This window comes from Variovorax sp. V15, assembly GCF_041154425.1.
Lineage (GTDB): Bacteria > Pseudomonadota > Gammaproteobacteria > Burkholderiales > Burkholderiaceae_C > Variovorax > Variovorax guangxiensis.
The window spans coordinates 1,739,628-1,851,752 of record NZ_AP028659.1 but is presented as its reverse complement, the minus strand read 5'-3'; the positions used below and the strand labels follow the sequence as shown (position 1 = coordinate 1,851,752).

Sequence of the window (112,125 nt, the reverse complement as noted above, 5' to 3'; positions counted from 1 at the left end):
GCGGTGAACCTGCCCATCGGCCTCCTTGTGCTCGCCGCTTGCACGAAGCTGCCGCGCCCCGAGTCGACCAAGGACAGCATCGACCTCTGGAGCATCGCGCTCAACGCGATCATGTTCGCCGCCTTCGTGCTCGGCAGCGACCGGCTGCCGTCGAGCCTGCCGCACGGCGGCGCGCTGCTCGGCGTGGCGATCGCCTCGATGGTCCTGCTGGTGCGCCGCGAGATGGCGAAGAAGGCGCCGCTGGTCCCGCTCGACCTGCTGCGCGTGCACTCGTTCCGCATCTCCGTCATCGCTTCGGTCTTCTGCTTCACCGGCCAGATGGCGAGCTACGTGGCACTGCCCTTCTACATCCAGCACGAACTCGGCCAGAGCACAACTGCCACCGGCCTGCTGATGACCCCCTGGCCATTGGCGGTGATGCTGGCCGCGCCGCTGTCGGCACGCCTGGCGCGGCGGGTGCCGACCGCATGGCTCTGCGCGGCGGGAAGCGCGTTTCTCGCAACCGGGCTGGCGCTGTGCGCGCTGTGGCCCATACACGGCGACCCGGCCTTTCCGATCGCGCTCTTCACCAGCCTCGCCGGCTTCGGCTTCGGCCTCTTCCAGACGCCCAACAACCAGAACATGCTGCTCTCGGCGCCCAAGGAACGCAGCGGCGCGGCCGGTGGAGCGCAAGGAACCGCGCGGCTCACCGGGCTGACGCTCGGGAGCCTGGCGATGAGCCTGGTGTTCGGGGTACTGCCTTCGCACAGTGCCGTGCACCTGGGGCTCACGATCGCGGCGCTGGCTGCCCTGGCGGGGAGCGTGGTGAGCCTGCTCAGGAGCCCTGCAAGGCCGCGGCTCTCGTGAACAGGAAGCCCTAGGCCGGCAGTTGCAGCAGCGGCAGGTGCCAGCCGCCGTAGATGCCACCCACGCGCAGCGCCACGATCAGCACCACGCCCGCATGGAAGGCCCAGCGCCTGCTCGCTCCCGCGGCCTGGAGCAGCAGATAGGCGGCGATGCCCGCGATGGCGGCAGAACCATAGATGCCGCTGCTCAGCAGCAGCGGAACATGCGCGGTGAACACATCGCGCATCAGGCCGCCGGCTGCACCGGTCATGGTGCCGACCAGTGTCACGATGACCGCCGGCAGCCGCCGCTCTTCGGCGATCTGCGCCCCGGTGATCGCGAAGAGCCCCAGTCCCAGCGCATCGGCCAATGCCAGCGCGTGCTCCGGTATCGGTGTGAAGTGCACCCACGCGATGCTCGCCACGGTCGCCGCGAGGATCACGTAGACATGGCGCACGTCCCTGATCCAGAACACCGGATGGCGGTTGAGCAGCAGGTCGCGCAGGGTTCCGCCCCCCACCGCGGTGACGGAGGCGATCACCAGCACGCCCAGCCAGTCGAGTCCCGCGCGGCCTGCGGCCAGCACGCCGCTGACCGCGAACACGGCAACTCCGGCGAGATCGAACAGATACAGCAGCATGGCTTCCGCCGATGCGGGTGTCGGCGCCCCGCCTGGCTCTTCTCGCTCGGAATGTTCCATCGGTCGGTGTGAAGAGAAGGTTTGGAAGATCGGTGCCCGGCATTCTGCATGCGAGTGCCGGGCACGTTCCCGAGGACAGGCCGGACCCGCCTTCCAAAGCCCGCTTCCACCCAGAGACTGCGATCTCCGGTGGTCATGTTGACAAATGTGAACTGGCACACATTCGCCGTCCGAAAGCGAATGCGGCCTCCTACTGCAATCCGTAGTATTCATTTTGTTTCACAACTGTCCTCCGGAGCTTGCACGTGATGGCCTGCAGACCCTCGTTCCACCGAACGTACGAGCCGCTGAATGCGGTTCGCGGGTCCGCCGCACGAACGCGTGGCCCCGCTGAGCCGAAGGCCACGTCCATGCCGTACACCTAGCCGTTCCCGCGTGCCGCGCCGAAGTTCTCGCGCGAACCGCACGCCCTCTCTCCCGTGACCCGATAGCCGATCGCCGGCACTCCTCGAAGGGGTGCGTGTCGCGTGATGCCTTCGCTCGTCCGGTGATTTCCTGTCTTCCGTCTTGATCCTGCGCCGCGGCGCGGGATGGAGAAGTGCTGCCGCAAGAAGCGCGGCCTCCTTCTTCTCTCTTCACCGGGTTCGAGCAAAAGAAATTCGATCGAGGACGCAAATGGCCGCTCTCTCATCACCGACCGCCTGGCCTGCAGGCACGCACCGGCCCGCCGCCTGGGCGCAGCGCACGCCCGCAGGAAGCCGCGTTCACGGCGCACATGGTCCGCATGCCGAGCCCGTGGCCCGGAACTCCACCGCGGCTGCGGAACGCATCGCCGCTCGCAGGGCCTGCGCCTTCGTGTTCATCGCGAACCTGCCGCATCTGGTCGAGGCCTACGGGCAGGACTTCGCGTCCGCCACGAGCCTCGAAGTGCAGCGCCGGCTGTGCGCCAACTTCATCTCGCTGCCCTCGTCCGACATGGCCCGGCTGCGTGACGACTGCTTCCTGCTGTGGGAGAACGAGGCATTCGATTGCGCGGCTCACGGCATGCGCGATCGAGGTGACGCGCCGCATGCCTCCCGCTCCATCGAGACGCTGCTCGCGGTGCTCGGCGCCGAGCCCGTGCGGGCCGGCGGCATCGCCGCGCTGGTGCAGCTGCATGCCGACTGGATCGACGTGCGCTCGCCGCAGCAGCTCGGCGCCTCCGAGATCGAGCTCACTCTGTGGACCGCGCAGCCCTTCCCCGACTCGCGCGAGAGCCGAGCCGACGGCTGGCGCCAGCTCTACCGCGCCGACATGGACGTCGCCGTGCGCGTGAGCGAAGCACTGCGTGCCGAAGACCTCTCGTTCTCGTGGCAACCGGTGGTGCACCCGGGCAGCGTGGCGACCACTCTCTACCGCACCGGCCGTGCGCGCATCGCGCCGAGCCACGGCGAAGCGGCCTCGCTCCTGCCCGAAGTCTTCATGCCCTGCCTGCAGCGCCTGGGCCTCACGCGCGCCTTCGACCGCACCGTGATGCGGCGCGCCGTGGCCGCGCTGCGGCTGCAGCCTTCGGCGCATATCGGCGTGAGCATCTCGGCGCAGGGCATCCAGGTCGACCACTGGTGGGCCTCGCTGCTCGCGGTGCTCGACAGGGAGCCCGCGCTGGCCTCGCGGCTCGTGATCGAGATCGCGGACAGCGCCGCGCTGCCCGACCTCGAGGCGGCGCACGACTTCTGCGTGCAGCTGCAGCTGCGCGGCTGCCGCATCGCCATCCGCGACTTCGGCAGCGGCACCGACAACCTCGCGGCCGTGCAGGCCTGCGGGCCCGACATCGTGAAGCTCGACGCCGCCCTGCTGCGCCGCGCGCGCGACAACGAGTTCGGCCGGGAATGCCTGCGCGGAATGCTCGCGATGTGCGCGCACTTCGCGCCGCACGTGGTGGTCGACGGCGTGGAGCGCGACGACGACGTGCACATCGCATCGCACGCCGGCGCGCAATGGCTGCAGGGCTACGGCATCGGCCGCGACGGAGGCAGGCCATGAGCATTCCCGCCGACATGCAGCTGCGCCTCGCGCGCCTGAGCACCGACCTGCTGCAGATGCAGCGCGCCGTGCTGGAACTCATGCAGGAGTGCGGCCCGCAGGACCCCGATGCCAGCGAGCACGACCTCATCGCCGCCGCGCAGTACCGCGCGCTCGAAGCCGCATTGCACGCGCCCGGGGCGGCTTCGCCATCGCGCAACGAAGCAACCAACGAGAGCGGCGAGCTGCTCGCATGGCCCGGCTTTCCCCAACCCGTGCAACGGGCGATGCGCGCATGAGCTTCAGGCGTTCACACCCGGTTCCCGTCTTTCCCATTTCCCTACGCAGGACTCCCATGCCAATCCAATTTGCCCTGGCCCCCAGCGGCGCGTCGCCCTCCTTCGCCGCGCGCTCTCTTTCCTCGAACGCCGCACGCGCCGCGCTGTGCATGCTGCTCGCCGTCGCGGCCGCGTGCGCCTCTGCCAACAACGTCGGCGAGAACAGCGCCTGGCAGTTCCAGACCTCCGCCGACAAGGCCAACCAGGCGGCGGTGCAGGACATGATCCAGCGCAAGAAGGCCGGCTCGTACGGCGCGGCCAACTACACGACCAACAACTACGTCGGCAAGCAATACAACTGCGACGTCACCTCGACCGCGCAGGGCAACCAGGGCACCAACAGCACCACCGCCAACTCGCCCGGCACCAGCGGCGCGTCGGCCAATTCCACCGGCAACTCGAGCACGGGCGTCGGCGGCACCGGCACGGTGAGCACGGGCCAGGCCAACAGCGGCGCCGTGGGCTCCGCGGTGATCGGCTCCACCACCAGCAACGTGCAGGGCTGGTCGAGCCAGGCCCTGAACTCCAACCAGACCAACACCGGCAGCCAGAGCGCAAGCATCAGCGGCAGCACGGCCTGCGCCTTCGGCGCACTCAACTGACCACCCAACCGACAGGGAAGAAAAAGGAATGACCGCATTCAAGTCGATCCGCGCGTTGCCGCTCGGAAAAAAAGCCGCATCGCGCGGACTGGTTGCAGCCGCAGCCGTCATGAGCCTGGCCGGCTGCGTCGTCGCGCCGCAGCAGCAGATGGCGCCGAAGGAAGCGCCCGTGGTGCTCGGCCCCGCCGTGCGCGAGAACGTCACGCCCATGGAGGCGGTGCTCGCCTGCTTCGGCGATCACGTGGCGTCCGCGATGACCGCAACGCAGCGCCCGCCCATCGTCATCACCGTGGGCGACGTGAAGGACTACACCGGCAAGTACAGCATCAACGAAGGCAACGCCATCACGCAGGGCGGCGCGCTCATGGTGTATTCGGCGCTGGGCAAGCTCGGCGGCGCGGTGCAGGTGGCCGAGCGCTTCGACCCGGTGATCGCCGAGCGCGAACTCGGCTATGCCGACCGCCGCCAGCTCGGCGACGGCCGCACCCATCAGCTCGCGGGCCCGAACGGCGGCCAGACGGTGCCATGGCTGCCGTACTTCGGCGGCTCGATCAACAAGTCCGACTACTTCATCGTCGGCGGCATCACCGAGCTCAACTACAACATCAACTCCGGCGGCGCCGAGATCGGCGTGAACCAGGTGGGCGTGAAGGCGCGCACCTTCAGCCAGTCGGTAGGCATCGACCTGCGCATCGTCGACACCAAGACGCTGATGATCGTGAAGACGATCAGCCTGACGAAGCAATTCAACGGCTACGAAGTCGGCTTCAACGTCTTCCGCTTCTTCGGCAGCAAGCTCTACGACATCGACGTGGGCGCCAAGGGCCAGGAACCGGTGCAGATGGGCGTGCGCGCGGCGCTCGAGGAAGGCGTGGTGCGTCTGGTGGCTGCCGTGTCCAAGGTCGATCCGAACCCGTGCCTGGGCATGCGCATGACGGGCGAACTGACCCTCACGCCCGCCGAGCAGATGCGCAAGGTGCCCAACCCGCTGGTCGACGCCTCGGGCGCGCCGGTGCAGCAGGGCGAGGCCGTCAACGCGGCCAGCCAGACGGGCGCGAGCCTCACGGGCACCAGCCTGCAGATCCCGTTCGAGTTCGGCGCGGCGGCACTCACCGGCGGCACGCTGAACCTCATCGACCAGATCGCGGCGGCCGCGGCCAAGGCCCCCACCGAGGTGGTGCTGGTGGCGCGCGACACCGAGAACTGGGACGCCGGCAAGCGCGACCTGCTCACCGACCAGCGCATCGGCGTGGTCACCACCGCGCTCGCATCGCGCGGCCTCGCGCCCGGCGGCATCAGCGTCACATGGCGTCCAGACAAGGCCGACACGTCGATCCACCGCGACGGCCCCGGCCTGCAGGAGATCGCCAAGCTCCGCGTCCAGGGCGCGGGGAGGGGTGGGCCGGCCCGTCCGGTCCGTGAGGAGAACGCAACCGGAGGGAAGTAAGTCACCGAGAGGCACCACGAAGTCTTCAATCCCAGGACGACGCGACGTCCGTCATTTCGCTTTTCATCGAACCCAGTCTTTTTTCCAGATTCATCAAAGGAAGAACCATGCAGAAGAACCGCAAGAACCCGCGCGGCCGCGCCAACGGCGCGCCGCTCAGCAGCATCGGCCTGGCCGTGCTGGCCACGCTCGTGGCCGGCGGCGCGCAAGCGGCCGACACGACGGTCTCCACCATTCCCACGGTGGCCGTCAACACCACGGCCTACCAGAGCGTGCAGTCGGTGCAGGACAAGACGCAGCCCGTGACGGCCACAGCCGCCGGCAGCGTCATCGACATCACCACCGCAGGCCCGCAGACCGGCGGCAGCAACACCGTCACGCAGAACAGCGTGAAGGCCGGCGCCACGGCCAATGCATTCACCAACGCCGTCGACCTGTCGCTCGCGGGCGGCACCGGCCCGGTGCCCGCCGAAGGCGCGGCATCGCTGGGCGTGCAGACCAACAGCGGCGTGGTCTCCAGCAGCGCCACCGGCAACACGGTGAAGGTCGACCTCGACGGCTTCTCCAGCGGCGGCGCGGTCAACACCGCCAACACCATCTCGGCGAGCACCACCATCAACAGCGGCTCGTCGACCATCTCCGGCACGGTGCCGGTGGACTACGCATCGACCAGCCCCGGTTCGGTGACGCTGAGCTACTCGCCTGCCGGCTCCAGCAGCGCGGCGCACGGCAGCCTGGTCGCGACCTCGGTGCAGCAGGGCACCGGCGGGGCTTCCTCCGCCTCGGCCAGCGGCAACACGGTGACGCTCACGCTGACCGCCGACGGCGAAAACAGCGTTGCCGCCGCACCGGCGCTCGACGGCAACACGGTATCCGCCACGCTCAAGGGCAACACCGCCAACAGCACCATCAGCGTGCAGTCGGGCGGCGCGCCGGCCTTCACCGGCTCGGCCGTCGTCTCCAACCAGCAGGTGAACCAGTCGGCCACGCCGGTCACGCACTCGGCTTCGGCCAACGGCGACGGTGTGATCGCCTCCATCGGCGGCAACGCCACAGGCGACACCAATACGCTGAAGGGCTCGCTCTCGGTCCAGGGCAACACCATCTCCAGCGCCGCCACGGGCAATGAAGCCCTCGGCGCCACCGCCGGCACGGCCGGCAACCGCATCGTGCTGGCCGACGGCGTGTCGGTCTCAGGCTCGGGCGGCGCGACGGCCAACACCGGCGCCTACAACGGCGGCAGCCTGTCGAGCACGCTTGCCGCCGACCTCGCCGTGTCGAGCAGCCAGGGCAACGTGGGCGTGTCGCTCTCCGCCGCCACGCAGGGTTCGGGCGTCATCGCCGCCGTGCAGTCGGTGGACGGCGGCGCGGTCACCGTAGCGAACAACGCTGCCACCGCCTCGGCCACCGGCAACGCAGCGTCGAACGCGATCCTCAGCGGCAAGGATGCCGCCGCGTTCACCGCGACCGCCGCGCTGGCCAACCAGCAGAGCAACTACAACGGCGGCGTGAGCGCCCTCTCGAGCCTGGGCGTCATCGGCGCGATGACCGGCTCCGAGGATGGCACCAACAACGCCAGCGCCGTCTCGGTCACGGGCAACCGCTCGGCCGCCACCGCCTATGGCAACAACGCCAGCCAGAGCCTCGCGCTCGCGGCCAATGCGCTGCCGCTTTCGGGTTCCACCGCCGTGCTGTCGGGCGGCAGCCTGCCCGACGGCAACGTCACCGCATCCGGCGCGGCCTCCGTGACGAACCTGCAGGGCAACTACTCGGCACCGGTCTCGGCGCAGACGGTGGGTTCCGTCGTCGGCCTGATGGGCGACTCGCGCGGCACCGGCGGCGACACCATCCACGGCAGCAGCTTCACCGTGGGCGGCAACACACAGGAAGCGGTGGCCGTGAGCAACAGCGCCGGCAATGCGCTGTCGCTGACCGGCACCACCGTCGGCTCCGGCGCGGGCGTGGCCAACGTGCAGGTGACCGACGGCGGCTCGCCGGTCGGCGCCCTGCTCGCGGGCTCCACCGCCGCGGCCTACCTCGGCACGCACGCCACCGACAGCACCGTGGCGCTCACCAACAACCTGCAGCGCGCCGTGGCCTACGGCAACTCGGCGGCCAACAGCCTGAACGTGACGGCCAACAGCGCCACCGTGGCTCCCTCCGAGGCGCCCGCCTCGGTCGCTGTGCCCGCAGCCGGCTCGGCCGGTATCACCGCAGCCTACGGCCTGCTGAGCAACCAGACCGCCGCCGGCGCCGTGAGCGCGGTGGCCGACGGCACGGGCTTCCTGCCCGTGGGCGCGCAGACGGTGCTGATCGAAGGCAGCGTCACCCGCAGCAGCGTGTCGAACCAGGGCAACGCCTTCGTCGCCGCCGCCTACGGCAACGACGCGACCAACGCCGCCAAGCTGGCGCTGGGCACCGGAGCCACCGTGGCCGGCGCGGCATCGGTGGGCAACCTCACCAGCGTGCAGAACGCCGCCGGCTCGGTCGTCACGGCGACCGCCTCGGGCGGCAACGTGGTGAACACGGCCATCGAGGACGACGTGGCCGCATCCACGGTCGCGACCTCGGGCAACCAGCTGCAGGCACTGGCCTACGGCAACCGCGCGAGCGGCAACACCCTCGACGTGTCGGGCAACACGCTGGCCACCGTCAGCGCACAGCCGCGCGCCGTGAGCAACGGCGGCACGGCCATCGCCGATGCGGCCTTCAGCGTGCAGAGCGTGCAGAACGCCTCGGGCAGCCTCACTGCCTCCCTGCGCTCCGAAGACGCCCCGGGCGCGACCGCTTCGCAGATCCGCACCCGGATCGGCGGCGACGTGACGGGCTCCAGCGTGGCATCGAACGGCAACGGCGCCAGCGCGGCCGCAACGGCCAACAGCGCCGCCAACGGCCTGACGCTCGCGGGCAACGGCCTGTCGACCTCCAGCGCGGTGCAGAACGTACAGAACAGCAGCGCTTCGGTGCAGGCACTCGCGGGCCAGGCCGGCACGCCGGGCACGCCTGCGTCGCCTGCCACGCCGTTCACGTACAGCGCTCATGTGCTGGACCCTGATGCCCTTGGCGGCAGCACACTCGGCGGCAACACGACCATCACCAGCGGCACGCTGGGCGTACTTCAGTCGAGCCTGACTTCGCAGGAGATCGCCTACCTGACCTCGAACGGTTGGACGGTCGGCACCGGCGCGAACACCGGCCTGCTCACGGCACCGGCGAGCATCCTGGGCACGGTGACCACCGCCACCTACGACAACCTGCGCAACGCACAGTCGGTCCCGTTCGGCGCCACCATCCCCGGCACGTCGGCCGTCGCCGCCATCCCGAACCAAAGCGGCGTCACGGTCACGGTGGGAGGCAACGTCACGGGCTCGCAGCTTGCCGTCAACGGCAACAGCAGCAGCGCCGCCGTCACCGGCAACAGCGCCACCAACAGCGCCTCGGTCACCGGCAACACCATCGCCTCGGGCGGTGCCGCGACCACGGCCAGCGCGGGCAGCCTTGCGCTCGGTGCGACCGGCGCGCAGGCCGACCACACGGTGTCGAACCTGCAGCAGGTCACGGGCGGCGCGACGCTGTCGACCAGCGTCTACGGCACCTACGCCATCGACGCGACCGCCGGCGCGGCCATCTCCGGCTCGACGCTGAGCGTGTCCGACAACAGCCAGCGCGGCAGCGCCGTGGCGAACACGGCCACCAACAGCCTGAGCCTGAGCGGCACCAACGTGTCGAGCACCACGGCCCTGTCGTCGGCGCAGTCGGGCAACGCGGCCGTCTCGGCGGCTTCCGACCTGGAGCTGTACGCACCGGGCGCGGTGTCGGCCTCGTCGGTGGATCTGTCGCGCAACAAGAACGTGTCGCTGGGCGTGATCAACGACGTCACCAACACGCTGAGCGTGAAGGCCTCCAACGCGACGCCGGCCGGCGCCACCGCCAACGCGCAGCTGGGGGCAGGCACCGCCACGGGCGACAACGTGCTGAACAACGCCCAGTCGGCCACCACCTCGGTGAGCAGCACCGCGACGACGCGCCTGTACAACCAGGACCAGACGGCCTCGGCCACGACGGGCCTGGCCAACAGCACCGCGACGATCACCGGCAACAGCACGACCGCCGAGGCCTCGGCCAACCGCGCCGACAACAGCGTGGCGCTCAACGGCGCCGCGGTGCTGGGCGCGAGCGCCGGCCTGAACAACACGCAGACCAGCAGCGCGGCCGTGTCGGCCAACGCCTCGACGTCCGCCACGTTCAAGCTCGAAGGCACCTCGCCGGCAACGGCCGCGGCGCTGAACAGCGGCATCACCATCGACGGCAACAGCACCACGGCGCTGGCACGCGGCAACGCAGCCAGCAACGCGCTGAACGTGTCGGCAGGCAGCGGCTACGCCGCGGCATCGCCGGTCGCGGGCAGCTCGGCCGGCGGCGCGATGCAGGCCACGCAGGCCACGGCGGCATTGCTCAACACGCAGGGCAACACGGGTAACGTGACGGCCAGCGCGAGCGGCACGTACCAGGTCGCGCTCAACGGCGTGACCGCCGGCACGGCGCCCGGCATCACGAACGGCACCGCCGCGCTGACGAACAACACCGTCGCCGCGCAGGCCTACGGCAACTCGGCCACCAACGCGGTGACCGTGGCTGCCACGGCGGCCAACCGTCCGACGGTCGCGGTGGGCAACTACCAGACCAACAGCGGCGCCATCACCGCGACCGCCACCGCCGTGAACTACGGCGTGGGCGTGACCGGTGCGGCCGCCGGCAGCACGCTGCGCGCGGCAGGCAACCAGGTGACGGCGACCGCGGTGGGCAACTCCGCCGTGTCGACGATCGCCTCGGCCCGCTGAGCGTCGCCCCCTTGCCCCGGCCGGTGCGCTGCGCGCCCTGCCGGGGCTTTTTCCGCCCGCCTCCGGGCCGGGCATTCGCGCGAACCATGTACCTGCATCCCCTCATCACCAACGTGCCGCCGGCGGAGCGAGCGGCGCTCGTCCAGAGCTGCGAGCTGCGCTCATTCAGGCGCAACGAGATCGTGCTGGAGGCCGACACCTGGACCGACCGCATCTATTGCGTGGCCAGCGGGCTGCTGCGTGTCGTCGCCCACGGCAGGGGCAGCGCGCAGGCCAGCGACGTCACCACCGATTTCATCCGCCAGGACGACTTCTTCCTGAGCCCCTCATTCACCGAAGACCGCTACCAGGCCATGCAGACGCTGGTCGCCGCGCTGCCTTCGGCCGTCTACCTGGTGCCCGTGGCCGCCATCCGCCGCATCTGCGGCGCGCACCCCGAAGTGGCCATCGGCCTGCTCGGGCTTGCGATGAAGCGCATGAGCGTCATCCGCAGCCAGCTGCGCCGCATCTCCGCGCTCTCGGCCGAGGACCTGGTGGGGCGCGTGCTGCACCAGCTCACGCTGCTGGCGCCCGCTGGCACTGGCGGCTACGACAAGCGCATCACCCAATCGGTGATCGCCTCCTATTCGGGACTGTCGCGCGAGGTGGTCAACAAGACCATGCGCGACATGGAGAGCCGCGGCCTCGTGCGGCGCGACGAGCACGGCGTGCATGTGCAGCCCGACTTCGCCGCAACCGACTTCGGCGGCCTGCTGCCGCTGGAGCAGAACCTGTCTTCGGTCGAGCCGCGGCAGCACGACCCGATGCTGCCGCCGGAATTCTTCGACCTGCCACGCACGCGGCGCGAAGCCGAACCCGGCAAGGATTGAGAACGTGCGCCCGGCGGCGAATGCGAACGCCGGGCTTTCCTTCAGGCGAAGTCGGTCGTCGCGAAATCGTTGGCGACGTGCACGCCGTCATCGTCGCGGCGCACCAGGCCACGCAGTTCGAAGTCGCGCATGGTCTTGTTGACCACCTCGCGCGACAGTCCCGAATAAGAGGCGATCACCGACTGGGTGATGCGCTTGTCATAGCCTTGCTCACCCGCGGGCGCGAGCCGCGTGAGCTGCTGCAGCACGCGAAGCACCGAGTCTTCGGCCGTGTGCACGGAGATGCGGTGGAACTGGCCCCGCAGCGTGCTCATGCGCTTCATCGCAAGGCCCAGCAGGCCGAGCGCCACTTCCGGATGTCTCTTGCAGAGGCTGCGCATCTCCCCGACCGGAATCAGGTACACCGACGAAGGCAGTGCGGCAACCAGCGTCTTCTTCGAGCAGTAGCTGTCTTCCTGCATCGACAGATGGAAGAAGAAGTCGTTGGGCCCGATGAACTCCGTGGTCATCTCCGTGTCGCCGCGCTGGTTCAACGAGACCACGCGCAGCAAGCCGCTCGCCACGCAGTAGATCTGGTCGGTCGAATCGCCGGCGGCCAACACGACTTCGTTGCGCTTGTAGGAATGCAGGCGGGTGGACTCGCCGAGCTTGGTGCGCTCCGCCAGCGGCAGACTCGCCATCAGGGGATGTAGGTACATCATCGAATGGTGCTTCCCAAGGCCGCTTCGAGGGAACACACAAACATGGGAGGCCGCGCATCCGATCCGCTCAGGCAGGCTGCGCAAATGTATGCATCACATGCACCGCATGCGCATCGCTACGCAGCAGGCCGCGCTGCTCCATGTCGCGCATGGTCTTGTTGACCACCTCGCGCGACAGGCCCGAGTACGAGGCGATCATCGATCGCGAGATGCGCTTGTCGTAGCCGCCCTCGCGCACGCGCGCCAGTTGCGTGAGCTGGCGCAGCACGCCCCGTTAAACAGCACGGCTCCCGCAGCGGGGGCTTTCCAGGCGCCGGCCGCCTGACCAGCATTCGAACCGATGCGCTGCTGGAGCCTGTTCGGGGGCTGCGAGACTCTTTGCACCGGAATGTGATGCGCAGCACATCTGCGCCCCGAAAGCAGGTGCGCGAGGGCAAGGCGATTAATACCATCGACTTCGCTCTCCGGCGCCCCGGACAAGACAACGATCCGCCAGCCGCAGGCCAGTGCAGCCTTCCACCACTTTTCATGATGCAGTCCCTCCACGCCCCAGAGGAAATCGCCGTGCCCATGCACCCAGGCCACTCCGCCCACGCCATGGCGGTGGCCGGCGCTCTGTGCGAACTGTTCACCCAGGCCAGCGAAGTTCAGCTGGCGTTCCTGCTGCGCTCCATCGAGACGGGCGACGCACCGGCCGCGGCCCGCGCCGCGCAGGGCATCCTTGGCGCCATCGCGTCTTCGGCGGCCCGATGCGAACCAGCGTCCGACGCTCCCGCCGCCCCGCTGTCGTCGCGCGAGCTCAAGGTGCTGTGCATGATCGCGGGCGGCTCGACCAACCGCCAGATCGCGGACGCGACGCATCGCTCCATCAACACCATCGAGGCGCAGGTAAAGAGCATGTACCGCAAGCTCGGCGTGCGTTCGCGCACGCAGGCCGTACGGGAGGCAATGCAGCGAGGACTGCTGATGTGGCGCGACGAGGGCGCGCCGGTCGCCGTGGTTCGCACGCAGAGTTCAGCGCTCTGCTGAGGAGCCTGCAGGCAGCCACGCCCGCTCTCTCGCAACGGCCCTTTCAAGCGGAGGGCAAACAGGCAAGCTATATTGCCCGCTCCCAACCAAAACGAGAGAAGCCGACATGGCAAAAGCCTACTGGGTCAGCGCATACCGCGCCATCAAGAACGCCGACAAGCTCGCGGCATACGCAAAGCTGGCAGCCCCGGCAATCACCGCAGGCGGGGGCCGCTTCCTGGCACGCGGCCTGCCCACGAAGGTCTACGAGTACGGCCTGTCGGAGCGCACCGTTCTGATCGAATTCGACAGCATCGAGCAGGCCACGGCCACGCATGACAGCCCCGAATACCAGGCGGCGCTTGCTGCGCTGGGTGATGGCGCCGAGCGGGATCTGCGGGTTGTCGAGGGACTCTGATCGGCCTCTGAGCTGCTGAAGTCTTGAGGGCGTCGAGCACGCCCTGCAGTCGGACATCGTGCTCGGCCCTCGCTGAGCCTCCACATCCGGCCACCGCCGGGAGACAACCCCATGCAACCGACCGGAACCCTGCGCGGCATCGCCGCAATGCTGCTGGCCTGCGCCTTCTTTGCCTGCATGGACGCCATGCTCAAGACCCTGGCGGGGCACTATCCGCCGCTGCAGGTGATGGCGCTGCGCGGCCTCACCGCCCTGCCCCTGGTGTGCATGTACATCGCCTGGCGGCGCGAGATGGGCGGCGTTTTCAACCGCAAGCTGCGCTGGCGCCTGCATCTTCTGCGCGCCGTGCTGAACATGACGATGCTCGTGCTCTTCGTCCATGGCCTGAAGACCCTGGGCCTGGCAGAGGCCTACACGCTCACCTTCATCGCGCCGCTGCTGATGGTGCTCATCGCGGTGCCGATGCTGGGCGAATCGATACTGCCGCGGCACTGGGTCGCCATCGGGCTGGGCTTCACAGGCGTGGTGATCGCGCTGCGGCCCGAGCAGGGAGCCTTCCTTTCGACGGGTGCGCTGGCGATCCTCGTGGCCGCGGTCTGCTATGCGCTGTCGAACATGCTGGGCCGGCTCATCAGCCGTACCGAACCGAGCGCCGCGCTGGTCTTCTGGACGACGATCGGCATGGCCGTGGGCGGAGGCCTGCTGTCGGCGCCGCAGTGGGTGCCGATCCAGCCCCAGCACACGTGGGTGCTCGCCGGCCTGGCCATGAGTGGTTTCCTGGGCCAGCTGGCCATCGCCGAGGCCTTCCGCCATGGCCAGGCCGCCGCCATCGCCCCCTTCGAATACAGCGCGCTCGCATGGGCGCTCTTGATCGACTGGCTGTTCTGGCAGACCGCGCCTGACACCTGGACGCTGGGCGGCGGCGCATTGATCATCGCGAGCGGGCTGTGGCTGGCGCGAAGCGAGGCGCCGAAGTCCGCGCGGGAGAATCAGCAGGCAGCCTGAGCCGATAACGTATCAGGGCGCGACGCGGCTCAGGAACATGTGCGTGGCGCGCTCGCCCGCCACCTGCCGTTCGCAGCGGTAGCCCAGCGCCGGCAGATCCAGGCCCGCGAACAGTGCCTCGCCCTTGCCAAGCAGTACCGGTCGCACTGCAAGGTGCAGTTCGTCGATCAGCCCGGCCTTCAGGTATTCGCGCACGGTGGCCGCGCCGCCTCCCACGCGCACATCGCGCCCACCCGCGGCGGCCCGCGCCTGCGTCAGCGCATCGTGGATGCCGCCGGTGACGAAGTGGAAGGTGGTACCGCCCTTCATCGTCAGCGGCGCACGGGGATGGTGGGTCAGCACGAATACGGGCACGTGGTACGGCGGCTCGTCGCCCCACCAGCCCTTCCAGCTTTCGTCGGGCCACGGGCCGCGCACCGGGCCGAACATGTTGCGCCCGAGGATCCAGGCGCCCATCTCGGCGAAGCCCTGCTCGGCGATCTCGTTGTCGATGCCGGTCTCGCCATTGGCCTCACCCGTCTTCTGCATCTGCTGCCAGACGCGCGTGGGAAAGAACCAGTCCATGAGTTCGGGACCGCGAACACCCAGTGGGTGCTCCAGGCTCTGATCGGGGCCGGCCGCGAAGCCGTCCAGCGAAACACCGAAGCTGCGCACAAGCAATCGGGACATGGGGTCGTCTCCTGCAAAAAGCGGAGCGACAGTTTAGACCTCGCAAGCCGAGAGCAGATTTCCCGGGCGAAGGGGCAAGAGCGAGCACCCTGTCCGCCCTCTGATGGACAACAATCGGCCAGCAACTCAGGACTTCATACCCTCGCACTCGCAGCCATGGCTCACCTACCAATCTCCGCTTCCGATGAAGACCTCATCAAGTTCGCAGACGAATGGGCAAGGCTCCTGGAAGCCGAAGACTACGCGGCAGCCTTCGGATTCACCGCGCAGGAACCATCGATGCAATGGACGCCGGAACTGATCCGGCAGGTCATCAAGTCGTACGGCGAATGCAGCGCCGGCCAGAAGGTCACGCTGAACGGCGAACCCACCGACATCCACCAGCGAAAGGAAGTCACGCGCTGGCAGGATGATGGCCATGGCAGCATCGGCGAGATATGGTACGACCTGAACATCGACGGATATGCCTCCGACCTCACCGCGACCTTCTACATCGAAGAAGGCCCGGATGGGCTGACGGTGCGGTTGAACGACATTCACGTCATGTAGTTTCCGTTCGGCCATCGGCAGCCCCGCACGGCCACCACACAACTCGCTCTTCGCTTTTCATCCACCAATGAACCTGCCGAACTTCGACCGCGACGCGGCGCGCGACCTGATGAAGGAGAAAGCCGGCGCGCCTTTCTCCGCGTTCGATGTGGCCACCCGCGCTCATCACCGCCAGGACAGGCAATTCCACGCGGAGGCAGCCCTGCTCTTCTGCCTTGCAGCCGAAAGAGCCGATGCCGAGCATCGCGCGGATCAGTCCAGGCCCAATCAGGCGATGAACCATCTCGTGCGGGCGGGCATCGCGTTCAACCGCGCAGCGGAGATCGAGACCGCGGAACCATTGCTGCGCCAGGCCATCGCCTTCGATTGGGCCGGAAACGGACTTTCGAACGACAGGCACATGGTCGAGTGGGCCTTCTACCAGCTGCTGCTGAATGCCCGGCAAGAGCCGGAGCGCTTTGCGCAACTGTTCGATGAAGCCGTGTCGCGATGCGCCGAAGTCGACAGGGACTACACGGCGATCCACCCGCACCAGGAAGAACTGCTGGAGATCGCCATCGGCATGGAGCATCGTCCCATCGTCGAACGGCTCGCCACAAAGATCGCGGAACGCCGCCCGGCCAAGAAGGCGACCAAGGAATTGCTGGCGCGGGCCAAGGCACTGCTCGCGAACTCCACCTGATCGATGAAGGGAGTGGGAGACATGGCAGTCAAGCGAATGGACAACATCCTGATCGTTGTCGATGACCTGGAAGCGGTGAAGGCATTCTTCGTCGAACTAGGTCTCGAGCTCGAGGGCCAGACCACGGTCGAAGGGCCTTCCGTCGGCAGCCTCATAGGGCTTGGAGACGTTCGCGCCACCCTTGCGATGCTCCGGACTCCGGATGGGCAAGGAATCGAGCTGGACAAGTTCCACACGCCGGATGCGGTGAGGTTCGGCCCCGTGAATGCGCCGGTGAACACGCTGGGCCTTCGCCGCATCATGTTCGGCGTGGACGACATCGATGCCGTCGTTACCCGGATGCAGGCCCATGGCGCGGAAATCATCGGCCAGATGCAGTACGGGGAGTCGTACCGGCTCGCATACATTCGCGGGCCCGAGGGCATCATCGTCGGGCTTGCCGAGCAGCTAGGCTGACAGCGGGCGAGAGGAAAAATGCCCCCGCCGTCTGACAGGCAGACGGCAGGGGCAAAAGCGGCGTCAGCCTTTCAGCCGAGCACCTCGGTCACGATGCCGGCGCCAACGGTCTTGCCGCCCTCGCGCATCGCGAATCGCATGCCGTTCTCGATGGCCACGGGCTTGTTCAGCTCGAAGCCGATCTGTGCCTGGGCACCCGGCTCGACCACACCGCTCTCGGTGTCGACGCGGATGACACCCGTAACGTCGGTCGTGCCGAAGAAGAACTGCGGCTGGTAGCCGGAGCCGAACGGAGTGTGGCGACCACCTTCTTCCTTGCTGAGGACGAAGATCTGGGCACGCCCCGTCCGGTATGGCTTCAGCGCACCGGGCTTCACCACGACCTGGCCTCGCACGACATCGTCGCGCTTGACCCCGCGCAGCAGCAACCCGACGTTCATGCCGGCCCGCGCCTCGGCAACGTCCTTGTGGAAGGACTGCACGCCGGTGACGATCACCTGCTCGTCGCCTTCCGATCTGAGCCCGACGATCTCCAGGCTGTCGCCGACGCGGATCACACCGCGCTCGACACGACCGCTGACCACGGTGCCGCGGCCCGTGATGGTGTGCACGCCTTCGACGGGCATCATGAACGGCCCGTCGTAGTCGCGCATCGGATCGGGAATGCGCGAGTCCAGCGCGTCGACGAGCTCAACGATGCACCGCACGTCAGGCCCCTCGAGCTCGCCGCGTTCGGCGGCGGCCAGGGCCTTCAGCGCACTGCCGAAGACGAAGCGGGCTTCGTCGTAGCCGTGTGCAGCCAGCAGCGCGCCGATCTCCATTTCGATCAACTGCTCGATGTCGGCACGGTCGGTCTCGGCGACGAGGTCCATCTTGTTCACGAACACCACCATGTGGCCGACGTTCACCTGGCGCGCCAGCAGCACATGCTCGATGGTCTGCCGCGCGGCGCCTTCGGTACCGTCCACCAGCAGGATCGCACCGTCCATCTGCGAGGCGCCGGTGATCATGTTCTTGATGTAGTCGGCGTGTCCGGGGCAGTCGATGTGCGCGTAGTGGCGGATGTCCGACTCGTACTCGACGTGCGAGGCGTTGATCGTGATGCCGCGTTCGCGCTCTTCCTTCGCGTTGTCGATCTGCCCGTAGGACAGCGCACGGCCGCCGATGCGTGCGGCCTGCACGAAGGTAAGAGCAGCCGTCAGAGTCGTCTTGCCATGGTCGACATGACCGATGGTTCCGACATTCACATGAACCTTGTTCATCATGGTTTTCTCCAGTTTGAGAGTGATAGACCGATCCGATCCGCTGGCCAGGCGAAGCAGTCGGCGGGGTTGTCGGCGCGCGCGCCAGATTCGGGTGCCCGCGATGCGGACAAGAAAAAAAGCCTGCCGGGTGGACCACCCGGCAGGCTTTTATTGCCTGAAGGATGGACCTCCAGGCACACAAGGGCCTGGAAGCTCTACACGAGCGACTCCACGGAGAACGCGCACAGCGCTGCGCCGGCAGCAAGTGCGGCGAAGGCAAGTTCTCGTTCGAAGGTCATGTCCACATCTCCAGTTGAGCAGGCGGAAAAACAAAAAACCCGGTGGCTTGGGCCTACCGGGTCTTGTGAAACTCAGGAGGCCGAGCCTCCGGGGGAAAGGCTCTAGGAAAGCGATTCAGCGAAATATGTGCGCAGCGCATCCACCGCTGCATTGCGGGTCGTCGATGCGTCTTGCGTGATCGGGAATTGCTTCATGGTCTCTCGTGCTATTGGCTGGTACCGCACGCGATGGTTGTAAATCTTTGGGGAGCGGAGGCTAACACCGTCGTCGAGATCCGGCAACAGGAGCGTTGCGCGACCGCTGCAGCAGCGGCTCTCGGAAAGGTGTCGCGCATGCTCCCGTCATCGTCTGCGAGGGCTGTACTCGGCGCAGGACTTCTTGCCTGCAGAAAGCAGGCATTGCATCCGCTCATCCTCCACACCTACCGCATCAAGGTATGGACTCGTCCCCGTCGCACCGTCGGGGTAGGTCACCAGATAGCGGTGGCTCTCCTGAGGGTCGGCGCGAACCGTCATGGCCATGTCTTCGACAACTCTCACTTCCAGGGTCATGGTTCCAGATGCCGAGGGATCGAGGTTCGGCGGAAAGAAGAGTGACTTGGGCCGCAGCCGAAGTTCATTCTTCGAAGGATCGTCCTTCACAAGGATCACAGGGAAGTACGCGAACTCCGCCTTCACGTTCGGGGTGCGAATGGCATCCTTCGCGCTCCTGAAGTTGAACTCGCTTCCATGCGAGATCACTTCCCTGCCTTTGACCAGCCGATGGTTGCTGCGGTACTTGAATGAAGTTTCCAGCGATGCCAGTTTCCACTGGCAAGCACCTCCTGCATCGATGGCGAAGCGCGCCTTGTAGGCGTTACCCGAGGCCTCCCTGACGAGCTCGACCTTCTCGAAGTTCAAGGCTCGCATCATGGCAGTGCCGCTTTGCGACTGGCCGCCAACGCCGTAGTGCGTCGCTTCCTTGCATTTCTCAGATGCGTACTGCAGCGTGACGGGCCGGGGCTCCACACCATCCGCAGCCTTCACGATCAGCGTCAGCCAGCGTGCATCCGCTGAGGGGCTTTGCGTGCGGTCTGCCTTTCGATCCAGGTCAGATGCCGATGTGCAGCCCGCCAGGAAAGAACAGATCACGAACAGGGGATTGCCAAGTCTCTTCTTCATGTGTCTCGTGTTGACTTCGTCGAAGCGGCCGGCGATCTTGATGAGCCGGCGCGCTCCGGGTTACCAACACTATAGGGGCCGGCAGGTTGGCCGGATGCCTGGCCCTCAGGACTTCAGAAGAGCTCAAGGCGCAAGCGTGAGCTTGAAGATCTGGTTGCCGTTCGATGCACCCACGTAGATGGTCCCGTCGCCGGCAACGGCCACGCCGATCGGGAAGTTGAACGCCAAGGCCGTGCCGCTGCTGTCCCGCAGCGTGCTGATCTCACCCGATGGCGAGACCACGCGCGCCACGCCATCCCATGCCTGGGTCAGGAACACGTTGTTGTTCGCATCGACCGTCACGCCATAGGAGTAACCGAGCTTGGCCGGCGTAGCGGAGGTGCCGTCGACCACGCCGGCGCCCGCATTGCCGTTGGCGCAATCGCCCAACAGCGTGCTCACCGTGGCGCTAGCCACGTCGATCTTGCGCAGGCAGGGACTGTCGGTGTCCGTGTCGTACAGCGTGCTGCCATCGCGGCTGATCGCCAGGCCCTGCGGACGAGCCATCTGGGCGGCCGTGCCTACTCCGTCCAGGTAGGCCTGCGTGCCGTCGCCTGCAAGCGTGCTGGTGGTGCCGTCGGCCGCGACCTGGCGCACGCGCTTGTTCTCCGTGTCTGCCACGAACAGGTTGCCTGCGCTGTCCAGCGCAATGCTGGCGGGGTTGTGGAACAGCGGAGTGGCCGGGCTGTCGGCATAGCCGCTCGTGCTGTCGCCAACCCAGGTGCTGAAGGTCGTGGCGTTGGGGGCGATCTTGTTGATGCGGTGCTGGTCGCTCACGTACAGCGTGCCATCGGCTCCAAGCGCCAGGCCATACGGCGTATTCGTGGTCGTGCCTGGTGTCACCTCCGCGCCGTTGCCGCTGGCCGTGTCGATTTTGTAGACCGAGCCATTGCCGCCCATGGCCACGTAGAGGTTCGCGCCGCTCGCATCCAGAAGCAGTTGATAGGGATGGTTGTAGCTCACACCCGTGGTCGCCAGCACGTTGGCGACCCATGGCTTGACCGTCAGCGTGGCGGCATGGCTGGTCACGCTGCCGTCTGCGCCCGTCACCCGTACGCGCAGCTGCTGGCCGCTGTCGGCCAGCTGGTTGGCAGCCGTGGTGAAACTGTCTCCACTGGCTCCGGAAATATCCGTCCAGCTGGTGCCGCCATCGACGCTGCGCTGCCACTGATAGGCCGTGGCGCGCACGGCTTGCACCTTCAACGTGGCGGACACACCCTGGCCAACAGTGGTATCCGATGGCTGCATCGTGATGGAGGGCGTGGTGTCTTCCGGTGCGGGCGCAGGCGCCGGTGTTCCCTGCGAAGCGGGCGCGGGCGCGGGGGCCACAGCAAACCCGGGGAACCCGCCGCCTCCTCCCCCGCCACCTCCGCAGGCGGCCAGCAGGAGATTCGTCATGAGCAGCGCGACAGGTGCACGCCATGCACGGGAAACGGTACGAGTGGCAATCATGATGGGCCTTCCTTTTTTCAAGTGGAGTGAACGAGAAGGCCTTCACGTTAGGGAACGTAACTCCCGCAATCCAGTGTCGAAGGTCATCGGATTGCGCAGAAAAAAAGATGCTCAGGAGTGCATGGAAGTGTCCGTCGTATCGCGTCGCTTCAACGCTGAAAGGGCCTGCAGCAACCTCTCGGCAGCCACCGGCTTGAGCAGCACCTGCAACCCGGAGTCGCGCATCTGCTGTTGTCGTTGCGGTGCGGTTTCCCCGGTGATCAGCAGCACCTGCAGGCCGGAGCCGAAGCGCGCGCGCAATCGCTGTGCCGCAGCCAGTCCGTCGGCACCATCGGCTAGGCGGACATCGCACAGCAGCACTTCGACAGGGGCACTGCCATGTGCGGCGTGCGACAGCACGGCCCCGGCCTCGGCTTCGCTAGCCACTGCATCGATGGTCACGCCGTGGGCCTGCAGCAGCCCGGTGACGGCCTGGCGGATCGCGACTTCATCGTCGACGATCAGCACGCGCTGCGGCAACTGCAAGGCAACGCCCGGGCGCGCAGCGGATGGCGCGACACCCAAGGCCGACACCGCAGGAAGCACCAGGCGAAAGCGACTGCCGCGATGCAGGCGCGAACGCACCTGCAGCGGATGTGCCAGCAGGCGCGAGATACGCTGCACGATGGACAGGCCGATGCCCAGCCCTCGCGCCCGGTCGCGTCCCGGATTGCCCACCTGGTAGAACTCGTCGAAGATCCGGCCGAGGTGCTCGTCCGCAATTCCGATGCCGGTGTCGCAGATGTCGATCCACACCACCGGCCCTCGCGCACGGGCGGCCACCACCACGCCGCCGCGTTGCGTGTACTTGAGAGCGTTGTCGACGAGATTGGACAGCAGCCGCTGCAGCAGCTGCGGATCGCTCAGCACCCAGCACGGCGTGGCGCGCAAGCGAAGCTGCAGCTCCTTGTCGGCCGCCTGTGCCGCAAACACATTGTTGAGCGCTAGAAACAGTGGATTGAGCTCCACGGGCCGTATCTGCGGCGCCACCTCGCCGGCATCCAGCCGCGAGATGTCCAGCAGCGTGTCGAGCGAATCGCCGAGCGTTCCGACCGCATCCATCAGCCGCGCGGCGTGATCCCAATCCTCGCTGCCGCGAAGCTTCTTCTCGATGACGGCTCCGAACAGCGCGATGGCATGCATGGGCTGGCGCAGGTCGTGGCTCGCCGCGGCAAGAAAGCGCGTCTTCTCCTCGCTGGCGCGCTGCGTGGCTGCAATCTGGTGGCTCAGCTGCTCGGCCAGCGCCTCCTTCTCGAAACGCATCGTCAATGAAGCGGTCAGCAACCTGTGATGCTGCAGCGCGAACATGATCATCACGCACATGTACAGCAGACAGCCGCTGGCCAGGAACAGGTGCGTGCTGTCGCCCCGCCAGGCCAGTGCCAGGGTAAGGCTGGCCATGCTGGGCACGATGAAGCGCGGGATGTTGCGCTTGAGAACTGCCAGCGACAGCGCTCCGCCCGCGCAGCCGCCCATCATCATGACGATGACCATGACCCAGAGCCCCAGGTTGCGCCCCGACGGAACGCAAAGCCAGGGCGCAAGGCCCCAGACGCAGGAGCGCAGCAGCACATTGCGCGCATTGAAGCGCGCCCAGTACTCGGGGTGCTCCGCCGCATCGGGGCTGCGCTGATAGCGCCTGTAGGCGCGCCGCAGCGTCAGCGCCAGGTGCAGCGCCATCCACAGCAGGACTTGCCAGCGCCACGTGGCCAGGAACAGGCCGATGCCCAGCGACTGCGCCGTGAGGAAGTCCGCAAGATAGGCCGCAGGCGCGTTGGCATGGACCGCGGCCACCTGCTCGCGCAGCACGCGCTGGGCCAGTTCGGGCGGATGCAGGTCATTCATGCAGGCATCGCCACATCGAAGGCCGCATGACGCAAGAGATCAGCTCACCGAAGGCTGCTGATGAGCTGGGCCCGCGAGCGCATGCCGAACAGCAACAGCAGGGTGGACACATGGTTCTTCACCGTGCCTTCGGTCAGATGCGACAGCTGCGCGATCTCCTTGTTCGACTTGCCGGACAGCACCCAGTCGAGGATCTCGACCTGACGCGCGTTGAGCTGCGGCTGCAGCTCGGCTGGTACTGGTGTTGCGCAGATCGAGACCGCAGGCGCAGGCTGCGAGACCGGCTGGGCGACCAGATCGTTGTCCCTCACGTAGCGCAACACCTCGCCCAGATGACCGGTCTTGGGCAGGAAGGCCTGAGCCCCGAGCGCCATCACTCCCTGCATCAGCGCATGGCTGTCCTTGCCAGAAAGCACGACCACGCGCGATGCGGGAAAGGCGCGCCTGAAGCGCACCAGCGTATCCAGGCCCTGAGAGTCGGGCAGATCGAGATCGAGCAGCACCAGAAGATGCGACGAGATATGGAACTCGTACAAGCGCAATGCGTCGGCGAGGCTGCGTGCCTCGTGCACCGGCACGCTTGCGGTCTCGGCCAGCAGCAGCGCCCGAAGGCCCAGACGCACCAGCTCGTGGTCGTCAACCACCAGGATGCCCCGCGCCGATATGGCGACACCGGCCTCGCTACGCAACGGTGCGGCATGCGAAGACAGTGATGCGGCGTTGGCCATGGTGCGGGCATCTTAGTTCCGATGTTTGCGAAGTCGAAATGACCAAAGTCATGAGGAACAGGGCGCTGTTGCCTTGCTGCGGCGGCTGTTCTCTTGCCCTGGCGACGCATGAACTCTGCGGATCTGGCTGGCGATCAAGTTGATCTCCAACGGTTCGATACCAGCTTTCACAGAGGAGAGAAGCGTCAGAAGCATCGCTCTCGCCGACTCCAGATGCCTGACCACGATGCCGGACGTGCTCGCCCTTCCGGAGTTCGGTTGCCTCGCAAATAGGAAGGCATACGCAAGAAGACATATGCCTTCAGAACGCCTCGCTTCAGGAAGCATGGAGCACTCGCCATGCAGACCTGATGCCTCGCGTGCGGGCCCGTGCTCCATGCCGCCGGATAAAATGCGTGACTGCTTCCCTGGCCAAGCCCCACCGGGCTCTGCGCCGCTGCTCCCTCAACCACTTGCCAAACGCCTTGCATCCCACGGACTCGCCGATGAGAAAGGCTCTGCTCCGTCCATCAATCTGGGTAGGCATCAGCATGAGCCTTGCCGCGACGCTCGCCGGCGCAACGGCGGGGGTTCAGGTGGAAAAGATATCGCGAGACATGCCCGCAGGCGTCGCGCTCCCGGGGCCGGATGAAGTTGTCCCTGCAAGCGCCGCAGCCAGTACGCCCGCGGCAGAGGCCGCCTCGCTCGCCGAGCGAAGAATCCGTGCGGTTCGCGCTCAGTGGCCCATCGAGGACGAATCATTGCGTCGCGTGATCATGCACTGGGGCTCCACCGTGGGCGTAGAGGTCCGCTGGGACAGCACTCGCGACTACACCCTCACACCCGAGGTGCGCGCCGGACATTTCAGCGGGTCGTTCAAGGATGCGTTGTTCCAACTCGCGCAGAAGTATCAAATGCTCGATGCGCCGCTGCTGCTCGAGTTTTCGGAGGACGGCACCGTTCTTCGGGTGAGCGATCAGGAAAGGCCGTAGTAGGCTCTTCGCTCCGTGAGGCGATGCATGAGCTGCACTCTGTGAGTGTGACGCCAACTTTTCTTCAACTACAGTCGGCAATGGGCGGACGCATGATGCCCCCCCCAAGGACCACCGTTCCCCAAGGAGTTTCGATGAACTTCAGGCCATCAAAGTCCGCACGTGCCCTGCCGGCGACCGCAACAGGCGCGCACGCCGTCGGTACAGCCGCAGTGGGCTCCGTCGTGATTGGTGCCGCAGCCTTCGGCGCCCTCGCCGTCGGTGCCTTGGCTATCGGTCGGCTCTTCGTGGGCCGGGCACGAATCCGTCGGTTGGAGATCGACGAGCTTGTTGTTCGTCGCATTCGAATCATTGAGCAACTGACGCCGCCGGCGTCGATGCCTCTCGGCGAGCCCATCAAGACACGGGCCGAGGCGGCAAAGTAGCCGCAACGGCTACCGGTAATCAGCCTGGATACCGTGAACCCACACCGGAACATGACCGCCGCCAAAGCACGCGCCGTCCCCATGCCCAGCAACAGCGCGCTGACACCGCTCTACGCCGGTGCCGACCTCGTGGACGCCTTCGCAATCCGACTGCCGGCAGAGGCCAGCAACGATATCGAGGTGCTGGCACTTCGCGCTCGAGCGGCAAGCGGGGTGGATTCGCGCGCTCACGTTTGCAAGCGTGCGTCGGGCTATCGCCTGGATGCGATCTCATTGACCAACAAGCTGATGACGGCAGATCTTCGTGACGATGGGATCATCACGGTCGCACGCATGAGGGCTCGGAGCATGAGCACCACTCTGGAGCCGGAGACCGTCGCAGCAACAAATTGCTTGACTTGATACGGGGCAACCTTCACGAAAGTCGGAGTGCCGTGATCCGGCAACCGGGTAGCCGCGCTTCTGTAGGCGCCCGTGCTCTGTCATTTCCATTCGGTGAATGCTGCCAGGCATATCGGACGACAGCAGCGGCTCTTCTTGCACCTACGACCTATCCGGCATTAGTCGACCAAGACCAGACTTTCCCGCAGTCGATTGAACCATCGTCCATCCATGAAGAGCTACGTCCTTGCTCTCGATCTTGAAGGCACCTTGATCTCGAGCGCCATGAGCCAGATACCGCGTCCGGGCTTGGCTGAGTTCTTGGCTCGTTGCGCCGAACTCTTTCCCCGCATCGTCATGTTCACCACGGTAAAGGAAGAGCGATTTAGAACGATCGCGCGCTTGCTGGTGGATGAGGAAGTCGTGCCCGCCTGGTTTGCGGATATGGAATACATCACCTGGCACGGCGAGACAAAGGACCTCCGGTTTGTCCCTGGCGTGCATCCGCACCAAGTATTGTTAGTCGACGATTTTGAGAAATACATTCATCCCGGCCAGGAGGCGCAGTGGATGCAAGTTGAGCACTTCGACTATCCCTACAGCTCAACGGATACCGGCCTCGCCAAGATGCTGAGCGCACTGACGGACCGTATTGATCGATGATCGTTGTGTATTTCTATGGCGAGGATCGACCAGAAGCCGACGGTCGTTGCCTCGGCAGAAGCCGGCGAATGATCTTCTTTACGTAGAGAATCGGCGACCAGACAGCGCATAACGGAGTGCAGAATTGGGGCACCAAACAGTTGTATACGGGTCCATTGAAGTCTTTCAATCCTCGGACGTTCCGGGCGCTGACGCTCGTACGGATGAAGCATTGATGCGCTTGCCGGAGATTGACGAATGGCCGTTTCTCACGCGCTCGATGTTCAGCGTCACTCCACCTGGCTACGGACCACATGGCTCCTATCTGTACAGGGTGATTTCGTTCGGCGCCTCCTACAAGGCCGTTGAATGGGAGTGGGCTGAGTGGTTGCTTAAATTTGAGCGATTGCTAGCGTTACTCGATTTCACATACGCGAGAGTGCATCTTGAGACGGAACTGGTCGGCAAGCACACCTATATCTGGGATGGACATTCGGACGACGGCAAGAAGATCTCACCGGACCATTGGCAATTTTCGGGAGGGCCGCGCACCTTCTCCGATTGACGTCCTCATGGCTCACAGCGGCCGCGAGTAGACATTCAGCTGCCCATTGGGATTCGCGATAAAGCGGACCTGCCCTCAAGCACCAGCGAGTGCGCTCATGCGCCTAAGGAGCGACGGTCGCACCGTCGATTCCATTCCGCCGGAGTGCCTCATGCACGAAGCCTGACGCCTTGCGGGATTCGATGAACTGTTGGAGCAAGGAGGCTGCCAATGCTCCACGGCTGGAAGGTAGGCCCATGGCCTGCTGGATAACCATGAAGCGCTCCGGTAACAGGCAGAGTCCTCCATTGCGCTGGGCGTCAGATTCCAGCTGTTGCTTCACGCCCGCCGCGACATCGTAGTTGCCTTCAAGGAACACATCGACGACGGAGGGCGACGTCGGCGCCCTGACGAGCTCGGCGTTTTGGAGCGTGCGAGTCAAGTACAGGTCGTAGGCGCTGCCCTTCCCAACCACGACGCTGACGCCAGGCCTGTCAACATCAGCATGCGTTTCGAACGCGGATGCTTCACGCGCCAGGTAGCAGCCCTCGATGAGGACATAAGGCGCGGTGAACTGGATTCCCTGAGAGCGGAGAGGGTCAATGGCGAAGAAGCCGATGTCGGCCCGCTCATTGGCAACCGCGTCGACGGCCTTGGCGGCGCCGTCGAAGACGACCAATTCGAGGGATATGTCCAGGCACGTCGCCAGCGCTCGTGCAAGGTCAACCGAGACGCCAGTCGGCGGCTGCCCAGCGTCCTGCCGGGCGAGGATGGGATTGCCGAGATTGACGGTCGCCCTCAAAACGCCCGTGGGAGCGAGGGCTTGAGCGTCATGTAGAGGGTAGTGCTCCACTGCAATCTCACTTCTCGGTATTCCAGTTGGCAGGGACGAAAACCTGCCCCTCCATGAGACGCCGCGCGCTCCGGCTCATGAGCGCCTTGGTTACCGCCCAAGTGCCTTCCTGCTCGGAGGCATGTGCGCCAACGCGCAGCGTGCCAGAGGGGTGGCCGAAACGGATTTCGTCATGACGCCCGCCGCCGAGTACGCGCGAGACGAGGGTTCCCGGAATGGCCGCGGCCACTGCGATGGCGACTGCGCCGGTACCGGTCATGGCATGGTGCAGCTTGCCCATCGAGAAGATGCGTGCGCATAGGTCCATATCCTCGGCGGTGACCGCCTTGCCGCTGGATGCGGTGTAGCCCGTCGGGTGCGAGACAAATGCAAGCTTCGGCGTGTGTGGGCGCTTCTCGGTCGCCTCCGTGACGCTGGACGCAAGGCCCATTGCGACCGTGGCGTTGGCCCGGATAGCTTCCGCCTTGGCTAGGAGGTCGGCGTCCATGTTCACTCGCGGCTGCAACTCCGAGCCGCCGAGGCCGAGCGTGACCGCGTCAACGAAGATGGTCGGATTGCCCGCGTTGATGAGCGTTGCTTCGACGACTCCCACTCCCGGTACGTCGACCTTGTCAATCATGTTGCCAGTAGGAAACATCGCGCCGCCTTCGCCGTCCTCATCTGCCCCGGGGTCCAAGAACTCCAATTTGATTTCAGCTGCAGGGAAGGTCACACCGTCGAGCTCGAAGTCACCAGTCTCTTGGACCTGGCCATCTCGCATGGGAACATGAGCGACGATTTTCTTTTGGATGTTGGCCTGCCAGATGCGCACCACGGCGACTCCGTTCTCGGGCGCATCAACAAGTCCGCGCTCAATCGCGAACGGTCCGACTGCCGACGTGAGGTTGCCGCAGTTGCCGCTCCAGTCGACGACCGGCGACTCGATGGCGACCGCGCCGAACAGGTAGTCGACATCGCAGTCCTGGCGGGTGCTCGGCCCGACGATGACGACCTTGCTGGTGCTCGACGTCGCACCACCCATGCCATCAATTTGCTTGCCGTACGGGTCCGGACTTCCCGTGACGCGCAGCATCAGAGCGTCGCGCGCCGCGCCGGGCTGACGAGCCGGCCCTGGGAGGTCGTCCGGCGCGAAGAAGACGCCCTTGCTGGTGCCGCCGCGCATGTACGTCGCGCGAATGCCAATCTGCTTGCTCATGAAGTGGTTCCTTTCGATGGGTGGGCGAACACGACACACACGGGGCTGCCGGTAGAAGTCAGCTGTTCAATTTTGGAGGGACCGGAGACACGGACGATGGAGTCCGCGTCTTCGTTTGCGACGCAAAGGGCGTCGGTGTCTGGTATTGGGGTGATGAAACGAGGTATGGCTCCGCGAACTCGAGTCCAGACCGGTGAGCTCAGCGCTCCGTCCATCGAATCAATCTCGTAGCGGACCACGCTGCCGTGCCCGCGGTTGCTGACGAACAGGTGGCATTCGTCATGGGAGAGCGCGATGCCTGCCCCCGTGTTCTCGCCGATATAGGAATCAGGGACAGTCGTGGAGCGACGCAGCGGCTCCAGCCTGCCGGTCGTTGTGTTGAATCGGGTCGTGAGCACTTGGCTCGACAGCTCTAGTACGACCCAAGCCAGGTTGCCGTCCGACCGAAACGTCAGGTGGCGAGGGCCGCTGCCAGGCGCCACTTCCAGCGTTGACATTAGCTGGAGTGCGCCTGTGACCTCGTCGAGCGCCAGGGTATGGACCGCGTCGGCGCCTTTGTCTGGGACTACGAACCAACGACCAGAAGGGTGCAGCACGATTTGGTGCGGATGTGCCCCCCGCTGTTGGGTCTTGTGAGGACCAGCCTCGGCCGGCAACTCCAGCAGATGGGCCATCGACCCGAGGGAGCCATTCTCTTGAACCGGAAAGCTCGCAACGCTGCCGGTGGCGTAGTTCGCCACGAGAACCCAACCCTTGCCCGCGCTCAGGGCCAAGTGCACGGGGTTCTTGCCTCCAGTGGGCCGGGTACCCAGCCCAAACAACTTTCCATCGCCGGCGATTTTGAAGCTGCTGACTTCGGCCCCGTCGCCATGAACGCAGTGCAGGGCACTGCGTACCTCGTCGACCAGAAGGAAGGACGGGTTGTCACCCGTGGGAGCAGTCCATCGATGGGTCCATTCCCCGCCGCTGGACACGTCAAAGACCTCTAGCCCTCGCCCCCGCGCTTGACGCAGGGCGGTCGTCCGGCAACCGACGTAGGCCCGAAAGGCGACATCGGATGGGGCTTGATGCGGGGTTGTCTCCATGGTTTGACCTGTCGTTGAATTGCATTATATGATTAGTTTCGACAAAAATAGTTCTTCGATGTTTTCTTTTCCACCTCTTTGGAGACAAACCCATGAGCCAACTTTCTCGACGCGCGCTCCTGCAGGCAGGCGCAGCCGTCCTTCCCCTCAGCTTTGCCGGTCGTAGCTTTTCGCAGGACAAGTTCCCCAGTAAACCCGTCACGCTCATCGTTCCCCAGCCTGCCGGCGGCGACGCCGACGTGGTGTGCCGCAGCATTCAGAACAAGATGCAAGAGGTGCTCGGGCAGCCCCTGGTCATCGACAACCGCGCCGGCGCTGGCGGGAACATTGGCACTGCACTGGGCGCCAAGGCTGCTCCTGATGGCTACACGGTGACTTTCGTGAATCAGGGCACCATGTCCCTGAATCCATGGCTCTATCCGAATACTGGCTACAAGGTGGACAGCCTTGCTCCGGTAACCTGGCTGACCTCCATCGACCTGGTCATCGTCGCGAACCCCTCTGTGCCGGCGAAGAACCTCAAGGAGTTCCTGGAACTGGCCAAGAAGGAGCCGGGGAAATTCACGTACGGCACGGCAGGCAACGGGAGCGCCAACCACATCGCCGGCGAGATGCTCAAGTCGATGGCCAAGGCGGACATCACGCACGTGCCCTACAAGGGTGGTGCGCCGGCCATCGTCGCGCTGCTGGGCGGTGAAATCAGCACTGTGGTGGCATTTCCGCTGGCCGCGCTCCCTCACATCAAGGCGGGCAAGCTCAAGGCGCTGGCTGTCACCGGCAAGAACCGCTCGAAGGCGCTGCCGGACGTGCCGACGGTGGCCGAAAGCGGGGTCACCGGGTACGAATTCGCTTCCTGGATGGGCCTGACCGTACCGAAGGGCACTCCTGACGCGGTCATCCAAAAAATCCACGCCGCCGCCTCTGCCGCGCTGAAAGAAAAGGACGTCGCCGAGAAGTTGTCAGCGGGCATGACTGAGCCTGTCGGCGCGGCCCCCAAGGAGTTCGCCGAGCTCATTCAGCGTGAGAACGAACGCTGGTCGAAGCTCATCAAGCAGTACGGAATCAAGATTGACTGACCTAGACTATGAGGCATGCCCTCTGTGAATGAAGTTGCCTCCGCCCCGGAACTGACCTCCCTGCAGCAACGTGTTGCCCGGGAAATCGTCGCCTTGGTGCGCAGAGACAACCGTGTCGCAGGGGACCATCTCCCTGAAATTCAGCTTGCACAGCACATCGGGACGTCTCGTTCGCCGATTCAGGTCGCCCTCAGGCACCTGGCCCAGCTTGGCGTTCTGCAGCAGGACGCCAATCGCGGCTTCTTCTTGAGCGTCGACGCCAAGGACTGGGACGGGTCTGTGTCCAGCCTCCTGGCGACGGACGACCCCCTCTACCTTCGCATTGCAGAGGACCGACAGTCGGAAAACCTGCCCGACGAAGTGACGGAGGCCGAGTTGATGCGTCGGTATGGGGTGGCGCGCAGCACCCTGCGCAAGGTCCTGTCCCGGATTTCCGAGGAGGGCTGGATTGAGCAAAGCATGGGACATGGGTGGCGCTTTCTGTCCTTGATCGATTCCCCGGACGCCTATGAGGAGAGCTACCTCTTTCGGCAGTCCATCGAGCCGGGGGCCATCCTGGGACCGTCCTTCAGTTTCGTGCCTGCCGAGCTCAAGCAACTCAGGCGCGAGCAGCAGCGAATCGTGGACGGGGGATTTCAGACGATGACCCCCATCGAACTGTTCGAGGCAAACAGCCACTTTCACGAGACGATTGCCCAGTGGGGGCACAACCGATTCGTCTTGCAGTCCGTGCGGCGAATTAACCAGCTGCGCCGGCTGGTGGAATACCGCCAAGCCACCAAGCGCGGCCCTCGGCACACCCAGGCGGCGGAGCATCTGGCCATCCTGGACGCCATAGAGCGGCAAGACTTCATGCAAGCCGCCAACTTGATGCGAGCCCACCTGAACGGGGCGCGCCGCGGCAAGCTGCAGGACTCCAGCGTCTTCTCTCAAGCGGCCTAAGCAGGCTGCTCCTCCCTTGAACTACTAGGCACCCGGGCTCACGCCAGGGAGGGTGTCCGTGTGCGCGCTCCCGACTTGAGCAACTGGTTACGTGCGATAGGGTATACCCTCGACCATAATTGATGAAAATGATCAGAAAATACAAATTAGGCGCTGAAGAAGTTTGCGTCATTCCGCGCCGCCCCCACAACAAGCAGTGAAGGAAACGTTCATGCAATTCAACGAGACAAAGAAGCCGTCCTTTGGCGCAGTTCGACGTACGCTCTTGGCGACCGCCGCGGTTGGCACCCTATGTTCCCCGGCCTTTGCCGAGGGGCCGTATCCGAACCGTCCCATCAAGCTCGTCGTCGCCTTCGCTCCCGGCGGCGGCTCCGACTTCATTGCACGCCTGGTTGCAGTGAGGATGGGCGAAAAGCTGGGCCAGCCGGTCATCGTTGAAAACCGCCCCGGTGCGGGCGGCAACCTCGGGGCGAGCACCGCGCTCAAGTCTCCGGCAGACGGCTACACGCTGTTCCTGGCGGCCGCAAGCTACACCGTGAACCCTGCGCTCTACAAGCTCACGTTCGACCCCATCAAGGACATCACGCCCATCGCGCAACTGGCTCGAGGCCCGTTCATCATCGCGGTGAACCCCGAAGTGCCGGCCAAGAACCTGAAGGAGTTGGTCGCCTTGGCCGAGAAAGAGCCGAACAAGCTGAGCTATGCCACAGCCGGCACGGGGAGCATCACCCACATTGCGACCGAGTACTTCCTTGATGTCACGAGCGCGCAAATGATGCATGTGCCATACAAGGGCACGGCTCCCGCTCTGACCGACACCATCTCGGGCCAGACACAAGTGGTCTTCGGGACCGTCGCTTCTACCCTCCCCTTCGCCAAGGCCGACAAGCTCAGAGCACTGGCTGTCACGACGCCCAACCGCCTGGCGGCGCTCTCCGATGTGCCCACGACCGCCGAGGCAGGCTTCCCCGCCTACTCCGTGACGAACTGGCACGGAATCATCGGTCCCAAGGGCATCCCGCAGGACGTCGTGGCCAAGCTCAACAAGGCCATCAACGAGTCAATTCAGGGTGCCGAAATGACCAAGGGCATGTCGTCCGACGGTCTCACCCCCGTCGGCGGAACCCCGGCCGAGTTCGGCAAGTTGCTCGCAGACGAGACTGCGCGCTGGCAGGCGGTCGTGACGAAGCGGGACATCAAGGTCGAATAACAAGACTCGCAGCGCGCTCGAGGCCTTGCGAGCGCGCCGCATCGAGTTGTTCAGGGCATGCGAACGCACTGAGCAATGCAAGACCATCAATGAAAGTGCACCAGGCTCCGCACTTGCCACGGCTATTGGACTAGCACCGTCTCCCCACTTTAGGAAATCAGATGAAAACCGAACCCCAGATAAAGCAGCTTCCCATGGCCAATCGGACGGTGCGCTATGTCTCCATCGCTGACATGAGCGGCGTCGACCAGCTTCCCTTCTCGCTGCGAATCCTCCTGGAGAACCTTCTTCGCCAAGCGGCGACGCGTGGCGCGGACACCCAGGCAGAAATTGATGCGCTCCTTGGACGAAAGGTGGGCGCTGGCCTGAGCTTTTACCCGACGCGCGTCTACGGCCAAGACATTCTGGGTCAGGTGATGCTGGTGGACATGGCCGGCATGCGCGACGCAGTGGCAGTAGCCGGCGGCGATGCGTCCAAGGTTGGTCCCAAAGTCCCAGTGGACGTCATCATCGACCACTCGCTTCAGGTCGACAGTTGGGCATCTCCGATTGCTCGCAAGGTCAACCTCGAGCGCGAGTACCAGCGCAACGGCGAGCGCTTTGCGTTCCTGAGGTGGTGCAGCAGCAGCTTCGAGGGCGTGCGCATCGTCCCGCCGGGCAAGGGCATCATGCATCAGATTCACCTGGAGTACATCGGCAAGGTGGTCTGGACGGACAAGGATGGCCTGAACGAACTCGCGATTCCCGACACTTGCGTCGGCACCGACAGCCACACACCGATGATTAACGGCTTGGGCGTTCTGGGCTGGGGCGTCGGCGGCATCGAAGCTGAGGCCGTGATGGTCGGCAAGCCGGTTGCGCTCGCGCTGCCTGAAGTCGTCGGCATCGAGGTAAAGGGCAAGCTCCGTGAAGGCGTGCTCCCCACAGACTTGGTCTTGGCCATCACACAGCGCATGCGCTCGCTGGGCGTGGTCGGCAAATTCGTCGAGTTCTTCGGAAATGGCCTGGAGGCCCTGCCGCTCGGCGACCGCGGAATGATTGCGAACATGGCGCCCGAGTACGGGGCCACCGCGGTCTATTTCCCCATCGACGACCGCACGATGGACTATCTGCGGATGACCGGCCGTGACGATGCTCAGATCGAGCTCGTGGAGGCATATGCCAAGGCGCAGAAGCTCTGGCGCGGCGCGCAGACGCCCACACCGGTCTTCGACACTGTCGTGACCATCGACCTCGACGACATCCGGCCATGCTTGGCCGGCCCTCGCAACCCTGAGGACCACCTGCCCTTGGAGACGGTGCCCAGCGCGTTCGTCAAGCACTACCAAGAGATTGCCGGCCGGCCTCTTGATCCGAAGCATCTTGCGCCCGTGAAGGGCGAGCAGTTCTCCTTGCACGACGGCGATGTGCTCATCGCAGCCATCACAAGCTGCACGAACACCGCCAACCCGGTGAACATGATGGCGGCCGGCCTGGTCGCGAAGAAGGCGGTCGCCCTGGGCCTTATGGCAAAGCCGTGGGTCAAGACTTCCCTGGTGCCTGGGAGCCACGTGACAGCCGCAGTGCTAGAGAAGGCTGGGCTGCAGCAAGCGCTGGATGCGCTCGGCTTCCACGTCGCCGGTTTCGGCTGCACGACCTGCAACGGCGGCTCGGGTCCACTTCCCGATGCGGTGGTCGAGGCCATCGACGCCGAGAAGCTCGTCGGAACCGCGGTGCTCTCCGGCAACCGCAACTTCGAGGGCCGCATCCATCCCAACGTGCGCGCCGCATACCTTGGCTCGCCTGCACTGGTCGTGGTCTACGCGCTGACCGGGACCTTGTCGGTCGATGTGACCAAGGAGCCCATCGGGACGGGCAGCAACGGTCAACCGGTGTACCTGCGCGACATCTGGCCGACCTCGGTTGAAATCGCCAAGGCGGTTGACGGTGTCTACGAGCCGGAAATCTTCCGTCAGAAGTACGCCGACCTGTTCGAAGGTGGCGAGCAGTGGGACGCATTGGCTGGAGAGCGCAGTGAACGGTTCCCCTGGAACAATGCCAGCACGTACATCCTCCAGCCCCCATACTTCGAAGGGCTCTCGCGCCAGGCTGCTCCGGTCCGGGACATCACCGGCATGAGGCCCCTCGTCATCCTCGGCGACTCCGTGACGACGGACCACATCTCTCCGTCGGGTGCCATCAGCCTGGGGACGCCCGCCGCAGATTTCCTTCTTTCAAAGGGGGTAGAGCGGCGCGACTTCAACAACTACACGACTCGCCGCGGCAACCACGACGTGGCAATTCGTGCCACGTTCGCGAACATTCGCCTACGCAATCGCATTGTTCCTGGCGTCGAAGGAGGCGAAACCAAGCTCATGCCGGATGGCAAGCAGATGCGGGTGTTCGAGGCGGCGGAGGAGTATCTGCGTCGTGACGTGCCCCTTGCCGTCATTGCTGGCAAGAACTACGGCTGCGGCTCCTCGCGCGACTGGGCAGCCAAGGGTGTTGCCCTGCTTGGCGTCAAGGCGGTGATTGCGGAGAGCTTCGAGCGAATCCACCGAACCAACCTCGTCGGCATGGGCGTACTGCCTCTGCAGTTCGAAGCTGGCACCACGGCTGAATCGCTTGGTCTGGATGGCAGCGAAACCATCGATGTGCCTGCGCTCGCTCACCACCTGAAGGTCTCGGGCCGCATTGAAGCCATCGTGCGCAGGGCCGATGGTTCGACAACCGTTGTTCCTCTCATCATCCGCCTCGACACGCAGGAGGACGTGGACTACTGGCGCCATGGCGGCATCCTGCCGTTGGTCTGGCGCGACTACGTCTCCGGGAAATCCGAGGAGCATGTGTTGCACTCCGCCCAGCGCATGGAGCCGGAGGCGGGCGGCCTTCTGCATGAACTGCCTGATGCCATGCCTGGTAGCGAAGTGCCGAGCGCGAGCCAGGGCGTCTCCTTAGGCTAGTCACTAGGGGAGGCCTCAAGCCTTCCCCCTTCCTTTCTTTTCTTCGACGCATCCTGTGCCGCCAGCGCGCGGCAGGGGAGGGCTTGGTGCTGCCTCGCGCTCGATTCGAACTCCAAAACCAGCTGAGGGACTCGCACTGCCCACACCGAGACAGTCATGCTCACCATCCTTGCCTATTCAATGATTGTGGTCTTCATGGCCCTGGTCATGACGGGCCGAATGACCGCCCTCATTGCGCTCATCGCCGTGCCCATCGTCTTCGCCCTCATCGGCGGGTTTGGAGGCGACATCGGACCCATGGTCATCAGTGGCTTGCGCGCCATCGCGCCCACTGGCGTCCTCCTTCTGTTCGCAATCCTGTACTTCGGTTTGATGATTGACGTGGGTCTGTTCGACCCACTGATTCGTCTCATCGTTCGACTGGCAAAGGGCGACCCCGTGCGCTTGGTCGTCGGTTCGGCTCTTCTGGCAATGATTGTTTCGCTGGACGGCGACGGGTCGACTACCTATTTGTTGTGCGTAACGGCGATGCTGCCTCTGCATCGGCGCATGGGCATCAACCCGTTGATTCTTCCGTGCGTGACGATGATGGCCAACAGCATCATGAACATCGCACCGTGGGGCGGGCCGACAGCCCGGGTGATGAGCGCATTGCACCTCGAGGCGAGTCAGGTTTTCACGCCATTGATTCCCCCGATGGCGATGGCCTGCGTCGCGACCATCCTGGTGGCTTGGTATCTCGGCGTGCGTGAGCGTGCCAGGCTCAATCGAATCGACTGGAAGCCAGAACACTACGAGGTGTCACCCATTGGCGGCGACGTTGACCTTGACGAATCGGACCCACCGCGCACCAGCAAAGCGAAGATGGTGTTCAACGTGGTCCTGACCGTGGCCCTGATGGTGTGTCTGGTGGTCGCCGTCCTCCCACTCCCGCTCCTCTTCATGGTCGCTTTTGCCATCGCAATCACGGCCAATTTTCCGAACTTCAAGGACCAGAAGGAGCGCATCGCCGCTCACTCTGCAAGCGCTCTCTCCGTCGTTTCGCTGATATTCGCTGCCGGGGTGTTCACCGGCATCCTCTCGGGCACCAAAATGACCGACGCCATCGCCCAGAGCGTGGTGTCCGCAATTCCCCAGGGCGCCGGGAACCTGCTCCCGCTCATCACTGCACTGCTTAGCGCCCCGATGACCTTCTTCCTGTCGAACGACGCGTTCTACTTTGGCGTCGTGCCCATCCTTGCGGAGGCTGCGAAGGGGTATGGCATCGCCCCCGAAATCATTGCGCGTGCCTCCCTATTGGGGCAGCCGGTTCACCAACTGAGCCCGTTGGTGGCAGCGAACTACGTTCTCATCGGTGTCGCTGGGGTCGAGTTCGGGGCCCACCAGAGATTTACGCTGAAGTGGGCCGCGCTGCTCGCCGTAGTCATGATTGTGTCGGCTGGCCTCTTCGGGATCATCCCTCTGTTTTGATGGAGACGGTCATGGAAATGCCTGCACATCAACTTTCGATGAGCGTCCTGATGACGCCGGACACGGCAAACTTCTCGGGCAACGTCCACGGCGGGACGATTCTGAAACTCCTCGACCAAGTCGCCTATGCGTGCGCCGCGCGCTACGCTGCTTGCTATGTCGTCACCATGTCTGTTGACCGGGTCGTTTTCCGGCAGCCCATCTACGTTGGCGAGTTGGTGACGTTCCTGGCATCCATCAATCACACGGGGACCTCGTCGATGGAGGTCGGCATCAAAGTCCTGGCTGAGAACATCCGTACGCAGGAGGCTCGGCACGTCAACAGTTGCTTTTTCACCATGGTCGCTGTGGACGAGAACCGGAAGCCGGTACCTGTAACGCCGCTGCGGCCCTTTACTCCAGACGAGAAGAGGCGCTACGCGGAGGCCGTCGATCGGAAGGAACTGCGCCGTGAAATGGAAAAGCGGGCTCGCAGATAGAAAGGTCGCCGCAGCGCTCTGTAGGTCCGCTTTCCCTCGGGAGCCCAAGTCGGCAATGGCCCCCAAGCTGCCGCCCAACACTCCAGCACTCTGCCCCCATCAACCTCCCCCAGATGCAAGCCCCCGAGCCCCCCCGCCGGCTCTCCCGAACCAGCACCATGACCCCCGAAATCAGAAAGTACACGGCCCCAACCGCCGCGTACCCCACGATGGTCTGAAGCACTGGCGCACCGCTCCCCTGTTGCGCCACAAAGAACCCACCAGCGAGCGCCGACTGCGCCCCGCTCAGCATCATCACCCACTGCCCTCCGTTGTCCTTGCGGCGACGAATGGCCGTAGCCAGTTGCAGCAGGCCTGCAACGATCGCCCAGCCCCCGAAGATCGCCAGCGCGATCTGCAACTTGAACACGAGTGAGCCCGCAACCGCCAGCGTGACAAGCGCGCTGATCCAGATGTTGAGCAGCTGCGTGGTATTGGCCTTCGCGCCGCCTGTCATCCTCACGTCCAGCAGGTTCGCAAACGCATCCCAGGCGGGATAGACGATCAGCAGCACGGTCGCCAGTGCGGGCGATTGCTTCGCGACGGTGAAGACCGCCGCGACCCACGCGAACGAGAAGGCGGCACGAACAAGGTAGTACTTGCGCAGCCAGGCGGCTCGCTGGGATTCGATTTTCAAGGCGTCGGACATGGTGAGGAACAAATGAAAGAAAGCAAGAAAAGATCGCCATCCATCGAGTGAACGGCACGGACGCACCCATTCTTTTCCCTCCCCGCCGCACGCGGTATCCGTCGGATGACCGACAGAGCCCCGAAAAACTGTGCGATGCTGGGTGCCCGCCGCCGCGATTCCCTTCTGCCCCCATGTCCGACGACACGACGACCATCACCGTTTTCGACGCGGTCCGCGCGCTGGCCTTCATCGGCGACCTGAGCATGGGCCAGCCGACGGACCACTCGCTGCGCACGGCCTGGCTGGCCGGGAAGATCGCCGCCGGGGCCGGGTGCGACGCGTCGCAGGTCGAGGCCGTGCGGCATGTCGCGCTGTTGCGCTGGTCGGGCTGCACAGCCAATGCGCAGGAGTTCGCGGATTTCCTCGAAGACGATGTACAGGGCCGGCAAGCGCTGCTCGCATCGCGGGCACCCCGCATGCGCCAGCCGCACATCAGCGGGCCGGTGCCCGATGCCGTGCTGGCCATGGCCGACATCCATTGCGAGATTGCCGGCGACATCGCGAACACGTTGGGGCTGAGCCGCGAGACCGAAGCCGCGCTGCGCACGGTGTTCGAGGCTTACGACGGCAGCGGCGTGCCCGGCGTGCTTCAGGGCGAAGACGTTCCGCTTGCAACCTACGTGGTGGCGCTGGCGAGCGATCTGGAAATCTTCGGGCGTCTCTACGGAATCGATGAAGCGCTCACTGTGGCGCGCGGACGTGCGGACAGCCTCTACCCGGCCTTCCTCGTCGATGCGAGCATGCCCTTCGCCCCGGCATGGATGAAGGAGCTGGATTCCCCCGCCGCGCCATGGACCGAGCCCGCGGAGCAGCCCGCATCGATGCTGCGACGCATGGGCCTGGAACTGGTCGGCGATGTGATCGACCTCAAGCTGCCGTGGATGACGGGCTACTCGCGCCGCGTGGCCAGCCTGGCGCGCGATTGCGGTGTACAGCTCGGCCTGGATGAAGCCGCGTGCCACCGCACGTACAAGGCCGGCCTGATCCACGGCATCGGCCGGGCGGCGGTTCCCAACGCGATCTGGAATGCACCCGAGCCGCTACCGGCGTCGTCGCTGGAGCGCGTGCGGCTCGTGCCCTACTGGACTTCGCGCGCCGCCGGGCAGATCGACGGTCTCGCAGCCGAAGCGGAGATCGCATCCTTCGCCTTCGAGCGGCGTGACGGCTCGGGCCACTTCCGCGGCCGCTCGGGCTCGGCGATGCCGCTGGAGGGGCAGATCGTCGCCGCGGCCGAGCAGTGGCAATCGCACCGCACCCGACGTCCATGGCGGCCGGAACTCACGCAGGCACAGGCGCTCGACTGCATGAAGGAAGACGCCAAGGCAGGCCGCTTCGATCAGGAAGTCGTCACGGCGCTGCTCGCATGCGTTCAGCCGGGCAGCGTTTCAAAGCCCGTTGTGCCGGCACAGGTCGATGCGTCCCTTTCCCAGCGCGAACTCGAAGTCCTGCGCTGCATCAGCCAGGGCCACAACACGAAGGAAGTCGCCCGTGTGCTGGGCATCAGCCCGAGCACGGTGCGCACTCATGTCGAGCGCGTGTTCCAGAAGCTCGGGTGCACGACCCGTGCGGCCGCGACGCTGAAAGCCGCGACCAGGGGGCTCATCTAGCAGCAACGGCGGCACGCAACGACCGCAGCGTGCCCTCGGCCACCTCGATGCGCCGGCGCAGTTCGTCGTTGACGACGCGCACCAGCGCGCTGAGTTCGGAGCGGCTGGAGCAGACCTCCTCCGCATCGTTCACGCGCTGCGGGCAGATGAGCCTTTCGAGGCCGGCGTAGGCGTGCCGGACCTCGTGCAGGCTATCGATGTCGTCACAGGCCTGCAGCGCAAGCGATTCGACGCCGGTGGATTCTTGAGAGTCGGGGAATGAAGAGACACGCGCGGACGCGCGAGAAGATGCAGCCATCGATGGCCTCCAAGAGGTGCGGTTTGTGGAAACCACCGCTCCCGAGTCCAAGCGAGGGCGGCAGCTCGACGGGTTGGACTACCGGGCACCTCTTGCGAGAACCGGCCGGGCTTGCGCCCGCCCGTCGAGCCGCCAAAAACTGGAGGCACGAATGACGAAGCCGCAGACCCTGCGGGAGTGACTGCGGCTTGCGTCGCAGAGGTGATTCGGGAGTCCAAGCCCGGTCACGCCTTTTTGTGACGTGACGGGGCGCAGTATAGCTACGGAGGTATTCATGGCAGCGGCCCCAAACCGACGATGCCCCTACACCCGACGGCCTCATCCCGGAAGCTGGAACAATCCGGCCACCATGGACGGTCTGGATCTCATCAAAACATTTCGCGAAGTCGCCTTCCGGCGCAGCTTTTCCCGGGCGGCGATCTCGCTGGGCATGTCGAAAGCCACGGTGAGCCGCTATGTGGCGGAGCTCGAAACCCGCAGCGGCGTGCGGCTGCTCAACCGCTCCACCCGCTCGCTGAGCCTCACCGATGCCGGGCAGGTGCTGCTGGAGCGCAGCACGCAGCTGGTGACGATGGCCGAGAACACGCTCAACGACCTGCAGGCGCATGGCTCGCATCCGCGCGGGCGGCTGCGCATGAGCGCGCCGCACGGGTTGATTGCCGGATGGCTCTCCGACGTGATCGCGGGCTTCATCAAGCTCTACCCCGACGTGTACGTGAGCCTTGTGTTCACCAACGACGACCTCGACCTGATCGAGGAAGGCATCGACATCCACCTGACCGGCGGGCGCATCGACGACATGAACCTGATCGTGCGCCGCCTCGTGCAGTTCGACATGGTGGTGTGCGCTGCGCCTTCCTACTGGGCGCAGCGCGGCATGCCGCAGGTGCCCGAAGACCTGAGCCGCCACGACGTGCTGAGCTTCTCGGCCAAGCAGACGACCAACCTGCCCTTCGAGACCGACGGCGAGCCGTACGAGGTGCCGGTGCACAGCCGCATGGAAGCCAACGATGCCGTCGCGCTGATCGAACTGGCGCTGCGCGGCGTGGGCGTGGCCTACGTGCCGGAGCCGCTGGCGCAGTCGCACCTGGAGCGCGGCGCCCTGGTGCCGGTGCTGCGCGATCACATGCCGCGCGAGCACTGGCTGTACGCTGCCTACTCGCAGCGCCGCCACAACAGCGCCGCGATGCGCGCGATGCTCGACTACCTCGAGCAGTCGATGGACGCGCTCACCGAAGGCCCTGCCCTGCCGCCTCCGATGCCCGTGACGGTGGCACCGCCGCCACCGGTCACATGCGCCCTTTCCAAGGCACAAGGCGCCGCTCGAGCCACCGCATCAGCAGGTCGAAAAGATAGGCCACCACGCCAATGACGACGATGCCCATGATCACGATGTCGGTGCGCAGGAAGTTCGACGCGTTCAGCACCATCTGACCCAGCCCCATGTTGGCCGCGACCATCTCGGCCGCCACCAGCGTGGTCCAGCCGAAGCCGATGGCGATGCGCATGCCCACCAGGATGTCGGGCAGCGCCGAGGGCAGGATCACGTGGCGGATCACCTGCATGTAGCTCGCACCCATCGAGTAAGCCGCGTTGATCTGCTCCTGCGACGCGCTGCGCATGCCCGAGCGGGCGGCCAGCGCCAGCGGCGCGAAGCAGCTCAGAAAGATCAGCAGCACCTTCGGCAGCTCGTCGATGCCGAACCAGATGATGATGAGCGGCAGGTACGCCAGCGGCGGCAGCGGCCTGTAGAACTCCAGCGGCGGATCGAAGATGCCGCGCCAGAAGCGGCTCATGCCCATCGCGATGCCCACCGGAATGGCCGTGGCGCAGGCCAGCAGGAAGGCCGAGAACACACGGAACATGCTCGCCAGGAAATGCTGCCACAGCGGCTTGTCGTTGGCCTGCCCGGTGAGGTATTCGTAGAACTGCTGGAACACCGCCTGCGGCGTGGGCAGGAAGAGCGGCTTCACCCAACCCATGTTCGTGACGAGGAACCACAGCGCCACCAGCGCGATCACCGTGACGATGCTGATCGTCAGGCTGGAGCCCTCGCCCGGCACCTTGAAGGAGCTGGTCTTGAGCTTGGCGCCCGTTGCCGGTGGTGCTGCAGGCGTCGGCGATGCGGCGGGCTTGGAAGGTGTTGGCGTCATGGCGACGGGGGATGCGATCGACACCTCAGGCATGTGCAACCTCGCGATGATGAATGATCGACAAGACTTCTTCACGCATGCGGATGAAACCGGGCTCCGACTTCACCTTGCGCGAATCGCCGTGCGAGAGGTACTGGCGCGAGAACGGCACATCGTCATACACGTGCGAGATGCGCCCCGGGCTCGGGCTCATCACGATCAGCCGGGTGGCGAGGAACAGCGCCTCCTCCACCGAGTGGGTGATGAAGAACACCATCTTGTTCGACTTGGACCAGGCTTGGAGAAGAATCTCCTGCACCTGCTCGCGCGTGAACGCATCGAGCGCGCCCATGGGCTCGTCCATCAGCAGCACGGCCGGGTCGCTCGCCAGTGCGCGCGCAATGCCCACGCGCTGCTGCATGCCGCCCGAGAGCTCGTACACCGCACGATCGGCGTACTTCTGCAGGCCGACGAGACTCAGCTTCTCTTCGGCAATGCGGTCGCGCTCGGCCTTGCCCATGCCGCCGAGCCGAAGGCCCAGCGCCACGTTGTCGCGCACGTTGAGCCAGGGCATCAGCGCGTGCTTCTGGAACACCACGCCGCGGTCGGCACCGGGGCCGGCCACCGGCTTGCCGTCGAGCAGGATCTCGCCGGTCGAAGGCGGCAGGAAGCCCGCGATGCTGTTGAGCAGCGTGGTCTTGCCGCAGCCCGAGGCGCCGAGCGCGACGACGAAATCGCCGTCGTGCATCGTAAGGTTCACCGGCGCCAGCGCTTGGAGCGTGCCGCCCTTGACCGCGTAGTTGACCGTCAGGTCGCGAATGTCGAGCGTGGGCATGTGGTGCCGCTCCGGTTCACTTGCCCATGGCCTTTTCGACGTACGCCGTCGTCACGTAGGCGCTGTAGTCGGGCTTCACCTCCTGCACCCGGCCCTGCTCCTTGAGGAACACGGCCGTGTTCGCCATCGCCTTGGCCGCGCCGCCACCCAGCCACGTGGGCGAGACCTGCTCGGCCATGGTCGGGAACGAATAGAGCGCCATCGCCGGGCCCACGTCCTTCGGGTCGGCCTTGGTCCACTTGGCCATGGCTTTTGTCTGCGGCGAATCGGGTGTCCAGCTCTTGCCCGTGGCCTTGTATTCCTCGTTCGCGCGGTTGAGCGCCTTCACGAACGCGACCATGAAAGCCTCGTTGGCGGCTGCCCACTTGGCGTTCACCACGATGCCCTCGAAGGTGGGCGCGCCGCGCTTGCCGATGCTGCCCGACGTGGCGATGGTCTTGCCCGTGCCCTTGATCTTGGAGAGCACCGGGTCCCAGATGAAGGTCGCGTCGATGTCGCCGCGCTCCCATGCGGCCGCGATCTCCGGCGGGCGCATGTTCATCACGTTCACGCTCTTGGGGTCGACACCGTCCATCTTCATGCCGGCCATCAACTGGTAGTGCGCGGTCGACACGAAGGGCGTGGCTACCTTCTTGCCGGCCAGGTCCTTCATGCTGTTGATGCCCGACGCGTTGCGGGCAATGAGCGCCTCGGCGTTCGCGATGTCGGCCGAGATCCAGAACAGCTTGATGTCCTGCCCCTGGCTCGCTGCGGCGGTCAGCGGGCTGGAGCCGGTCTCACCCATCTGCACGTCGCCTGAAGCCATCGCGCGGATCACGTCGCCGCCGCCGGAGAACATGCGCCAGTTGATCTTGTAGCCCGTGGCTTTCTCGACCTCGCCGGATTCCATGACCAGGCGCAGGGGGACGAGCATGTCCTGGTGGGCGAAGGTGACTTCCTTGGCCTGCTGGGCGTAAGCCGTGCCGCACAGGGCTGACAGCGTGGCGGCGAGAACGGCGAACTGGAGGGGGAGACGGCGGGACATGGTCATCTGGTTGCTCCGGTGGGTGAATTGAATCTCGCCGGACTTTGCACCCATCGGGAGCAGCCAGGAAGTACCAGCGACTGTGTCGGCATGGAGCCAGTCGGTGAGTGAATACCCTTGTTGTGGTGCGTTCTGCACGGGGGAGGTGCACTTTGGAAGTTGGCTTTGCCTCGGTGAGACGCTGCTGGGTGGTTGCTTCCCGAGGCCGGGTCTCGGCCCGGCGGCCGACCTACTTTTCTTTGCTTCGCCAAAGAAACGTAGGCAAAAGAAAGGCGACCCTACTGTCTGCGTCCCTCCGCTTCGCTACGGGCAACCTGCGGTGCTCGACGTAGGAGGGGGTCCGCAGAACTCGCTTCGCTCAAACAGCTGCGGCCCTTATCCCTCCTACGTCTGCGCTCCTCGGCGCAGCCAGAAGGGATCGATCCGCGCCATCGCTTCGCTCGGCTTCTGAGCAGCCTTGGACTGGCCTTCGCTTTGCTCGGCAGGGGCTTCAGGTTCAGAAGCTCTCAATAAAGCAGCAGCGCGCGCCTCAAGCCACTTCAACGCCTTCAGTCCCGGCCCTCAATCCCATTCCAATCCCAGCAGGCGCGAAGCGCCTGCTGGGCACCTGCGGCCGAGCGCAGCGATGGCCCGTTGGTCTCCCCTCCCCTCTGGCTGCGCCGAGGAGCGCAGCGTTTCGCGGATAAGGGCTCGCCCCTGTCTGAGCGAAGCGAGTTTGGGCGAGACCCCGCGAAACGCGAGCACCGCAGGTTGCCCCTTCGCAAAGCGAAGGGGTCGCAGACAGTGGGGTCGCCTTTTCTTTGCCTACTTTCTTTTGGCGAAGCAAAAGAAAGTAGGTCGCCCGCCGGGGCGAGTCCCGGCCTCGAGAAGCAAACCAACTCAGTGAGTAAACCCGCCAAGAGATCGAACTTCACCCCGAGCCAACGCCAACTCCCCCACAGCCAAAGCCAACGCCCGAATCCCCGCCGGAATCTGAGCAGCCGCAATAGAAGACAACCTCAACCGAAAGAACGGACAAGGATAAGGAGGCCGAGCAAAGAACACATCCCCCGCCTCGATCAACACCCCATGGCTTCGAGCCATCAACGCCAGCTCAGTCGCATCCACCCAAGTAGGCGCCTGCACCCATATGGAAGCCCCTCCGGACGGCAGCCGAAACTCGAAATCAGGCAAGTGCTCCCGCAACGCCTGCGCCGCAATGGCCAGCCGCTCCTGCATCGCGTGATTGACGCGCCGTGCATGCGACTCGTGGTGTCCGAGCGAAAGAAACAGCGCATAGGCATGCTGCAGAAAGGCACTCGGATGCCGCACCATCGCATGCCGGATCACCCGCAGCTCCTTGATCAACGCCCGAGGCGCCACGATGAACCCCAGCCGAAGCGCAGGCGAAAGGCTCTTAGAAACAGACCCCACGTAAATCACCCGCCCCGTCTTGTCCAGGCTCTTGAGCGCCGGCATGGGTGTGCCTTCATAAAGGTTCTCAGCCTCGTAGTCGTCCTCGATGATCACGAAGTCCTGCAGCTCCGCCTTGCGCAACAGCCACTGCCGGCGCTCCAGGCTCAGCGTGGCGGTGGTAGGGCTCTGGTGCGAAGGCGTGACGAACAGATAGTCCGCAGCGGGCAGCGCATCGACCACCAGCCCGTCTTCATCCACATCGACCTCCACCCACTTCGGTTGCCGCAGCGAAAAGCTGTTGCGCGCATGCGGATGCCCCGGCTCCTCCAGCCCCACGCGGGTCTGTTCGTCGAAGAGCGCCTCGGCCAGCAGGTAGTAAGCGTGCTGCGCGCCCATGGTCACGAGGATCTCTTCCTTCAGCGCGAACACGCCGCGCTTGGGCAGCAGGCGCGTGCGGATCTGCTCGATGAGATCGGGAACGTCGTCGGTCTCGAAGTCGGGCGTCCAGTGGGGCAGCTGCGAGCGCGCCAGGCTGCGCGCGCAGCATTCGCGGAAGTCTTCGGTGGGGAACAGCTGCGGATCGTAGTTGCCGTAGACGAACGGATACGGATAGTCGCGCCACCGGTCGGGCTTCGACAGCGTGGGTTTGTCGACCAGCGAGCGCAGTACACGGCCCGACCAGTCCGGCGGCTGGCTGGCCTGGCCGCTGCGGCCCACAAGCGGTTCGGCGGGCGCCGCGGTGAGAGGGCGCGCGCCGTGCGCCACGAACACGCCGCTGCGCGGGCGCGCCTCCAGAAAGCCTTCGTCGATCAGTTGCAGGTAGGCCGAGGTGACGGTGTTGCGGCTCAGCCCCAGCAGCGCGGCGAGTTCGCGCGACGAAGGCAGCGGTGCGCCGGGCGCCAGGTGTTCTTCGAGGATGGCCTGCACCACGCTGGCGCGCAGGCGGGCCTGCAGGGGCAGCGCCGGCTGGTCGGGCAGCGCGAAGAGCTGCGCCCATTGGGTTGCTCGCGGATTCGGGGGCATGGTGCGCCGCAGTTTAGGGCAGGCATGCCGATCCGTGGCGCATCCGTGGCGTTCTGGCTCGGTCGAATCTCCGCAACTGGCCCTATCGCGCCGGCACCCCGCTGCCTACTCTTGCCTCCATCGAACTCCCCAGCCTCAGTGCAACCGCCATGCCTTCTTCTTCCGCAACGCCCGCAGTGACCACCGACACCCTCGCCGCCTTCAGCGACGCCTGGAACCGCCACGACATCGACGCGCTGATGAGCTTCATGACGCCCGACTGCATCTTCCAGACCGCCGCCGGCCCTGATGCCTGCGGCACGCGCCACGTCGGCACTGCTGCGGTGCGCACGGCCTTCGCCGCGGCCTGGGCCACGGTGCCGGACGCGCAATGGAAAAACGGCGTGCACTTCGTGCATGGCGACTTCGGCACATCGCAGTGGACCTTCACCGGCACGGCCGCCGACGGCAGCCGCATCGAGACCGACGGCATCGACGTCTTCACCTTCAAGGACGGAAAGATCCACCTGAAGAACGTGTTCCGCAAGGCTCGGCCCAACCTGCCCGCCGCCAAGTGAACCGTTCTACAGCTCTCTTCTTCGACTGGAGCCTTTCATGACCACGACAAGCACTGCGCGCCGCCTGGACGCCAGCGCGGCCAGCATCGACAGCGCGGCGCTCCAGCATCAGCAGCAGCCCAAGGCACCGTCCCGCCCCTACGACCCGCAGTACGACCCGCTTCTGGCCCCCGACCCCGGCGCCGGCCGCGCCTACGCGCCCACCTGGTGGGTAGCGAGCGCCGGAACGCCGCCGGAGGACGACGGCCCGCTCACGCAGGACATCGACGTCGACGTGGCCGTCATCGGCTCGGGCGCGACCGGAATGTCGACAGCGCTGTACCTCGCGCAGGAGCACGGCATACAGGCCACGGTGCTCGAAGCCAACCAGGCAGCCTGGGGCTGCTCCAGCCGCAGTGGCGGCCAGGGGCAGAACGCGAGCGGCCGGCTCAAGCGCTCGCAATGGATCGAGCGCTGGGGCTTCGACACCGCGAAGAAGCTCGACGCCGAGATCCGCAGCGGCTTCGAGAACTTCCGCCACCTCACCACGCAGATCGCCTGCGACGCCTGCGACGGCGGCCATCTCTATCTTGCGCACCGCAAGGAGAAGCTGCCCATCCTCGACGCCGAGGCGCGGCTGATGCGCGAGAAGTTCGGCTACGCCACCCGCATGATGAGCGCGGAGGAAGTGCGGCGCGACTACTGCGATGAGCGCGAGACGGTCGGTGCGCTGTACGAGGCCGAGGGCATCGGCATCCACCCGCTGAAGTTCACCTTCGGCCTGATGCGGCGCGCCCGCGCGCTGGGCGTGAAGGTGCACACATCGAGCCCGGTGCAGGGCTGGCAGACCATCGACGGCGTGCACCACCTGCGCACGCCCGGCGGCGTGGTGCGCGCGCGCCGCGTGGCGGTGTGCACCGGCGGCTACACGGGGCAGGCGCTGAACCCGATGCTGAAGGACCGGATCATGCCTATCCTGTCGAACTCGGTGGTCACGCGCCCGCTGACCGATGCGGAACTGCAGGCCACCAACTTCCGCTCGAAGACATTCCTGACCGACACGCGCACGCTGCGCTTCTACTACCGGCTGCTCGAAGGCAACCGGCTGCAGATCGGCAGCCGCAGCGCGGTGAGCGGTGCCGACGCCGAGGGCGCGGTGCACCTGAAGCTGCTTACCGACGCCATCGCGCGCAAGTTCCCGCCGCTGGCGGGCATCCGCATCGACTACTCGTGGTGGGGCTGGGTCGACATGAGCCACGACATGATGCCGCGCATCACCCAGCCCGATGCGAGCAAGAGCATCTGGTACGCGGTGGGCTACGGCGGCAACGGCGTGTCGTTCTCGACCTGGGCCGGCAAGCGGCTGGCCGAGCGCGTGGCGGGCAAGGACGCCGGCCGGGAGGTGTTCGAGCTTCCCATCTACCACTCGCAGCTGCCCTTTCCCAACGTGCTCGGCGTGGTGGAGTCGCGTGCGTTCGCGCCGTTCAGGCGCATGGGGCAGCGCATGCTCTACAAGTGGTACTGGCTGCGCGACGAGAAATAGAAAACCGGGAAAGCTGAAGAAGGACCGCGTCCGCTCGTGTTGCAATCGCAGCTTTCAACGCGACTCGACGACGCCATGACCTCTTCCCTGTTGATCCGCCCGCCAGTGGCCGCCGACTACGCGGCATGGAAGCCGCTCTGGGACGGCTACAACGCCTTCTACGGCCGAGAGGGCCCGAGCGCCCTAGCCGACGAGATCACGCAGGCCACCTGGCAGCGCTTCTTCGACGCCTACGAACCCGTGCATGCGCTGGTCGCCGAGCGCGACGGGCAACTGGTCGGCCTCACCCACTACCTCTTTCACCGCAGCACCACCCGGCTGGAGCCGACCTGCTACCTGCAGGACCTGTTCACCCTGCCTTCCGAACGCGGCAGGGGCGTCGGCCGCCAGCTGATCAGCGGTGTGTACGAGCGCGTGAAGCTCGCGGGCGGCCATCGCGTGTACTGGCAGACACACGTGACCAACACGGCGGGCCGCACGCTCTACGACAAGGTCGCGACGCACGACGGCTTCATCGTGTACGGCACGCTGGTCTGATCCGCGCTCAGTACTTGATCGTCACACCGGCCTTCACGCCGTTGTTGGCCTTTCCATCCGACTGCACGCCCCCCGAGAACGACACGTTGCCGCCGGTGCTCGCGCCCAGCGAGTACGTGGGCCGGGGCGTGGAGGTGTCGGTGCCGATGTAGGTGCCGCTGCCGTCGGGGCGCTGTACGCCGACGGTGGCGCCGTTGACGGTGGCCGATGTCTCGGTGGGATTGACGTTGGGGGCGACGTAGACGGAGCCCTTCTCGTCGCTGTCTACAGGCAGCTTGATGGGCTCTGCCCTCGCCGCGAAGCCGAGCATGCCCACCAGCGCAGTGGTGGCAAATATCAATCGATGCATTCCGGCGATGTTTGGCGAAGCGGCGGTTGCTGCCCGTAGGACGAAAGGAAATCCGGCGCACGGACCGTGCCGCCGGTTGCCGTCACGAGTTAACTCGTTGTTGACTTGAGTACTTGCGTACTCAAGCTCGAACCTGTGGCAATGGACCCGATCACGCTCTACGATCCATGCACGAAATCGAGCAGGAGAACGTCCCCCATGTCCATCAACGAAGTCGTCATGCCGGAGCAATTGCTGAACGCGCTGGAGGCCCAGAGCCGCACGCCCATCGCGCGCATCGGCGAGGCGCTCATCTCGCTGGGGATGGTCACGCAGGAGCAGCTTCGCGCGGGCCTGGACCGGCAGAAGCTGGACCCGATGGTGCCGCTGGGCGAGACGCTGGTGCGCATGGGCGTGGTGAGCCGGGGCCAGTTGCAGACGGCGCTGGTTCGCAAGATGGGCTATCCGCTGGTCAACCTGCATCTCTATCCGCCGGCGGCCGAGGCGCTGCGCAAGCTGCCGCACGCGGTGGCGCGGCGGCTGCAGGTCATGCCGCTGATGCTGCACGAGGGGCGGCTCATCGTCGCCATCGACGATCCGACCAGTCGGCATTCGGCGCTCGACGAGGTGGAGTTCATCGCGCAGCTGAAGGTCACGCCGGTGGTGGGCCAGTGCCTGGACCTCGACGGCGTGCTGAACGCGGTGTACGAGAAGATCGGCGAGCACACGGGCGCGGCGCCCAACCCCTTCGCGGCCCACTTCGACCCGAGCCAGCCGCTGGACTTCGACGTGGCCGGCACGAGCGAGCTGCTGCAGACGCTGGAGAAGGAAGTCGCCGCGCCGCCGGCGGCAAGCGAGGCGCCCATCGAGCAGTCGGACAACTCGCTGGTGCGCATGATCAACAGCATGATCATCGAGGCGCACCGCGAGGGCGTCTCCGACATCCACATCGAGAGCTACCCGGGCCAGGAAAAGACCCGCATCCGCTTCCGGCGCGACGGCCTGCTCTACACCTACCTGGAGCTGCCGCCGAGCTACCGCAACGCGATCGTCGCGCGCGTGAAGATCATGTGCGACCTCGACATCAGCGAGAAGCGCAATCCGCAGGACGGCAAGATCAACTTCGCGAAGTACTCGCCACAGCACCGCATCGAGCTGCGCGTGGCGACCATTCCCACCAACAACGGCCTCGAAGACGTGGTGATGCGCATCCTGGCGTCGGCCAAGCCCATTCCGATGGACCGGCTGGGCCTGTCGCCCGACAACCTCGCGCAGCTGACGAAGGCGGTCGAGCGCCCCTACGGCATGGTGCTGTGCGTGGGCCCCACGGGCTCGGGCAAGACCACCACGCTGCACTCGGCGCTGATGCACATCAACACGCCCGAGCGCAAGATCTGGACCGCGGAAGATCCGGTGGAAATCACGCAGGCCGGGCTGCGGCAGGTGCAGATCAACCCGCGCATCGACTGGACCTTCGCCAAGGCGCTGCGCGCCTTCGTGCGCGCCGACCCGGACGTGATCATGGTCGGCGAGATCCGCGACGAGGAAACCGCCAAGACCGCCATCGAGGCCTCGCTGACAGGCCATCTGGTGCTCTCGACCCTGCACACCAACAGCGCGCCCGAGACCGTCACCCGCCTGCTGGACATGGGCATGGACCCGTTCAATTTCGCCGACTCGCTGCTGGCCGTGCTCGCCCAGCGGCTGGTGCGCCGCCTGTGCACGCAGTGCACCACCGGCACGCCCGCGAGCCCCGAGGCTGTAGAGGAACTGCTGGACGACTACATGCACGCCTTCGGCCCCGAGCAGCAGCGCGACGCGGCCCAGCGCCAGGCGGTGCTGGCCGGCTGGGTGCAGCGCCATGGCCGCGACGGGCGGCTGCACACCTACACCAGCAAGGGCTGCAAGCACTGCGGCGACACCGGTTTCAAGGGCCGCGTGGGCATCCACGAGCTGATGAGCATGTCGAAGACGCTGCGGCGGCTGGTGCAGACCGGCGCGCGCGCCGAGGAACTCCAGCAGGCCGCGTTGCAGGAAGGCATGCGCACGCTGCGCCAGGACGGCATCGAGAAGGTGCTGGCCGGGCAGACCAGCATCGAGGAAGTGCGCGCGACCAGCAACGCCTAGGCGGCCAGCCGGCGCTGCCCCGTATCCCCGCCCGGCGCGGTCACCCGGCGCAGGCGGCGCCTTGCTGCGCCGGGTACTCCATCTCCAGCATCACCCAGTCGCGCCGCGCATCGCCGTGGCGGCCGGCGATCTCGCACAGCGTGCGGTCGAGCTGCGGCACCGGCTTGAGCGTGGCCGACAGGGGCAGCCGGGGCGCGTCGTCGCCGGCGGCGGGCCGGGCCAGCAGCACCAGTCCGCTGCGCAGCCTGACCGGCCCCGAAGTCGACACGGCCTCGACACGCACGCGCCCCGTGCGCTCCCACGCATCCGTGGCGAGCGCGAGCGAGACATCGTCCATGCCGTCGCGCACCTCGACGCTCCAGCGCTCGACGCGCCAGAACGCGGCCTTGTTGAGCAGGTAGGCGAAGCGCTTGCCGGCATCGAGGCCGAAGGGCGTGCTGTCGTGCACCGGGCTCCACGAGGCCACGCCCAGTTCGGCCGCGAGTGCGGAGGCCTTCTCGCGTCCGCCGATGGCCTCCACCAGCGCCAGCATCGTGGGCACCGACGCGGTGATGCCGGTGGTGGTGGCCACGCCGCGGTCCACCACGTAGCGCCGGTGCGGCAAGTGCGTCGAGCCAGCATGGCGCTTCAGCAGCGTGCCGCGGTCGTACCAGTGGCCCGCGAAGCGCCGGCCGTCGAGCAGGCCGGCCTGCCCCACCACAAGCGCGCCGGAACACACGCCGATCACCCGCGCGCCCTGCTGCGACTGCCGCCGCAGCCAGGCGGTGATCTCGGGCGCATCGTCCTTCATCATCGCGGGGACGATCACGTAGTCGGCACCGGCGGGATGCGTGCGGTCGAAGCCGGCGAAGTCCTGCGCGCCGTCCACCTGCAGCGCGGGAAACAGGTCGACGCGGCCGGCGCGCGGAGCCACGATGCGCACGTCGGCGATGTCGGCACGCCCGAGCACCGCGTGCGGCAGGAGCAGGTCGGTCATTTCGGTGCCGTCGTTGGACGCGAGCACGGCGATCACCGGCCGGCTGCCGCCCGGGCTGCGAGGCTTCATCGCATCGACGAAGGCCTGCTGGTCGCGCTGGAGCGTGGCCGCATCGTCGCGCGGCGGTGGCGGCAGCGGCGCGCCGGAGGAGCAGCCCGCCAGAACGAGCACCGCCATGCCGGCGGCAACCAGCGCGCGTGAAAATGACCCCGTGAACATCGCCGTTCCTCCATGGCTGCAAGCAATGCCCTGAGACTACGAATGCCCACCCTGCCCCACAAGGACGAAGAAGCCGCTGTTTCTGCCAGCCATGGCGCCGGCGGCGCGGTGGTGCTGCTCGCCTTCGATGGCGTCGAGGCCATCGACATCGCCGGCCCGGCCAGCGTCTTCAGCAAGGCCGAGCAGATGCGCCCCGGCACTTATCGGCTGCACATCGCGTCGCCCGCGGGCGGCAGCGTGCCCACCAACGGCGGCCTGAGCTTCGCGGGCACGCTGGCGCTGCGCGAACTGCCAGCCGCGATCGACACGCTGATCGTGGCCGGCGGCGACGAGCCCTCGGTGCGCTCTGCCATCCTCGAACAGAAGGTGAGCGAATGGATCGCCGAGGTCGCGCCGCGCGTGCGCCGCGTGGGCAGCGTATGCACCGGAGCCTTCGCGCTCGCAGCCGCCGGCCTGCTCGACGGGCGCGAGGCCACCACGCACTGGAGCGCCTGCGACATGCTGCAGCAGCTGCGCCCGGGGGTGCGCGTGCAGCGCGAGCGAATCTACGTGCAGGACGGCCCGATGTGGACCTCCGCCGGCGTCACCACCGGCATCGAGCTGGCGCTGGCCCTCGTGGAAGACGACCTGGGCCATGCAGTGTCGATGGACATCGCCCGCACGCTGGCGCTGCCGATGCTGCGCGGCGGCGAGCAGCCGCAACTGAGCCAGGCACTGGAGGCACAGGCCACGGCGAGCCATCGGCTGCGCGAGCTGGTCGCGTGGATACGCACGCATCCGCAGGAAGACCTCTCGGTCGAGGCGATGGCAGGGCGCGTGCAGATGAGCCCGCGCAATTTCGCGCGCGCCTTCGCCACCCAGACCGGCTGCACGCCCGCGCGCTTCGTCGAGCAGACCCGCGTGGCCGCCGCCGCGCAACTGCTGCGGCAGACGGGCTGGACGCAGGAGAAGATCGCCAACCGCAGCGGCTTCCGCTCGGTGGATGCGCTGCAGCGCGCGTTCGCGCGCCAGCACGGGGTGACGCCGCAAGGCTATCGCGACGAGGGCGCCCGCGCGGGGCGCTGAGCAGTCCGATCGCGGCGGCCGCCCTTCGCATTCCCGCCGAACGACAGCCCGGCAGGCGAAGGCTCATGAACGGCCCCGAAAGGGCCGGATTTACCAGTTCTCGGGGATGGCGGCACTGGAAACAAAAACACACACTCGTGCAGTTTTTTTGTCTATCTGCCGTTTCAGCGAAGGAGGAACTCATGACCATTCAGCCCAAACACGTATTCAGAAGCCTGCAGGCCGCCGCATTGCTCGCCATCGGAAGCGCCCACGCGGCAGGCTATGTGGCCGGCGCACCGGGCAACCCGGGGCCCAACCAGCCAGGCTGGACGAGTTCCAGCGGCGGTGCCGCCGCCACGGTCCAGGGTGACGGCGCCACCGCCATCGGCGCGGGCGGCGGCGGCAGCAACGGAACCGCCGGCGGAAGCGGCGGCATAGGCGGAGCCGGCGCCAGCGCGAGCGCGAACGGCGCGACGGCCATCGGCGGCGGCGGCACTGCCGGCCAGGGCTTCGCGGGTGGCACGGGCGGCGCCGGCGGCAGCGGCGCGCAGGCTTCGGCCAGCGGTGCCATCGCGGTCGGCGCGGGAGGCCAGGGCGCGGAAGGCTGCTGCGGCTTCCCCGGCACGGCCGGCGGCAGCGGCGCACAGGCATCGGGCACCTCGGCGGTCGCCATCGGCAGCGCATCGGGCACCACCCGGGGCGCGGTGGCATCGGGCAACGGCAGCACGGCGATCGGCGGCGCCTACAACGGTTCCGCCGGCGCGTCGGCACTGGCCACCGGCGGCGTGGCCATCGGCTCGGGCAGCCAGGTCGCGGCCGGCGCTGCCAACAGCATCGCCATCGGCGCCAACTCGGTCGCCACCGCGGCGAACACGGTTTCCTTCGGCTCGGCGGGCCAGACGCGCACCCTCGTCAACGTGAGCGCGGGCGCGGTGAACGCCACCAGCACCGACGCAGTCAACGGCAGCCAGCTCCACACCGTGCAGCAGACCTCCGACACCGCCCTGGGCCTCGCCCAGAACTCGGCGCAGTACGGCGCCGGCGGCACCGCGCTGCAGCTCAACGCCAACGGCGGCGCGGGCACCACCATCAACAACGTGGCCGCCGGCCAGGCGAGCAGCGACGCGGCCAACGTCGGCCAGGTGCAGCAGGCGCAGCAGACGGCCGTCACCACCGCCAACAACTTCACCGTGCAGCAGGTCAGCGCGCTGCAGTCGCTGATGAACCAGGCCCTGTCCAGCGGCGTGTGCGCGGTGAGCGCAAGCGGCTCGGTGGCCTGCGGCCCTGGCGCGGGCGCCAGCGGCGCGGGCAGCACCTCGATGGGCACCAACGCGCAGGCCAGCGGCGAGAACACCGTGGCCGTCGGCAACGGCGCGCAGGCCAACCATGCGGGCTCGGTCGCCATCGGCGCGGGCGCGAAGGCGCTGGCCGACCCGACCACCGCCGTCGGCAACAACGCCGTGGCCACCGGCAACAACGCCGTCGCGCTGGGCGCCAACACGCTGGCCAGCGGCAACAACGCGGTGGCGCTGGGCCAGGGCTCCGTGGCCGACCGGGACAACACCGTGTCGGTCGGCAACGCAGCCACCAACCAGTTGCGCGGCATCGCGAATGTCGCGCCCGGCCTGCTGGCCACCGACGCCGTCAACCTCGGCCAGCTGCAGCAGGCGGTGGCCAACGCGACCAGCCAGGCGAACGCCTTCGCCGCGCAGGGCGTCGCGGCGGCGCTGGCCATGCCGTCGATGCCGACATTGGCTGCAGGGAAGAAATGGATGGGCGCCGCCGTGGGGAACTACGCGGGCGCGTCGGGGGTGGGCGTGGCCTTCGGCTATCAGGTCAGCGACAACCTGAACCTGGGCGTGGGGGTTTCGACGGCTACGAGCAGCGGGAACGGGAGCAGGGTTGCCGCGCGGCTGCAGGCGGGGTATGCGTGGTGAGGCGCGGGTGCGGCATCGGTTGGTCGTGGGCCTGCGGCTTCAGCGAACGACGAATGCCGCATTGGCCAGCACATAGCCGACGGGCGTGAACACGCCGCCTCCCACGTATTGCAGCTCCAGCGAGTCCTGTTGCCCTCCGGAAATCGACCCGGCCGTGCCGAGGGTGGTCGAAGTGCGACGCGTGCCGAGCTGGATGGCCGAGCCCGCCTTGGCGGCGGCCACCTTCAGGCCGTCGGTGCTGCTCGCGACCGCAGTCCAGCTACCGCCGTCGCTGGTCGCGCGCCAGGTCCGGCCGCTGTCGCTGGACTCGTACAGGCGGCCACCGCTGGTGGCGGCCACGACGTAGCGGCCGTCGGCGGACGTGGCAATGCCTCGCCAATCACGGCTGACGGTCTGCGCTTCCCATGTGGCACCCGAATCGGTGGAGAGCCAGATCGCGCCCGTGTCCACGGTGGCGTACAGGGTGCTGCCGTCCGCCGATGCCGCCACCGACCACCAGAACTGGCCGCTCGCGCGCGCGGCCCAGCTCACGCCATAGTCGGTCGAGACAAACAGCTGGGAGCCATTGGTGGCCGCCACCAGAACCCGTCCATCGGCCGAAGAGGCCACGGCGCGCCAGGCGCGGCTCGACTCACGCGCCGTCCAACTGCCACCGCCGTCCGCCGAGGTCCAGATCTGCCCGAGGTAGGCGGTCGCGACCAAGCGCGACCCGTCGGCGGAACTGGCCACCGCGCTCCAGGCCCGGGACGATCCGTCGTTGGTCCAGTTGAGGCCGCCATCGGCCGAGCGGTAAAGCGCACCGCCGTTGGATGCAGCGATCAGCGACAGGCCATCGCTGGAAGAAGCGATCCCACTCCAGGGCTGTCCCATGAGGCGCGGGATCCAGGTCGCACCGGAATCATCCGAGGTGTACAGCTCGCCGCTGCTGGATACTGCCGCCAGGCGGGTGGCATCGGCTGAAGAGGCCAGGCCGCTCCAGTTAACGGCGGGCGCCACCGCGCGCCAGTCGAAGTCCGTTCCGCCGGGCAGGCCGCGCGTGTCGATGCGCTGCCCCGCGTTCTGCGCGATGGTCCACCCGCCGCTGCCCACACCCACCACCTTGATCCAATCGCCCACCGTGGGCGCGGGCGGCAGCGTGAGCGTGACGCCGGTGCTCGAATTCGCCTGATAGCCGGTGTTCGACTCGGTCTGGAAACTCGAGGCGGTGACGCTGACCCAGCGCGTGTCGGCCGGCGCGGCCGCGCACACGTAGGCCGTGGCCGTGACCTCCGCGGCGTCGAGCACGCCGTTGGCGTTCAGGTCCAGCCCGGACTGCACTCGTTGACCGCCATAGGCGCAGGTGCCGCCCGGTGCTTCGGCGGCGAATGCGAGCAGGCTGTCGCGGCCATTCGACCCTACAGCACCCGCTGCGCCGGTGGCGCCCGGCGCACCGCCGCAGACGTATGCAGAACTCGTCACCTCCGCATCCTCGAGCACCTCATTGCGGTTCAGGTCCTTGCCGGCCAGCACCTGCGAGCCGCCCTGCGCGCAGTTGCTGCCGGCAGGCTCGGCCCGCATGCGCACCAGCGTGCTGAGGCCATCCGCCCCGGCGGTGGCGTTGCAGATGTACTGGGTGGACGTGACTTCGCTGTCCGCGAGCACGTGATCGTTGTCGGCGTCCAGGCCAGCCTCGACGCGTGCACCGCCCAGGGTGCAGTTGCCGCCGACCGCCTCCGGCTTGATGCGCATCAGGACGGTGGATTCGCCGGACGTGCCGCCGGGCGCAGGCGCGGCGGGCTGCTGCGCGGGGGGAACGAAGAATGCCCCGCTGCCCGCACCGCCTCCGCCACCGCCTCCGCCACCGCCACAAGCGGCCAACGCCACAGCGGAAATCAGGCCTGCGGCCAGGCGGGCATTGCGAACGCAGAAGCAGGCAAGTCTGGACGAGGGCATGAGCGGGCGCGGTGAATGTACGAAGGCGCGATTTGGGTTGCACCGGCGAAGTGAAACGCAACGCATTGTAAGAAACTGCCGCACAAAGTCACATCTCGACAAGCCGGTAGCAGGCGTACAGAGACGTCGGCCGGCATGCCAGGAGCCCGGAACGAGGCGCTCGTTGCAACAGAACCCGCTTTTTTGCCGCTGAATGGACAGGTCACGCGCCGCCGCCGGCTGCCCCCGCGTTCTCGATCAGGGCAGGTGCTTGCGCCCTCGCACGCTCTCCCGCGTCGGCCCGAAGGAGCCGAAACGAACCGGCAGGCCGCTGAGCGCCTCTGCGTGCTCCACCCACGCGTGCGGCGTGGCGATGAAATGCGGCTCGTAGATCGGCTCGGCGCTTTGCAGCAACTGCGTCAGCGCCTGCTGGTGATCGAGGTCCCGCACGCCGCCCAGGGGCAGCGAAGCGATCCGCCCCGCATCGTCCGTACGATAGCCCGCGCACCATCGCAAACCTGCCCTCTCGATGGCATCCAGGTGACTCACCGCCAGCCCGTCGAGCGTTCCGACCACATCGAGCGCATAGCGCAGCAGCACCGCATCGGGGTGCCCCCTGCGGAATGCGCCCTGCCAGCCTTCGTCGGCGTTGTGCGGTTCGGCCAGCCGCGCATCGAGCATGCGGTCGTGCGTGGGCAGCGGGCCCGGGCCGTGGCGCGTGAGGTAGCTGCGCAGCACGCCCAGATGCTGGACGGGGGCGTCGATGCCGGCATCGTGCAGCACGGCTTCGACGGCGGCGGTCGAGATGGTGCTCCAGGTGGTGTGCGGATGGAAGCCGTGCCATTCGTCGAGCAGCACGCCCTGGGCGCCCTCGAAGATCACGGTGCCGGACCGCGCGAGGCGTTCGGCGATGCGGTCGATGCTCGCGGGCGGCGATTGCGCCACGCATGGTGCGGCGGCTTCGAGCCAGCGGCGCGCAAGCGTGTCGTCGCGCAGCATGGCGATTTCCTGCGCGGCATGGGCGTGCCGCAGCGCCGGGCTGGCCGCGAACTCGTGCAGAAGCGCGGTGCGCAGCGCTTCGATCTTTTCGAATGCACGTGCAGGATCGCGCAGATCGCCATAGCGCAGCGCTTCATCGGGCGAGGCCAGCGCCTGCCGCGCGGTCTCGCCCACGCCGACGCCGCAGCTGCCGTGCGCGGCCTCGCCCCGTTCCAATTCGCGCAGGCGGCCTGCGGCCTGGTGGAACGGCGTGGTCACGCGGCAGCGCGCGTCGACGAGCAGCCGCCCGAAGGCGTCTTCCACGCCGACCCGGCGCAGCGCGGCTTCCTCCACGCGCAGCGCCGTGGGGTGCACGACCACCGGGCTCGCAAGTACGGTGCCCACGCCCGCATGGAAGCTGCCGGCGCCGAACTGCGAGAAGGTGTGGTGCCGCCCGTCGGCCAGCACGACGTTGTGCCCGGCCTGTGCGCCGCCGTTGAAGCGCACCACGGTGTGGGCGTCCAGCGCGCCGCCGAGGTGGTCGGTGAAGAGCCCCTTGCCGCAGTCCCCGAAGCCGAGGCCCAGCAGCGAGACGTAGTGCGTACGAGCGTGCGCCGTCACACGGCCGTCAGCCGAACAACCGCTTCCACCACGACGAGCGCGCACCGGCCGCGGTCGCCGCCACGCTGGGCGGCGCATGACGTGGCGCGCCCGGGTCGAGCAGCGCGGCATAGGCGTCGAGTGCGTGCAGCACGCCGCCCACGCGTTCCTTCTCCATGCCGGTGGCGCTCATCACGCCGGCCAGCGCTTCGAGGCTGGGCACGGCCTTCTCGGTGAGGGCGACGATGCCGGCGGCCACGGCGCAGGCGTCGTCGGGCGAGTCCATGCAGATGACGTGGTCGCCCAGCAGTTCGCGCCAGCGGCCTTCGCAGCGGCGGCGGCGCTGCGCGTCGGGGATAAGGAAGAACAGATGCGTGGTCTCGGCCGCGGCGGCGATGACTTCCTCGATGGGAATGTCCTCGTCGAGTTTCTCGCCGATGAGGCCCTCGATCTGGTGGCGCGAGACGGCCGGATAGGGCAGCTCGTCGCCGGTCACGAACAGGTAGCCGCGCTTCCTGCGCTTGACCCAGCAGTCCATGTCGGTGTGCTGCGCCATCACGTAGAAGGCGAGCTCGTAGCTTTCCTCGCCGGTGCCGCCGCCACCGCCTTCCAGGTAGCTCCAGGTGAGCCACTGGTCCATGAGGTTGGCGGTCGATTCGAACTGGCCGACCTGCAGCGGTGCATGGTCGGAGTTGGCGTCGCCGATGGCCATGAACAGGAGCTGCGGGTCCGCCACGCCGCAATCGGTCAGCAGCTTCATGAAGGTGGGCAGCTCGCGGCGCGCGAGGAGCTGCGGGATGTCGCCCATGGAGCCCGTCACGTCGAGCGCGAAGGCGATGCCCAGCGAGTTCGGATGGTCGGCGTTGTCGCGCGACTCGCGCACCTTGAGCCCTTGCGGGTTCATCAGCGGATGCGTGGAACGCTGCGTGAAGACTTCCGCGCCCGGTCTCGCGGCGCGGTCGGCGATGAGTGCCGTGTGGGCGGCGTGCGAGTAGTTTCCGTAGCCCATGGGTTCTGCTCCTCTGTGACTGTTGTACGTATGCCTTGCGTCAGGCGCCGGCGTGCGGTGCGGGCGTCGGATCGAAATGGACGAACCTCGGCGCACCGAAAGCTTCGCGCGAAGCCGCCGACAGCGCCTGCTCGATGCCCTGCGCGCCCAGGCGCCCGCAGGCGGCTGCGTCCTCGCTGCATTCGCGCAGCAAGGCGGCGAGAGGCGCGGGTGTGTGGGAACCAAGGCCGGGCTCGCCGGCTGCTGCGCCGTGCAGAACGGCGCGCACGGCCCAGGCCGATTGCATCAGGTCGCGCGTGACGGCCGCGTCGTGCGCCGGCCCGGTGGCCTGCTGCGCGCGCGACCAGCCGATGAGCAGCACGCCATGGTCGCGCGGATGCACGAGCGCGTGCGAGGGCGACAGGTCGCGGTGCGTCCAGCCGGCGCCATGAACGAAGGCCAGCACTTCCAGCATGCGGCGCCAGATCCATACGGCGTGGCGCGGGTCGATGCCTTGCGGGTTGGCCTGCCGCACGTCTTGCAGGCCGCCCCAGAAACCGGTCGGGTGGCGCAACACCAGCGCCTGCCGCGAGCCGTCGCTCATTGCACTCGCCAGCCCTTCGGCCACGCCGATGCCCAGCGGCTGCGGCAGGCGGCGGGTGAAGTAGGCCGCGCCGGGCACGGAAAGATCCTGCAGGGCTTGCAGCACGGTGAATTCGCGCTGCAGCACGCCGTCTGCCGAACTCTCGCGTGCAAGCTTGAAGGTGACGCGCTCGGGCAGCGCGCCCAGTCGTTCGGCCAGCAGTACATCGCTGTGCTCGCCGGTGGCCAGCGGCGCGAGCACGCGGTAGCGACCGCCGCGCCACGCAAGAACGCGGCCGCCGGGCACGTCGGCATTGGCCCGGCGCCATGCGGCACGGAAGCTCTCGCGCTCGACGATCTCCTGCCCGCGCACCACGGTGGCGCCGCAGTAGCTGCAGTTCACCGTGCGCCACCGGGCGGCGCGCGGCAGGGGCGCGGAGCACTGGGGGCAGCTGAGAGCCTGCAGCGACAGCATGGCCCGCGCCCCTACTCTTCCCTGGGCGGGGCCGTCGGGTCCGGCGAGGCCAGCACCCGGTCGATGCGGCGGCCTTCGAGCGCGACGATCTCGAAGCACCAGCCGGCGCAGTCGATCTGCTCGCCCACCTCCGGCAGGTGGCCCGACACGGCCATCAGCAGGCCGGCCACGGTGTTGTAGAGGCCACGCTCCTCGTCGGGCAGCTCGCGAATGCCCAGGCGCGCGCGCAGCTCCGACACGGGCATGAGGCCGTCGAGCTCCCAGAGGCCGTCGGCGCGCTGGTGCGCCCAGGCGTCGGTCTGCATGCCGGGCTGCAGCTCGCCGGTGATGGCTTCGAGCAGGTCGCGCGGCGTCATGAGGCCCTGCACCACGCCGTATTCGTCGACCACGAACACGAGCCGGCCGGCGCGGGCGCGGAACTGCTCCAGCAGCTCCATGCCGGTGAGGGTCTCGGGCACGAACACGGCGGGCGACGCCTCCTGGCCCAGCACGCCGATATGCGCGGGGCCCAGGCGCAGCAGATGCGCAACGCTGATCACACCGACCACGTCGTCCAGCGAATTGCGGCACACCGGATACCAGGAGTGCACCAGGTTGAGCGCGCCCGCGTCGGCCACCTTCTGCAGCGCCTGCTGCACGGTGAAGGAGGCGTCGAGCCATTCGATGTCGGCGCGCGGGATCATCAGCGACGACAGGCGCCTGTCGTCGAGGTGGAACACGTTGCGCACCATCTGGTGCTCGTGCTGCTCGATGACGCCGGCGTCCACGCCCTCCTCGAGGCTGGCGGAGATTTCCTCCTCGGTCACCGAACGCGCCGCGTTGGCGTCGATGCGCAGCACCTTCAGCGTGGCGGCGGTAGCGCCCGCCAGCAGCCACACGAAGGGCTTCGCACCCTTGGCCAGCCCGCGCATCGGGCGAGACACCCAGCGCGCCACCGGCTCGGGATAGAGCTGGCCGATGCGCTTGGGCACCAGCTCGCCGAAGATGATGGTGAAGAAGGTGATGCAGGTGACCACCAGCGCGGTCGACGCGATGCTGGCCGTGCCGCGGCCCATGCCCAGCCCTTCCATCCACACGCCGAGCGGCTCGGCGAAGGCGGCCTCGCCCACGATGCCGCTGAGCATGCCGATGGAGGTGATGCCGATCTGCACCGTCGAGAGGAACTGCGTGGGCGATTCCATCAGCTTCAGCGCGGCCACCGCGCCGGCGTCTCCCGTTTCGGCCAATGCCGCGAGACGTGCGCGCCGGCTGGTGGAAAGGGCCATTTCGGACATTGCGAACAACGCGTTCAGCGTGGTCAGCAAGGCCAGGAGGAAGACATCCATGAACTGAGGGAGAGAATGGGGGAATGGCACTTTACTTGATCGGCGACCTGCAGGGCTGCGACGCCCCCTTCCAGCGGCTGCTGCGGAAGATCGACTTCTCCCCCAGCCGCGACACCCTCGTGCTGCTTGGCGACCTGGTGAACCGGGGCCCCGATTCGCTCTCGGTGCTGCGCCACGTGCAGGGCTACGGCGCTTCGGCGCTGAGCCTGCTGGGCAACCACGACCTGCACCTGCTGGGCGTGGCCCACGGAGCGCGCAAGGCCGGCCGCAAGGACACGCTGGGCGAGCTTCTCGCCGCCGCGGATGCCGAGGCGCTGCTCGACTGGCTGCGCAACCAGCACATGGCGCTGCACATGCGCATAGGCGCCGGCGACCTGCTGATGGTGCATGCGGGCGTGCTGCCGCAATGGACGGTGGGCGACACGCTGGTGCTGGCCTCCGAACTCGAGTCGGTGCTGCGCGGCCCGGCGCTGGGCGAATTCCTGATGTCGATGTACGGCAACGAGCCGGCCCGATGGAGCGACACGCTCACCGGAAGCGCCCGCCTGCGCGCCATCGTCAACGCGCTGACGCGCATGCGCTTCTGCACCGCGGACGGCGTGATGGAGTTCGAGGCGAAAGACGGCGCCGCCACCGCGCCCGAGGGCTACATGCCGTGGTTCGACGTGCCCGGGCGCAAGACGGCCAACGCCACCGTCGCATTCGGCCACTGGTCCACGCTGGGCTGGCTCTCGCGGCCCGACCTGCTGTCCACCGACACCGGCTGCGTCTGGGGCGGCTGCCTCAGCGCGGTGCGCATCGGCGCGACGCTGGACGAGCGCGAGCTGATCCAGGTCGAGTGCGAGCAGGCGCAGAAGCCGGGCAAGTAGCCGGCTGCGGAGGAGTCAGGAAGAGGGCAGCCGGAACTTGTCGAGCGACATGCGCTGGCCGCCCTTCTCGTCGAAGTTGCCGGGCGCCAGCCAGCGCTCGAAGGCCGTGCGCAGCGCCGGCCACTCGCTGTCGATGATCGAGAACCACGCCGTATCGCGTGTGCGGCCCTTGTAGATCACCGCCTGGCGGAACAGCCCCTCGTACCTGAAGCCCAGCCGCAGCGCCGCGCGCTTCGAGGGCTCGTTGAAGTTGTCGCACTTCCATTCGTAGCGGCGGTACCCCAGCTCGTCGAAGGCGAACTTCATCAGCAGGTACTGCGCCTCGGTGGACATCGGCGTGTTCTTGAGCAGTGGCGAGAAGTTGACGGTGCCCACCTCGATGGCCCCGTTGGCCGGGTCGATGCGCATCAGCGCCAGCGAACCCACGGCGCGGCCGCTTCGCACGTCGACGACGGCGAAGTGCAGCGGATCGCTGCTCTTCGCGATGCGCTCGGCATAGGCCCGCAGGCCGGCCAGATCGGCGGGCCGCTCCACGCCAAGGTAGGTCCAGTCGCGACCATCGGGCGCCTGCGCATAGGCGGCGTACAGATCGTCGGCGTGCTTCGCAACGTCGAGCGGCTCGAGCCTGCAGAAACGGCCCTCGATGACGCGGCGCGGCGGCAGGGCGCGGGGCGTCCATTCGGGAACCTCGGGGCCGATGGACTGGCCGAACTCGTTCTGGCGGGCTGACATGGGTGGAAGCTCTTTCGGTGGATGGTGAACGGCGGGGCCGGAGAGCGCTAAAGTAGCCGCAACGTGGCGCTACGAGAAGTGCCATGCAGAGCCAATTTCATGGTGCCACGCTACACTTCCCTCTTGCCGCCTCCCCCCTTGCCGCCTTCTTCCTTGCTCGAATCCCCGCTCTCCAGGGAGCGCCGGTCGGGCCCGATGCAGCGCCAGTTGCACGACCGCCTCAAGAACGCCATCCTCGACGGCAGCCTCGCCCCCGGCAGCCGCCTGCCGGGCTCGCGTGCGCTGGCCGAGGCGCTCGGCATCTCGCGCAATACGGTCACCGCCACCTATGAGCATCTGGCGGCCGAAGGCTATGTGCGGCCCGACAGGCAGGGCACACGCGTGGCCGAGCTCTCGTCGCCGGCGCCATCGAAGCGTGAGCGTGCTGGCAAGCAGGCCGGCACGCCGGCCACCGCGCAGCGCCTCGCAAGGATCCTGCCGAGCGCTTCACGTGCCGACATGGGCGCGGCGCTGCGTCCCGGGGTGCCCGCGCTGTCGCACTTTCCGCTGGCCGCATGGCGTCGCTCGCTGGAACGTGCGATCCGCGGCGGCGGCTGCGCGGCTCTGGGCTACGGCGACGCGCTGGGCGAGCCGGCGCTGCGCGCTGCCATTGCGCGGCACCTGTCAGTGGCGCGCGGCGTGCGCTGCGAGCCGCGGCAGGTCGTCATCGCCGAAGGCGCGCAGGAAGCCATTTCGCTGTGCGTGCGACTGCTGTCCAACCCCGGCGAGACCGGCTGGGTCGAAGATCCGGGCTACCGCGGCGCGAAAGCCGCCATGCATGCGGGCGACATGCGCATCGTGCCCATGCGCGTCGATGCCGAGGGCCTCTGCGTGAGCGAGCGCGACTGGCGCAAGCACCCGCCGCGGCTGGTCTACACCACGCCGTCGCACCAGTACCCGGCCGGCTCGGTGCTGAGCATCGCGCGCCGGCTGGAACTGATCGCGCAGGCCCGGCGGCACGGCGCGTGGATCGTCGAGGACGACTACGACAGCGAGTTCCGCCACACGGGCGAGCCCATCGTGGCCATGCAGGGGCTGGTGGACGACGCACCCGTGCTCTACGTCGGCTCCTTCAGCAAGACCATGTTCCCGTCGCTGCGGCTTGGCTTCCTGGTGCTGCCCGAGCGCCTGGTGTCCGCCGTGCAGGCACCGCTGGAGGAGATGCTGCGCGGCGGCCATCGCCACGAGCAGCTCGCCATGGCCGACTTCATCGAGAGCGGCCAGTTCAGCAGGCACCTGGGCCGCATGCGCAGGCTGTACCGCGACCGACAGCAGGCACTGCGGCTCGCGCTCGAAAAGCATTTCGAGGTGCCGCACGAGATCGACGGCGGCCACTGCGGCATGCATCTCACCGTGCGCTTGCCCGGGCGCTTCGACGACCGGAGGATCGCCGCCGAGGCGCTGCGCCAGCGCATCGCGCCCACGCCGCTGTCGGGCTTCGCGATGCGGCCGATGCCATCGGACAACGGGCTGGTACTGGGCTATGGAAACACGGCGCGCGAGCTCTTCGCGCCGCTGGTCACGCGGCTGTCGCAGCTCGCGCGGGCCTCGGAACCCGGCGGCGTCTAGCCGAGCTTTCCCACCACGTGCTCGCGCCTGAAATTGCGCGGCGTGCTCCCCACCACCTGCCGGAAGCGCCGGTTGAAGTACGCCTCGTCGGCAAAGCCGCACTGGTGCGCGATCTCCCGCACCAGCAGCGAGGTGGACGCGAGCAGCTCCTTCGCGCGCTCGATGCGCCGCTCGGTCACGAGGTCGGTGAAGGTTCGGTCGGTTTCCTTGCGCAGCAGGTTGGCCAGGTAGTTGGGCGAAAGGAATGCGGCCGCCGCGGCGTCGGTCAGCGACAGCGGCTTGTCGAGGTTGTCGCGCACGTAGCGCACCACGCGCTGCAGGGCGTCGCGCTGCGAAGTCTTGCCGTCGTGCTGCAGCGAAAGCCGCATCAGCGCGTTCTCCTGCCGCATGCAGGCCAGGCCGACGATCTGCTGCAGGATGCCGCGCATGGCGGTCTTGGCGCCGAAGCTGCGGCTCGCGTTCAGCGCATGCAGCTCGTCGAGCCAGCCGCGGATGCGCGCGAAGTCGGCCTCGTCGAAGGCGAAGTCGACGTATTCCTGGAACAGGAAGGGCGCGAGGTCGGGATGGCAGGCGAGCGGCACGTCTTCCAGGTCGAGCGCGTCGACGTCGAGCTCGGGCCACAGGAAGCGCTGGTCGAAGTTGACGATGCAGTACAGCGCCTCGGGCGGATGCGGGATCACGTGCACCCGGTAAGGCAGCACGAAGCTCAGGTGGCGCGGCCCGAAGGGGCGCACCTCGCCGCCGATGGACTGCTGCGAGTTGCCCTCGATGCCGACCTGGATCTGGAAGTACGCATGCCGGTGCGGCAGCGTGAGTTCATTGCGCGCGCCCTGGAAGCGGATGTCGAAGTCCAGGTGGTCGGCACGCTCGTGCATGCCGTAGGTGCGGACGGACGTGGGGGTGGAGGAGCGCATCGGGGCAGGCGTCTTCGTCTTTCGCCCGTGAGCGTACGCCATCTTGCGCACCGGCGATCCGGCCGCACCCGCCGGATCTGGTGAGCGCCCTGTCTTCGGGCTCAGACGACCGCGACTTCGAGCACGCCCACGCCCGCCACGCTGCCGCGCATGCGGTCGCCGCGCTGCACCGCCGCCACGCCCGCCGGGGTGCCCGTGAAGATCAGGTCGCCGGGCTGCAGCGTGAACAGCGTCGAGAGGTAGGCGATGGTGTCGGGCACGTTCCAGATCATGTCGGCGAGGTCGCCCACCTGGCGCTGGGCGCCGTTCACGTCGAGGCGGATCTCGCCGCTGGCCGGATGGCCGGCCCTGGCCACCGGCACCAGCTCGCCGCAGGGCGCGGAGCCGTCGAAGGCCTTGCCGGTGTCCCAGGGACGGCCCATCTTCTTGGCCTCGCCCTGCAGGTCGCGGCGGGTCATGTCGAGGCCGACGGCGTAACCGTAGACGTGGCCCAGCGCGTCGGCGGCGGCGATGTTCGCGCCGCCGGTCTTCAGCGCGACCACGAGTTCGATCTCGTGGTGCACGTCGTTCGACAGCGGCGGATAGGCGAACTCGCCGCCGTCGGCCACGATGGCGCTGGCCGGCTTCATGAAGAAGAACGGCGGCTCGCGGTCGGGGTTGTGGCCCATCTCGCGGGCGTGCTCGGAGTAGTTGCGGCCCACGCAGAAGATGCGGTTGACAGGGAAGCGGACCTGATCGCCCTGGATGGGCAGCGAATGGACGGGTGCGGGGGAAATGGCATAGGAAGTCATGCGACGACTCTAGCCAGCGCAACTCCGCGCCCCGCGCACGCAACTACGCGAGTCTTGGACTCAGCTACGGTCGTGCGTTTTTCTTTCAGCCGGCCACGCCGAAGCCGGTGTCGAAGGTGCCCTTCACATCCAGCGGCTGCCTGATGAGCCCGACCTGCCGGTAGAAATCGGCCGTCCCCTGCTGGTCGGCGATGACCTGCGCGTCGATGGCCACCCACTTCTGCTGCCGCCGCTCGAACTGCAGCTTCGCCGCCTCGGGCGGAATGCCGATGATGCGCGCCAGCGCGGCCGAGTAGGCATCGACGTTGCGGTACGACCAGAGCTGCGCCTTCACCACGCGCTGCAGAAAATCCTGCAGCACCGGCCGCTTGGTCGCGATGGCGCTGTCGGTGGCCGCGAGGTAGCTCAGCCCCGGCAGCAGCCCGCGCCCGCTCACGAGCACGCGCGCGTGCTTGCTGACCTCGGCCAGCGCGGTGTAGGGCTCCCAGGTGGCCCAGGCGTCGACCGAGCCCTGCGTGAGCGCGAGCTTGGCGTCCGCCGGCGCCAGGAAGCGCAGGTTCACGTCCTCGGGCCTGAGGCCGGCCGAGGTGATGGCCTTGAGCGTGACGTAATGGCCGATGGAGCCGCGATTGGTCGCGACGCTCTTGCCCTTGAGGTCGGCGGCGGTCTTCAGCGGCGAGTCGGGCCGCACGAGCACGGCCGTGCCGTAGGAGTCGGAACGGTTCGCGCCGATGGCCTTCACGCGCGTGCCGGCCGCCAGCGCGAAGATCAGTGGCGCGTCGCCGATGGGGCCCGAGTCGACGGCGGCGGCATTTAGCGCCTCCGCCAGCGGCGCGGCGGCCGGGAACTCCGACCACTGGATGTCGTAGCTGAGCCCTTCGAGTCCACCCGCGGCTTCGAGCAATGCTCGCAGCCCGCCCTTCTGGTCGCCGGCTTTGAGCACCGGGCGGCCCTGCGCTGAAACCACGCCGGGGAAGGCTATGGAAGAAGCGACGGCAGCGGCGACGGCCGTGCCTTGAGCGAGGAACTGACGACGGGAACTGTGGTTCATGCTGATGCGGCTTCCGTCCGTGTTCATGCCAGGGGATCGAAGGAAACGTGGTCGGCGAAGCGCACCGGGTCGGTGGTCTTCTTGAGCACGCCCACGCCGCGGAAGTCGCGCGCGTAGAACTCGACCTCGTCGCGCAGGTTGCGCCCCAGCGGGTGGTGCTTGTGCGTGAGCGTGCCCAGCAGCGCGCGCAGGTCTTCCACCGCCACGTTGGGCGAATACTTCGAGAAGAGCCTGGCCGACTCGTTCGGGTTCTCGGCCACGTAGTCCGAGGCCTGCGCGATGGCGCGCACCAGCGAGGCGACTGTCGCCTTGTCCTTGCGCACCAGTTCGCCGCGCGCGCCGACGATGCAGCAGACCTTGTCCTTGTATTCGCCAGAAAGGTTGCTCGCCACCTCGACGAAGGCGCCCCGGTTGCGCTTCTCGATCAGGTAGATGTTGGGGTCGCCGTCGGCAATCGCCTGGATCTCGCCCTTCTTCACCGCGATGTCGAGCAGGTCGGCCGGGTACTGGCGCCAGACCACGTCCTTCTCGGCGTCGATGCCGTTCTTCGCGAGCAGGATCGAGAAGAAGTTCTTGCCCGGGCTCGCGATGTCCGACACGCCGATGGTCTTGCCCTTCAGGCTCGCGAGGTCGATGACGCCCGCGCCCTTGGCTCCCACCAGCCGCACGCAGCCGCCGTGCGAGCTGCCGACGATCTTCACGTCGAAGCCCGATTCGAGAGGCTTGAGCCAGCGGTGGATCATGCCCACGGCCGCATCCGCCTTGGCGGTGGCGAGCGACTCCAGCAGCTGGTCGGTGGAGCCCGTGTAATTGATGAGGTCGACCTGCAGCCCGTTGCGCTCGAAGTAGCCGCGCTCCTGCGCCACCACCACGGGCGAAAGGCAGAAGGCCGTGGCGTTCCAGGCGAAGGTGAGCTTGCGGGACTGCTGCGAGAAGGCCTGCGATGCGATCAGGCCGCCGGAGGCGACCACCGCGGCGGCGCCGCCGGCGCGCAGCAGGCTGCGGCGGGAGAAGTTGGGGTTCATCGTCTTGGTGTTCGGGTCAGAGAAGCAGTTCGGGCTCGGCCTCGACCAGGCCTTCGTAGAGGCTGTCGAAGGAATGGATGGCGCCTTCGGGCCCGCCGATCTGGCTGTGCGTGTGACGCGCCGTGGCCTCGTCGATGGGCTGCGGCCTGCCCGCGGCCTCGGCCAGCAGCTGCGTGTGGCAGGCGTTGTCCAGCGCGATGTACCACCAGGCGGCGGCTTCCACCGTGGGGCCCGCCGTCAGGATGCCGTGGTTCTTGAGGATGGCGCCCTTCCTGTCGCCCAGCGCCTGGGCGATGCGCTCGCCCTCGCTGGTGTCGACCACCATGCCGGTGAAGTCGTCGAACAGCGCCACGTCGTTGTGGAACACGCAGCTGTCCTGCGTGATCGTGTCGAGCTTGCGGCCCAGCGTCGACCAGGCCTTGCCGTAGGTCGAGTGCGTGTGGGCGGCGGCGATGATCTTCGGGTTGTATTCGTGGATGGCCGCGTGGATCGCGAAGGCCGCCTTGTTAAGCGGCCTGTCGCCGATCACGGTCTCGCCCTTCGAGTTGACGAGCAGCAGGTCCGACACCTTGATGCGCGAGAAATGGATGCCCAGCGGATTGACCCAGAAGTGGTCGGTGAGCTCGGGGTCGCGCGCCGTGATGTGGCCGGCCAGCCCCTGCGCGAAACCGAAACGCGCGAACAGGCGGAAGGCGCCCGCCAGGCGCTCCTGCCGGTGGCGGCGCTCGGCCTGGATGGTGGTGCGCGGCGGAATCGGGTCGAACCAGTACTTCTGCTGCGGGTTCAGGTTGAGCTTCAGCGGCTGCGAGGCCGCGCTGCGGTCGATGGAAAGAACTGCGCTCATGGTGATTCCTCAGGCCGCCTTGCGTTGTTGCTGTGCGCGCTGCGCCACCAGCTCGCGCGTGCGCGGGATCAGCTCGCGGCCGTAGTCGAGCGCGTCTTCCAGCGGGTCGAAGCCGCGGATCAGGAAGGTGCTCACGCCCAGGTCGTAGTAGTCGAGCAGCGCGTCGGCCACCTGCTCGGGCGTGCCGACCAGCGCGGTGCTGTTGGAACGCCCGCCGATTTCCTGCGCGACCGCGGTCCACAGCCGCTTGTCGAGCCGCGAGCCCTTCTCGGCTGCGGCCAGCAGGCGCTTGGCGCCTTCGCTCTGCTGCGGGCCGCCGCGGTTGTAGCCCTGCACCACGCGCAGGCGCTTGGTCTCGGCCAGGATGTTCTCGGCGCGCGCCCATGCGGCCTCTTCGGTCTGCGCCAGGATCGGGCGGAACGACACCGAGAAGCGCACGCTGCGCCCGTGCTTCGCCGCCTCGGCGCGCACGCGCGTGGTCAGTTCGCGCGCCTGGTCGAGCGATTCGCCCCACAGCGCGTAGACGTCGGCGTACTTGCCCGCCACCGGAATCGCTGCCTCCGATGCACCGCCGAAGTACACCGGCACGTGCGGCCTGCCGTTGCGCGTCTGCAGCGGCCTCACTTCGGAGAAGGCGTTCTGGAAGCGGTAGTGCGCGCCTTCGTGGTCGAAGGGCTTCTCCGCCGTCCACACCTTGTGCAGCACCTCGAGGTACTCGTCGGTGCGCGCGTAGCGCTGGTCGTGGTCGAGCCAGTCGCCGTCGCGGCGCTGCTCCTCGTCGGAGCCGCCGGAGATGTAGTGCACGCCGAGCCGGCCGCCGCTGAACTGGTCGAGCGAGGCGAACTGCCGTGCGGCCAGCGTGGGCGCGACGAAGCCGGGGCGGTGCGCGAGCATGAAGTGGATGCGCTCGGTCACCGAGGCCGCATAGGCCACGGTGAGCGTGGCGTCGGGGCTGGTGGAGTGGTGAGGCACGAGCACGCGGTCGAAGCCCGCCGCCTCGTGGGCCTGCGCGAAGGCGCGCACGTAGTCGCGGTCGAGCGCGGGGCCCTTGGCCGGGTGGATCTCCGAGACTTTCTGGCCCTGGATCATGCCGATGAATTCGACGAGGCCGTCTTGTTGCTGTGGCTGCTGGCTCATGGTGCTGTCCTTGTTTGAATGTTCATGGGAGATGGTTGTCAGGCGGCGGGAAGGCGCAGCACGCTCTCGAAGCTGCGGTCCCACAGGGGCTTCACGTCGGCCGGGCCGTCGAGCACGCCGATCTTCAGGAAGGTGTCGGCCACGTCCTGGTGGCTGCGCACCACCGCGTCGCTGACGGGGCCCAGGCTGTAGTCGCCGCTGCGGCGGTTGAACAGCTCGACGATGTCGCCCACGGGCACGCGCGTCTCGGCCGACTGGGCGCGGGCGTAGGCGAGGAAATTGCCGTTGATCCACGCGAACGAACGCTGCAGCCGCTGCAGCAGGTCGGCCAGCGCGGCGCGGCGAAGCTGGTCGTCGAGCGCGCGCGGATTGGCGTAGATCGGGAAGTTGCCCGAGAGATAGCCCACGCCGGTCTTGATGACCCGCGCCCTGTACTGGGTGCGCGCGAGCTGGCCGTTGTAGCCGTAGATGGCCCAGGCATCGAGGTCGCCGCGCGCGAAAGCCGAGAGGCCGTCCGAAGGCGTGAGGCTCACGGCCTGGATGTCGTTGAACGTGAGGCCCGCCTCGGCCAGCTGCTTGGCGAGGTAGTAGTGCGAAGTGGTGGCGCGCACGTAGCCCACGCGCTTGCCCTTGAAGTCGGCGATGCTGCGGATCGGCGCGTCCTTGCGCGCCAAGGTGGCCTGGTTGTTCAGGTCCTCGTGCGTCACGGCCACCAGCTTCACGCTGGATTTCTGCCGCGCCGCGAACACCGGCGGAATCTCGCTGCCCGAGCCGAGGTCGAGCGCGTCGCCGTTGATGGCCTCGATGTGCAGCACGCCGTTGTTGAGCTCGCGCCAGTCGATCTTGTACGGCGTGCTGGCCTGGCCCGACGCAGTGAGCAACGGCCGCCACAGGCCCTTGTAGGTGCCCACGCGCAACGTGACGCCAGAGAGGTCGCGTGATGGCGCAGTGGCTTGCGCCCAGCTGCCAGAGCCGGTGGCGGCGAGCGCCGCGGCGGTCTGCAGCAGCCGGCGACGGTCCGGAAGAAAGTCTGATTTCATGCACCCGGACCGTAACCAGACGCCGCGCGGAAACGAACGCAGAAAAACGAGTTTGCATATGCGGGATGCGTCGTTTTCGCGCGGCGGGCGGGCCGCTACCGTGCGGAAACCATGAGTGCACTTCCCTTGCGCCGCGCCAGCGCCGCGCCCGAACACCCCTCCCCCGCCACCGTCGATGCTTCCGTGCTGGCCCGCCTCACGGCCCAGTTCGCAGCCACCGCCGCCGACCACGACCTGAGCGGCGCCTTCCCTCGCGAGAACTTCACGGCGCTGCAGGCGCGCGGCCTGATCGGCCTGGTCGCGCCCGCCGAGCACGGCGGCGGCGGCGCCACGCTGGCGACGGCCCGGCGCGTGATCTCGGCGGTGGCGCGCGGCGAGCCGGCCACGGCGCTGATCCTCACGATGACCTACCTGCAGCACCATGCGCTGACGCGCCCGGACAGCCGCTGGCCCGCGCACCTGCGCGAGCGAGTGGCGCGCGATGCGGTGGAGAACGGCGCGCTCATCAACGCGCTGCGCGTGGAGCCGGCGCTGGGCTCGCCCGCGCGCGGCGGCCTGCCCGGCACGGTCGCACGTCGCGACGGTGACGGCTGGCAGATCGACGGCCACAAGCTCTATACCACCGGCATCGAAGGCCTGAGCTGGCTCGCCGTGTGGGCGCGCACGGACGAGGCGCAGCCGCGCACCGGCGTGTTCCTGGTGCCGCGCAACGCGCCCGGCGTGCGCGTGATCGCGAGCTGGGACCACCTGGGCCTGCGCGCCTCGGGCAGCCACGAAGTCGTCTTCGAGAACGTCGCGATCGACGCCGACCATGCGGTGGACCTGCGCGCGCCGGCCGACTGGGCGCCCGACGCGGGCAGCCAGACCGACATCGACGCCCACGCCACGCAGCAGGCGTGGATGACCGTGCTGCTCGGCAGCCTCTACGACGCGGTGGCGCAAGCCGCACGCGACTGGCTGGTCGACTTCCTGAACCGGCGCGCGCCTGGCAGCCTCGGCGCGCCGCTGGCCAGCCTGCCGCGCGTGCAGGAGCACGTCGGCGAGATCGAGGCGCTGCTGCGCACCAACCGCGTGCTGCTAGCCGACGCCGCCGCAGCGGTCGATGACGGCCATGCGCAGCCGGCAGCCGACAGCGGCCTGCTCAAGTACACGGTGACGGGCAACGCGATCCGCGTGGTCGAACTCGCGCTGCAGCTGAGCGGCAACCATGGCCTCTCGCGGCGCAACCCGCTGGAGCGGCACTACCGCGACGTGCTGTGCAGCCGCATCCACACGCCGCAGAACGACGCGATTCTGGTGGCGGCGGGCAAGCGCGCGCTGTTGTCTTCGGGGGCTGCGGCATGAGGTCTGCGCTCTTCTCCAGGTCATCACGGCGTGGCTGGCTCAAGCAAGGCGCCGCGCTGTCGCTGACCGCTGCCGGCTCGCTGCGCGCCTTTGCGCAGCCCCAGACCGCGCTGGTGCTCGGCGACCAGGCCGGTGGCCTGCGCTCGCTGTTCGAGGCCTCGCGCGCGCTCGACGGCGCCCCATTTGCCTACCGCTGGGCCAACTTCCAGGGCGCCGCGCCGCTCTTCGAGGCGCAGCGCAGCTCGGCGGTGGACACCGCCATGGCCGGCGACCTGCCCGTGCTTGCCGCAGCCGTGGGCAAGACGCCGCTGAAGATCGTCGCCACGCGCGTCGGCAAGGCCGATTCGCTGGGCATCGTGGTGCAGCCCGATTCGCCGCTGCGCAGCGTTGCGGACCTGCGCGGCAAGACGGTGATCGTGTCTTCCGCGCGCGGCAGCATCTCGCAGTACCAGCTCTACGGCGCGCTCGAAGAGGCCGGCGTGAAGCGCGAGGAGGTGACGGTGAAGTTCGTGCTGCCCACCGACGCGGCGGCCGCCTTCGCCTCGAAGCAGATCGACGCCTGGGCCATCTTCGACCCCTACTACACCATCGCCGTGCAGCAGGGCGGGCGCATCCTGCGCGACGGGCGCGGCATCAACACCGCGCTGGGCTTCATCACGGCCACCGAGTCTTCGCTGGCCGACCCTGCCAAGCGCGCGGCCATCGTGCAGTTCCTCGACCGGCTCGCGCGCGCGGGCGACTGGGCGCTGGCCAATCCCGAGGCCTATGCCCAGGCCTACAGCCAGCTCACGCGGCTGCCCATCGAGTCGTCGCGCATCATCACCGCGCGGGCCTCGGTGGCGGGACGGCCGGTGAGCGAGGCCGACATCGCCGCGCTGCAGACGGTGGCCGACCGCTCGGCACGCGACGGCATCCTGCCAGTGCGGGTGGACGTGCGCGCGATCACCGACACTGGGGTCTGGAAACGCCCCGCATGACGACAAACTCCCTGACTCCCCTTCGCGAATTCGTCGGCGCCTTCGGCAGGCTGCTCGATGGCGCGCCCGACGAGCCGCGCATTCTTTCGGAAGGCGGCGAGCTGCTGCGCAAGCTGGTGTCGCGCGACGACTGGCTGCCGGAAGCCTTCGCACAACCCGACCCCGTGTACTACCGGCAGTTCCTGCTGCACGCCGACAGCACCGAGCGCTTCTCGGTCGTGAGCTTCGTGTGGGGACCGGGGCAGGCCACGCCCGTGCACGACCACACGGTGTGGGGGCTGATCGGCATGCTGCGCGGCTCGGAGTACAGCCAGGGCTATGCGCTGGACAGCGGCGGGAACGCGCGCCCGCATGGCGAGGCGGTGCGGCTCGACCCCGGCCAGGTGGAGGCGGTGTCGCCCACCGTCGGCGACCTGCACCGCGTGCACAACGCGCACGCCGACCGGGTGTCGATCAGCATCCACGTGTACGGCGCGAACATCGGCGCCGTGCGGCGGCATACTTACCCGGCGGAGGGCGGCCGCAAGCCCTTCGTCTCCGGTTACTCCAACACGCTGCTGCCCAACCTGTGGGACCGCAGCGCAGAACTCAGAGCCGCTACAGACGCATGACGACGACCACCGCCAACAGCCTTCCCGTTCTTTCCTACGCCGCCGTGCGCGAGCGGCTCATCGCCCGCGACGAGACCGCGCTGCTCGACGTGCGCGAGGAAGACCCGTTCGCGCAGGAGCACCCGCTGTGGGCGGCCAACCTGCCGCTGTCGCGCATCGAGATCGAGGCCTGGCGGCGCATTCCGCGGCGCGACACGCTCATCGTGCTGTACGGCGAACACGCCGGCACCGACCTCGCGCCGCAGGCCGCGCGCGCCCTCGCCGCCCTGGGCTACACCAACGTGCACCTGCTCGACGGCGGCCTCGAAGGCTGGCGCAAGGCCGGCGGCGAACTGTTCCGCGACGTGAACGTGCCGAGCAAGTCCTTCGGCGAGCTGGTCGAGCACGAGCGGCACACGCCGTCGCTCTCGGCGCCCGAGGTGAAGGCGCTGATCGACGCGAAGGCCGACGTGGTGGTGCTCGACGCGCGCCGCTTCGATGAATACCAGACGATGAGCATTCCCTCGGCCACGAGCGTGCCGGGCGCGGAGCTGGTGCTGCGCGTGCGCGAACTGGCGCCCGATCCGGCGACGCGGGTGATCGTGAACTGCGCGGGCCGCACCCGCAGCATCATCGGCACGCAGTCGCTGGTGAATGCGGGCATCCCGAACCCCGTGGCGGCGCTGCGCAACGGCACCATCGGCTGGAAGCTGGCCGGACAGGTGCTCGACCACGGCGCGGACAGGCAGGCCCCGGCGGCCGTGTCCGAAGCCCATCGCGCGCAGGCGCAGGCCGATGCGCGACGCGTGGCCGACAAGGCGGGCGTGCATCGCATCGCGCTGGACGCCCTGCACACACTGGAAGCGCCCGGACGCACCGTCTATCGCTTCGACGTGCGCACGCCCGGGGAATATGCGGCTGGCCACCTGCCCGGCTTCGCCAGTGCGCCCGGCGGGCAGCTGGTGCAGGAAACCGATCACCAGGTGCCGGTGCGCGGCGCGCGCATCGTGCTGGCGGACGACGACGGCGTGCGCGCATCGATGAGTGCGTCATGGCTGGCGCAGATGGGGTGGGAGGTCTATGTGCTCGATACGGTGCCGGCAGCAGCCGACTTCAGCGAGACGACTACTCCCGCGAGCGCATACCCCCCGGTTGCCGTCGCGGTGAGCGAGATCGCACCGGCCGAGCTGGCTGCGCTGCTGAAGCAGCCGGGCACCGCGGTGATCGACGTGACCACCAGCGCCAATTACGTGAAGCGCCACATTCCGGGCGCCTGGTATGCGATCCGCGCGCAGTTGCCGCAGGCGATCGACACGGCCATCCCGCCCTCGTCGCGCTACGTGCTGACCTGCGGCAGCAGCCTGCTCGCCCGCTATGCCGCGGCCGACCTGCGCGCACTGCTCGATGCTCGCGGCCAGCGCGATGCGCAGGTGCTGGTACTGGCCGGCGGCAATGCGGCATGGTTCGCCGCGGGCCTCGGCCAGGAAAGCGGCGAAACCCGCCTCGCGACCGCGCGCACCGACCGTTATCGCCGCCCCTATGAAGGCACCGATGCGCCAGCCGAGGCGATGCAGGCTTACCTGGATTGGGAGTACGGCCTTGTCGCGCAGTTGGGTCGCGATGGAACGCACCATTTCAAGGCGATCTGAAGACCTGGCAAGCGCGAAAGCGTTCTGAAAGGAAAGAGACACGCCGGTCACAGTGTGTCGCCCGGGTAAAGGCCGTCATCCGGCGGTACTGGACGACGTTGGAGGTTCACACCGACAACAACTCGTTCCAGGAGCTTCGCCATGAGATTCCCATCTCTTCTTGCAGTGTCCGCCACCGCCGTGCTGGCGGCCACGCTCACCGGCTGCGTGGTCGCGCCGGCCGCCCCCGCCCCCGTGTACGCGGCGCCTCCTGGCGTGGCCTACGTGGCGCCTACGTATGTATCGCCGGGCGTCGGCTTCGTGTGGGCATATCACCCGCGCTATGGCTGGGGCTGGCACCACCCGCAATACGGCTGGCATCGCGGCTGGAGATGACCGGGCTCGCCCCCCGGCTGCGCGCACTTCGTGTCGCTGCGCCCCCTAACGGGGGCGATACCTGAGGCCCGGCAAAGCCGGTTCCTCGGTGTTCTCGAATCAGAAAAGGGGAGCGCCAGTGCCCTGTCGGGCGATCAACTCGGCTCGGCGCTCTTGAACAGGGCCGGGACCTTGCGCTTGGACTTGATGTTGCTGGAGATGCCGCGTCCGGGCGTCGAGGCCTTGGCGGCGGCTTCCCATGCCGGCGTCGCGTCGGGCTGGCCGGGCTCGTAGGGCTTGTCGAAGAACGGGTCGCGCGGCGCCGCGGGTGCGCGATGCGGGCGTCCGCCGCCGCCACGACGGGCGTCGGCGTCGCGGCGTTCGCGCGGCTGGTCGAGCACGTCGCGTGCATCGCCCGCTTCGCCTTCTTCGCGCCAGTGGCGGCGTCCGTCGTTGATGCGGCCGCGCGGGCGGTCCTCCTCGAATTCGACGGGTTCGAGCTCGATCTTCTTCTTGATCAGCTTCTCGATGTCGGCCACCAGGCGGGCATCGTTGCCGCCGCTGGCGAAGCTCACTGCCAGGCCCGAGGCGCCGGCGCGGCCGGTGCGGCCGATGCGGTGCACGTAGTCTTCTGCGTTGAACGGAATGTCGAAGTTGAAGACGGCGGGCACGTCCTTGATGTCGAGGCCGCGGGCCGCGACGTCGGTGCACACCAGCAGGTCGACCTCGCCGGCCTTGAAGGCCGCGAGCGACTTCAGGCGCTCGTCCTGGCTCTTGTCGCCGTGCAGGGCCGAGGTGCGAAGGCCGTCGCGCTCCAGCGAACGCGCGAGCCGCGCGCAGCCAAGCTTGCTGTTGACGAAGACGAAGGCCTGCGTGATGCCGCGCTGGCGCACGATCTGCCTGAGCGCGCGGCGCTTGTCGTCGTCGGCCACGCTGTAGAAATGCTGCTCGACGGTGGAAGCCGTCTCGTTGGGCCGTGCCACTTCGATGGTGACCGGGTTCTGCAGGTAGCTGCCGGCCAGCCGCTTGATTTCGGGCGAGAAGGTCGCGGAGAACAGCAGCGTGGTGCGCTGCTTGGGCAGGTAGCTCAGGATGCGCTGCAGGTCGGGCAGGAAGCCGATGTCGAGCATGCGGTCGGCCTCGTCGAGCACCACGTACTCGACCTGGTTGAGCACCGCGTTCTTGGCTTCGATGTGATCGAGCAGCCGGCCCGGCGTGGCCACCAGCACTTCGACGCCCTTCTTCAGTTCCAGCGTCTGCGGCTTCATGTCGATGCCGCCGAACACCACCGTGCTGCGCAGGTTGGTGTACTTGGCATACAGCTTGATCTGCTGCGCAACCTGGTCGGCCAGCTCGCGCGTGGGCAGCAGCACCAGGGCCCGCACCGGATGCCGCGCGGGCGAGGTCGAGGCGTTTTCATGCTTGAGCATGCGCTGCAGCAGCGGGAGGGAGAAAGCCGCCGTCTTGCCGGTGCCGGTCTGGGCGGCGCCCATCACGTCCTGGCCCGAGAGCACGACCGGAATGGCCTGCGCCTGGATCGGAGTCATGGTCTCGTAGCCCATTTCGGCCACGGCGCGCGCCAGCGGTTCAGCCAGCAGTAGATTGGAGAAGGAGCTTGTCATTGAGCCCGCTATTGTCGCATTGCCGCAAAAAACGGCAGTGACCGCGCCATGACAACGCCCGCGCCGGCCAAATTGCTATTTATTCCATAGCATTCGAGCCAGCCTCAACGGGCGCTTGCAGCTACCGCAGCTCAGAGGCTGCGTGCATTGAAGGTGTCGCAGGCCTTGATGTCGCCGCTCTGGTAGCCCGTGCCGAACCAGCGCTGGCGCTGGGCGCTGGAGCCATGGGTGAAGCTGTCGGGCACCACCGCGCGGCCCGCGGAGCGCTGCAGCGCATCGTCGCCGATCTTCTGCGCGGCATTCATGGCGGCCTCGATGTCGCCCGGGTCGAGCCACTTCTTCGACTCCTGCGAATGATGGGCCCACACGCCCGCGAAGCAGTCGGCCTGCAGCTCGACGCGCACGCTCATCGCGTTGTTCTGCGTCTGGCTCAGGCGGTTGCGCATGCCGTCGACCTTGGCGGTGATGCCGAGCTCGTCCTGCACATGGTGGCCGACCTCGTGCGCGATGACGTAGGCCTGCGCGAACTCGCCCGGCGCGCCGAGCTGGTTCTTGAGCGTGTCGTAGAAACCCAGGTCGATGTAGACCTTCTGGTCGCCCGGGCAGTAGAACGGCCCCATGGCCGACTGGCCCGTGCCGCAGGCCGTGGGCGTCGCGTTGCGGAACAGCACGAGCCGCGGCGGATGGTAGGTGCCGCCGTTCTTGCGGAAGATGTCCGTCCAGACCACTTCGGTGTTCTTGAGCACGGTCGAAACGAAGGCGGCCTCGCGGTCGTTCGACGGCGGCCTGGGCGCGGGCCCCTGTTGCTGCTGTTGCACCTGGGCCGGGCCACCGCCGCCGCTGAGAAGACTCAGCACCGTGAGCGGGTTGATGCCGAAGACCCAGCCGGCGATCAGCGCGACCGCGATGGTCCCGATGCCGATGCCGCGGCCGCCGATGAAGCCGCCACCGCCTCCGCCGCCTTCACCGCGGCGGTCCTCGACGTTGTCCGATTGTTCGTTGCCTTCCCATCTCATCGCGCTCTCCTTGCCGGCCTTTTGCAGGAGTGATGGCCGGTGACCGCAGGATGGTACTTCGGGTGCGGCGCACCCGTGTAAGCGCTTATGCCGAACCGATCAGGTCTTCGGCAGGGTCACGCCACGCTGGCCCTGGTACTTGCCGCCGCGGTCCTTGTAGCTGGTTTCGCAGACCTCGTCGCTCTCGAAGAACAGCACCTGCGCGCAGCCCTCGCCCGCGTAGATCTTGGCGGGCAGCGGCGTGGTGTTGCTGAATTCGAGCGTCACGTAGCCTTCCCATTCGGGCTCGAAGGGGGTCACGTTGACGATGATGCCGCAGCGCGCATAGGTGCTCTTGCCCAGGCAGATGGTCAGCACGTTGCGCGGGATGCGGAAGTATTCGACGGTGCGTGCCAGCGCGAAGCTGTTGGGCGGGATGATGCAGTAGTCGCCGTGCATGTCCACGAAGCTCTTCTCGTCGAAGTTCTTCGGGTCGACCACCGTGCTGTGGATGTTGGTGAAGACCTTGAATTCAGGCGCGCACCGGATGTCGTAGCCGTAGCTCGAGGTGCCGTAGCTGATGATCTTGTGGCCCGAGGCCTCGCGCACCTGGCCGGGCTCGAAAGGCTCGATCATGCCGTGCTGCTCGGCCATGCGCCGGATCCATTTGTCGCTCTTGATAGACATTGAAAAACACCCCAGTCTTCGCGCACTTCGTGTCGCTACGCCAACCCCTCGAGGGGCAACACCAGCGGCCCGGCAAAGCCGGTTCCGCGGTGTTCCTGGAAAGGGTTTCGCCGCGCTCGCTGGGTCGGCGATTGTGGCATGGGCGGGTCCGCCCTCCCGGGCCCTAGCAGGCCTGCGAGATCACGGTGCGCTCGACCAGCCGGTCGTCGCCCAGAACGATCATCGCGAAGAGCATTTCCTCCAGCGAGTCCGCCTGCTTCGTCTTGCGAGCCAGCAGCGGCGTGGCCGCCGGATTCAGCACCAGGAAGTCGGCCTCGCAGCCCGGCTGCAGGTTGCCGATGACGCCGTCGAGCCCCAGCGCGCGCGCCGCGCCGCCGGTGTGGCGCCACCAGAGTTCCGATGGCGCGATGCTCAGGCCGGCCTTGGTCTGGCCCTCACGGCCGACGTAGTAGGCAGCCATCATGGTGTGGAACGGGCTGAAGCTGGTGCCGCCGCCCACGTCGCTGGCCAGGCCGTAGGGGTAGCCCACGCGGTCGGCCGAGCCGAAGTCGAAGAAGCCGCTGCCCAGGAACAGGTTGCTGGTCGGGCTGACGGCCGCGGCCGTCTTCGTCTCGCGCAGCAGGGCGCGGTCGGCCTCGTCGAGGTAGATGCAGTGGGCGTACACGGCCCGCTCGCGCATCAGGCCGAAGCCTGCATACACGTCGAGGTACGAGCGCGCCCTGGGGTACAGCTCGCGCACCCAGCTCACCTCGTCGCGGTTCTCCGCCACGTGCGACTGGATCCAGGTGTCGGCGTACTTCGCGGCCAGTTCGCCCGCGCCGCGCATCTGGGCGTCGGTGCTCGCAGGCGCAAAGCGCGGCGTGATGGCGTAGCCCAGCCGGTCGACCTTGTGCCACTTGCGGATCAGCGCCTCGGTGTCGACCAGGCTCTGCTCGGTTTCGTCGCGCACGCCGTCGGGCGAGTGGCGGTCCTGCAGCACCTTGCCGGTGATCAGGCGCATGCCGCGGCGCTGCGCGCCCTCGAAGAGCGCGTCGACCGAGGCCACGTGCGAGGTCGCGAAGGTCAGCGAGGTGGTCACGCCGTTGCGCAGCAGCTCGTCGAGGAAGAACTGCGCCACTTCGTTCGAATGCGCGGGGTCGGCGAACTTGCTCTCCGCGGGAAAGGTGTAGTTCTCGAGCCAGGGCAGCAGGCCCGGCGCCGGCGAGCCGATGATGTCGGTCTGCGGATAGTGGATGTGCATGTCCACGAATCCCGGCGCGAGGATGCGCCCCGGCAGGTGGGTCGTGTGTGCGCCGGGATGGCGGGCCGCGACGTCGGCATGGCTGCCGGCATCGAGCACGCGCTGGCGGCCGGTGGCGTCGGGGGCGACGACCAGCAGGCCGTCCTCGTCGAAAACGGGCTTGCCGGAGGCGTCGAATCGCAGGAGGGAGGCGCGGTAGGCTTTTTTCATCGTGGTTGCGGAGGGTAATCCAGCGCCGTCCCACCGCAATTTCCATGGGCGTATGAGTGCTATATGCGCAGCGCACTCGCCGCGGTGCGGCACCTACCTAATGCGGCAGCGCGCGCGACTGGATGTCGAAGGGCACGCCCGCTGGCGATGACTCCGACCGTCACGCCCGCGCTGCTTCGCCAGCGCATCAAGGCTCTGCTGCCTCGCGTTTCTCGCGACGGGCGCCAGCCGGGCTAGCGCCCGATCCGCCCCTGCACGCCCTCGGCCAGCCAGTTCATCGTCAGGATCTGCTCGTCGTTCAGTTGCGCGCCCTTGGCGATCACGACGCGGCCCTCGTTGTCGCGCACGTCCGCCAGAACAGCACGGAACGGCTGCAGCTTGCCCGCCGCGATGTCCTTCTGCCGCGCCAGCACCTCGTCCTGCACGGCCTTCGGTACCTTGGTGCCGAAATCGCCGACTCGGATCATCCCTTCCTTCACGCCGCCCCAGAGGTTGCCGCTCTTCCAGCTGCCGTCGAGCACAGCCTTGGCGCGCTGCGTGTAGTAGCCGCCCCACTGGTGCGTGACCGCGACGACCTGCGCGTCGGGCGCGATCCTGCGCATGTCGGAGTGGTAGGCGATGGCCAGCTTGCCGCGCTCCTGCGCCGCCGCCATCACGGCGGTGGAGCCGGTGTGGAAGGCGACGACGTCGGCGTTCTGGTTGAACAGCGCCATGGCGGCGTCACGCTCCTTGGGCGGATCGAACCATTCGTTGAGCCACACCACGCGCACCTGCGCCGAGGGGTTCACCGAGCGCATGCCAAGCGTGAAGGCGTTGATGCCCTGCAGCACTTCCGGAATCGGAAAGCCCGCGACATAGCCCGCGATGTTGGTCTTCGTCATGCGTCCGGCCGCGATGCCCGCGAGATAGCGGCCTTCGTAATAGCGCGCGTTGGCCGTCGCCACGTTGGGCGCGGTCTTGTAGCCGGTGATCGACTCGAACTTCGCGTCGGGGAAGTCCTTCGCGACCTTCATCGTCGGCTCCATGTAGCCGAAGCTCGGCGTGAAGATGAGCTTGTTGCCCTGCTGCGCGAGGTCGCGGATCACGCGCTCCGCATCGGCGCCCTCGGCCACGTTCTCGACGTAGGTGGTCTTGACCCTGGCGCCCAGCGCGGCCTCGACGGCCTTGCGGCCTTCCTCGTGCTGGCGCACCCAGCCGGCGTCGGTGACGGGCGTGACGTAGACGAAACCGATCTTCAGCGGCGCCTGGGCCTGCTGCTGTGAAAAAGCGGGGGATAAAAAGCCGGCGGCCGCCAGCGCCAGAACGGCGCGGCCCGCGAGGTTTTTGTACATGGTGTTCCTCTACATGGCCCCGGAGATGCAAAACCCCGCAACCGGCCGGGACGCCCGATTGCGAGGGGCGGGATTTTAAACGGCGCCGCAGTCCGCGATGCGGCCGGGGCGTTGGCCTACTTCAATGTCGGCGCTTCGCCTCAGGCCCGATGCGCCGGGATGCACGAGGCTTGCAGCACCGATCGATTCACTATCCAGAAAGAGAGAAAGGAAGGCCAGCCACCATGACCGCATCCACCGTCAACGATTCGCTGACCCCGCTCGACATCTCTCAAGCCGTGCTTGAAGGCGAAGAAAACCCGAACGCGGCACGGCCGCTCACGCCCAAGGAACGTGCCGCACGCGGCCTGCATGCCGAACCGGGCCGCCGCGCGCGCATTCGAGGCATGCTGCGCAGCCCTGCCCTCGCCTGGTGCGGCGCGGCGGCCACGGGGCTGGCGCTGGCGGCGCTCTACGCGCGCCGGACCAACCGCATCTGAACCGGAGACCCGGTTCGAGCTCAAGCCGGGCCGGCGCCGACGCGGTAGCGCGCCGCGGGAGCGGTGCTGGACAACCGCCCCGACATCGCACGCCGCGCCGCATCGAAGGCCTCCCACTCGGCCAGGTCGGGCAGCGCGGGGACCGTGACCTGCTCGCCCTGGTCGAGCCCCGCCAGGGCGGCGTCGACCATGTCTTGCGCTGTCATGACGATCTCCTTGGGCAGGTGTTCCATCGGCACGCCTGCGATGCCCCAGAACTCGGTAGCCGTCGCGCCTGGCAGCACGGCCTGCACACGCACGCCCTTGTCCTTGAGCTCGTGCTGCAGCGACTGGCTCAACGCGAGGACGAAGGCCTTGCTGCCGCCGTACACGCCGTTGAGCGTCTCCGGCGAGATCGCGACGATGGAGGCGATGTTCACCAGCGTGCCTGCGCCGCGTTCCACGAAGCCGGGCACGGCCGCATAGGTGAGCCGCGTGAGCACGCTCACGTTGAGCGCGATCATCTCTTCCATCTTGTCGACGTCGGAGGCCAGCAGCGGCGCGGCGGCGCCGACGCCGGCGTTGTTCACCAGCATGGTGATGTCGCTGCGGGTGCGCAGCGCGGCCTCGACTGGCGCGAGGTCCTTGCGGCTCATCAGGTCGGCGGGAAGAACCTCGATCTTGCGGCCGGTTTCGCGCACCAGCTTCGCGGCCAGCGCCTCGAGGCGTTCGCGGTTGCGCGCCACGAGGATCAGGTCGAAGCCGCGCCGCGCGAGACGGTCCGCGTACACGGCGCCGATGCCGGACGACGCGCCGGTGACGAGGGCGGTGCCCTTGGGGGAATTTGCCGAAGCAGCAGCAGTAGTAGTAGTAGTTGCAGTCATGGAGCTTTCCTTTTTCGCCGCATCGATGTGTGCGGCAGTGGGGGAAAGTCTCCTCCTGCAAGGCTATGGCGTAAATGTCATATAAGCCACCTTTCAGGACATCCTGTCGCTCAGGCCACGGCCGCCTCCCGGCGCGCCACGCGTCGCACGCTCTGTGGCGGCTGCCCCAGCGTGCGCAGGAAGGCGCGACGCATGCGCTCGGGGTCGCCGAAGCCCGTTTCGCGCGCGACCACGCCGAGCGCGAGGCTGCCTTCGTCGATCAGCGCACGCGCCGCCTCCACGCGCAGGTTCTCCACCGCATGCGCGGGCGACTGGCCCGTCTCCGCCTTGAAGGCACGGCTGAACTGGCGCGGGCTCAGGTGCGCGACCTCGGCCAGTTCCTCCACCGACAGCGTATCGCGCAGGTTGGCCCGCGCATGCACCAGCGCCTTCTGAATGCGGTCGGATTTCGGCTCCAGTTCCAGCAGCGCGGAGTACTGCGACTGCCCGCCCGCGCGCCGGTGATACACGACCAGCTTGCGCGCCGCGAAGCGCGCCGCTTCCACGCCGAGGTCTTCCTCCACCAATGCCAGCACGAGGTCGATGCCCGCGGTCATGCCGGCCGACGTCCACACCGGCCCGTCGTTGATGAAGATGCGGTCGGGCTGCACCTTCACCGCGGGATGGCGCTTCTGCAGTTCGCCCGCGAAGGACCAGTGCGTGGTCGCCTTGCGGCCGTCGAGCAGCCCCGCATCGGCCAGCCCGAAGGCGCCGGTGCAGATGCTGGCCACGCGGCGCGCATTGCGCAGCCCGGCGCGCAGGAAGCGGCACATCTTCTCGGAGGTGGGCGCGATGAAGAGCGCGCCGCTCAGCACGAGCGTGTCGTACCTCGCCGTGCCGAAGCGCTTGCTGTCCGTGCTCACGCCCGACGAACTGGCCACGAGGCCTCCCTCCTCCGACAGGAGCTCGACCTGGTAGACCGGCTTGCCGGCGTGAATGTTCGCAAGCTCGAACGCGGCGATGGCGGCGAGGTCGAGGATCTGGAAGCCGGGGAAGACGAGCACGCCGATGCGTTTCATGGCGATGTCCTGAAAGGAGGTTTACGAACGATGCAGGATGCAAGACTAAGCGACCCGGTCCAACCGCGCGGGCATCAGGGACTCGCGGCATGCCTTGCCGCGCTGCGATGACCGCCGCCGCCAATCGGCAAGCGCCATCGCGCATGCGTCGTCCCACAATGGGTGTTCCCCATGACGCAACCGACGACAACCGCAACAACGACCGCCCCTTCCGCCGAGCAGGGCGCCAATCTCCACTGGCAGCGCAACCTCGCCGTCTGCATGTTCGGCTCCTTCACGACCATCATCGCGATGACGCTGCTGCTGCCCTTCCTGCCGCTGTACGTCGAGCAGCTTGGCGTGAAGGACCACGCGGCCATCGTGCAGTGGTCGGGCGCGGCGTACGGCGCCACCTTCCTGAGCGCCGCGCTGGTGGCGCCGCTGTGGGGCCGGCTGGCCGACCGCTACGGGCGCAAGCCGATGCTGATCCGCGCGAGCCTGGGCATGGCGGTGGCAATGGCGCTGATCGGCGTCGCGGGCAATGTGTGGCAGCTGGTGGGGCTGCGGCTGCTGGCGGGGCTGCTGGGCGGCTACGCCTCGGGCTCGATGGTGCTGGTGGCCACCCAGACGCCCAAGGACCGCACCGGCTGGGCGCTGGGCACGATGTCATCGGCGATCATGGCGGGCAACCTGGTGGGGCCGCTGGTCGGTGGCGCGCTGCCGCCGCTCATCGGCATCCGCAACACCTTCTTCGCGGCGGGCGCGATCATCTTCGTGGCCTTTCTCGCGACAGCCTTCCTCATTCGCGAGGAGCGCAAGGCACCTGTCGCACGCAAGCAGGATGGCGGCAGTGCCGCCGAGCAGACCGGCTGGGCCGCCGTGCCCGACAAGCGCCCCCTGGTCGCGATGCTCTTCACCGGCATGCTGCTGATGCTTGCGAACATGTCGATCGAGCCGATCATCACCGTCTACGTCGCCACGCTGGTGGAAGACCCGAACCGCGTGACGATGATGGCCGGCCTCGTGATGTCGGCGGCTGCGCTGGGCAGCATCCTCTCGGCCTCGCGGCTGGGCAAGCTGGCCGATCGCGTGGGTCACTGGAACGTGATCGTCGGCTGCCTCGCGGTGTCGGCGCTGCTGCTGGTGCCGCAGGCTTTCGTCAGCTCGGGCTGGCAGCTGGTGGTGCTGCGCTTCCTGATGGGGCTTTCGCTCGGCGGGCTGCTGCCGTGCATCGCGAGCGTGATCCGCCACAACGTGCCCGAGCGCGTGGCCGGCAACATGCTGGGCTACTCGACTTCGGCGCAGTACACGGGCCAGGTGGCGGGGCCGCTGCTCGGCGGCTTCGTGGGCGGGCACATCGGCATGCGCGCCGTATTCCTCGGCACCTGCGTGCTGATGGCCGCGGGTGCCGCGTGGAACTGGCTGGTGAAGCGGCGCTGAAGCGCTACTTCGCCCTCTGCCTCACTCGCGGATGGTCACGCTGCTGTAGGCAGCATCGGCCTTGATCTCCGATTCGGAGAACGGCAGGCGCAGCCACTGTCCGGCGCTGTAGGCCCGCGTGTAGTCGGCATTGTGCGGCGAGGCCGGGTCGTCCGACAGCGAGAAGCTCAGCAAGGTGTGGGCCTCGACGCCGCCGGCGGGGAACCGCACGATCTGCATGTAGCTGTTGCCGTTGGGGTCGCCGTCCATGGTGTAGCCGCCCTTGTCGAGCGGGTTCTCGGAGCACATGACGGTGAAGTAGCCCTGGGTGTCGCAGCCGCCGGACAGCGGCACCTTGCGGCCGTTGCGCGTCACGAAAAGAGCTTCGCCGCGCGGCGCGTCGAGCGCGTAGCCGCTGGCCTGCACGCGCAGCACGGCCGCGCCGAAGGCCTGGCGCAAGTCGTCGGCGGCCGAGGCCTTGAGGCCGCGTGGCGTGCCGATGGGGTCGTTCGCGCTGAAAGGCACGGCATAGAGCTCGTCGGCAGGCAGGCGCACGGCGCGCGCCCAGAACTCGTCCCATACGTGAGCACCGCGCGCCGAGGCCACGCCGGTGTTGTTCCATGCCTTCAGCACCTCGCAGGCGGGACCGGTGTCGACGCCCCGCGGCGGCGAGAACGACTCGCCGGTCTGCGCGTCACCCTTCACCTCGATGCGGGGCACGCCGCACACCATCTCCAGCGCGGGGGCCTTGAACAGCTCGGCGGTGTAGGCGCGGCTGTCGAGCGTCGCGCGCTCGACGGCTGCAACTGTCGCAACCTTGGCCGTGCCCTGCGCGATGAGGTGTCCGAGCCGCGTGCGGAAGCTCTGCGCATCGCTGCCGGTCGGTCCGAAGATGGCCGGGTAGCCCGTGAGCGGAGCCTTCGGGTTGGCGAGCCAGTAGCTGTCGTTCATGTTGGCGACGTAGTCGTCGCGCAGCAGGTTCGGCATGCGCGAGGCGCCAATGGCACCCTTCTGCACCGAATCGGCATCGGTCTGCCAGTCGCAGGCACTGCGCGAGCCATCGAACACGGGCACGCGCGGCAGCACGGCCGCCATCGCCTTGCCGGCCGGCGTGGTGCAGTTGGCCACCTGCTCGGGCGACACGTTGGGCACCGCGCCGACGTCGCCGTACCAGACCTGGGCGCTGCCGCGGCCCACGGCCACGGTGTTGACCCAGGGGATCGAAGCTTCTTCGCGCTGGATGGCCATGAGCTCGTCGAGCGACTTCGCCTGCGCCCAGCGCAGCCAGGTGCGGAAGGTGCGGAAGTTGTCGGCGTTGATGTCGCGGATGGCGAAGGCAGCAGACCGGTTCCAGGCCAGCGCCGGATTGATTGCGCCCAGGTTCACGAGCGGGCCGTATTCCGTGGCGTAGAGCGTGCGCGTCACCGGCTCGACACGGCCCGAGGCCCGCTTCACCTTCACGGTGATGCCACGGGCCTGCATCTTCACGGGCTTGCCGTCGCGCAGATAGCTGGTGGCGTCGCCGGGCACGAGCGCGAGCTGGTAGAGGCCGAAGCGCCGCGCCGCCGACACGGTGTGGCTCCACGCGATGTCGTTGTTGAAGCCGATCAGCAGCACCGGCACGCCGAGGAAGGAGGTGCCGCTCGCGTCGAGCTGTCCCGGAATGGTGAGCTGCGCCTGATAGAAACGGTCAGGCCCGCGCCAGTACCAGTGCGGGTTGCCGAAGAGCAGCGGGCTCGAATCGGCGGTGGCGGCCGTGCCGAAACCGATCATGTTGCTGCCCACGCCCGCCGTGCCGCCGACCTGGAGCGCCATAGGCTGCGCGTCGCTCGGCCCGGGCGACGACACCCCGGCGCCGGGCGGTGCCGCGTTCGCGATGTTCGAGAGAAAGTTGCTGTAGCCCGCCGCGAGGTTGGTGGCGTACATGCGGCGGAGGATGTCTGTGGCGCTCACCGGCCGCACCCACGCTTCGTTGCGGCAGGCCGCGTGGGCATTGCCCTTGTCCACGGCGCCGCTCTTCAGGTCGCGCACGTATCGGTTGTAGCCGGCGGCGAAGCCTTCGACCATGCCCCGGATGGCCGCGGGCTGCGCGCGGTCCATGGCGTCGATCACTTCGTCCGTGATCACGTGGCGATGGAAGAAGTCCGAATCGATGTTCGCGGGCTTGCCGATGGTGCTGCTGGCTGGCGGCTTCGCCTGCGCCCCGAAGAACTCGGAGCGCTCGCCGCGGTAGGTGAGAAAGCCGTCGGCCATGGTGCAAAGGTTGTCCTGGGCCTGTGCGTAGCCGTAGCCATAGCCCGCGCCGGCCCAGTCGCGGGCCTTGATGTGCGGCACGCCCATGGTGGTGCGGCGGATCTCGGCCTGGTAGCCCGCAGAGCGTGCCGAGGCATCGAAATGAGAAGTCGAAGACCGGCTCGAAATGCCTGAACAGGCCGCAAGGGCCATGGCAACCGGCAAGAGAAAAAGCGGCCTGAGGCCGCCTCTGAGTTTTGGGCGCATGCAGTGTGTTCCTGTTGGATGAGGAGCGCAGCTGCGTAAGCCCTGAGCGTGCGTGGCGCGTTCGCCGCCGATCTTACGGCCAGCGGCAGACGGCGCGCCCCGCACGCGCTTTTTTCATTTTTTCACTGCCCGACAGGATTGCCGGGCGCCGATCACTCGGCGACCGACTTGCTGGTGTAGTTCGCGTCGGCCTTGATCTCCGGTTCGGAGAAAGGCACCTTGAGCCACTTGCCCTCGCTGTAGGCGCGCGTGTAGTCGCCGTTGTGCGCCGAGGCCGGGTCGTCCGAGAGCGAGAAGGTCAGGAAGGTGTGGGCTTCCACGCCGCCGTCGGGGAATCGCACGACCTGCATGTAGCTGTTGCCGTTCGGGTTGCCGTCCATGGCGTAGCCGCCCTTGTCGAGCCGGTTCTCCGAGCAGGCGATGGTGAAGTAGCCCGGCCCGCCGCAGCCGCCGTACAGCGGGATCTTCTTGCCGCCGCGCGTGGCGAACAGGTAGTCACCACGGGGTGCGTCCACCGCGTAGCCGCTGGCCTGCACGCGTGCCACCGCGGCTCCGAAGGCCTCGCGAAGCTGGGTACTGGCGGCACTGTTGAGGCCGCGCGGCGTGTGGATCGGGTCTGCCGGGTCGAAGGGCACGGTGTAGAGCGAAGCTGCGGGAATCTGCGAAGCGCGATTCCAGAACTCGTCCCACAGGTGCGCCCCCTTCGCGCCGGTCACGCCCGTGCCGTCCCATGCCGTGAGCGCGGTACATGCAGCGCCCACATCCACGCTCGGGCCGATGGCCTCGGTGGTCAGCGGGTCCTTGGTCACCGCGATGGGCGTGCCGTCGCACACGATCGGCAGCACGTCGGCCTTGAACAGCTCCGCCGTGAGCACGCGGCTGTTGAGCACCATGCGCTTGACGGTGTCGGGCGTCGCGCCCTTCGCGCCGTAGCTGTCGGAGCCGTCGATGCGTCCCTGCGCCAGCACGTTGCCCATGCGGGTGCGGAAACTCACGGGGTCGGAGCCGGCCGGGCCCATGATGGGCGGGAAGCCGGTCATCGGCGCCTTCGGGTTGGCGAGCCAGTAGCTGTCGTTCATGTTCGCCACATAGTCGTCGCGCAGCAGGCTGGGCATGCGCGATGCGGCGATGGCGCCCTTCTGCGCCGAGTCGGCATCGGTCTGCCAGTCGCAGGCGCTGCGCGAGCCGTCGAAGATCGGCACGCGCGGCAGCGCGGCCTGCATCGACGCGCCCGCCGGGGTGGTGCAGTCGGCGACCTGCGCGGACGACACGTTGGGCACCGCGCCGATGTCGGCGTACCAGGCCTTGGCGCTGCCACGACCCACGGCGACGGTATTGACCCACGGAATCGCGGTTTCTTCGCGCTGTATGGCGATGAACTCGTCGAGCGACTTCGCCTGGTTCCAGCGCAGCCAGTTGCGGAAGGTGCGGAAGTTCTCGCCGTTGATGTCGCGCATCGCGAACGCGGTGGTCTGGCTCCAGGCCAGTGCCGAGTTCATCGGGGCCAGGTTGACCATCGGGCCGTATTCGCTCTTGTAGAGCGTGCGCGTGACCTGCGTCATCGCGCCGTCGGTGCCCTTCACCTTCACGGTGATCGTGGAAGGCTGCATCTTCACCGCGGCGCCGTCGCGCATATAGCTGGTCGTGTCGCCCGCTGCCAGCTTAAGTTCGAAGAAGCCGAAACGACGCGCAGTCGACACGGTGTGGCTCCACGCGATGTTGTCGTTGAAGCCGATGAGGATCACCGGAATGCCGAGGAACGAGGTGCCGCTGATGTTCAGCTCGCCCGGAATGGTGAGCTGCGCCTGGTAGAAGCGGTCGGGCCCGCGCCAGTACCAGTGCGGGTTGCCGAAGAGCAGCGGGCTCGAATCGCCGGTGGCCGCGGTGCCGAAGCCGATCATGTTGCTGCCGACGCCCTCATGGCCGCCGACCTGCAGTTCGGGCCCGTCGATCTTCAGCGCCGCCATCTGCACCGCCGCCTTCTTCTGGGCGGGGCGGTGCGCCGACACCTTGGTGGGCGCCACCACGGCAGGCGCCGTCGCGTTGGCGATGTTCGCGAGGAAGTTGCTGTAGCCGCCCGCGAGGTTCGCCGCGTACATGCGGCGGTAGATGTCCTCGGCGGTGATGGGCTGCACCCATGCCTCGTTGCGGCAGGCCGCATGTGCCGTGCCGCCGGCCTTCACCTCGCGCACGTAGCGGTTGTAGCCGGCGGCGAAGCCGACGACGAGCTTCTTCAGGTTGTCGGGCTGGGCGTCGATCATCTTCTGCAGCACGTCGGCCGAGATGACATGCCGGTGGAAGAAGTCGGAGTCGATGTTCTTCGGCAAGCCGATGGTGCTGCTGGCCACCAGCTTCGCGTCGGCGCCGAAATACTGCGAGCGCTCGCCGCGGTAGGTGAGGAACGAGTCGGCCATGGTGCAAAGGTCGTCCTCGGCCTGCGCGTAGCCGTAGCCATAGCCCACTCCGGGCCAGCTGTCGGCCTTGATGTGCGGCACGCCCATCGACGTGCGCCGGATCTCGGCCTTGTAGGTGCCTTCAGCAGGCGGATTGGTCGGCGTCGAGGGCGGCGGGAAGAACGAGAAGCCGCTGCCTCCACCACCACCGCCTCCGCAGGCTGTAAGAGCGGCTGCGGCGGCGAGCGCGAGCAACGACAGCGGCACGACGCCGCGACGGATCGAAAGTCTCATGATGTCTCCAGTTGATGCTGATGCTCTCTTGGCGGAGCGTTCCGGAGCTTAGGCAGCCTCGCAGCTCGCGGCTTGTACGCAGCCGCTGCATTGCATGCGATGGCCCCTGCGGCCGGTCGCGTCAGTGCAGCGGCGCGTTCTGGCCCCACGCGTGCGAGGCATGCTCGTCGGCCGTCACGCGCACCTGGCTGGCCAGGAACGAAGGCGGCAGGCCGAAGTAGCGCTGGAAGGTGCGGCTCATGTGCGCCGCATCGGTGAAGCCGCTGACCAGTGCAACGTCGGTGAGCGAACGCTGCCCGGTGAACTGCTGCACCGTGCGGCGCACCTTGGTCCACAGCGCATAGCGCTTGACCGACACGCCCACCTGCTCGGCGAACAGGTGCGTGAGCCGGTCGGGCGACAGGCAGGCCACGGCCGCGAGATCGCGCAGCGCGATCTGCCCCGCATGCGCGCGGATGGCCTGCAGCACGCGGTCGATGCGTGGATCGAGCGGCGCCTGCAGCTCGGGGCTCTCGGTGATGGCCTCGACCATCTTCGCGCTGAGCGACTGCAGCCGCTCGCTGGGCAAGGCGCCGCACTGCGCGGGTTCGAAGTCGTCACGCAGCGCGCCGAAGCGCCGAGCGTCGATGGGCTGGATGCCGTGGCCGCCCATGCGGCGCGCAAGCATGCGATAGGCGCTGGAAGCGGGGTCGAGGTTGAGCGAGAGCAGCCCGCAGCCATCGACGTCGAGCCGCCGCGACACGTGCGGCGCGACCAGCGCGGCGGTGCAGTGCACGCGGGTGCCGTCGACGGCCTCCAGCGTGAAGGGGTGCCCGCTGACCGACGCCAGCAGCGTGGCCGACGAGCGGGCCGTCAGGCCCGACTGGATGGCCGGTGTGATGTAGAGGAACCTGTCATCCCACAGGTGCAGGAAGTTTTGCGTTGCCATGCCGTACCACTTTTGTTCTTGTCTCCAGCGGCGGATTCTCACGCATCGGCAACCCGGCCGGCTGCACGTGCTGGCGAACGGCCTCCAGCAGCAGCCCGGCAAGGCGGCTCGCGGGCGCCTCCGGCAGGGCCTGCGCACGATAGAGCACGAGCGATATCTGCGGCAGCGCGGGCAGCGCCAGCGTGGAGCGGTCGATGGCCCGCACGTGCGACGGCAGGCCGAACGGCGTGCGCACCGTCAAGCCCAGCCCGGCCGACGCCGCCGCCCACAGCGCCGCGAGGCTGGCACTGCCGAAGGCACGGCGCCACGGCACGCCGGCCTTGTCGAGCGCGGTGATGACGATCTCGCGCAGCGGACAGGGCGCGTCGAGCATGATGAGCGGCAGCGGCTCCTTGCTCTCGGGCTGGCGTGCGCCCGCGCCGTGTTGCTGCTCGCGCTGCGTCCACCAGGGCGCCTCGACCCGCTCGGGCGTGCGCGGCCCGATCCACAGCAGGGGCAGCCGCGCGACGCGCTCGGCATACGGCGACAGCGGCTGGTCGCCCGCATCCCAGGCCAGCGCGAGGTCGAGCTGGCCGAGTTCGAGCCGCTCGCGCAGTTCGCCGCTGCGCGCCACGCAGGCCTCGATGCGCACCTTGGGATGCGCGCGTGCGAAGCGGCCCAGCACGGCCGGCAGCAGCGTCTCGCCGAAGTCTTCCTGAAGACCCAGCCGCACCGAGCCCTGCATGTCGACGCCGCGCATCGCGGCGCTGGCTTCGTCGTTGAGTTCGAGCATGCGGTGGGCATACGCCAGCAAGGTCTCGCCGGCATCGGTGAGCTCCAGTCCCCTGCCCGCCTTGCGGAACAACGCAGTGCCGGCCTGAGATTCGAGCTTCTTCAGCTGCGCGCTCACGGCGGAGGTAGAGCGCCCCAGCTTGTCGGCCGCACGGGCGAAGCTGCCGAGCGCGATGCCGGTGGAGAAAGTGCGCAGCACATCTAGATCGAACATCACCTGGCTCATTGCGGCTCCTTCGGGTTTCGTGGCGATCATCCTGTTTTTCAGGATGATTCGCCAATTATTTTCTGATTTTCAAAACCTTCGCCGAGGCGGAAACTGCGCGGCAAGATGACCCATTCGCCCTTTTCCCCCATCCCCTCTTCATTCACGCCGCGCCATCGCTGGAAGGTGCTGGCGGCAGGCGTGGCTGCCAACGCCGCCTTCTCGGTGGCCTTCAGCGGCATCCCGATGACCGCCGTGCTGATGCGCACCGGCTACCAGCTCGACAACGCCACCCTCGGGCTGGTGCTCGGCCTCATGGGCCTGGGCATCGCGGTGAGCGAGCTGCCCTGGGGCCTGCTGACCGACCGCTGGGGCGACCGCCCGGTTCTGCTGGCGGGCCTGGGCAGCACGGCGCTCGCGCTGGTCGCGATGGCGCTGTGGGCCGCGCCGGCCGCGGGGAACATCCCCGGGCTGGGCTGGCTGGGCAGCGGGCTGCTGCTGGTGGGGCTGCTCGGCGGCAGCGTCAACGGCGCCAGCGGCCGCGCGGTGATGACCTGGTTCGACGCCAGCGAGCGCGGCCTCGCGATGAGCATCCGCCAGACGGCCGTGCCGATGGGCGGCGGCATCGGCGCGCTGGTGCTGCCTTATGTCGCGCTGCATTTCGGCTTCGCGGCGCTCTATGGCCTGCTGACGCTGCTGTGCGCGCTGAGCGCTGCCATGAGTTGGGCGTGGGTGCACGAACCGCCCATCGCGGCGGCCGGCGACACGGCTTTGCCGGCTTCAGCCGCCGCGCCGAAGAGCGGACCGCTGCGCGACGCGCGCGTGTGGCGCATCGTGGCCGGCATCGGCATTCTTTGCGCGCCGCAGTTCGCGGTGCTCTCCTTCGGCACGGTGTTCCTGCACGACTTCGGCCATGCGGGCCTGGCGACCATCACCGCGACGATGGTGTTCGTGCAGGTCGGCGCGATGGTCATGCGCGTGTGGAGCGGCCGCTGGACCGACCGCAACAGGAACCGGCCGGCCTACCTGCGCGCCTGCAGCGGGCTCACCGTTCTCCTGTTCGCGGGCCTCGCCGTGCTGGCGCTGGCATCGGGCGCGCACGCGGTCGACTCGGCGGCGCTGCGCATCGCGCTGGTCGTGCTGCTGGGCGTGAGCGGGGTGTGCGTATCGGCATGGCACGGCGTGGCCTACACCGAACTCGCCACGCTGGCCGGCGCATCGCGTGCCGGCACCGCGCTGGGCATGGCGAACACCAGCGTGTTCCTGGTGTGCTTCGTCACGCCCTTCTCCATTCCGCACCTGCTGGCACTGCAGGGCTGGCCAATGGTGTGGCTGGCGGCCAGCGCCTGTGCGCTGGTGGCGATGCCGCTGCTGGTGGCGCGGCCCGCCGCCGCCGATCAGAAGCTCGCGAAGACGGCGTTGAGCCGCTCGACGTAGGCGCGCTTGGCGGCCGCGTCGATGAAGCTGCCTTCGAAGCTGTTCGCCGCGAGCTGCCAGGCCTGCTGCGCGTTCAGGCCGGTGGCAGCGAAGGTCTCGGTGAAGTTCTGGTTCATGTAGCCGCCGAAGTAGGCCGGATCGTCCGAGTTGACGGTGGCCACCAGCCCCGCGTCGAGCAGCGCGCCGAGGTTGTGCTTCGACAGGTCGGGAAACACGCAGAGCTTGAGGTTCGACAGCGGGCAGACGGTCAGCGGAATGCGGTCCTTCGCGAGGCGCTTCATCAATTCCGGGTCCTTGGTGCTCTGCACGCCGTGGTCGACGCGTTCGACCTTCAGCACGTCGAGCGCGCTCCAGACGTATTCGGGCGGGCCCTCTTCTCCCGCGTGGGCGACGAGGTGGAAGCCCAGCTCGCGGCAGCGCGCGAACACGCGGGCGAACTTCTCGGGCGGATGGCCCACCTCGCTCGAATCTAGCCCCACGCCGATGAACTTGTCGCGATAGGGCAGCGCCTGCTCCAGCGTCTCGAAGGCATCTTCCTCGCTCAGGTGCCGCAGGAAGCACAGGATGAGCGCGGCGCTCACGCCCAGCTTCGAGCGCGCATCGACGCAGGCACGGTGCAGGCCGCTGACCACGGTTTCCATTGCCACCCCGCGCGCGGTGTGCGTCTGCGGGTCGAAGAACATTTCGGTGTGCACCACGTTGTCGGCCGCGGCGCGCTCCAGGTAGGCCCAGGCCATGTCGTAGAAGTCCTGCTCCTTGAGCAGCACGCTGGCGCCGGCGTAGTAGATGTCCAGGAAGCTCTGCAGGTTGGTGAAGGCGTAGGCCTTGCGCAGTTCCTCGACGCTGGCGTAGGGAATGGACACGCCGTTGCGCTGCGCGAGCGCGAAGATGAGCTCGGGTTCGAGCGAGCCCTCGATGTGCATGTGCAGCTCAGCCTTGGGCATGGCGCGCAGCAGCGCGGGCAGGCGGTCGGCGGCGATGCGGTCGAAGCTCTTGTCGTAGGTGGGGCGGAAATCGGTCATGGTGGGTGCGAACTGCTGCTGCGTTGTGATCCCGCACAGCATAAGGGCAGCCACCTGCCGGCGCGATGTCTGAAACCGTATAGGTCTCAGTCGATGCTGCGTGCCGAACTGGTGAGCGAGCGTGCGCACAGCAGCAGCGTGGGCGCCAGCTTGCGCACCGCCTCCTCCAGCGTCCAGCGGCTGGTGGGCGCCACCACGTGCACCGAGGCCACCGGCCGCCCCTGCGCGCCCAGCACGGGCGCGGCGATGGTCATGTCACCGAGAAAGAGCTCCTCGGCATTGGTGGCGAAGCCCTGCTGCCGCGCCTGGCGCAGCTCTTCCAGGATCTCGTCCACGCCGGTGCGGGTGTGCATGGTGTGCGCCACGCGGTCGGAGGCTTCGATGAGCGCGCGCGCCTCATCCTCGGGCAGCGCGCTGAGAAAGGCGCGCCCCGAAGCCGTGCAATACATGGGAATGCGGCTGCCGATGGGCATGTGCACCGGTACGAACTGCGCGCTGACGAAGCGCGCCACATAGACCATGTCCAGCCCGTCGGGCTCGGTGAGGCAGGAGGTCTCTGTCGTCACCTTGGTGAGCTCCGACAGGAACGGGTTGGCCACGTCGATCAGCGAATGGGCCGCGAGGTAGTTGAAGCCGATCTCCATGACGCGCGGCGTGAGCTGGTAACGCCGCGTCTTCGGGTGCTTGCGCACGTAGCCCAGCTTCTCGAGCGTGAAGACCATGCGCTGCGCCGAGCTCTTGGTGATGTCGGTGGCCTCGGCCACGTCGGCCAGCGTCATGGTGCGGCGCCGGGCGCTGAAGGCGCGCAGCACGGCCAGGCCCTTCTCCAGCGACTGGTTGAAAAGCAGGCTCTGGCTGTCTTCGGGGGCTGTGTCGGGGGTGGCGTCCATGGCGGTGGAGTATAGCCACATCCCTCCGAAATATCGAATATCGATATTTATGATTCGACTAGTGGTTTGTATTTATTGTCTAGAGATTTAAAAGAATCGATTATTGGCATGCATGTTGCATCGCGCTGCCCCGCATCACTTTCCTTCGCTGCCTCTTTTTTCTTGTCTCTTTCTTCAACTTCCCTTGCTTCGAGGAGTGCTTCCATGAATCGCATCGTTCGCCGCCTTCATCGCCTGGCCCTGGGTCTTTGCATCGCCGGCGCCGCCTCGCTGGCCGCCGCGCAGGGCGCCGCGCCCACCTACAACGTGGGCGCCACCGCCACCGGCGTGCCCTTCACCTTCCTCGACGTGAAGACCAACAGCATCCAGGGAATGATGGTCGACACCGTCACCGCCGTGGGCAAGGCGGGCGGCTTCGGCGTGAACGTGCAGCAGACGGTGTTCTCGGCGCTGATCCCCTCGCTCACCGCGCGCAAGATCGACATCGTCTCCGCCGCCATGCTGAAGACGCCGGCGCGCCAGGAGGTGGTCGACTTCAGCGACCCGGTGTACTCCTACGGCGAGGGCCTGATCGTCAAGGCCGACGACACCCGCGCGTACGTCTCGCTCGACGAGCTCAAGGGCGAGGTGGTGGGCGCGCAGGTCGGCACGGTGTTCCTCGACATGCTCAACAAGAAGGGCATCTTCAAGGAAGTGCGCAGCTACGACTCGGTGGCCGACATGACGCGCGACCTCTCGCTCGGGCGCATCAAGGCGGGCCTCGGCGACCAGCCCATCATGGCCTACCAGATCCGCCAGAACACCTTCCCCGGCGTGAAGCTGGTTGACAGCTACAAGCCAGTGAACGTGGGCGATGTGTGCCTCGTGGTGCGCAAGGGCGACGCCGAGACCTTGGCGCGCATCAACAAGGCGATCGCCGCCATCAAGGCCGATGGCACGCTCGCCAAGATCGTCCAGAAATGGGGCATCTGAGGGCGCTCTGACTCATGGCTGCTCCCTCCTTCCTCCAGCACGCGCAGGACTTCCTGCCGATCCTCCTGCAGGGCGCGATCGTCACCGTGCAGGTGACGGTGCTCTCGTTCCTGCTGAGCAGCGTGCTCGGCCTCGGACTCGCGCTGATGAAGCTCTCGCCGGTGCGCCCGTTGTCGATGGCGGCTACTGCGGTGATCAACGTGATCCGCGGTCTGCCGATCATCGTGCAGCTCTTCTACATCTACTTCGTGCTGCCGGATTTCGGCGTGCAGCTCACGGCCTTCCAGGCCGGCGTGATCGGGCTGGGCATCGCCTACTCGGCCTACCAGGCGGAGAACTTCCGCGCCGGCATCGAGGCGGTCGACCCGGGCCAGCGGGAAGCGGCGCAGGCCATGGGCATGCGCTCGGCGCTGATCATGCGGCGGGTGATATTGCCGCAGGCCTTCCGCATCGCGCTGCCGCCCTACGGCAACACGCTGGTGATGATGCTGAAGGACTCCTCGCTGGTCTCGACCATCACCGTGGCCGAGATGACGCGCGCCGGCCAGCTCATCGCCTCGTCCACCTTCCAGAACATGACCGTCTACACGCTGGTCGCCCTGCTCTACCTGCTGATGAGCCTGCCGCTGGTGTACGGCCTGCGCCGTCTCGAGAAGCGCTTCGCCGCCGGGAGGAAGCAGCCATGATCCACGTCGAGGGACTCGAGAAGCGCTTCGGCGCGCACCGCGTGCTGCAGGGCGTGAGCCTGCACGTGGACAAGGGCGAGGTGGTGTGCCTGATCGGCCCGTCGGGCTCGGGCAAGTCGACGGTGCTTCGCTGCATCAACGCGCTGGAATCGTACGAGGGCGGCGAGATCCGCGCCTTCGGCGAGCGCGTGGACCGCGACGCGCCGAACATCCACCGGCTGCGCAGCCGCATGGGCATGGTGTTCCAGCGCTTCAACCTGTTCCCGCACCGCACGGTGCTGGAGAACGTGATGGAAGGCCCCGTCTACGTGCTGCGCCAGAGCGCGGCGCAGGCACGCGAGGAAGCGATGGCGCTGCTGGCCAAGGTCGGGCTGGCCGAGAAGGCGCAGGCCTGGCCGGCGCAGCTCTCGGGCGGGCAGCAGCAGCGCGTGGCGATCGCCCGCGCGCTCGCGATGAAGCCCGAGGCCATGCTGTTCGACGAGCCCACGTCGGCGCTCGACCCCGAATTGGTCGGCGACGTGCTCGGCGTGATGCGTGCGCTGGCCGACGAGGGCATGACCATGATCGTGGTCACGCACGAGATGGGTTTCGCCCGCGAGGTGGCCGACCGCGTGTGCTTCCTGCACAGCGGCAGCATCGTGGAGGAAGGCCCGTCCGCGCAGGTGCTGGGCGCGCCGCGCCATGCGCGCACGCAGGACTTCCTGCGCCGCGTGCTGCATCCTTCCGGCGCCGCGCCGTCCGCGGAGGTGCGCGGATGAGCGCTGGCGCACTGCCACCCTCCCTTTGGGCCGCCACTGCGCCTCCGGCACCGCCGACGCCGCCGCTGGCCGAGTCGCGCAGGGCCGACGTGCTGATTGTCGGTGGCGGCTTCACGGGCCTCTCGGCCGCGCTGCACCTGGCCGAGGCCGGCGCACAGGTCTGCGTGCTGGAAGCGCACGAGCCCGGCTGGGGCGCCTCTGGGCGCAACGGCGGACAGGTGAACCCGACGCTGAAGCACGACCCCGACGAACTCGTGCGGATCTTCGGCGCCGAGCGTGCCGAGCCGCTGATCGACGCCGTGTCGCGCTCGGCCGACCTGGTGTTCGAATTGATCGCGCGCCACGGCATCGACTGCCAGCCGGTGCGCAACGGCTGGCTGCAGCTGTCCTATTCGCAGAAGGACGTGGCCGGCCTGCACGCGCGCGCCGCGCAATGGGCCAGGCGCGGCGCGAAGACGGAAACGCTGGACCGAGCGGCCGTCGCGGCGCGGCTGGGCACCGACACCTTCGCCGGCGGATGGCTCGACGGCCGCGCCGGCGGCATCCAGCCGCTGGCCTACACGCGTGGGCTGGTGCGTGCCGCCCAGGGCCTGAGCGCGGCGGTGCACGGCGGCACCGAGGTCACGGCGCTGGAGCGTCGCGGTTCGCACTGGCATGCGAGCACGGCTACGGGCGCGAGCGTCACCGCCGGGCAGGTGCTCATCGCGACCAACGGCTACACGGGCGCGCTGTGGCCGGGGCTGAAGCGCACGGTGCTGGCGGCCAACAGCTTCATCGTGGCCACCGAGCCGCTGAAGGGCGCGGCGGCCGACGCCATCCTGCCGCGCGGCGAAACCGCTTCGACCTCGCAGCGCTTGCTGCTCTATTTCCGCAAGGACGCGCAGGGCCGCCTGCTGATGGGCGGGCGCGGCCATTTCGCCGATCCGGCCGGTCCGGCCGATTTCGCGCACCTGGAGCGCTCGCTGGAGCTGCTGTTCCCGCAGCTCGGGCGGCTGCGCTACGAGTACCGCTGGGCCGGCCGCATCGCCGTCACGCGCGACTTCATGCCGCACGTGCACACGCCGGCGCCGGGCATGACGATCGCGCTGGGCTACAACGGCCGGGGCATCGCGCTGGCCACGAGCATGGGCCGGCACCTGGCGGCGCGGATGCTGGGCGCGGGGGCGGATTTTCCGTACCCGGTGTCGCCGATCCGGCCGATACCGCTGCATGGTCTGCAGCGCTTCTACATCGCGGGCGGCGTGGCGTGGTACAGCCTGCTGGACCGGCTGGCCTGAAGCACGGGTCGCTGCAGAGTCGCCTAGGTGCGCGCGGCGCCTTGCCATGGCTGCCGCGCATGCGTCAAATGGCGGGCATCGACCACAACAGCCCCAGGAGACTCATGCCGATCGACACCCTCGCCACCTGGCACCGGCTCGTCAAGGAACGCGATGTCGCAGGACTCGACACCCTGCTCGACGACGCGGCGGTATTCCATTCACCGGTGGTGCACACGCCCCAGGTGGGCAAGCGCATCACGCAGAAATACCTGGCGGCGGCATTCCAGGTCTTCTTCAACGAGAGCTTCCGCTACGTGCGGGAGCTGAAATCGGAGCGCGACGCCGTGCTCGAATTCGCGCTGGAACTCGACGGCATCCAGATCAACGGCGTCGACATGATGAAGTGGAACGACGAAGGGAAGATCACCGAGTTCAAGGTGATGCTGCGCCCGCTGAAGGCCGTGAACCTGATCCACCAGAAGATGGGCGCCCAGCTGCAGGCGCCAAATTCCTAACCCCCTCGCGCGCCCCTCCCCATTCGCAGGACACCGCGGAACCGGCTCCGCCGGGCCGCAGGTGTCGCCCCCGGAAGGGGGTTGGCGAAGCGACACGAAGTGCGCGCAGCCTGGGGGAGAACCTATTCCTCCACGAAGTGCGCGCAGCCTGGGGGAGAACTTTATTCGGCCACTACCTGCAGCGTGCCCTGCTGGCTGTAGGCCCGCACGCACATGCGGGTCAGCTGCACCAGGAACTGGAACACGGCCGGCTCGCCCAGGCAGTCGGGCGTGATCGCCATGATGTCCTTGCGCAGTTCCATCAGCCGGTTGCCCGACATCGCCATCTCGGCGGAGGCGCCGTAGTAGTTCCTCCAGAAGTCCTGCAAGAGACCTCGCTTGACCTCGTCGATCACCAGCGTGTAGCCGCGCTCCCAGACCTCCTCCTCCATCGGCAGGCAGTCGACCTGCGGATCCTCCAGGTGGCCGCCCCGGGGCACCAGGCACACGCGCCGCATGGCCACTCTCTCAACTGTTGCTTGCCGCATGTGCATGGCCGGACTCCTGGAATTCGATGGCCGCCGCCGGCACCGTGCCGGGGGTGGCTGGGTGGACAGGGTGGCGGGTGCTTCTTTTCTTCATGGTCGTCGTCCTCAACGAAGCCACAAGGCGTGTGACAGGCTTGGAGTTCTTCATGCCGCCGCGAGCATGCGCAGGCGGCTTGCGTTCGAAAGCGCCAGGCTCTCCGGCTGGTCCCAGCTTCCGTCCGCGTTCAGCGTGGTGGTCAGTGCATAGACGCCGGGCGGGTACGCCAGCTCCAGCGGGTTGCCGATCGCGCCGACGTCGATCACGTCGCCTTCCTCGAAGTCGCCGTAGGCGATGAAGTACTTCGGATGCGGCGAGAAGGTCAGGTTCTGGCCCGTGCGCGCCTGCACCGCGTACACGGTGCTGCCGCCCATGGTCACGCCCACGGCGGCGGCCGACCTGGCCGGAATGGCCGTCGACTGGGCCAGATAGAGGCGCGACTGCTCGGGCCCCTGCGAGGGATTCACGAACCGGTAGGTGCGATTGCAGTCGAGCGTGATCTTGTTGTTGGCGCCGCTCGGCTCGTAGGTTTCGGTGGGGGTGAACTGCACGCCGGGCTGCAGTTCGCCCGTTTCGGCCCAGGCGAAGCCCACATCGACGCTCCACTGGAACTTGACGCGGGAGGTCGGCCCCGGGTTGGAGAACCTGGCGAACCAGGCCAGCGACAGGGCATTCGGCGCCAGTTGCGTCGGGTCGTTCTGGAACACCATGAAGTAGGCCGAGTGGCTTGCATGGTTGTTGACCGTGACGGAATAGATCATTCCCATGACGACTTCCCGAATGAAACAGAGTGGTGGGCGGCAGTACGGGCCACGATGGCACCGTGCTGGACCTCACTCTAGGGAGCGCAGGGGGTGATTTGAATTACAGACGATTACAGAGGTTGCGCTCCGCCACGAATTTCGAAGGGGTAGTTGCCCAGGCGCACGGTACCGCGCCGGCGCTCGACCAAGGGCGGCTCGGCCAGGTGCGCCGGCAGCGCGTTCAGGATCTGGTGCTTGGCGCGGAAGATCTGGATGTTCACGTAGGAAGGCTCCACCCCCAGCATGCGCGACAGCTCGTCGAGCCCGACCCAGCCCTGGCTCTGCGGCGCGATGCCGCGCTGCGCGTCCTTCTGGCGCAGGCGCGCCAGCGTGACCAGCGTGTAGTGGTGAATGCGCTCGCCCAGCGGCACCGACCTGCCCTGCGCCACTAGGTTCAGGCTGGTGTGCTCCTCGTTCTGGCTGACCTCGAAGTGCAGGGCCACGCCGGCCGACATCGGCACCGGCATGGGCGTCGATATGGGCGTCTCGGAGGTAAGGTCCAGGTCGTCGCACAGCACGAACTCCCAGGTGCCGGACGAGGTGCGCACCGTGGCGCCGTCGCTCAGCAGCTCGATGCCGTCGATGTGCTCCAGCATCCACTTGCCGTCCTGGAAATACACGTTCGCCTCGGGCTCGTGCTCGTCCGGCAGCAGGTTCTCGCGCAGGTTCAGCTCCACGATGCCGCCGGCTTCGTCGACGCCCGACGGAAAGAGGCAGGTGGCCGGCGGCGAGAGGTCTTCCACGGTCCAGACCGACTCGTCGCCGATGCCCATGCGGACCTCGGCGCCGGCCGGCAGCGCGGTCCAGCGGCCGCTGGGCAGGCGCTGGCCGTTCAGCGTGGTGCCGTTGCGGCTCTGGTCGGCGATTTCCCACGCCTGCCGGCTCCAGCGCACCATCGCGTGGACCTGGGACACGTCGGGCGCCTGCAGCACCGTCTGGCAGACCGAGGCGCGCCGGCCGAATGCATGTACCGGCCGCAGCACGGTGGCACGCCGGTCGAGCTTGTTCCTGAAGATGGCCATCGCCGCATTCTCCTACGCGATCTCACACGTACAGCGCCTGCGGATTCAGGTCGCCTTCGCGCAGGGAAGTGTCGCGCCATCCGAGGGCGACCGGCACGCCGTACAGGCGCGGATTGCCAAGCTCCGGCCAGATGTGGCACAGGCCCGGCACCACCACCTTCACCGTGCACAGGGGGAGATCGGGGCGGGTGTGGTCCAGGACGATGGTTTCCAGCCCGAGCGAGGCGGCGATGCCGACGCAGCGGCGGATCTCCCCGGCGATATCGGACCGGGCGGCGGGGGCCGCCGCAACCGGCGCGGCGCCTGCGGGCAGGAGAAAGGCCGGCGCCCCCTCCTCCCCGGATTCGGCGGCCGGCACCGCGAAGCTCTTGCCAGCCGCGATCAGCTGGCTCATCTCCGTGAGCGCCCGCTCGCATGCCAGCGCCCGGTCGGGGCTGCACCCGAAGCCGACGGCCCAGGCGCCCGTGTCCAGATGACGACCGACTGCGACGACGACCGGAATGCCGAAATCGTGCGTGATGTCGAGCACCCAGCGCTCCCAGCGCGGGCCGCAGGTGCGCTCGATGCGCTGGAGGATCTCCGCAGACAGGCTGTCGAGCCCGACCGCCGGCCTGCGGTGCCGGCCGTACCACCAGATGGCGGCGGCGTCGCGCTCCACCAGTTCGAGAAAGCCCTGGAGGATGGCTTCCTCGCGCGTATTTCCCGCCGCGCAGCCGTTGGAGGTCCAGCCCACGTGGAACTGGCTCTGCGCCGGTGCATTGGCGAAGCAGAAGGCCAGCGGCAGGTAGCGGGGCTCGTCGGCGGTCAGCGACCAGGCGGGCGTCCACCATGACGCTGCTTCCTGCAGCGCGGCGGACGTGGCCACGGCGTGCGGCGGCTTGTGCGTGTGGAAGCGTTCGCGCTGCCGGTCGCTGAAGAGCGCCAGCGCCTGCGGCTCGATGCAGGGCGCGTCCAGGTCGGCCGCGGGCGCGATCACCCAGGCCTCGTCGCCCTGGAAGAAGGCCGAATGCCGCTCGGCCGCCTCGCAAAGCGCGCTGGCGCGGGACTGCTCCATCGACATGCCCTTGCCCAGGCACACCTGGGTCAGCACGCCGGGCAGTTCGTCGTCGCCGGCCGGCGGCGTCCTGAAGATCTCGCTGCGGTAGACCGTCAGCGCGCCCTCGGCCTCGGCGTTCAGCGGCACGATGCGCGCGACCGCGCCGGTGAGCGGGCTGACATGGCGCATCAGCCGCTCCACGGTGACCGAGGCCGGCACGGTGCGCCAGCCGCCGTCGTGGCTCGCGGTGGGCAGGCCGGGCGCCAGCACGACGCGCTCGCGCTGCCGGCGCGCCACGAGATTCGGCGTTCCGCAATGCGGGCATTGCGGGCGGACGGCGACGAAATGAGGCTGCGGCGAATCCAGCGTCCGGACCTGGGCGCCATCCGCCTGCGCCACGATGTCGAGCGCGATCGGGAGCAGCTGGCCGAGACGCTCGGCGACGAGCCCTTCGCCGGCACGCACCGGCGCGCCGCTTTCTTCGTTTCCGTGGCGCGATTGCCACCAGGCACGTGCCGGGCGGTTCCGGAGCCAGCGATGCGCAAGGCAGTGCCAGCACGGGCCGGAAGACCTGAAGACCGGGCCGGCCATGGCCTGCTCGCCGGTCGGCTTGACCAGCAGCCAGGGCCGGCCCGCGGCACGCTGCTGCGCGTCGATGACGGCAAGTCGGGGGTCGAGATAGTCGTCGCAGAAGACCAGGGTGAGGCCGGTGCCGGCGGGCAGCGACCGTGCCCAGTGGCCGGGCACATCGCCGCCGACGGCCTTCGACAGAGCGACCGCGTCCACATCGCCGGACAGGGCGGTGCGCACGGGCACCGCCGAATAATCGGGAACCAGCCAGGAATCGGTGTCGCCCTTCGCGACAGGCCGGACCAGCCCCTGGCGCGCCAGCGTCTCCAGCGCATGGAGCATCTGCGCGAGCTGCGCGGCGGCTTCCCCGGTACGGCAATAGGCGGCGAGGCTCACGCCTTCGCGAAGCACCCGCTCCAGGGCCATGACGCCGGGCGAGCCCAGCACCAGCAGGTCGTTCTCGCTGGCCAGCAGCAGGTGGTCTTGAAGCACCACCGGCGGCAGGAACCTGTCGTGCCAGCGGAAGACCTCGGAGAAGAAATCGGGCGTCACGGCGCTATTCATCGCCGTGGCGCCCCAGTCCGAGGCGCACCACGCCGTAGGGCGATGCGCCGGTCGTGGCCCGGAATGCCGCTTCGAAGAGCCGGTGCTTCTCCGAGAACTGCCCGTAGATGTGGTCTTCCGAGAGCACCCGCATCGACGGATGCAGGCGCGCGATCTGCGCGGCGTTCTCGAAGCCCGAAACCACCGGCAGCCGCATGCCGCCCACGGCCATCGACTGGGCCGCGAGCACCGGATGCACGTGGTCGAGCACGACGACGCAGGGTGCCGTGCCTTGCGCGAAGCGATCGGCAAGGCTGCGCAGCACGGTCTCCAGCGGAGACTGCGGCAGGTAGGGGCACACGCCCTCCAGCATCACGAGCACCGGCCGGTCGCCCGGCAGGCCGGCGGTGTCGAGCCAGCGCTCGTCGAGCACGGAGCAGACAATGTCGGCGCCCTCGCCTTCGTCGGCGTGCGGTACGTGTTGCGCCCGCAGCCCGATGGCATCGGGCAGGTCGATGTTGAGCCAGCGCGAGCGCGCCACCAAGGCGCCGAGCCGGCTGCGGCGCGTGCACAGCCCCGCGCCCAGCGTGATGCACAGGGCGCCGGGATGATCCGAAAGAAAACCGGCCGCGAAGCGGTCGAAGAGCGCTGCGCGCAGCACGATGCTGCGCACGAAGGCCGGGTCGGCCGCATAGGCCGAGATGTCGAAAGGCAGCGACGCGGCAATGCGCCGTGCCTCGGGATCGGAGAACACCGACGCATCGGCCACGGCGCCGGAATTGGCGCGCGCAGCCAGCGTCAGCAGGAGCGTGGCCGTGGCGCCCTGCAGCGCGGGCGCGCTTGCGGCCGGCTCCTGCCCTGTCGCGGACTCAGCAGGTGAAGGGATAGGGGTCGCCCGTGTTGTTGTACGAGGTCAGCGCGATGGCGCGCATGTTCTCTTCCACCGGTGCCGTCGGGTAGTTCAGGCGGATGGCGTTCTTGATCGCGGTGCCGTCGGCGTTCTTCTGGTTCCATTCGCACTTCGTCGCGTCCCAGGTGAAGGCCGAGTTGGTGGTGAACAGGATCTTGAAGTTGAACGGGTTGTTGTAGCCCAGCCATTGGCTCAGCACGTTCGCCTTGTCGGTCTCGGGGTCGCGGGTCAGCTCGTACTGCAGCTCGGGCGACTGCCATGCGATGGCGATCGCGCGCAGCACCACGCCGCCGAAGGCCAGCAGCGAGCCCTCGTTGCCGCCGGGAATGCCCAGGCCGGTGGGCAGCGCGCCGCCCACGATGCCGGGAGGAATCTCGAAGGCAGCCGAAGACCCCATGAAGTTCGGGAACAGCTGGTAGTAGGCGGCCAGGGCTTCGGTGGCGTTCGAGGCCGGAGCCTGCGGCAGCACGATGACGAAGGAGTCGTCGGGGCCGACCCAGCCGGAAGTCAGCATCGGCTTCCATTCGGCGCGCTGGGCCGGATCGGGGCTCTGGAACAGCGACACGTCCAGCTGCGGCCAGGCCGTCGGCAGGCCGAAGTCGCGGTGCAGCATCGGCTGGATGTCCTGCTGGTCGAGCAGTTCGCGGCGGTAGGCGTCGTCCTGCCACGAACGGGCGATGGCGCGCAGGTAGGCCAGGCGGAACTCGAGCAGCGGATCACCGCTTTGGACTTGGAAAGTCATGATTACTTCATCCTTGGTTCAAGAGGAAATCGGCGCGTGCGTCGGCACGCGCGCGGGCAATTCCGGCCGCAGCCCGGCCAGATTCTTCAGGCGCTCGGCAATGTCCGGCGAGGCGGAATCCGCCAATGCCTGCATCGCCGCCAGGGCCTCGTATTCGGTTCTGTGCTTGGCGCCCTCGCGCGCCACCTCGGCGGCCTTCGCGAAGCACGCGGCCACCGTCTCGCGGTCGCCGCCGGCGGCCTGCAGGTAGCGGGCCTTCTGCAGGTGCAGCTCCGAGCGGTAGAGCCCTTCCTTGAGCTCGTCGGTCATGCGCAGGCATTCGTCGATGCGCTCCAGCGCCTCGTCCCAGCGGCCGTTGGCGGCCAGCGTGTCGGCGGCGAAGGCGCGGTAGTAGGTCTGGCAATAGCGGCAGCCCATGGCCCACAGCGCCTGTATCCAGGCATCGGCCGCCGCGATGTTGTCGACGTCGCCTGTGGCCCAGCAGCGGATGATCTCGGCGTAGCCCTGGAACGCCGGCAGGCCGTAGCGCTGCGTGATGCCCAGCAGCTCGCCGGTGCTCACCAGCGCGCGCGCCTTGTCGTTGCGGCCCTGGTGGCCCAGGCTCTGGTAGAGCAGCGCCATGCTCAGCGACGGGATGTGCGACATCTCGCGTGCCCACCGCACGGCATTGGTGGCGTCGGCGCGCGCGGCGGCGTCGTGGCCCGCGAACCAGCGCACCAGCGCGCGGCCGGTGGTCGCCCACACGCGGGTGTCGAAGCCGAAGTCGGCCGCATGGTGCGCGTGGGCCTCGGGGTTGTAGCGCTCGACGGCGTCGGTGAGCGACTGCTCGGCGCGCTCGAAGTCGCCGTCGGAGTAGTGCGCGAGGCCGAGGTAGGTCTGCGCCGCGACGAACACGCCCTGGTCCTGCTGCTGCACGGCCTGGTCGAGCAGGCGGTTGCTCAGCTGCTGCACCTCGGCGCGGTTGCTCGCCACGTGGTGGAAGGTGATCAGCGTCCAGAGATGCTGCACCTGCTTCTCGCGCGGCACCTCGTCGGACAGCAGTTCCTGCGACAGCGCGATGCGGTCGACCACCTGCGCATGCGCCCAGCCGTACTTGTTCATCATGGCCTGCGTGACGTAGCTGTTCACGTCCAGCCGCGCCTCGCGCTGCGCCTCGCCTTCCAGGTGCGCCATCCAGCCGTCGATGTGTTGCGCGTAGGAAATCGTTTCGTCGTTGAGCGAGCGGTGCTGCGTGATGCGCAGCTGGCGCACCGCCAGCGCCACCGCCTGCGCGTACTCGCCCGCATCGGCCCAGTGCTGGGCCACGTTGCCGGGTTCGTTCGCCACGTATTGCGGCTGGCTGTCCATCAGCGTCTGCGCGACGTTGCGGTGCAGCTGCCGGCGCTGCGCGACCAGCATGCTCTCGTAGGCGGTATCGCGGATCAGCGCGTGGCGGAAGATGAAGCTGCCCGGCTGGCCCGCAGGCGCGACCAGGCCCGCATCGAGCAGCACGGACATGTCCTTGTCCATCGCCTCGGCGCTCTTGCCCGAGCAGGCGCACAGCAGTTCGGCCTCGAACTGGCGCCCGATGGTGGCGGCGAGCTGCAGCAGGCCCTTGACGGCGCCGAGCCGGTCGAAGCGGCTCACCAGAGAGTCCCGCAGAGTGACCGGAATCGCCGCCGGCTGCGCCGTGTCCTTGAAGACCCAGACGTGGTCCTTCTCGACCAGGTAGGCGTCGAGCATCATGCGCGCCATTTCCTGGATGAACAGCGGCACGCCGTCGGTGCGCTGCACCACGTTGTCGATCACCTGCGGCGCGACGACGCGCGGCGCCAGCGCCTGCCGCGCCAGCTCGGCGGCCTGCACATCTTCGAGCCGGCGCACCTCGATGCACTCGGCCTGCATGGCCTCGGGCTTCACCCATTCGGGGCGAGCGGTGAGCACCAGCAGCACGCGCCGCTGCGGCAGCTGGGCGATGAGCTGCTCGACGAACTCGATGGTCGTGGGGTCGGCCCAGTGGACGTCCTCCAGAAGCAGCAGCAACGGCGAGGCCTCGGCCATGTGCAGCAGCCACTGCGCGATCGACTGCAGCAGCAGCGCCTTCTGCATCGGCGGCGACATCTGGCTCGGCGCACGGTCGCCCAGCGGCAGCGACAGCCACGCGCAGAAGATCGGCAGCACGGCCTCGCCATCGCAGCCTGCTGCCTGCAGGGCCTCGCGCAGGCGCTCGCGGCGCGCCTCGGGCGATGCGGCGTCGGGCATGGCGTCGAGCCGCTGGCGCAGCAGCGCGAGGAACGGCGTCAGCGCGTTGTTCTGGTTCTCGGGCTGGCACTGCGCGACGACGGTCTGCAGGCCTTCCTTGGCCACCTGGTCGCGCAGCACGTCGGCGAGGCACGACTTGCCGATGCCCGGCTCGCCGCGAATCCACACCGCGCCGCCCTGCCCTTCGCGGGTCCGGGTCCATGCCGAGCGCAGCTGCTGCAGCTCGGCCTCGCGGCCGATGCACGCCTTGTGCAGCGCCTGCTCGGCGAAGCCGTCGGAGGCCAGCGCCTGCTGCTCGCCGCCGAGGCGGTAGGTCTGGATGCCGCCCGACTGGCCCGGCAGCGTGACCGTGCCGGCCTTGTCGAAGCTCGCGTGGCGGCTCAGCAGGCGGTAGCTGCTCTCGCTCGCCAGCAGCGTGCCGGTGTCGGCCACGCCTTCGAGCCGCACCGCGACGTTGACGGCATGGCCCGAGGGGATCTCGCCGGCGGCGACGATCGCCATGCCGGTGTGCATGCCCATGCGGATGCCGAGGTGCACGCCGTGCTCCTGCTCGATGGCGGCGGAGCGCTGGCGGCTCAGCGCGATGAGCTCCATGGCCGTGCGCCCGGCCTGGCGCGCGTCGGTGTCGCTGGCGTGCGGATAGCCGAAGAGCACGATCATCCGGTCGCCCAGCGTGCCCGCCAGCAGGCCGCCGCGGCGCGTGGCGGTCTCGGAGAACAGGGCCAGTTCGTTGCGCTGCAGCAGCTCCAGGTTCTCGATGTCGGAAGGCAGGGCCTCGTCGGCGCTCTCGTCGTCGGCCGCGTCGGGCCACACCGAGACGCTGCAGCACAGCACGGTGAGCTGGCGCTTCTCGGAGAAACCGCGCGTGGTGATCACGGTCTGCGCGAGCGCGTCGTCCTGCGCCTGCTTGGCCGAACGCAGCACGCCGACGAGGTCGTCCAGCCGCAGGCGGCCGAGTTCGGCCAGCAAGGTGGCGGCGGAATCGCTGCGGTCGGCCGCCTTCTTGCGCAGCGCCTGGCGCAGCACGGAGG

The 112,125-nt window shown here is 67.7% G+C and carries 101 protein-coding genes (2 of these 101 running past the window's edge); 47 read left to right on the top strand and 54 right to left on the bottom strand.

The genetic code is table 11. The features are described from left to right. Nucleotides 1–846, top strand: the 3' portion of a protein-coding gene (locus ACAM57_RS08825; RefSeq protein ID WP_369661382.1) for an MFS transporter. It extends 567 nt beyond the left edge of the window; the window shows 846 of its 1,413 coding nt (coding positions 568–1,413); its start codon lies beyond the left edge, outside the window; its stop codon occupies nt 844–846. A gap of 10 nt (nt 847–856) precedes the next feature. Here the strand turns inward: ACAM57_RS08825 and ACAM57_RS08820 are convergent, their stop codons facing one another. Next, nucleotides 857–1,465 carry a trimeric intracellular cation channel family protein gene (locus ACAM57_RS08820; RefSeq protein WP_369662415.1) on the bottom strand — a complete coding sequence of 203 codons (609 nt, stop codon included), beginning with the start codon at nt 1,463–1,465 and terminating at the stop codon, nt 857–859. Between the two features lie 675 nt (nt 1,466–2,140). Between ACAM57_RS08820 and ACAM57_RS08815 the strand changes: the two genes are divergently transcribed. The 6 genes from ACAM57_RS08815 to ACAM57_RS08790 all read left to right on the top strand — a co-directional run bounded on the left by ACAM57_RS08815 (nt 2,141) and on the right by ACAM57_RS08790 (nt 11,563). Beyond that, a complete protein-coding gene (locus tag ACAM57_RS08815; protein WP_369661381.1) occupies nt 2,141–3,487 on the top strand; it encodes an EAL domain-containing protein in 1,347 nt (448 codons plus the stop codon). Continuing rightward, entirely contained in the window at nt 3,484–3,765 is a 282-nt protein-coding gene (locus ACAM57_RS08810) for a hypothetical protein (protein ID WP_369661380.1), read from the top strand. The genes ACAM57_RS08815 and ACAM57_RS08810 overlap by 4 nt, the downstream gene beginning before the upstream one ends. A gap of 56 nt (nt 3,766–3,821) precedes the next feature. Continuing rightward, nucleotides 3,822–4,406: a hypothetical protein gene (locus ACAM57_RS08805; RefSeq protein WP_369661379.1), complete on the top strand. Its 585-nt coding sequence runs from the start codon at nt 3,822–3,824 to the stop codon at nt 4,404–4,406. A 28-nt stretch (nt 4,407–4,434) separates the two neighbouring features. Further along, on the top strand, nt 4,435–5,853 hold the full coding sequence (locus tag ACAM57_RS08800) for a CsgG/HfaB family protein (RefSeq protein ID WP_369661378.1): 1,419 nt from the start codon (nt 4,435–4,437) through the stop codon (nt 5,851–5,853). 107 nt (nt 5,854–5,960) lie between these two features. After that, nucleotides 5,961–10,694: a beta strand repeat-containing protein gene (locus ACAM57_RS08795; RefSeq protein ID WP_369661377.1), complete on the top strand. Its 4,734-nt coding sequence runs from the start codon at nt 5,961–5,963 to the stop codon at nt 10,692–10,694. 86 nt (nt 10,695–10,780) lie between these two features. Next, the gene (locus ACAM57_RS08790) at nt 10,781–11,563 is read left to right on the top strand and encodes a Crp/Fnr family transcriptional regulator (protein ID WP_126024442.1); all 783 of its coding nucleotides are present in this window, start codon (nt 10,781–10,783) and stop codon (nt 11,561–11,563) included. Between the two features lie 41 nt (nt 11,564–11,604). Here ACAM57_RS08790 and ACAM57_RS08785 read toward each other — a convergent pair whose 3' ends face one another. Both ACAM57_RS08785 and ACAM57_RS08780 read right to left on the bottom strand, forming a co-directional pair. Beyond that, a complete protein-coding gene (locus ACAM57_RS08785; RefSeq protein WP_240650779.1) occupies nt 11,605–12,243 on the bottom strand; it encodes a Crp/Fnr family transcriptional regulator in 639 nt (212 codons plus the stop codon). Nucleotides 12,244–12,331: 88 nt separating this feature from the next. Beyond that, nucleotides 12,332–12,532 carry a helix-turn-helix domain-containing protein gene (locus ACAM57_RS08780; RefSeq protein ID WP_369661376.1) on the bottom strand — a complete coding sequence of 67 codons (201 nt, stop codon included), beginning with the start codon at nt 12,530–12,532 and terminating at the stop codon, nt 12,332–12,334. Nucleotides 12,533–12,834: 302 nt separating this feature from the next. Between ACAM57_RS08780 and ACAM57_RS08775 the strand changes: the two genes are divergently transcribed. The 3 genes from ACAM57_RS08775 to ACAM57_RS08765 all read left to right on the top strand — a co-directional run bounded on the left by ACAM57_RS08775 (nt 12,835) and on the right by ACAM57_RS08765 (nt 14,695). After that, nucleotides 12,835–13,293: a response regulator transcription factor gene (locus ACAM57_RS08775; protein WP_240650784.1), complete on the top strand. Its 459-nt coding sequence runs from the start codon at nt 12,835–12,837 to the stop codon at nt 13,291–13,293. Nucleotides 13,294–13,399: 106 nt separating this feature from the next. Then, nucleotides 13,400–13,690: a DUF1330 domain-containing protein gene (locus tag ACAM57_RS08770; RefSeq protein ID WP_126024439.1), complete on the top strand. Its 291-nt coding sequence runs from the start codon at nt 13,400–13,402 to the stop codon at nt 13,688–13,690. A gap of 111 nt (nt 13,691–13,801) precedes the next feature. Beyond that, nucleotides 13,802–14,695 (top strand): DMT family transporter, encoded by an 894-nt coding sequence (locus ACAM57_RS08765; protein WP_126024438.1) that lies wholly within the window; start codon nt 13,802–13,804, stop codon nt 14,693–14,695. Nucleotides 14,696–14,707: 12 nt separating this feature from the next. On the opposite strand, the gene ACAM57_RS08760 is transcribed toward ACAM57_RS08765, so the two are convergent. Next, nucleotides 14,708–15,364 (bottom strand): dihydrofolate reductase family protein, encoded by a 657-nt coding sequence (locus ACAM57_RS08760; RefSeq protein WP_369661375.1) that lies wholly within the window; start codon nt 15,362–15,364, stop codon nt 14,708–14,710. 156 nt (nt 15,365–15,520) lie between these two features. Between ACAM57_RS08760 and ACAM57_RS08755 the strand changes: the two genes are divergently transcribed. The 3 genes from ACAM57_RS08755 to ACAM57_RS08745 all read left to right on the top strand — a co-directional run bounded on the left by ACAM57_RS08755 (nt 15,521) and on the right by ACAM57_RS08745 (nt 17,051). Beyond that, nucleotides 15,521–15,913 (top strand): hypothetical protein, encoded by a 393-nt coding sequence (locus ACAM57_RS08755; RefSeq protein ID WP_369661374.1) that lies wholly within the window; start codon nt 15,521–15,523, stop codon nt 15,911–15,913. A 67-nt stretch (nt 15,914–15,980) separates the two neighbouring features. Next, on the top strand, nt 15,981–16,595 hold the full coding sequence (locus ACAM57_RS08750; RefSeq protein WP_126024433.1) for a hypothetical protein: 615 nt from the start codon (nt 15,981–15,983) through the stop codon (nt 16,593–16,595). Between the two features lie 21 nt (nt 16,596–16,616). Continuing rightward, nucleotides 16,617–17,051 (top strand): VOC family protein, encoded by a 435-nt coding sequence (locus ACAM57_RS08745; protein ID WP_369661373.1) that lies wholly within the window; start codon nt 16,617–16,619, stop codon nt 17,049–17,051. A gap of 71 nt (nt 17,052–17,122) precedes the next feature. Here ACAM57_RS08745 and tuf read toward each other — a convergent pair whose 3' ends face one another. From tuf to ACAM57_RS08720, 5 genes are all read right to left on the bottom strand, one after another. Then, entirely contained in the window at nt 17,123–18,316 is a 1,194-nt protein-coding gene (gene tuf / locus ACAM57_RS08740) for an elongation factor Tu (protein WP_369661372.1), read from the bottom strand. 620 nt (nt 18,317–18,936) lie between these two features. Further along, nucleotides 18,937–19,755 carry a hypothetical protein gene (locus tag ACAM57_RS08735; protein WP_369661371.1) on the bottom strand — a complete coding sequence of 273 codons (819 nt, stop codon included), beginning with the start codon at nt 19,753–19,755 and terminating at the stop codon, nt 18,937–18,939. A 123-nt stretch (nt 19,756–19,878) separates the two neighbouring features. Next, complete coding sequence (locus ACAM57_RS08730) at nt 19,879–21,246, bottom strand: SMP-30/gluconolactonase/LRE family protein (protein ID WP_369661370.1); 1,368 nt, start codon at nt 21,244–21,246, stop codon at nt 19,879–19,881. A gap of 111 nt (nt 21,247–21,357) precedes the next feature. Beyond that, the gene (locus tag ACAM57_RS08725) at nt 21,358–23,130 is read right to left on the bottom strand and encodes an ATP-binding protein (RefSeq protein WP_369661369.1); all 1,773 of its coding nucleotides are present in this window, start codon (nt 23,128–23,130) and stop codon (nt 21,358–21,360) included. 44 nt (nt 23,131–23,174) lie between these two features. After that, nucleotides 23,175–23,858 carry a response regulator gene (locus ACAM57_RS08720; RefSeq protein WP_369661368.1) on the bottom strand — a complete coding sequence of 228 codons (684 nt, stop codon included), beginning with the start codon at nt 23,856–23,858 and terminating at the stop codon, nt 23,175–23,177. Between the two features lie 530 nt (nt 23,859–24,388). Here ACAM57_RS08720 and ACAM57_RS08715 point away from each other — a divergent pair. From ACAM57_RS08715 to ACAM57_RS08695, 5 genes are all read left to right on the top strand, one after another. After that, on the top strand, nt 24,389–24,829 hold the full coding sequence (locus ACAM57_RS08715) for a TcpQ domain-containing protein (protein WP_369661367.1): 441 nt from the start codon (nt 24,389–24,391) through the stop codon (nt 24,827–24,829). Nucleotides 24,830–24,963: 134 nt separating this feature from the next. Continuing rightward, a complete protein-coding gene (locus ACAM57_RS08710; RefSeq protein ID WP_369661366.1) occupies nt 24,964–25,254 on the top strand; it encodes a hypothetical protein in 291 nt (96 codons plus the stop codon). A 51-nt stretch (nt 25,255–25,305) separates the two neighbouring features. Continuing rightward, entirely contained in the window at nt 25,306–25,656 is a 351-nt protein-coding gene (locus ACAM57_RS08705) for a hypothetical protein (protein ID WP_369661365.1), read from the top strand. Between the two features lie 210 nt (nt 25,657–25,866). Continuing rightward, nucleotides 25,867–26,298: an NIF family HAD-type phosphatase gene (locus tag ACAM57_RS08700; protein ID WP_369661364.1), complete on the top strand. Its 432-nt coding sequence runs from the start codon at nt 25,867–25,869 to the stop codon at nt 26,296–26,298. Nucleotides 26,299–26,422: 124 nt separating this feature from the next. Then, nucleotides 26,423–26,842 carry a hypothetical protein gene (locus ACAM57_RS08695; protein WP_369661363.1) on the top strand — a complete coding sequence of 140 codons (420 nt, stop codon included), beginning with the start codon at nt 26,423–26,425 and terminating at the stop codon, nt 26,840–26,842. 103 nt (nt 26,843–26,945) lie between these two features. On the opposite strand, the gene ACAM57_RS08690 is transcribed toward ACAM57_RS08695, so the two are convergent. The 3 genes from ACAM57_RS08690 to ACAM57_RS08680 are packed head-to-tail and all read right to left on the bottom strand — an operon-like array spanning nt 26,946 to nt 29,954. Beyond that, a complete protein-coding gene (locus ACAM57_RS08690) occupies nt 26,946–27,674 on the bottom strand; it encodes a transporter substrate-binding domain-containing protein (protein WP_369661362.1) in 729 nt (242 codons plus the stop codon). A gap of 7 nt (nt 27,675–27,681) precedes the next feature. Further along, nucleotides 27,682–28,869 carry a 2-methylaconitate cis-trans isomerase PrpF gene (prpF, locus tag ACAM57_RS08685; protein WP_369661361.1) on the bottom strand — a complete coding sequence of 396 codons (1,188 nt, stop codon included), beginning with the start codon at nt 28,867–28,869 and terminating at the stop codon, nt 27,682–27,684. Beyond that, the gene (locus tag ACAM57_RS08680) at nt 28,866–29,954 is read right to left on the bottom strand and encodes a lactonase family protein (protein ID WP_369661360.1); all 1,089 of its coding nucleotides are present in this window, start codon (nt 29,952–29,954) and stop codon (nt 28,866–28,868) included. The genes prpF and ACAM57_RS08680 overlap by 4 nt, the downstream gene beginning before the upstream one ends. A gap of 92 nt (nt 29,955–30,046) precedes the next feature. On the opposite strand from ACAM57_RS08680, the gene ACAM57_RS08675 reads away from it, so the two are divergent. From ACAM57_RS08675 to ACAM57_RS08650, 6 genes are all read left to right on the top strand, one after another. Next, entirely contained in the window at nt 30,047–31,030 is a 984-nt protein-coding gene (locus ACAM57_RS08675; protein ID WP_369661359.1) for a Bug family tripartite tricarboxylate transporter substrate binding protein, read from the top strand. A gap of 15 nt (nt 31,031–31,045) precedes the next feature. Further along, on the top strand, nt 31,046–31,972 hold the full coding sequence (locus tag ACAM57_RS08670; RefSeq protein WP_369661358.1) for a GntR family transcriptional regulator: 927 nt from the start codon (nt 31,046–31,048) through the stop codon (nt 31,970–31,972). 211 nt (nt 31,973–32,183) lie between these two features. Then, a complete protein-coding gene (locus ACAM57_RS08665; RefSeq protein ID WP_369661357.1) occupies nt 32,184–33,182 on the top strand; it encodes a tripartite tricarboxylate transporter substrate binding protein in 999 nt (332 codons plus the stop codon). Nucleotides 33,183–33,343: 161 nt separating this feature from the next. Beyond that, complete coding sequence (acnA, locus tag ACAM57_RS08660) at nt 33,344–36,124, top strand: aconitate hydratase AcnA (protein WP_369661356.1); 2,781 nt, start codon at nt 33,344–33,346, stop codon at nt 36,122–36,124. Between the two features lie 156 nt (nt 36,125–36,280). Beyond that, entirely contained in the window at nt 36,281–37,594 is a 1,314-nt protein-coding gene (locus tag ACAM57_RS08655; RefSeq protein WP_369661355.1) for a CitMHS family transporter, read from the top strand. Nucleotides 37,595–37,605: 11 nt separating this feature from the next. Then, the gene (locus ACAM57_RS08650; RefSeq protein ID WP_369661354.1) at nt 37,606–38,073 is read left to right on the top strand and encodes an acyl-CoA thioesterase; all 468 of its coding nucleotides are present in this window, start codon (nt 37,606–37,608) and stop codon (nt 38,071–38,073) included. On the opposite strand, the gene ACAM57_RS08645 is transcribed toward ACAM57_RS08650, so the two are convergent. Continuing rightward, nucleotides 37,988–38,761 (bottom strand): DUF308 domain-containing protein, encoded by a 774-nt coding sequence (locus ACAM57_RS08645; protein WP_369661353.1) that lies wholly within the window; start codon nt 38,759–38,761, stop codon nt 37,988–37,990. The genes ACAM57_RS08650 and ACAM57_RS08645 overlap by 86 nt on opposite strands. A 173-nt stretch (nt 38,762–38,934) precedes the next feature. Between ACAM57_RS08645 and ACAM57_RS08640 the strand changes: the two genes are divergently transcribed. Further along, the gene (locus ACAM57_RS08640) at nt 38,935–40,410 is read left to right on the top strand and encodes an HD domain-containing phosphohydrolase (protein ID WP_369661352.1); all 1,476 of its coding nucleotides are present in this window, start codon (nt 38,935–38,937) and stop codon (nt 40,408–40,410) included. On the opposite strand, the gene ACAM57_RS08635 is transcribed toward ACAM57_RS08640, so the two are convergent. Beyond that, nucleotides 40,403–40,708, bottom strand: a complete 306-nt coding sequence (locus ACAM57_RS08635) for a hypothetical protein (protein ID WP_369661351.1) — start codon at nt 40,706–40,708, stop codon at nt 40,403–40,405. The genes ACAM57_RS08640 and ACAM57_RS08635 overlap by 8 nt on opposite strands. 349 nt (nt 40,709–41,057) lie before the next feature. On the opposite strand from ACAM57_RS08635, the gene ACAM57_RS08630 reads away from it, so the two are divergent. Continuing rightward, complete coding sequence (locus ACAM57_RS08630; protein WP_184641582.1) at nt 41,058–42,080, top strand: LysR family transcriptional regulator; 1,023 nt, start codon at nt 41,058–41,060, stop codon at nt 42,078–42,080. Here ACAM57_RS08630 and ACAM57_RS08625 read toward each other — a convergent pair. The 4 genes from ACAM57_RS08625 to ACAM57_RS08610 all read right to left on the bottom strand — a co-directional run bounded on the left by ACAM57_RS08625 (nt 41,998) and on the right by ACAM57_RS08610 (nt 47,117). Continuing rightward, entirely contained in the window at nt 41,998–42,861 is an 864-nt protein-coding gene (locus ACAM57_RS08625; RefSeq protein ID WP_240650776.1) for an ABC transporter permease subunit, read from the bottom strand. The genes ACAM57_RS08630 and ACAM57_RS08625 overlap by 83 nt on opposite strands. Nucleotides 42,862–42,886: 25 nt before the next feature. After that, nucleotides 42,887–43,675 carry a taurine ABC transporter ATP-binding protein gene (locus ACAM57_RS08620; RefSeq protein WP_369661350.1) on the bottom strand — a complete coding sequence of 263 codons (789 nt, stop codon included), beginning with the start codon at nt 43,673–43,675 and terminating at the stop codon, nt 42,887–42,889. A 16-nt stretch (nt 43,676–43,691) separates the two neighbouring features. Then, nucleotides 43,692–44,705: a taurine ABC transporter substrate-binding protein gene (gene tauA, locus ACAM57_RS08615; protein ID WP_369661349.1), complete on the bottom strand. Its 1,014-nt coding sequence runs from the start codon at nt 44,703–44,705 to the stop codon at nt 43,692–43,694. An 873-nt stretch (nt 44,706–45,578) separates the two neighbouring features. Beyond that, nucleotides 45,579–47,117: a PLP-dependent aminotransferase family protein gene (locus ACAM57_RS08610; RefSeq protein WP_126024396.1), complete on the bottom strand. Its 1,539-nt coding sequence runs from the start codon at nt 47,115–47,117 to the stop codon at nt 45,579–45,581. Between the two features lie 149 nt (nt 47,118–47,266). On the opposite strand from ACAM57_RS08610, the gene ACAM57_RS08605 reads away from it, so the two are divergent. From ACAM57_RS08605 to ACAM57_RS08595, 3 genes are all read left to right on the top strand, one after another. Continuing rightward, the gene (locus ACAM57_RS08605) at nt 47,267–47,674 is read left to right on the top strand and encodes a nuclear transport factor 2 family protein (protein ID WP_369661348.1); all 408 of its coding nucleotides are present in this window, start codon (nt 47,267–47,269) and stop codon (nt 47,672–47,674) included. Between the two features lie 37 nt (nt 47,675–47,711). Beyond that, nucleotides 47,712–49,196: an NAD(P)/FAD-dependent oxidoreductase gene (locus tag ACAM57_RS08600; protein WP_369661347.1), complete on the top strand. Its 1,485-nt coding sequence runs from the start codon at nt 47,712–47,714 to the stop codon at nt 49,194–49,196. A gap of 75 nt (nt 49,197–49,271) precedes the next feature. Next, nucleotides 49,272–49,733: an N-acetyltransferase family protein gene (locus tag ACAM57_RS08595; protein WP_369661346.1), complete on the top strand. Its 462-nt coding sequence runs from the start codon at nt 49,272–49,274 to the stop codon at nt 49,731–49,733. A gap of 7 nt (nt 49,734–49,740) precedes the next feature. Here ACAM57_RS08595 and ACAM57_RS08590 read toward each other — a convergent pair whose 3' ends face one another. Continuing rightward, nucleotides 49,741–50,082: a hypothetical protein gene (locus tag ACAM57_RS08590; RefSeq protein WP_184641576.1), complete on the bottom strand. Its 342-nt coding sequence runs from the start codon at nt 50,080–50,082 to the stop codon at nt 49,741–49,743. Nucleotides 50,083–50,280: 198 nt separating this feature from the next. On the opposite strand from ACAM57_RS08590, the gene ACAM57_RS08585 reads away from it, so the two are divergent. Continuing rightward, nucleotides 50,281–52,188, top strand: coding sequence for a GspE/PulE family protein (locus ACAM57_RS08585; RefSeq protein WP_369661345.1), 1,908 nt, complete (start codon nt 50,281–50,283; stop codon nt 52,186–52,188). Nucleotides 52,189–52,228: 40 nt separating this feature from the next. On the opposite strand, the gene ACAM57_RS08580 is transcribed toward ACAM57_RS08585, so the two are convergent. Beyond that, on the bottom strand, nt 52,229–53,383 hold the full coding sequence (locus ACAM57_RS08580) for a DJ-1/PfpI family protein (protein WP_369661344.1): 1,155 nt from the start codon (nt 53,381–53,383) through the stop codon (nt 52,229–52,231). Nucleotides 53,384–53,425: 42 nt separating this feature from the next. On the opposite strand from ACAM57_RS08580, the gene ACAM57_RS08575 reads away from it, so the two are divergent. Next, a complete protein-coding gene (locus ACAM57_RS08575; RefSeq protein ID WP_369661343.1) occupies nt 53,426–54,448 on the top strand; it encodes a GlxA family transcriptional regulator in 1,023 nt (340 codons plus the stop codon). Between the two features lie 182 nt (nt 54,449–54,630). Then, complete coding sequence (locus ACAM57_RS08570; RefSeq protein WP_369661342.1) at nt 54,631–56,367, top strand: YadA family autotransporter adhesin; 1,737 nt, start codon at nt 54,631–54,633, stop codon at nt 56,365–56,367. Nucleotides 56,368–56,406: 39 nt separating this feature from the next. Here ACAM57_RS08570 and ACAM57_RS08565 read toward each other — a convergent pair whose 3' ends face one another. The 5 genes from ACAM57_RS08565 to ACAM57_RS08545 form a co-directional block, all read right to left on the bottom strand. Next, the gene (locus ACAM57_RS08565) at nt 56,407–58,299 is read right to left on the bottom strand and encodes a WD40/YVTN/BNR-like repeat-containing protein (RefSeq protein ID WP_369661341.1); all 1,893 of its coding nucleotides are present in this window, start codon (nt 58,297–58,299) and stop codon (nt 56,407–56,409) included. Between the two features lie 237 nt (nt 58,300–58,536). Beyond that, nucleotides 58,537–59,877, bottom strand: a complete 1,341-nt coding sequence (locus tag ACAM57_RS08560; protein WP_369661340.1) for an adenylosuccinate synthetase — start codon at nt 59,875–59,877, stop codon at nt 58,537–58,539. A gap of 7 nt (nt 59,878–59,884) precedes the next feature. After that, complete coding sequence (locus ACAM57_RS08555; protein WP_369661339.1) at nt 59,885–60,865, bottom strand: VWA domain-containing protein; 981 nt, start codon at nt 60,863–60,865, stop codon at nt 59,885–59,887. A 40-nt stretch (nt 60,866–60,905) separates the two neighbouring features. Beyond that, entirely contained in the window at nt 60,906–61,901 is a 996-nt protein-coding gene (locus ACAM57_RS08550) for a protein kinase family protein (RefSeq protein WP_369661338.1), read from the bottom strand. Nucleotides 61,902–61,912: 11 nt separating this feature from the next. Further along, nucleotides 61,913–63,226 carry a hemolysin family protein gene (locus ACAM57_RS08545; RefSeq protein WP_369661337.1) on the bottom strand — a complete coding sequence of 438 codons (1,314 nt, stop codon included), beginning with the start codon at nt 63,224–63,226 and terminating at the stop codon, nt 61,913–61,915. 23 nt (nt 63,227–63,249) lie between these two features. Between ACAM57_RS08545 and ACAM57_RS08540 the strand changes: the two genes are divergently transcribed. Next, entirely contained in the window at nt 63,250–64,095 is an 846-nt protein-coding gene (locus ACAM57_RS08540) for a symmetrical bis(5'-nucleosyl)-tetraphosphatase (RefSeq protein WP_369661336.1), read from the top strand. A 15-nt stretch (nt 64,096–64,110) separates the two neighbouring features. Here ACAM57_RS08540 and ACAM57_RS08535 read toward each other — a convergent pair whose 3' ends face one another. Next, entirely contained in the window at nt 64,111–64,827 is a 717-nt protein-coding gene (locus ACAM57_RS08535) for a GNAT family N-acetyltransferase (protein ID WP_184641565.1), read from the bottom strand. Nucleotides 64,828–64,926: 99 nt separating this feature from the next. Between ACAM57_RS08535 and ACAM57_RS08530 the strand changes: the two genes are divergently transcribed. Further along, entirely contained in the window at nt 64,927–66,435 is a 1,509-nt protein-coding gene (locus ACAM57_RS08530; RefSeq protein WP_369661335.1) for a PLP-dependent aminotransferase family protein, read from the top strand. On the opposite strand, the gene ACAM57_RS08525 is transcribed toward ACAM57_RS08530, so the two are convergent. The 7 genes from ACAM57_RS08525 to ACAM57_RS08495 all read right to left on the bottom strand — a co-directional run bounded on the left by ACAM57_RS08525 (nt 66,432) and on the right by ACAM57_RS08495 (nt 73,237). Continuing rightward, the gene (locus ACAM57_RS08525) at nt 66,432–67,349 is read right to left on the bottom strand and encodes an AraC family transcriptional regulator (protein WP_369661334.1); all 918 of its coding nucleotides are present in this window, start codon (nt 67,347–67,349) and stop codon (nt 66,432–66,434) included. The genes ACAM57_RS08530 and ACAM57_RS08525 overlap by 4 nt on opposite strands. A gap of 101 nt (nt 67,350–67,450) precedes the next feature. Beyond that, on the bottom strand, nt 67,451–68,140 hold the full coding sequence (locus tag ACAM57_RS08520; RefSeq protein ID WP_126024355.1) for a fumarylacetoacetate hydrolase family protein: 690 nt from the start codon (nt 68,138–68,140) through the stop codon (nt 67,451–67,453). Nucleotides 68,141–68,225: 85 nt separating this feature from the next. Next, nucleotides 68,226–69,191 carry an ABC transporter substrate-binding protein gene (locus ACAM57_RS08515; RefSeq protein ID WP_369661333.1) on the bottom strand — a complete coding sequence of 322 codons (966 nt, stop codon included), beginning with the start codon at nt 69,189–69,191 and terminating at the stop codon, nt 68,226–68,228. Nucleotides 69,192–69,214: 23 nt separating this feature from the next. Next, complete coding sequence (locus ACAM57_RS08510) at nt 69,215–70,216, bottom strand: ABC transporter substrate-binding protein (protein ID WP_369661332.1); 1,002 nt, start codon at nt 70,214–70,216, stop codon at nt 69,215–69,217. Nucleotides 70,217–70,232: 16 nt separating this feature from the next. Continuing rightward, nucleotides 70,233–71,060 (bottom strand): class II aldolase/adducin family protein, encoded by an 828-nt coding sequence (locus tag ACAM57_RS08505; RefSeq protein ID WP_369661331.1) that lies wholly within the window; start codon nt 71,058–71,060, stop codon nt 70,233–70,235. 9 nt (nt 71,061–71,069) lie between these two features. Continuing rightward, the gene (locus ACAM57_RS08500) at nt 71,070–72,197 is read right to left on the bottom strand and encodes an LLM class flavin-dependent oxidoreductase (RefSeq protein WP_369661330.1); all 1,128 of its coding nucleotides are present in this window, start codon (nt 72,195–72,197) and stop codon (nt 71,070–71,072) included. Between the two features lie 38 nt (nt 72,198–72,235). Then, nucleotides 72,236–73,237, bottom strand: coding sequence for an ABC transporter substrate-binding protein (locus tag ACAM57_RS08495; RefSeq protein ID WP_369661329.1), 1,002 nt, complete (start codon nt 73,235–73,237; stop codon nt 72,236–72,238). A gap of 111 nt (nt 73,238–73,348) precedes the next feature. Here ACAM57_RS08495 and ACAM57_RS08490 point away from each other — a divergent pair, with 111 nt between their 5' ends. From ACAM57_RS08490 to ACAM57_RS08470, 5 genes are all read left to right on the top strand, one after another. Then, a complete protein-coding gene (locus ACAM57_RS08490; protein ID WP_369661328.1) occupies nt 73,349–74,581 on the top strand; it encodes an acyl-CoA dehydrogenase family protein in 1,233 nt (410 codons plus the stop codon). Beyond that, complete coding sequence (locus tag ACAM57_RS08485; RefSeq protein ID WP_369661327.1) at nt 74,578–75,558, top strand: ABC transporter substrate-binding protein; 981 nt, start codon at nt 74,578–74,580, stop codon at nt 75,556–75,558. The genes ACAM57_RS08490 and ACAM57_RS08485 overlap by 4 nt, the downstream gene beginning before the upstream one ends. Beyond that, nucleotides 75,555–76,169 carry a cysteine dioxygenase gene (locus tag ACAM57_RS08480; protein ID WP_369661326.1) on the top strand — a complete coding sequence of 205 codons (615 nt, stop codon included), beginning with the start codon at nt 75,555–75,557 and terminating at the stop codon, nt 76,167–76,169. The genes ACAM57_RS08485 and ACAM57_RS08480 overlap by 4 nt, the downstream gene beginning before the upstream one ends. Next, entirely contained in the window at nt 76,166–77,797 is a 1,632-nt protein-coding gene (locus ACAM57_RS08475) for a rhodanese-related sulfurtransferase (RefSeq protein ID WP_369661325.1), read from the top strand. The genes ACAM57_RS08480 and ACAM57_RS08475 overlap by 4 nt, the downstream gene beginning before the upstream one ends. Before the next feature lie 141 nt (nt 77,798–77,938). After that, nucleotides 77,939–78,172 (top strand): hypothetical protein, encoded by a 234-nt coding sequence (locus ACAM57_RS08470; RefSeq protein ID WP_126024346.1) that lies wholly within the window; start codon nt 77,939–77,941, stop codon nt 78,170–78,172. A gap of 134 nt (nt 78,173–78,306) precedes the next feature. Here the strand turns inward: ACAM57_RS08470 and ACAM57_RS08465 are convergent, their stop codons facing one another. From ACAM57_RS08465 to ACAM57_RS08445, 5 genes are all read right to left on the bottom strand, one after another. Beyond that, nucleotides 78,307–79,773, bottom strand: coding sequence for a DEAD/DEAH box helicase (locus ACAM57_RS08465; RefSeq protein ID WP_126024345.1), 1,467 nt, complete (start codon nt 79,771–79,773; stop codon nt 78,307–78,309). Between the two features lie 131 nt (nt 79,774–79,904). Next, entirely contained in the window at nt 79,905–80,789 is an 885-nt protein-coding gene (locus ACAM57_RS08460; RefSeq protein WP_369661324.1) for a neutral zinc metallopeptidase, read from the bottom strand. Nucleotides 80,790–80,888: 99 nt separating this feature from the next. Next, a complete protein-coding gene (gene dcd / locus ACAM57_RS08455) occupies nt 80,889–81,455 on the bottom strand; it encodes a dCTP deaminase (protein WP_019655140.1) in 567 nt (188 codons plus the stop codon). Nucleotides 81,456–81,618: 163 nt separating this feature from the next. Next, nucleotides 81,619–82,905, bottom strand: coding sequence for a guanine deaminase (gene guaD / locus ACAM57_RS08450; protein WP_369661323.1), 1,287 nt, complete (start codon nt 82,903–82,905; stop codon nt 81,619–81,621). 233 nt (nt 82,906–83,138) lie between these two features. Next, complete coding sequence (locus ACAM57_RS08445) at nt 83,139–84,236, bottom strand: BMP family ABC transporter substrate-binding protein (RefSeq protein WP_369661322.1); 1,098 nt, start codon at nt 84,234–84,236, stop codon at nt 83,139–83,141. Nucleotides 84,237–84,460: 224 nt separating this feature from the next. Here ACAM57_RS08445 and ACAM57_RS08440 point away from each other — a divergent pair, with 224 nt between their 5' ends. Next, complete coding sequence (locus ACAM57_RS08440; protein WP_126024341.1) at nt 84,461–84,715, top strand: hypothetical protein; 255 nt, start codon at nt 84,461–84,463, stop codon at nt 84,713–84,715. A 20-nt stretch (nt 84,716–84,735) separates the two neighbouring features. On the opposite strand, the gene ACAM57_RS08435 is transcribed toward ACAM57_RS08440, so the two are convergent. Both ACAM57_RS08435 and ACAM57_RS08430 read right to left on the bottom strand, forming a co-directional pair. Further along, the gene (locus tag ACAM57_RS08435) at nt 84,736–85,578 is read right to left on the bottom strand and encodes an SDR family NAD(P)-dependent oxidoreductase (protein ID WP_369661321.1); all 843 of its coding nucleotides are present in this window, start codon (nt 85,576–85,578) and stop codon (nt 84,736–84,738) included. A 110-nt stretch (nt 85,579–85,688) separates the two neighbouring features. Further along, nucleotides 85,689–86,636, bottom strand: a complete 948-nt coding sequence (locus ACAM57_RS08430; RefSeq protein WP_184641546.1) for a GlxA family transcriptional regulator — start codon at nt 86,634–86,636, stop codon at nt 85,689–85,691. Between the two features lie 171 nt (nt 86,637–86,807). Between ACAM57_RS08430 and ACAM57_RS08425 the strand changes: the two genes are divergently transcribed. Next, on the top strand, nt 86,808–88,055 hold the full coding sequence (locus ACAM57_RS08425) for an MFS transporter (RefSeq protein ID WP_369661320.1): 1,248 nt from the start codon (nt 86,808–86,810) through the stop codon (nt 88,053–88,055). 21 nt (nt 88,056–88,076) lie between these two features. On the opposite strand, the gene ACAM57_RS08420 is transcribed toward ACAM57_RS08425, so the two are convergent. The 4 genes from ACAM57_RS08420 to ACAM57_RS08405 all read right to left on the bottom strand — a co-directional run bounded on the left by ACAM57_RS08420 (nt 88,077) and on the right by ACAM57_RS08405 (nt 95,145). Further along, entirely contained in the window at nt 88,077–90,533 is a 2,457-nt protein-coding gene (locus ACAM57_RS08420; protein WP_369661319.1) for a penicillin acylase family protein, read from the bottom strand. A gap of 152 nt (nt 90,534–90,685) precedes the next feature. Continuing rightward, a complete protein-coding gene (locus ACAM57_RS08415; RefSeq protein WP_369661318.1) occupies nt 90,686–93,220 on the bottom strand; it encodes a penicillin acylase family protein in 2,535 nt (844 codons plus the stop codon). 121 nt (nt 93,221–93,341) lie between these two features. Beyond that, nucleotides 93,342–94,148: a helix-turn-helix domain-containing protein gene (locus tag ACAM57_RS08410; protein WP_369661317.1), complete on the bottom strand. Its 807-nt coding sequence runs from the start codon at nt 94,146–94,148 to the stop codon at nt 93,342–93,344. After that, the gene (locus tag ACAM57_RS08405) at nt 94,114–95,145 is read right to left on the bottom strand and encodes a LysR substrate-binding domain-containing protein (protein WP_369661316.1); all 1,032 of its coding nucleotides are present in this window, start codon (nt 95,143–95,145) and stop codon (nt 94,114–94,116) included. The genes ACAM57_RS08410 and ACAM57_RS08405 overlap by 35 nt, the downstream gene beginning before the upstream one ends. Before the next feature lie 105 nt (nt 95,146–95,250). On the opposite strand from ACAM57_RS08405, the gene ACAM57_RS08400 reads away from it, so the two are divergent. Next, entirely contained in the window at nt 95,251–96,561 is a 1,311-nt protein-coding gene (locus ACAM57_RS08400; protein ID WP_369661315.1) for an MFS transporter, read from the top strand. Here the strand turns inward: ACAM57_RS08400 and ACAM57_RS08395 are convergent. The 3 genes from ACAM57_RS08395 to ACAM57_RS08385 all read right to left on the bottom strand — a co-directional run bounded on the left by ACAM57_RS08395 (nt 96,522) and on the right by ACAM57_RS08385 (nt 98,679). Next, nucleotides 96,522–97,583 (bottom strand): adenosine deaminase, encoded by a 1,062-nt coding sequence (locus tag ACAM57_RS08395; protein WP_369661314.1) that lies wholly within the window; start codon nt 97,581–97,583, stop codon nt 96,522–96,524. The genes ACAM57_RS08400 and ACAM57_RS08395 overlap by 40 nt on opposite strands. 86 nt (nt 97,584–97,669) lie before the next feature. Then, on the bottom strand, nt 97,670–98,473 hold the full coding sequence (locus ACAM57_RS08390; protein WP_126024332.1) for an IclR family transcriptional regulator: 804 nt from the start codon (nt 98,471–98,473) through the stop codon (nt 97,670–97,672). Between the two features lie 47 nt (nt 98,474–98,520). Continuing rightward, complete coding sequence (locus tag ACAM57_RS08385; RefSeq protein WP_369661313.1) at nt 98,521–98,679, bottom strand: hypothetical protein; 159 nt, start codon at nt 98,677–98,679, stop codon at nt 98,521–98,523. Between ACAM57_RS08385 and ACAM57_RS08380 the strand changes: the two genes are divergently transcribed. The 5 genes from ACAM57_RS08380 (at nt 98,678) to ACAM57_RS08360 (ending at nt 102,663) form a co-directional block, all read left to right on the top strand. Then, entirely contained in the window at nt 98,678–99,445 is a 768-nt protein-coding gene (locus tag ACAM57_RS08380; RefSeq protein ID WP_184641536.1) for an ABC transporter substrate-binding protein, read from the top strand. The genes ACAM57_RS08385 and ACAM57_RS08380 overlap by 2 nt on opposite strands. Nucleotides 99,446–99,459: 14 nt before the next feature. Further along, nucleotides 99,460–100,131, top strand: coding sequence for an ectoine/hydroxyectoine ABC transporter permease subunit EhuD (gene ehuD / locus ACAM57_RS08375; protein ID WP_126024330.1), 672 nt, complete (start codon nt 99,460–99,462; stop codon nt 100,129–100,131). Beyond that, nucleotides 100,128–100,889 (top strand): amino acid ABC transporter ATP-binding protein, encoded by a 762-nt coding sequence (locus tag ACAM57_RS08370; RefSeq protein WP_369661312.1) that lies wholly within the window; start codon nt 100,128–100,130, stop codon nt 100,887–100,889. The genes ehuD and ACAM57_RS08370 overlap by 4 nt, the downstream gene beginning before the upstream one ends. Then, complete coding sequence (locus tag ACAM57_RS08365; RefSeq protein ID WP_369661311.1) at nt 100,886–102,166, top strand: NAD(P)/FAD-dependent oxidoreductase; 1,281 nt, start codon at nt 100,886–100,888, stop codon at nt 102,164–102,166. Before ACAM57_RS08370 ends, ACAM57_RS08365 begins: the two co-directional genes overlap by 4 nt. A gap of 104 nt (nt 102,167–102,270) precedes the next feature. Next, nucleotides 102,271–102,663 (top strand): nuclear transport factor 2 family protein, encoded by a 393-nt coding sequence (locus ACAM57_RS08360; protein WP_369661310.1) that lies wholly within the window; start codon nt 102,271–102,273, stop codon nt 102,661–102,663. 161 nt (nt 102,664–102,824) lie between these two features. Here ACAM57_RS08360 and ACAM57_RS08355 read toward each other — a convergent pair whose 3' ends face one another. The 7 genes from ACAM57_RS08355 to ACAM57_RS08325 all read right to left on the bottom strand — a co-directional run. After that, entirely contained in the window at nt 102,825–103,160 is a 336-nt protein-coding gene (locus ACAM57_RS08355) for a hypothetical protein (RefSeq protein ID WP_126024326.1), read from the bottom strand. Between the two features lie 174 nt (nt 103,161–103,334). Further along, nucleotides 103,335–103,994 carry a hypothetical protein gene (locus ACAM57_RS08350; protein ID WP_240650771.1) on the bottom strand — a complete coding sequence of 220 codons (660 nt, stop codon included), beginning with the start codon at nt 103,992–103,994 and terminating at the stop codon, nt 103,335–103,337. Nucleotides 103,995–104,101: 107 nt separating this feature from the next. Then, nucleotides 104,102–105,052, bottom strand: a complete 951-nt coding sequence (locus tag ACAM57_RS08345) for an FHA domain-containing protein (RefSeq protein WP_126024325.1) — start codon at nt 105,050–105,052, stop codon at nt 104,102–104,104. Between the two features lie 22 nt (nt 105,053–105,074). Further along, nucleotides 105,075–107,210 (bottom strand): TOMM precursor leader peptide-binding protein, encoded by a 2,136-nt coding sequence (locus ACAM57_RS08340; RefSeq protein ID WP_369661309.1) that lies wholly within the window; start codon nt 107,208–107,210, stop codon nt 105,075–105,077. A gap of 4 nt (nt 107,211–107,214) precedes the next feature. Then, nucleotides 107,215–107,970, bottom strand: a complete 756-nt coding sequence (locus tag ACAM57_RS08335; RefSeq protein ID WP_369661308.1) for a class I SAM-dependent methyltransferase — start codon at nt 107,968–107,970, stop codon at nt 107,215–107,217. A 100-nt stretch (nt 107,971–108,070) separates the two neighbouring features. Next, nucleotides 108,071–108,853: a BMA_0021/BMA_0022 family TOMM bacteriocin gene (locus ACAM57_RS08330; RefSeq protein WP_126024322.1), complete on the bottom strand. Its 783-nt coding sequence runs from the start codon at nt 108,851–108,853 to the stop codon at nt 108,071–108,073. Nucleotides 108,854–108,871: 18 nt separating this feature from the next. Continuing rightward, nucleotides 108,872–112,125 carry the 3' portion of a TOMM system kinase/cyclase fusion protein gene (locus tag ACAM57_RS08325; RefSeq protein ID WP_369661307.1) on the bottom strand. 784 nt of this gene lie beyond the right edge of the window, so only the last 3,254 of its 4,038 coding nucleotides appear in the window; its start codon lies beyond the right edge, outside the window — the gene reads right to left on this strand; its stop codon occupies nt 108,872–108,874.

Excerpts from the sequence above, each read along its gene's own strand:
- ACAM57_RS08570 (WP_369661342.1), top strand. The coding sequence starts at position 54,631 with ATGACCATTCAGCCCAAACACGTATTCAGAAGCCTGCAGGCCGCCGCA.
- ACAM57_RS08605 (WP_369661348.1), top strand. The coding sequence starts at position 47,267 with ATGCCTTCTTCTTCCGCAACGCCCGCAGTGACCACCGACACCCTCGCC.
- ACAM57_RS08430 (WP_184641546.1), bottom strand. The coding sequence starts at position 86,636 with ATGAAACGCATCGGCGTGCTCGTCTTCCCCGGCTTCCAGATCCTCGAC.
- ACAM57_RS08820 (WP_369662415.1), bottom strand. The coding sequence starts at position 1,465 with ATGCTGCTGTATCTGTTCGATCTCGCCGGAGTTGCCGTGTTCGCGGTC.
- ACAM57_RS08385 (WP_369661313.1), bottom strand. The coding sequence starts at position 98,679 with ATGGAAGCACTCCTCGAAGCAAGGGAAGTTGAAGAAAGAGACAAGAAA.
- ACAM57_RS08495 (WP_369661329.1), bottom strand. The coding sequence starts at position 73,237 with ATGAAATCAGACTTTCTTCCGGACCGTCGCCGGCTGCTGCAGACCGCC.
- ACAM57_RS08625 (WP_240650776.1), bottom strand. The coding sequence starts at position 42,861 with ATGACGCCAACACCTTCCAAGCCCGCCGCATCGCCGACGCCTGCAGCA.
- ACAM57_RS08410 (WP_369661317.1), bottom strand. The coding sequence starts at position 94,148 with ATGGCAACGCAAAACTTCCTGCACCTGTGGGATGACAGGTTCCTCTAC.
- tauA (WP_369661349.1), bottom strand. The coding sequence starts at position 44,705 with ATGACCATGTCCCGCCGTCTCCCCCTCCAGTTCGCCGTTCTCGCCGCC.
- ACAM57_RS08725 (WP_369661369.1), bottom strand. The coding sequence starts at position 23,130 with ATGAATGACCTGCATCCGCCCGAACTGGCCCAGCGCGTGCTGCGCGAG.
- ACAM57_RS08490 (WP_369661328.1), top strand. The coding sequence starts at position 73,349 with ATGAGTGCACTTCCCTTGCGCCGCGCCAGCGCCGCGCCCGAACACCCC.
- ACAM57_RS08720 (WP_369661368.1), bottom strand. The coding sequence starts at position 23,858 with ATGGCCAACGCCGCATCACTGTCTTCGCATGCCGCACCGTTGCGTAGC.
- prpF (WP_369661361.1), bottom strand. The coding sequence starts at position 28,869 with ATGAGCAAGCAGATTGGCATTCGCGCGACGTACATGCGCGGCGGCACC.
- ACAM57_RS08540 (WP_369661336.1), top strand. The coding sequence starts at position 63,250 with ATGGCACTTTACTTGATCGGCGACCTGCAGGGCTGCGACGCCCCCTTC.
- ACAM57_RS08645 (WP_369661353.1), bottom strand. The coding sequence starts at position 38,761 with ATGTCCGACGCCTTGAAAATCGAATCCCAGCGAGCCGCCTGGCTGCGC.
- ACAM57_RS08515 (WP_369661333.1), bottom strand. The coding sequence starts at position 69,191 with ATGAACCACAGTTCCCGTCGTCAGTTCCTCGCTCAAGGCACGGCCGTC.
- ACAM57_RS08355 (WP_126024326.1), bottom strand. The coding sequence starts at position 103,160 with ATGCGGCGCGTGTGCCTGGTGCCCCGGGGCGGCCACCTGGAGGATCCG.
- ACAM57_RS08730 (WP_369661370.1), bottom strand. The coding sequence starts at position 21,246 with ATGATTGCCACTCGTACCGTTTCCCGTGCATGGCGTGCACCTGTCGCG.
- ACAM57_RS08370 (WP_369661312.1), top strand. The coding sequence starts at position 100,128 with ATGATCCACGTCGAGGGACTCGAGAAGCGCTTCGGCGCGCACCGCGTG.
- ACAM57_RS08760 (WP_369661375.1), bottom strand. The coding sequence starts at position 15,364 with ATGTCCCGATTGCTTGTGCGCAGCTTCGGTGTTTCGCTGGACGGCTTC.
- ACAM57_RS08525 (WP_369661334.1), bottom strand. The coding sequence starts at position 67,349 with ATGCGCTCCTCCACCCCCACGTCCGTCCGCACCTACGGCATGCACGAG.
- ACAM57_RS08500 (WP_369661330.1), bottom strand. The coding sequence starts at position 72,197 with ATGAGCCAGCAGCCACAGCAACAAGACGGCCTCGTCGAATTCATCGGC.
- ACAM57_RS08485 (WP_369661327.1), top strand. The coding sequence starts at position 74,578 with ATGAGGTCTGCGCTCTTCTCCAGGTCATCACGGCGTGGCTGGCTCAAG.
- ACAM57_RS08640 (WP_369661352.1), top strand. The coding sequence starts at position 38,935 with ATGTCCGACGACACGACGACCATCACCGTTTTCGACGCGGTCCGCGCG.
- ACAM57_RS08435 (WP_369661321.1), bottom strand. The coding sequence starts at position 85,578 with ATGACTGCAACTACTACTACTACTGCTGCTGCTTCGGCAAATTCCCCC.
- ACAM57_RS08665 (WP_369661357.1), top strand. The coding sequence starts at position 32,184 with ATGCAATTCAACGAGACAAAGAAGCCGTCCTTTGGCGCAGTTCGACGT.
- ACAM57_RS08630 (WP_184641582.1), top strand. The coding sequence starts at position 41,058 with ATGGACGGTCTGGATCTCATCAAAACATTTCGCGAAGTCGCCTTCCGG.
- ACAM57_RS08415 (WP_369661318.1), bottom strand. The coding sequence starts at position 93,220 with ATGAGACTTTCGATCCGTCGCGGCGTCGTGCCGCTGTCGTTGCTCGCG.
- ACAM57_RS08635 (WP_369661351.1), bottom strand. The coding sequence starts at position 40,708 with ATGGCTGCATCTTCTCGCGCGTCCGCGCGTGTCTCTTCATTCCCCGAC.
- ACAM57_RS08700 (WP_369661364.1), top strand. The coding sequence starts at position 25,867 with ATGAAGAGCTACGTCCTTGCTCTCGATCTTGAAGGCACCTTGATCTCG.
- ACAM57_RS08735 (WP_369661371.1), bottom strand. The coding sequence starts at position 19,755 with ATGAAGAAGAGACTTGGCAATCCCCTGTTCGTGATCTGTTCTTTCCTG.
- ACAM57_RS08555 (WP_369661339.1), bottom strand. The coding sequence starts at position 60,865 with ATGGGCTACGGAAACTACTCGCACGCCGCCCACACGGCACTCATCGCC.
- ACAM57_RS08800 (WP_369661378.1), top strand. The coding sequence starts at position 4,435 with ATGACCGCATTCAAGTCGATCCGCGCGTTGCCGCTCGGAAAAAAAGCC.
- ACAM57_RS08535 (WP_184641565.1), bottom strand. The coding sequence starts at position 64,827 with ATGTCAGCCCGCCAGAACGAGTTCGGCCAGTCCATCGGCCCCGAGGTT.
- ACAM57_RS08460 (WP_369661324.1), bottom strand. The coding sequence starts at position 80,789 with ATGAGATGGGAAGGCAACGAACAATCGGACAACGTCGAGGACCGCCGC.
- ACAM57_RS08405 (WP_369661316.1), bottom strand. The coding sequence starts at position 95,145 with ATGAGCCAGGTGATGTTCGATCTAGATGTGCTGCGCACTTTCTCCACC.
- ACAM57_RS08380 (WP_184641536.1), top strand. The coding sequence starts at position 98,678 with ATGAATCGCATCGTTCGCCGCCTTCATCGCCTGGCCCTGGGTCTTTGC.
- ACAM57_RS08365 (WP_369661311.1), top strand. The coding sequence starts at position 100,886 with ATGAGCGCTGGCGCACTGCCACCCTCCCTTTGGGCCGCCACTGCGCCT.
- ACAM57_RS08345 (WP_126024325.1), bottom strand. The coding sequence starts at position 105,052 with ATGGCCATCTTCAGGAACAAGCTCGACCGGCGTGCCACCGTGCTGCGG.
- ACAM57_RS08550 (WP_369661338.1), bottom strand. The coding sequence starts at position 61,901 with ATGCTGTCGCTGCAGGCTCTCAGCTGCCCCCAGTGCTCCGCGCCCCTG.
- ACAM57_RS08765 (WP_126024438.1), top strand. The coding sequence starts at position 13,802 with ATGCAACCGACCGGAACCCTGCGCGGCATCGCCGCAATGCTGCTGGCC.
- ACAM57_RS08470 (WP_126024346.1), top strand. The coding sequence starts at position 77,939 with ATGAGATTCCCATCTCTTCTTGCAGTGTCCGCCACCGCCGTGCTGGCG.
- ACAM57_RS08710 (WP_369661366.1), top strand. The coding sequence starts at position 24,964 with ATGAACTTCAGGCCATCAAAGTCCGCACGTGCCCTGCCGGCGACCGCA.
- ACAM57_RS08530 (WP_369661335.1), top strand. The coding sequence starts at position 64,927 with ATGGTGCCACGCTACACTTCCCTCTTGCCGCCTCCCCCCTTGCCGCCT.
- ACAM57_RS08400 (WP_369661315.1), top strand. The coding sequence starts at position 95,251 with ATGACCCATTCGCCCTTTTCCCCCATCCCCTCTTCATTCACGCCGCGC.
- ACAM57_RS08770 (WP_126024439.1), top strand. The coding sequence starts at position 13,400 with ATGGCAAAAGCCTACTGGGTCAGCGCATACCGCGCCATCAAGAACGCC.
- ACAM57_RS08610 (WP_126024396.1), bottom strand. The coding sequence starts at position 47,117 with ATGCCCCCGAATCCGCGAGCAACCCAATGGGCGCAGCTCTTCGCGCTG.
- ACAM57_RS08390 (WP_126024332.1), bottom strand. The coding sequence starts at position 98,473 with ATGGACGCCACCCCCGACACAGCCCCCGAAGACAGCCAGAGCCTGCTT.
- ACAM57_RS08755 (WP_369661374.1), top strand. The coding sequence starts at position 15,521 with ATGGCTCACCTACCAATCTCCGCTTCCGATGAAGACCTCATCAAGTTC.
- ACAM57_RS08360 (WP_369661310.1), top strand. The coding sequence starts at position 102,271 with ATGCCGATCGACACCCTCGCCACCTGGCACCGGCTCGTCAAGGAACGC.
- ACAM57_RS08790 (WP_126024442.1), top strand. The coding sequence starts at position 10,781 with ATGTACCTGCATCCCCTCATCACCAACGTGCCGCCGGCGGAGCGAGCG.
- tuf (WP_369661372.1), bottom strand. The coding sequence starts at position 18,316 with ATGATGAACAAGGTTCATGTGAATGTCGGAACCATCGGTCATGTCGAC.
- ACAM57_RS08395 (WP_369661314.1), bottom strand. The coding sequence starts at position 97,583 with ATGACCGATTTCCGCCCCACCTACGACAAGAGCTTCGACCGCATCGCC.
- ACAM57_RS08480 (WP_369661326.1), top strand. The coding sequence starts at position 75,555 with ATGACGACAAACTCCCTGACTCCCCTTCGCGAATTCGTCGGCGCCTTC.
- acnA (WP_369661356.1), top strand. The coding sequence starts at position 33,344 with ATGAAAACCGAACCCCAGATAAAGCAGCTTCCCATGGCCAATCGGACG.
- ACAM57_RS08600 (WP_369661347.1), top strand. The coding sequence starts at position 47,712 with ATGACCACGACAAGCACTGCGCGCCGCCTGGACGCCAGCGCGGCCAGC.
- ACAM57_RS08715 (WP_369661367.1), top strand. The coding sequence starts at position 24,389 with ATGAGCCTTGCCGCGACGCTCGCCGGCGCAACGGCGGGGGTTCAGGTG.
- ACAM57_RS08445 (WP_369661322.1), bottom strand. The coding sequence starts at position 84,236 with ATGTACAAAAACCTCGCGGGCCGCGCCGTTCTGGCGCTGGCGGCCGCC.
- ACAM57_RS08670 (WP_369661358.1), top strand. The coding sequence starts at position 31,046 with ATGCCCTCTGTGAATGAAGTTGCCTCCGCCCCGGAACTGACCTCCCTG.
- ACAM57_RS08420 (WP_369661319.1), bottom strand. The coding sequence starts at position 90,533 with ATGCGCCCAAAACTCAGAGGCGGCCTCAGGCCGCTTTTTCTCTTGCCG.
- ACAM57_RS08580 (WP_369661344.1), bottom strand. The coding sequence starts at position 53,383 with ATGTTCACGGGGTCATTTTCACGCGCGCTGGTTGCCGCCGGCATGGCG.
- dcd (WP_019655140.1), bottom strand. The coding sequence starts at position 81,455 with ATGTCTATCAAGAGCGACAAATGGATCCGGCGCATGGCCGAGCAGCAC.
- ACAM57_RS08545 (WP_369661337.1), bottom strand. The coding sequence starts at position 63,226 with ATGGATGTCTTCCTCCTGGCCTTGCTGACCACGCTGAACGCGTTGTTC.
- ACAM57_RS08330 (WP_126024322.1), bottom strand. The coding sequence starts at position 108,853 with ATGACTTTCCAAGTCCAAAGCGGTGATCCGCTGCTCGAGTTCCGCCTG.
- guaD (WP_369661323.1), bottom strand. The coding sequence starts at position 82,905 with ATGAAAAAAGCCTACCGCGCCTCCCTCCTGCGATTCGACGCCTCCGGC.
- ACAM57_RS08565 (WP_369661341.1), bottom strand. The coding sequence starts at position 58,299 with ATGCCCTCGTCCAGACTTGCCTGCTTCTGCGTTCGCAATGCCCGCCTG.
- ACAM57_RS08425 (WP_369661320.1), top strand. The coding sequence starts at position 86,808 with ATGACGCAACCGACGACAACCGCAACAACGACCGCCCCTTCCGCCGAG.
- ACAM57_RS08705 (WP_369661365.1), top strand. The coding sequence starts at position 25,306 with ATGACCGCCGCCAAAGCACGCGCCGTCCCCATGCCCAGCAACAGCGCG.
- ehuD (WP_126024330.1), top strand. The coding sequence starts at position 99,460 with ATGGCTGCTCCCTCCTTCCTCCAGCACGCGCAGGACTTCCTGCCGATC.
- ACAM57_RS08585 (WP_369661345.1), top strand. The coding sequence starts at position 50,281 with ATGTCCATCAACGAAGTCGTCATGCCGGAGCAATTGCTGAACGCGCTG.
- ACAM57_RS08775 (WP_240650784.1), top strand. The coding sequence starts at position 12,835 with ATGCACCCAGGCCACTCCGCCCACGCCATGGCGGTGGCCGGCGCTCTG.
- ACAM57_RS08655 (WP_369661355.1), top strand. The coding sequence starts at position 36,281 with ATGCTCACCATCCTTGCCTATTCAATGATTGTGGTCTTCATGGCCCTG.
- ACAM57_RS08510 (WP_369661332.1), bottom strand. The coding sequence starts at position 70,216 with ATGAACCCCAACTTCTCCCGCCGCAGCCTGCTGCGCGCCGGCGGCGCC.
- ACAM57_RS08475 (WP_369661325.1), top strand. The coding sequence starts at position 76,166 with ATGACGACGACCACCGCCAACAGCCTTCCCGTTCTTTCCTACGCCGCC.
- ACAM57_RS08795 (WP_369661377.1), top strand. The coding sequence starts at position 5,961 with ATGCAGAAGAACCGCAAGAACCCGCGCGGCCGCGCCAACGGCGCGCCG.
- ACAM57_RS08520 (WP_126024355.1), bottom strand. The coding sequence starts at position 68,140 with ATGACTTCCTATGCCATTTCCCCCGCACCCGTCCATTCGCTGCCCATC.
- ACAM57_RS08595 (WP_369661346.1), top strand. The coding sequence starts at position 49,272 with ATGACCTCTTCCCTGTTGATCCGCCCGCCAGTGGCCGCCGACTACGCG.
- ACAM57_RS08815 (WP_369661381.1), top strand. The coding sequence starts at position 2,141 with ATGGCCGCTCTCTCATCACCGACCGCCTGGCCTGCAGGCACGCACCGG.
- ACAM57_RS08350 (WP_240650771.1), bottom strand. The coding sequence starts at position 103,994 with ATGGGAATGATCTATTCCGTCACGGTCAACAACCATGCAAGCCACTCG.
- ACAM57_RS08590 (WP_184641576.1), bottom strand. The coding sequence starts at position 50,082 with ATGCATCGATTGATATTTGCCACCACTGCGCTGGTGGGCATGCTCGGC.
- ACAM57_RS08810 (WP_369661380.1), top strand. The coding sequence starts at position 3,484 with ATGAGCATTCCCGCCGACATGCAGCTGCGCCTCGCGCGCCTGAGCACC.
- ACAM57_RS08440 (WP_126024341.1), top strand. The coding sequence starts at position 84,461 with ATGACCGCATCCACCGTCAACGATTCGCTGACCCCGCTCGACATCTCT.
- ACAM57_RS08750 (WP_126024433.1), top strand. The coding sequence starts at position 15,981 with ATGAACCTGCCGAACTTCGACCGCGACGCGGCGCGCGACCTGATGAAG.
- ACAM57_RS08680 (WP_369661360.1), bottom strand. The coding sequence starts at position 29,954 with ATGGAGACAACCCCGCATCAAGCCCCATCCGATGTCGCCTTTCGGGCC.
- ACAM57_RS08620 (WP_369661350.1), bottom strand. The coding sequence starts at position 43,675 with ATGCCCACGCTCGACATTCGCGACCTGACGGTCAACTACGCGGTCAAG.
- ACAM57_RS08785 (WP_240650779.1), bottom strand. The coding sequence starts at position 12,243 with ATGGCGAGTCTGCCGCTGGCGGAGCGCACCAAGCTCGGCGAGTCCACC.
- ACAM57_RS08465 (WP_126024345.1), bottom strand. The coding sequence starts at position 79,773 with ATGACAAGCTCCTTCTCCAATCTACTGCTGGCTGAACCGCTGGCGCGC.
- ACAM57_RS08675 (WP_369661359.1), top strand. The coding sequence starts at position 30,047 with ATGAGCCAACTTTCTCGACGCGCGCTCCTGCAGGCAGGCGCAGCCGTC.
- ACAM57_RS08650 (WP_369661354.1), top strand. The coding sequence starts at position 37,606 with ATGGAAATGCCTGCACATCAACTTTCGATGAGCGTCCTGATGACGCCG.
- ACAM57_RS08805 (WP_369661379.1), top strand. The coding sequence starts at position 3,822 with ATGCCAATCCAATTTGCCCTGGCCCCCAGCGGCGCGTCGCCCTCCTTC.
- ACAM57_RS08575 (WP_369661343.1), top strand. The coding sequence starts at position 53,426 with ATGCCCACCCTGCCCCACAAGGACGAAGAAGCCGCTGTTTCTGCCAGC.
- ACAM57_RS08745 (WP_369661373.1), top strand. The coding sequence starts at position 16,617 with ATGGCAGTCAAGCGAATGGACAACATCCTGATCGTTGTCGATGACCTG.
- ACAM57_RS08505 (WP_369661331.1), bottom strand. The coding sequence starts at position 71,060 with ATGAGCGCAGTTCTTTCCATCGACCGCAGCGCGGCCTCGCAGCCGCTG.